The sequence below is a fragment of the Chitinophaga sp. SYP-B3965 genome, assembly GCF_009647655.1.
In the GTDB taxonomy this organism is placed as follows: domain Bacteria; phylum Bacteroidota; class Bacteroidia; order Chitinophagales; family Chitinophagaceae; genus Chitinophaga.
Map to the genome: position 1 here is coordinate 749,729 of NZ_WJFD01000003.1, position 96,932 is coordinate 846,660.

The 96,932-nt window shown below is 45.1% G+C and carries 78 protein-coding genes (1 of these 78 cut by a window edge); 30 read left to right on the forward strand and 48 right to left on the reverse strand.

Going from position 1 to position 96,932, the window contains the following annotated elements; all coding sequences use genetic code 11:
• Both GFS24_RS20710 and GFS24_RS20715 read left to right on the forward strand, forming a co-directional pair.
• On the forward strand, positions 1-66 hold the 3' portion of the coding sequence (locus tag GFS24_RS20710; RefSeq protein WP_153662749.1) for a hypothetical protein. The gene continues 915 nt to the left of window position 1, outside the view; the window shows 66 of its 981 coding nt (coding positions 916-981); the start codon falls outside the window, past its left edge; its stop codon occupies positions 64-66.
• Between the two features lie 2 nt (positions 67-68).
• The gene (locus tag GFS24_RS20715) at positions 69-746 is read left to right on the forward strand and encodes a hypothetical protein (protein ID WP_216647465.1); all 678 of its coding nucleotides are present in this window, start codon (positions 69-71) and stop codon (positions 744-746) included.
• On the opposite strand, the gene GFS24_RS20720 is transcribed toward GFS24_RS20715, so the two are convergent.
• The 6 genes from GFS24_RS20720 to GFS24_RS20745 form a co-directional block, all read right to left on the reverse strand.
• On the reverse strand, positions 743-2,440 hold the full coding sequence (locus GFS24_RS20720) for a DUF2075 domain-containing protein (protein ID WP_153662751.1): 1,698 nt from the start codon (positions 2,438-2,440) through the stop codon (positions 743-745). The genes GFS24_RS20715 and GFS24_RS20720 overlap by 4 nt on opposite strands.
• Positions 2,437-2,766 (reverse strand): nucleotide pyrophosphohydrolase, encoded by a 330-nt coding sequence (locus GFS24_RS20725; RefSeq protein ID WP_153662753.1) that lies wholly within the window; start codon positions 2,764-2,766, stop codon positions 2,437-2,439. Before GFS24_RS20725 ends, GFS24_RS20720 begins: the two co-directional genes overlap by 4 nt.
• Before the next feature lie 132 nt (positions 2,767-2,898).
• The gene (locus GFS24_RS20730) at positions 2,899-4,749 is read right to left on the reverse strand and encodes a RagB/SusD family nutrient uptake outer membrane protein (RefSeq protein WP_153662755.1); all 1,851 of its coding nucleotides are present in this window, start codon (positions 4,747-4,749) and stop codon (positions 2,899-2,901) included.
• A 10-nt stretch (positions 4,750-4,759) separates the two neighbouring features.
• The gene (locus tag GFS24_RS20735) at positions 4,760-8,290 is read right to left on the reverse strand and encodes a TonB-dependent receptor (RefSeq protein WP_153662757.1); all 3,531 of its coding nucleotides are present in this window, start codon (positions 8,288-8,290) and stop codon (positions 4,760-4,762) included.
• A gap of 103 nt (positions 8,291-8,393) precedes the next feature.
• Positions 8,394-9,566, reverse strand: a complete 1,173-nt coding sequence (locus tag GFS24_RS20740; RefSeq protein ID WP_153662759.1) for a FecR family protein — start codon at positions 9,564-9,566, stop codon at positions 8,394-8,396.
• A 75-nt stretch (positions 9,567-9,641) separates the two neighbouring features.
• The gene (locus GFS24_RS20745; RefSeq protein WP_153662761.1) at positions 9,642-10,235 is read right to left on the reverse strand and encodes an RNA polymerase sigma factor; all 594 of its coding nucleotides are present in this window, start codon (positions 10,233-10,235) and stop codon (positions 9,642-9,644) included.
• Positions 10,236-10,472: 237 nt separating this feature from the next.
• On the opposite strand from GFS24_RS20745, the gene GFS24_RS20750 reads away from it, so the two are divergent.
• The 3 genes from GFS24_RS20750 to GFS24_RS20760 all read left to right on the forward strand — a co-directional run bounded on the left by GFS24_RS20750 (position 10,473) and on the right by GFS24_RS20760 (position 13,375).
• A complete protein-coding gene (locus tag GFS24_RS20750; RefSeq protein WP_153662763.1) occupies positions 10,473-11,660 on the forward strand; it encodes a metallophosphoesterase in 1,188 nt (395 codons plus the stop codon).
• A gap of 236 nt (positions 11,661-11,896) precedes the next feature.
• Positions 11,897-12,184: a hypothetical protein gene (locus GFS24_RS20755; protein ID WP_153662765.1), complete on the forward strand. Its 288-nt coding sequence runs from the start codon at positions 11,897-11,899 to the stop codon at positions 12,182-12,184.
• A gap of 708 nt (positions 12,185-12,892) precedes the next feature.
• Complete coding sequence (locus tag GFS24_RS20760; RefSeq protein WP_371731291.1) at positions 12,893-13,375, forward strand: toll/interleukin-1 receptor domain-containing protein; 483 nt, start codon at positions 12,893-12,895, stop codon at positions 13,373-13,375.
• A 255-nt stretch (positions 13,376-13,630) separates the two neighbouring features.
• On the opposite strand, the gene GFS24_RS20765 is transcribed toward GFS24_RS20760, so the two are convergent.
• From GFS24_RS20765 to GFS24_RS20830, 14 genes are all read right to left on the reverse strand, one after another.
• Entirely contained in the window at positions 13,631-14,461 is an 831-nt protein-coding gene (locus GFS24_RS20765) for an abortive infection system antitoxin AbiGi family protein (RefSeq protein ID WP_153662769.1), read from the reverse strand.
• 170 nt (positions 14,462-14,631) lie between these two features.
• Positions 14,632-16,722, reverse strand: a complete 2,091-nt coding sequence (locus tag GFS24_RS20770; RefSeq protein ID WP_153662771.1) for a hypothetical protein — start codon at positions 16,720-16,722, stop codon at positions 14,632-14,634.
• A 162-nt stretch (positions 16,723-16,884) separates the two neighbouring features.
• A complete protein-coding gene (locus GFS24_RS20775; protein WP_153662774.1) occupies positions 16,885-20,148 on the reverse strand; it encodes a dsDNA nuclease domain-containing protein in 3,264 nt (1,087 codons plus the stop codon).
• Between the two features lie 78 nt (positions 20,149-20,226).
• On the reverse strand, positions 20,227-21,294 hold the full coding sequence (locus tag GFS24_RS20780) for a GTP pyrophosphokinase family protein (RefSeq protein WP_153662776.1): 1,068 nt from the start codon (positions 21,292-21,294) through the stop codon (positions 20,227-20,229).
• A gap of 43 nt (positions 21,295-21,337) precedes the next feature.
• Positions 21,338-22,993, reverse strand: coding sequence for a hypothetical protein (locus tag GFS24_RS20785; RefSeq protein ID WP_173003138.1), 1,656 nt, complete (start codon positions 22,991-22,993; stop codon positions 21,338-21,340).
• A gap of 146 nt (positions 22,994-23,139) precedes the next feature.
• On the reverse strand, positions 23,140-23,367 hold the full coding sequence (locus GFS24_RS20790; protein WP_153662780.1) for a hypothetical protein: 228 nt from the start codon (positions 23,365-23,367) through the stop codon (positions 23,140-23,142).
• Between the two features lie 143 nt (positions 23,368-23,510).
• The gene (locus tag GFS24_RS20795; RefSeq protein ID WP_153662782.1) at positions 23,511-24,383 is read right to left on the reverse strand and encodes a restriction endonuclease; all 873 of its coding nucleotides are present in this window, start codon (positions 24,381-24,383) and stop codon (positions 23,511-23,513) included.
• Between the two features lie 29 nt (positions 24,384-24,412).
• A complete protein-coding gene (locus GFS24_RS29500; protein ID WP_153662784.1) occupies positions 24,413-24,730 on the reverse strand; it encodes a hypothetical protein in 318 nt (105 codons plus the stop codon).
• Complete coding sequence (locus tag GFS24_RS20805) at positions 24,633-25,442, reverse strand: helix-turn-helix domain-containing protein (RefSeq protein WP_153662786.1); 810 nt, start codon at positions 25,440-25,442, stop codon at positions 24,633-24,635. Before GFS24_RS20805 ends, GFS24_RS29500 begins: the two co-directional genes overlap by 98 nt.
• Before the next feature lie 249 nt (positions 25,443-25,691).
• Entirely contained in the window at positions 25,692-27,068 is a 1,377-nt protein-coding gene (gene mnmE, locus GFS24_RS20810; RefSeq protein ID WP_153662788.1) for a tRNA uridine-5-carboxymethylaminomethyl(34) synthesis GTPase MnmE, read from the reverse strand.
• Positions 27,069-27,368: 300 nt separating this feature from the next.
• Positions 27,369-28,208 carry an energy transducer TonB gene (locus GFS24_RS20815; protein WP_153662790.1) on the reverse strand — a complete coding sequence of 280 codons (840 nt, stop codon included), beginning with the start codon at positions 28,206-28,208 and terminating at the stop codon, positions 27,369-27,371.
• 46 nt (positions 28,209-28,254) lie between these two features.
• Positions 28,255-28,842 (reverse strand): biopolymer transporter ExbD, encoded by a 588-nt coding sequence (locus GFS24_RS20820; RefSeq protein ID WP_153662792.1) that lies wholly within the window; start codon positions 28,840-28,842, stop codon positions 28,255-28,257.
• Positions 28,843-28,876: 34 nt separating this feature from the next.
• Positions 28,877-29,545, reverse strand: a complete 669-nt coding sequence (locus GFS24_RS20825) for a biopolymer transporter ExbD (RefSeq protein WP_153662794.1) — start codon at positions 29,543-29,545, stop codon at positions 28,877-28,879.
• A gap of 69 nt (positions 29,546-29,614) precedes the next feature.
• Entirely contained in the window at positions 29,615-30,469 is an 855-nt protein-coding gene (locus GFS24_RS20830; RefSeq protein WP_153662796.1) for a MotA/TolQ/ExbB proton channel family protein, read from the reverse strand.
• Between the two features lie 535 nt (positions 30,470-31,004).
• On the opposite strand from GFS24_RS20830, the gene GFS24_RS20835 reads away from it, so the two are divergent.
• Complete coding sequence (locus GFS24_RS20835; RefSeq protein WP_153662798.1) at positions 31,005-33,563, forward strand: zinc-dependent metalloprotease; 2,559 nt, start codon at positions 31,005-31,007, stop codon at positions 33,561-33,563.
• A 175-nt stretch (positions 33,564-33,738) separates the two neighbouring features.
• Here the strand turns inward: GFS24_RS20835 and GFS24_RS20840 are convergent, their stop codons facing one another.
• Entirely contained in the window at positions 33,739-34,302 is a 564-nt protein-coding gene (locus tag GFS24_RS20840) for an HPP family protein (protein WP_153662800.1), read from the reverse strand.
• A gap of 64 nt (positions 34,303-34,366) precedes the next feature.
• On the opposite strand from GFS24_RS20840, the gene GFS24_RS20845 reads away from it, so the two are divergent.
• Positions 34,367-35,398: a LacI family DNA-binding transcriptional regulator gene (locus GFS24_RS20845; protein WP_153662802.1), complete on the forward strand. Its 1,032-nt coding sequence runs from the start codon at positions 34,367-34,369 to the stop codon at positions 35,396-35,398.
• 22 nt (positions 35,399-35,420) lie between these two features.
• Positions 35,421-36,239 (forward strand): hypothetical protein, encoded by an 819-nt coding sequence (locus GFS24_RS20850; RefSeq protein ID WP_153662804.1) that lies wholly within the window; start codon positions 35,421-35,423, stop codon positions 36,237-36,239.
• A 100-nt stretch (positions 36,240-36,339) separates the two neighbouring features.
• Here GFS24_RS20850 and GFS24_RS20855 read toward each other — a convergent pair whose 3' ends face one another.
• Together GFS24_RS20855 and GFS24_RS20860 are read right to left on the reverse strand one after the other, a co-directional pair.
• The gene (locus tag GFS24_RS20855) at positions 36,340-37,749 is read right to left on the reverse strand and encodes an alpha-L-fucosidase (RefSeq protein WP_153662806.1); all 1,410 of its coding nucleotides are present in this window, start codon (positions 37,747-37,749) and stop codon (positions 36,340-36,342) included.
• 11 nt (positions 37,750-37,760) lie between these two features.
• On the reverse strand, positions 37,761-40,274 hold the full coding sequence (locus GFS24_RS20860) for a glycoside hydrolase family 2 protein (protein ID WP_153662808.1): 2,514 nt from the start codon (positions 40,272-40,274) through the stop codon (positions 37,761-37,763).
• A 41-nt stretch (positions 40,275-40,315) separates the two neighbouring features.
• Between GFS24_RS20860 and GFS24_RS29010 the strand changes: the two genes are divergently transcribed.
• On the forward strand, positions 40,316-40,483 hold the full coding sequence (locus GFS24_RS29010; protein WP_173003140.1) for a DUF6728 family protein: 168 nt from the start codon (positions 40,316-40,318) through the stop codon (positions 40,481-40,483).
• Between the two features lie 33 nt (positions 40,484-40,516).
• On the opposite strand, the gene lpxB is transcribed toward GFS24_RS29010, so the two are convergent.
• From lpxB to GFS24_RS20890, 6 genes are read right to left on the reverse strand one after another with little or no spacing between them, the layout of a single operon-like run.
• A complete protein-coding gene (lpxB, locus tag GFS24_RS20865) occupies positions 40,517-41,617 on the reverse strand; it encodes a lipid-A-disaccharide synthase (protein WP_371731292.1) in 1,101 nt (366 codons plus the stop codon).
• The gene (locus GFS24_RS20870; protein WP_153662810.1) at positions 41,617-41,913 is read right to left on the reverse strand and encodes a hypothetical protein; all 297 of its coding nucleotides are present in this window, start codon (positions 41,911-41,913) and stop codon (positions 41,617-41,619) included. Before GFS24_RS20870 ends, lpxB begins: the two co-directional genes overlap by 1 nt.
• Before the next feature lie 18 nt (positions 41,914-41,931).
• Entirely contained in the window at positions 41,932-42,702 is a 771-nt protein-coding gene (surE, locus tag GFS24_RS20875; RefSeq protein ID WP_371731293.1) for a 5'/3'-nucleotidase SurE, read from the reverse strand.
• Between the two features lie 36 nt (positions 42,703-42,738).
• On the reverse strand, positions 42,739-43,521 hold the full coding sequence (locus GFS24_RS20880; protein WP_153662812.1) for an ABC transporter permease subunit: 783 nt from the start codon (positions 43,519-43,521) through the stop codon (positions 42,739-42,741).
• Positions 43,522-43,529: 8 nt separating this feature from the next.
• Positions 43,530-44,426, reverse strand: a complete 897-nt coding sequence (locus tag GFS24_RS20885) for an ABC transporter ATP-binding protein (RefSeq protein WP_153662814.1) — start codon at positions 44,424-44,426, stop codon at positions 43,530-43,532.
• Between the two features lie 33 nt (positions 44,427-44,459).
• Positions 44,460-46,832, reverse strand: coding sequence for a 3-hydroxyacyl-CoA dehydrogenase/enoyl-CoA hydratase family protein (locus tag GFS24_RS20890; protein WP_371731295.1), 2,373 nt, complete (start codon positions 46,830-46,832; stop codon positions 44,460-44,462).
• A 134-nt stretch (positions 46,833-46,966) separates the two neighbouring features.
• Between GFS24_RS20890 and GFS24_RS20895 the strand changes: the two genes are divergently transcribed.
• Entirely contained in the window at positions 46,967-47,509 is a 543-nt protein-coding gene (locus GFS24_RS20895; protein ID WP_153662818.1) for a hypothetical protein, read from the forward strand.
• Between the two features lie 71 nt (positions 47,510-47,580).
• On the opposite strand, the gene metG is transcribed toward GFS24_RS20895, so the two are convergent.
• Entirely contained in the window at positions 47,581-49,764 is a 2,184-nt protein-coding gene (metG, locus tag GFS24_RS20900) for a methionine--tRNA ligase (protein WP_253906540.1), read from the reverse strand.
• A gap of 4 nt (positions 49,765-49,768) precedes the next feature.
• Here metG and GFS24_RS20905 point away from each other — a divergent pair, with 4 nt between their 5' ends.
• Positions 49,769-50,680, forward strand: coding sequence for an LD-carboxypeptidase (locus tag GFS24_RS20905; RefSeq protein WP_153662820.1), 912 nt, complete (start codon positions 49,769-49,771; stop codon positions 50,678-50,680).
• A gap of 318 nt (positions 50,681-50,998) precedes the next feature.
• Here the strand turns inward: GFS24_RS20905 and GFS24_RS20910 are convergent, their stop codons facing one another.
• From GFS24_RS20910 to GFS24_RS20925, 4 genes are read right to left on the reverse strand one after another with little or no spacing between them, the layout of a single operon-like run.
• Positions 50,999-51,817 carry an alpha/beta hydrolase gene (locus tag GFS24_RS20910; protein WP_153662822.1) on the reverse strand — a complete coding sequence of 273 codons (819 nt, stop codon included), beginning with the start codon at positions 51,815-51,817 and terminating at the stop codon, positions 50,999-51,001.
• Between the two features lie 11 nt (positions 51,818-51,828).
• Positions 51,829-52,617, reverse strand: a complete 789-nt coding sequence (locus GFS24_RS20915; RefSeq protein WP_153662824.1) for an alpha/beta hydrolase — start codon at positions 52,615-52,617, stop codon at positions 51,829-51,831.
• 27 nt (positions 52,618-52,644) lie between these two features.
• Positions 52,645-53,451: a HesA/MoeB/ThiF family protein gene (locus tag GFS24_RS20920; protein WP_153662826.1), complete on the reverse strand. Its 807-nt coding sequence runs from the start codon at positions 53,449-53,451 to the stop codon at positions 52,645-52,647.
• 33 nt (positions 53,452-53,484) lie between these two features.
• Positions 53,485-54,834, reverse strand: a complete 1,350-nt coding sequence (locus GFS24_RS20925; protein WP_153662828.1) for a sensor histidine kinase KdpD — start codon at positions 54,832-54,834, stop codon at positions 53,485-53,487.
• A 443-nt stretch (positions 54,835-55,277) separates the two neighbouring features.
• On the opposite strand from GFS24_RS20925, the gene GFS24_RS20930 reads away from it, so the two are divergent.
• Positions 55,278-55,829, forward strand: a complete 552-nt coding sequence (locus tag GFS24_RS20930; protein ID WP_153662830.1) for a YqgE/AlgH family protein — start codon at positions 55,278-55,280, stop codon at positions 55,827-55,829.
• 367 nt (positions 55,830-56,196) lie between these two features.
• On the opposite strand, the gene atpC is transcribed toward GFS24_RS20930, so the two are convergent.
• Together atpC and atpD are read right to left on the reverse strand one after the other, a co-directional pair.
• Positions 56,197-56,448 carry an ATP synthase F1 subunit epsilon gene (atpC, locus tag GFS24_RS20935; protein ID WP_153662832.1) on the reverse strand — a complete coding sequence of 84 codons (252 nt, stop codon included), beginning with the start codon at positions 56,446-56,448 and terminating at the stop codon, positions 56,197-56,199.
• 23 nt (positions 56,449-56,471) lie between these two features.
• On the reverse strand, positions 56,472-57,974 hold the full coding sequence (gene atpD / locus GFS24_RS20940; protein ID WP_153662834.1) for a F0F1 ATP synthase subunit beta: 1,503 nt from the start codon (positions 57,972-57,974) through the stop codon (positions 56,472-56,474).
• A 205-nt stretch (positions 57,975-58,179) separates the two neighbouring features.
• On the opposite strand from atpD, the gene GFS24_RS20945 reads away from it, so the two are divergent.
• Positions 58,180-59,397: a metallophosphoesterase gene (locus GFS24_RS20945; protein WP_153662836.1), complete on the forward strand. Its 1,218-nt coding sequence runs from the start codon at positions 58,180-58,182 to the stop codon at positions 59,395-59,397.
• Between the two features lie 156 nt (positions 59,398-59,553).
• On the opposite strand, the gene GFS24_RS20950 is transcribed toward GFS24_RS20945, so the two are convergent.
• The 4 genes from GFS24_RS20950 to GFS24_RS20965 form a co-directional block, all read right to left on the reverse strand.
• Positions 59,554-60,159, reverse strand: a complete 606-nt coding sequence (locus GFS24_RS20950) for a hypothetical protein (protein WP_153662838.1) — start codon at positions 60,157-60,159, stop codon at positions 59,554-59,556.
• Positions 60,160-60,227: 68 nt separating this feature from the next.
• Entirely contained in the window at positions 60,228-61,691 is a 1,464-nt protein-coding gene (locus GFS24_RS20955; RefSeq protein ID WP_153662840.1) for a TolC family protein, read from the reverse strand.
• A complete protein-coding gene (locus GFS24_RS20960; RefSeq protein ID WP_153662842.1) occupies positions 61,684-63,039 on the reverse strand; it encodes an ABC transporter permease in 1,356 nt (451 codons plus the stop codon). The genes GFS24_RS20955 and GFS24_RS20960 overlap by 8 nt, the downstream gene beginning before the upstream one ends.
• Positions 63,040-63,056: 17 nt before the next feature.
• Positions 63,057-64,319, reverse strand: a complete 1,263-nt coding sequence (locus GFS24_RS20965; RefSeq protein ID WP_153662844.1) for an efflux RND transporter periplasmic adaptor subunit — start codon at positions 64,317-64,319, stop codon at positions 63,057-63,059.
• 259 nt (positions 64,320-64,578) lie between these two features.
• On the opposite strand from GFS24_RS20965, the gene GFS24_RS20970 reads away from it, so the two are divergent.
• From GFS24_RS20970 to GFS24_RS21000, 7 genes are all read left to right on the forward strand, one after another.
• Complete coding sequence (locus GFS24_RS20970) at positions 64,579-65,742, forward strand: hypothetical protein (protein ID WP_153662846.1); 1,164 nt, start codon at positions 64,579-64,581, stop codon at positions 65,740-65,742.
• 98 nt (positions 65,743-65,840) lie between these two features.
• A complete protein-coding gene (locus tag GFS24_RS20975; protein WP_173003141.1) occupies positions 65,841-67,976 on the forward strand; it encodes a M48 family metallopeptidase in 2,136 nt (711 codons plus the stop codon).
• A gap of 93 nt (positions 67,977-68,069) precedes the next feature.
• Positions 68,070-69,884 carry a DNA polymerase III subunit gamma/tau gene (locus tag GFS24_RS20980; protein ID WP_153662850.1) on the forward strand — a complete coding sequence of 605 codons (1,815 nt, stop codon included), beginning with the start codon at positions 68,070-68,072 and terminating at the stop codon, positions 69,882-69,884.
• 108 nt (positions 69,885-69,992) lie between these two features.
• Positions 69,993-71,654: a pyruvate dehydrogenase complex dihydrolipoamide acetyltransferase gene (locus GFS24_RS20985; RefSeq protein ID WP_153662852.1), complete on the forward strand. Its 1,662-nt coding sequence runs from the start codon at positions 69,993-69,995 to the stop codon at positions 71,652-71,654.
• Between the two features lie 327 nt (positions 71,655-71,981).
• Entirely contained in the window at positions 71,982-72,374 is a 393-nt protein-coding gene (locus GFS24_RS20990; protein ID WP_153662854.1) for a VOC family protein, read from the forward strand.
• Between the two features lie 348 nt (positions 72,375-72,722).
• Positions 72,723-73,229 (forward strand): GbsR/MarR family transcriptional regulator, encoded by a 507-nt coding sequence (locus GFS24_RS20995; protein WP_153662856.1) that lies wholly within the window; start codon positions 72,723-72,725, stop codon positions 73,227-73,229.
• Positions 73,230-73,311: 82 nt separating this feature from the next.
• Positions 73,312-74,259 (forward strand): TIGR01777 family oxidoreductase, encoded by a 948-nt coding sequence (locus GFS24_RS21000; protein WP_153662858.1) that lies wholly within the window; start codon positions 73,312-73,314, stop codon positions 74,257-74,259.
• Here the strand turns inward: GFS24_RS21000 and GFS24_RS21005 are convergent.
• A complete protein-coding gene (locus tag GFS24_RS21005; protein ID WP_173003142.1) occupies positions 74,219-75,133 on the reverse strand; it encodes a glycoside hydrolase family 43 protein in 915 nt (304 codons plus the stop codon). The genes GFS24_RS21000 and GFS24_RS21005 overlap by 41 nt on opposite strands.
• 38 nt (positions 75,134-75,171) lie before the next feature.
• Between GFS24_RS21005 and GFS24_RS21010 the strand changes: the two genes are divergently transcribed.
• On the forward strand, positions 75,172-75,540 hold the full coding sequence (locus tag GFS24_RS21010) for a CoA-binding protein (RefSeq protein WP_153662862.1): 369 nt from the start codon (positions 75,172-75,174) through the stop codon (positions 75,538-75,540).
• 166 nt (positions 75,541-75,706) lie between these two features.
• Complete coding sequence (locus GFS24_RS21015; RefSeq protein WP_153662864.1) at positions 75,707-76,180, forward strand: ribonuclease H-like YkuK family protein; 474 nt, start codon at positions 75,707-75,709, stop codon at positions 76,178-76,180.
• A 129-nt stretch (positions 76,181-76,309) separates the two neighbouring features.
• Here GFS24_RS21015 and yihA read toward each other — a convergent pair whose 3' ends face one another.
• Entirely contained in the window at positions 76,310-76,918 is a 609-nt protein-coding gene (yihA, locus tag GFS24_RS21020; protein WP_153662866.1) for a ribosome biogenesis GTP-binding protein YihA/YsxC, read from the reverse strand.
• Between the two features lie 52 nt (positions 76,919-76,970).
• Between yihA and ubiE the strand changes: the two genes are divergently transcribed.
• The 5 genes from ubiE (at position 76,971) to GFS24_RS21045 (ending at position 82,794) form a co-directional block, all read left to right on the forward strand.
• Positions 76,971-77,714: a bifunctional demethylmenaquinone methyltransferase/2-methoxy-6-polyprenyl-1,4-benzoquinol methylase UbiE gene (gene ubiE, locus GFS24_RS21025; protein ID WP_153662868.1), complete on the forward strand. Its 744-nt coding sequence runs from the start codon at positions 76,971-76,973 to the stop codon at positions 77,712-77,714.
• Positions 77,687-78,385, forward strand: a complete 699-nt coding sequence (locus tag GFS24_RS21030; RefSeq protein WP_253906541.1) for a porin family protein — start codon at positions 77,687-77,689, stop codon at positions 78,383-78,385. The genes ubiE and GFS24_RS21030 overlap by 28 nt, the downstream gene beginning before the upstream one ends.
• A 23-nt stretch (positions 78,386-78,408) precedes the next feature.
• The gene (locus GFS24_RS21035; RefSeq protein WP_153662870.1) at positions 78,409-79,755 is read left to right on the forward strand and encodes a dihydroorotase; all 1,347 of its coding nucleotides are present in this window, start codon (positions 78,409-78,411) and stop codon (positions 79,753-79,755) included.
• A 133-nt stretch (positions 79,756-79,888) separates the two neighbouring features.
• The gene (locus GFS24_RS21040; protein ID WP_153662872.1) at positions 79,889-81,217 is read left to right on the forward strand and encodes a DNA mismatch repair protein MutS; all 1,329 of its coding nucleotides are present in this window, start codon (positions 79,889-79,891) and stop codon (positions 81,215-81,217) included.
• A 32-nt stretch (positions 81,218-81,249) separates the two neighbouring features.
• The gene (locus GFS24_RS21045) at positions 81,250-82,794 is read left to right on the forward strand and encodes a YifB family Mg chelatase-like AAA ATPase (RefSeq protein WP_153662874.1); all 1,545 of its coding nucleotides are present in this window, start codon (positions 81,250-81,252) and stop codon (positions 82,792-82,794) included.
• Positions 82,795-82,939: 145 nt separating this feature from the next.
• Here the strand turns inward: GFS24_RS21045 and GFS24_RS21050 are convergent, their stop codons facing one another.
• Complete coding sequence (locus tag GFS24_RS21050) at positions 82,940-85,078, reverse strand: translation factor GTPase family protein (RefSeq protein WP_153662876.1); 2,139 nt, start codon at positions 85,076-85,078, stop codon at positions 82,940-82,942.
• Positions 85,079-85,284: 206 nt separating this feature from the next.
• Between GFS24_RS21050 and GFS24_RS21055 the strand changes: the two genes are divergently transcribed.
• The 3 genes from GFS24_RS21055 to GFS24_RS21065 all read left to right on the forward strand — a co-directional run bounded on the left by GFS24_RS21055 (position 85,285) and on the right by GFS24_RS21065 (position 89,051).
• The gene (locus GFS24_RS21055; protein ID WP_153662878.1) at positions 85,285-87,057 is read left to right on the forward strand and encodes an ABC transporter ATP-binding protein; all 1,773 of its coding nucleotides are present in this window, start codon (positions 85,285-85,287) and stop codon (positions 87,055-87,057) included.
• A gap of 18 nt (positions 87,058-87,075) precedes the next feature.
• Positions 87,076-87,543, forward strand: coding sequence for a DUF983 domain-containing protein (locus GFS24_RS21060; protein WP_153662880.1), 468 nt, complete (start codon positions 87,076-87,078; stop codon positions 87,541-87,543).
• A 305-nt stretch (positions 87,544-87,848) separates the two neighbouring features.
• A complete protein-coding gene (locus GFS24_RS21065) occupies positions 87,849-89,051 on the forward strand; it encodes a YncE family protein (protein WP_153662882.1) in 1,203 nt (400 codons plus the stop codon).
• 77 nt (positions 89,052-89,128) lie between these two features.
• On the opposite strand, the gene GFS24_RS21070 is transcribed toward GFS24_RS21065, so the two are convergent.
• From GFS24_RS21070 to GFS24_RS21090, 5 genes are all read right to left on the reverse strand, one after another.
• Complete coding sequence (locus tag GFS24_RS21070) at positions 89,129-89,713, reverse strand: hypothetical protein (RefSeq protein ID WP_153662884.1); 585 nt, start codon at positions 89,711-89,713, stop codon at positions 89,129-89,131.
• A 33-nt stretch (positions 89,714-89,746) separates the two neighbouring features.
• The gene (locus GFS24_RS21075) at positions 89,747-92,104 is read right to left on the reverse strand and encodes a TonB-dependent receptor (RefSeq protein ID WP_153662886.1); all 2,358 of its coding nucleotides are present in this window, start codon (positions 92,102-92,104) and stop codon (positions 89,747-89,749) included.
• A gap of 73 nt (positions 92,105-92,177) precedes the next feature.
• Positions 92,178-92,513, reverse strand: a complete 336-nt coding sequence (locus tag GFS24_RS21080) for a hypothetical protein (RefSeq protein ID WP_153662888.1) — start codon at positions 92,511-92,513, stop codon at positions 92,178-92,180.
• An 836-nt stretch (positions 92,514-93,349) separates the two neighbouring features.
• Entirely contained in the window at positions 93,350-94,930 is a 1,581-nt protein-coding gene (locus tag GFS24_RS21085) for a DUF1501 domain-containing protein (protein WP_153662890.1), read from the reverse strand.
• Positions 94,931-94,949: 19 nt separating this feature from the next.
• The gene (locus tag GFS24_RS21090) at positions 94,950-96,593 is read right to left on the reverse strand and encodes a DUF1800 family protein (RefSeq protein WP_153662892.1); all 1,644 of its coding nucleotides are present in this window, start codon (positions 96,591-96,593) and stop codon (positions 94,950-94,952) included.
• Positions 96,594-96,932: the final 339 nt, after the last annotated feature.

Sequence of the window (96,932 nt, forward strand, 5' to 3'; positions counted from 1 at the left end):
ATTTTTTACCTTCCCGAAAACCCTCAACGGATTGCCTTTACAAGTGATCTCGATGAAATAAGTTGATTATGATGAGACAATTAATTGCTTTAGTGATTTGCTGCTTTATTTTTGGGTGTAAGCAAATATCGAAGACGGTAGAAGAGACGTTTTCTCCGAAGAATACAATGGTGGCTAAAAAACCTGCTGCCGAAAGTAAGACAGACACTAGTTTTTCTATCACTATAGAAACACATACTACTACGCACACCCATCAACATACGGAAGGCCCTAAAAGAAATTTCCTGGCTAACGAAAATTCGTTAAATAAAGCTGAAGAGGCATTGAAGGCACTACCGCAATATGCGGGTAAAGAGATCTTCATTTATTCCGGTATTCATTTTTATGATGACGGAAGTATCCATGTTATGCTCCAACATCCGGAAAACCCTAAATACATTGATAAATATGAGTATCGAAACGGAGTATGGTCTGAGCCGAAACCCGAGCAGATATCAGTAAGAGATCATATTGACAGCAGATTGGTCTCTCTTAATAAGATCCATTTTATGAATGCAGCTAAAGTAGCCAGGATCTATAATGAGAAAGCAGCTGAGGTAGAAGGCGCAAAACCAGCAACGAGTGTTTATATTTCCATCTGGGATAATGAGGTCCGTTGGTTTCCTACGACAGTTAACGGCAGCAGGGAGCGGTATACTATTCAGTTTGATGCGAATGGGGAGTTGAAGAAGTTTGAGCGGGACTAGGCTTTGGGAATGAAACGGCTGAGGTATTCCCTTAGTTCCGGATGGAATGCATATACATATACCCCTTTAATTGCCCGATGCATAACAGTCCTGTATATATTAATGATGTATCCTTTTAATTCCTCCGGGTCAGATATTCCTACCTTACCCGCCTTATCATAATAGTTATCTTCGATGATCACCAGCTCATGTTTATCCTTATCATAAGTGATTTCCCTGCCAAAGATGATGCCTGCATAATTTAGATCATACCCTTGCGTGGTATGGATGCAACCAATTTCATCAGGGGCGTTTTCAGAGTTTATCCACGCTTTCGTTATCGAATTCCACCTGTAAGCTTCATTCTCCAGTAAGATATCGAACAATGCAGGGTTCTTTTTAGACACCCATTCCCATGAGTATCCCGCTACCATTCTTGACAATCCGGTCTCTCTGTCGCGCTGTTGTATTTCACTTCGCATTTTAGTTACAGAATCAAACAACAGAAGATCATACTTCCTGGACTGGTATTTATCGGCATCAGCAGGCAGAGTACAATCAAGCAGCTCAGTGGAGAACTTAATGTATCTACGTCCGCCTAACACACGCATTTGCGTTTTCAGGCACTGCACATCCGTGGATGCGAGTGATTTCAATTTTTCAAAGTCGGCAGCTCTCACGTCGGAAGGTCTGATGCTTTGTTTCTCATCATAAAACAAGATCAGTTTGTCGCCTTGTTTTTTCACCCAATCCAACTCCGTGTGCAGTTGCTTATCAAAACCGAGTGTTTCACTTGTTTTATCAAATTCTCCGAAATAGGTACCCAGGGTTTTTCTGCGGCGTAATCTGTGGGCTTCATCCACAAGTATTATGTCGTAATGCTCTTTCTTTACTTCCGAAGGGCTTGTTACCATTGAAGCCTTTAAGCCATGTACATGCTGGAATACTTTTTTTATGCTTTCCCGAAAAGAGCCCATAGGAATAACCAGCGCCATTTTCGGCTGCCCGTATTTCTGTTTAAGCTTGCGGACCAGATCAATAAATAACGGTTCATCATTACCAAAATACCTGTAATTGAACTCCGTTATATCCGTCATCAATAATTTGAAAAGATGAATAGCCAGCAATGATTTACCAGTACCGGAGCCTCCTTCTGCAAGGATCACATTTTTATCCTCGTTCAGGAGCGCCTCCATTATCCGGAACAATCCTCTATACTGTTCGCTGTTCAGAGATTTAAATGGTGAATACTTGAACAGGTCCAGATTGCCAATATAAGTAGTCGTATGAAAGGCGATCGATCTCGTCATTAACTCTTTCCAGATATCTTCAAACAGTTGCCAGTACAGATCTGCTTTTTGATAATAATTATGATTAGATAATCCGATATTGAGATTCAACAATTCCCAATGTTTATCGGCTGAAAGGTATTTGATAAGATTGGATTCAATATCCAATGTTGCTGATTTATTAAAAGTATCGCAGGTTATTATATGGATAGTCGTCATCTGCTTTTTGTCAGCACTTCTGAGATGAGTGGTCATCCTTGTATAAAAGTCAGATGTCTCCCCTACGTATAACTGTCTTGTTTGGTCATTGCTTAGCATATAAATGACAGGCCAGTTATCCTTCAGGTAGGAAATGCTATCAATTGAATCCAGCAACTGTTCATTAAAATCATATTTCCGTATTGAAACACCCTTGTCCCTGGTCATAGATCATTGTATTTCCTGGCGCTTCCTTTTGCCTTATCTACCGGGTATTTTTCCCCATTTTTCGCGATCTTTTCCAGCATGATCTCTTTAATATCAAATCCATATTTATTGGCCAGCAAAAAAGAAAACGCCAAAACATCCGCCAACTCTTCTCTTACCCGCTCTATTTTTGCTTCATCCGCTTTCTTCCAGAGAAACAACTCCAGCAGTTCACCTGCTTCAACATTAACTGCCAATGCCAGATCTTTGGGATTGTGGAACTGATCCCAATCACGATCATTTCTGAATTTTACCAGCTCGTTCATTATTATTTCGATGTCAGACATAAGAGAGGTTTGGACAAAGGTACAATCTGCGGCCAAATTTCTCCAAAATGCTTATCCTATTTCAGACGTCAAAAAAAGGCTGCCAAAATTTTACTTTTGGCAGCCTTTTGTTAGATATAAAAAAAATCATCCTTACCAGTTAGGGCTCTGTATCAAAGTTGGCGCATTCGCCAGCTCACTTTGCAACAACGGCCAGAAATAGTTCTTCGAAGTAAAGACTCTGTCCTCCAGTTTAAAACGCTCCATCCTGTATTTAACCCCACCAATATCAATAGCACCAGCTGGGTCTTCCACAGGACGCATACCATGCGCGTAGCGCTGCGTTCTTGGATAAGGCCATACTGCGGCAGGATTAGGAGCACCTTTATAGCTGTTTTCCCTTGCCAGCTCTGCCGGGGAATCCGGCTCCAGGTTCCAGCGGGCATAGAAGTAACGTTTGTTTTCATAGAAAAGTTCCACACGGCGCTCGCGCTGAATATATTTGTGCATGGCTTCTTCATCCAACCCCGGAGGCACTGGCGCCATGAATGAACGTGCGCGCAGGGTGTTCAACATGTCATACACATCGCTGCCAGGACCACTAAACCGATTCATTGCTTCTGCATAGATCAGCATAATTTCCGGCAGGCGGATAACAGCAAAGTGCAGAGGCCAGTTGCCACTGCGTTTCCAATCTTCATGATAGAACTTGCGCAGGTAGTAACCTGTGAAGGTTGCATTACTGGCCCCTATTTTATCGGCACCGCTGGCGGTATTGATAATCTTGTTCTGGTAAGTACTACCATGATACATAATATCAGAATAAAAACGGGGATCGCGTTTGGCATATGGATTGTTCACGTCCCAGCCCTTGGCTGCAGCCTGCGGATCATAAGTAGCATAACCATAACCATCAGATCCTACAAACTCGTATTCATCCACCTGCTCCTGTACCGGCTGCAAACGGGACCCACCGCCATAAGAAGGTGGAATATGGTCCCCTTGCCATGATTCTGCCTTATTATTCGAAATGTAAAATACCCACTCACTGAGAATAGCTGGTTGATCGATATAGATCTGCTTTATTCTTGCATACACCTTGTTGTTACTTTCAGCCTGCCAGTCAGTGCCTTTCCCCATATACAGACTGTAACGTAGTGTGGAGCCATTTTTCAGGTCCAGCACAGCTTTTGCAGCATCTGCGGCCAGTTTCCACTTACTCTTATCGTAAGCAGCATATTGTGCGTGGCCAACACGGGTATCGTTGCCAGGCAGTTTGCCTCCGTTGTACATGGGGCTCGCGTTCATATAAAGTATGATTGCTTTTAAAGCCATCGCGGCACCCTTGTCCGCCCGTCCGAAATCAACATCATCATGCCTCGCAGGTAGCTCGGCAATCGCAATGTCCAGATCAGCAATGATCTTCGTCACAAATTCAGGCCATGGCTGGCGAGCGAATTGTTCACCACCAGAGGGACTGGCCACATAATCCATATAAAAAACGTCGCCATAGAAGCGGGCAGCCAACCAGTGAAAATATGCACGCAAAAAATACGCTTCGGCTACACGGTTCTTCAGATCACCCTCGCGAAGCGGGTTGTCAGGAGAATTATATTTCTTCACACATTCAAGGAACACATTGGCTTTACGGATAGAGTTATAATAATCCGGCCAGTAAATACCATTGGCTTTGGCAGGCATCCCAATGGATGGCCCAAAACTTCCGAAGTTGAACAGGTCAGGTGTACCAGTTTCTACCTTGGTACCTTTACATTCATCCGTTATACCGGACATAGAGAAATCCTGCAGGGTAACAATCCCTTTATCCCGGTCCCTCATGTCACGATACAATTTGTTTGCTTCCCCGTTTACGCGGTCCCAGTTAGTGAATACCTGCTGTTCGGTGAGTTTGTTGTCAGGTTGCCTGTCGAGGAATTTTTCGCAGGAAGTAGCGCCGATCATTGCACCGATTGCTATTAAAAGGGTATATTTTCTTTGTTTCATGATTACTGCTTTAGAAGGTTACGTAAACACCCAGATTAAATACTTTCTGAATAGGGTACCAGTCTCCCCCGGTATTAGTTTCAGGATCTACATCGAAAGTGGACAATTTATCCCAGGTCGCCAGGTTCAGGCCTTGGGCATAGAACCTTGTTTTCGTAAGGCCTAACCTCTTCAGGAACTTAGGAGAGAGGGTATAACCAATTTCCAGACTTTTCAAACGCATATAGGAAGCGTCTGCGAGGAACAATGAACTATTCGGGTTTTTGTTATTCAGATGTGTACCGTAGTGCAATGCAGGATAAGTAGCGGTAGTTGCTGTTGCTGGTGTCCAGCGTCCCAGGTGGAAATTCTTCACACGGCCGATGATGTCCTGCCCGTAAGTCGGGAAATCCCAAACTGCAGCATCGATCAGCTGAACGCTGGTATTGGTGGCTCCCTGGAACAAAATGCTCACATCAAAATTTTTGTAAGACACACCGAGGGGAATACCAAACTGGATCTCGGGATTCCGGGGGTTGCCCATCGCAATGCGATCTTCCTGATTAGTGATCTGCCCGTCACCGTTCTGGTCTTTATACACCACGTCACCCGGTATCAATGTACCCCATTTCTGATAGCTGGATGTATTCAACTGGTCCGCTTCGGCCTGGTCCTTTACAAAATGACTGAACTCAAATACAAACTGCTCACCAATACGCTTTCCGGTACGGCGGGCATAGTCTACATTCTTGCCATTGGGAGCAATACGTTCTATTTCGTTGATGTAGATGATCTTGTTCCTGGCAAAAGATACATTCGGACGAATGTAATAGCTGAAGCTTTTGCCAATATTATCTGACCAGCCAACTTCCAGATCAAAACCTTTATTGTCTACTATACCCAGGTTCAGCTGCGGCGCGTTCTGGCCAACAATGGCAGATACGTTCCTGGTTCCGTAGTCATTAGGGATCGCGGTGAGGATGTCGTAACGATGCTCCTTGAAGACATCTATTGTAAAGCTCAGGCGATTGCTCAATGTTCTTGCTTCAATACCAATATTGGACTTCTTAGCTGTCTCCCAGGTCAGTGAGAGGTTGGCCAATGGGGATTCGTACACGTTGGCCGGTACGCCGTTGCTCTGACTGACACCAAAATTGTAGGTATCACCATTTACCTCAAAGAATTGCAGGTAACCGAAACGGATGCCTGCCAACTGATCACTACCTACCAATCCGTAAGAACCTCTCACCTTCAGATAATTGATGACGGAATTTTCCATGAAACGCTCATTGCTGATCACCCATCCTGCGGCAACGGCAGGAAAGAAACCATAACGGGCACCTTTGGGAAAGCTCTCCGATCCGTTATAACCAGCATTGAACTCAAACATGTAGCGGTCATTGTAATTATAAGTAGCTCTGAAAGCCAGGCCCTGGTTACCGAAAGGAACCTCAGTCATAAAGGTCCGGCGTTGTTGGAGCCCCAGTAACATCCCCGTCACGCTATGTTTGCCGAAAGACCGGGCATAGTTCAATGTCACCTGCAAATGGGTCTTGCGTTGTGCACCCGGAGTGTTACCATCGTAACCATTGTTCATAGTGGCATTGTCCGAACGTTTCGGTGTAACATATACACCATCGTAATGGCTGCCGTTGGGATTCATGAATATATCTACGCCGGCCTGCGGATAGAAAGTAGCGTACCCGCCATACTCGCGATAACCTTCAGCTTCGTGCGGGATTGTTCTGTTCACCGTATTACCACTCTGTACATCATAAGAATATTGTACTTCGGCGGTCAAACCTTTTGTAATGAAATCCAGTTTATGCCCCAGCGCAAAGCTTCCGTCCATGAACGTTTTGTATTCATTGATAAAGCCGGAGTAGGCAATCTCACCAAGGATATTATAACGATACAATTGTGAACCGAACAACAAGCCTTCCGGATGTTTGTAGATGATGGACTTGTTAGCAGGATTTTCGTTATTCTCCAATATGATCGGGTAGATAGAAGGTTGCGTATTGGCAATATTCACCACGCGGGCTGCGGTAGTACCCGGCGCGATCCTGTTCTGGATACGCCCGCCGAGGTTCAAACGCGCATAAAAATTCTCCGTGATATTGATATCGATATTGGAACGAAAGTTATAACGTTTAAAAACCGCGTTAGTATTATTAGGGCTCAGTTTGGTATGCTTGTAGTTACCATTCTGGTTCATATAACCTGCCATTACAAAGTACTTCACGTTCTTGTTACCACCCTGGATGTTCAAGCTGTAATCCTGCTGCATACTGGGTTTGAAGGCGTAATCGAACAGATCGATATCATAACCCAGCCCGTCCGAGTTATCGCCTTTTGCCTTCCTGTAATTGTCGATGGCGGCTGGCGTAAACCGGGTGCGGGTACTTTTATCATTGTCCTGCGCCTCGTTATACAACATGGCATAATCTGCAGAGCCCAGGTACTCCGGGAATTTGATAGGTGCGGAAACACCAGTGGCAGCTTTAAAAGTAACACTGGGTTTGTCCATCAGCTTACCTCTGCGAGTGGTAACCAGGATAACCCCATTGGCGCCTCTTACACCAAAAACCGCGGTGGCAGATGCGTCCTTTAATAAAGAAAAAGTTTCTACTTCCTCCGGGTTCAGATACTGGAAGTCGCGCTCAACACCATCTACGATCACAATCGGTCTTTGAGAGTTGTTCCCTGTATTGTAAGTGGCCATCCCGCGAATATATACATCACTCTGATCTACGCCGGGCTCACCACCCACGAACTGGTTCACCAGCAAACCCGGAAGTCTTCCTGCAAGTGCGTTGGAGAGGTTGGTAGTAGGGCTTTGCCTTAGTTCGTTAGTACCAATGGAGGTAACGGCGCCTACCACAGATATTTTCTTCTGTGATCCGTAGCCCACCACCACTACATCGTTCAATGAAGATACTTGTTGGGTGAGCAACACAGTCAGCGTGGTATTTTCTTTACCTACGCGAATGTTCTCCGTTTTAAACCCGATAAATGTGAAGCTCAATACACTGTTATCGGGAACAGTGATGGTAAAATTTCCCTCTACATCGGTAAACACGCCAGCGGTTGCACCGATCACGGAAACGGATACGCCCGCAAGCCCGGCCCCGTTAAAGTCGGTCACCTTTCCTTTGATCACGATAGGCGGTGATGGATGGCCAGTCACCACTTTCGCAGCATTCTTCTTCACAACAGTGATGGTCTTCTGCGTGATGGTGAAGCCGAAAGGCTGATCCTTGAAACAGATGTCCAGCACTTCTTCAATGCTGGCATCCTTCACATTAATATCCACCTTCTTCGCCTCTTTCATCAGCTCATCCTTGTAAAAGAACTGATAGCCTGTTTTCCGGTGGATCTCTTTAAATACTTTTTCCAACGATACATTTCGTTGGGACATGGTGATCTGGGCAAACGTCTTGGCATTTGCACAAAAGTTTGCTACAACAAGTAAAAATGCGGTCAGTTTAACAACCCGCATTAACCTGGTTACAACCAACCAGTCTGACTTACACGCCGATAAGAATAGTCTCTTGTTCATAAAGTGGTAATTAGAATAATGGGAAATCCGTTACGTCTGTTTTGGGACAGCGTTCATATTATTATAGGGGAATCGTCACCCCTGAAATTAACGTTAGCTTTAACTAATGGCCTTCGGACACTATAATCTTGCGGTCTTCTATTTTAAATTCTACACCACCTGCCTTCATGATCTGCAATACCTGAGAGATATTGTTTTCACGACTTACAATTCCTGAATAATGGCCTGTTGGCATCTTCCCTTCATATACTACGTCTATATCGTACCATCTGGATATCTGCCGCATAATGCGCTGAATATCCCACGAATTGAAGTTAAACCAGCCGTTCTTCCAGGCCATTTCCTCATCTACATCAACAGCTTCGGTTTTCATTGTTGCGCCATCATCAGGGATTAGTGCCTGTATCCCAGGCTTCAATATTTTAAATTTGTCTCCTTTAGATACCTTTACTGCTCCCTCGAGCAAAGTTGTGGTCATCACGTTTTCGTCTTCATAGGCCATGATATTGAAATGGGTACCCAACACCGTGATCGTTGCTTCTTTTGCTGTTACGAGAAATGGTTTTGCTTTATTCTTTGCTACTTCAAAATAAACTTCCCCTTTAATGCTTACGCTTCTTGTATCGCCATTAAAAGTGGCCGGGAAACGGATGCTGGAATTGGCATTGAGCCATACTTTAGTGCCATCCGACAGCACCAGGCAATATTGTCCGCCTCTTGGTGTAGACAATGTATTATATATCAGCTCACCTGTGCTGCTTTTATTGGCGCCATAGGCTAGTATGGATGAACTGTTGTTGACAACCACCGCACTCCCCTGTGTTGTCAGAACGCCCTCTCGTGAGGAATCCAGTTCGATATGAGAACCATCCGCCAATGTCAACACTGCTTTATTCCCACCGGGTTTGATCACATGGGGGGTAGGCTGTTCTGCAATATTCTCATTTGTGGACATCCGATTGCTCGTCCAATAATAACTTCCGATGAATAACACAATGGCAGCAGCAGCGGCAGCGGGCCACCAATGCTTCTTTCCGGTGACAGGCTTCAACACTTTCCCCTGTTGCAGGATAGCTCTTAACGTCTCGTTCCCCTTTTCTTTACTGATCGGCTGATGATGACTCTGGTGCTGCTCCCATAATTCGGTGAGCAAACTTTTGAGCTCCTCATCGTGCTGGCTGTCTGCAACCGCCTCCATCAACTCATCCACCTCTGCGGTTGTAGCAGTTTTATTAAAATAAATACTCAACAGATAAGCCAGTCTAGCTTTATGCATATATATTATTATTCTCCTGTTACCGGTAAGACAACGTGATTGTGTAAAAGAGGTAATGAAATTCGAAAAAAATTTCTAGCTGCGGAATAAAAAAGAAATAATAATGATTAAAGAGCGGAGATTTGTACGGAGATGATGTCTTAAGAATCTAAGCGCCAATACCATATGCTTTTTTACGGTTTCGTGGGAGATATTGAGCTTTCTGGCAATGAGCTCATGGGATATACCTTCTTGCCGGCTTAACAGGAAAACGCTTCTTTGCCTGGGCGGAAGCAGTTCCACCGCCTTTTCAACAAGCTGCATAACATCGGTATGAGCAGCCTCTTCATGTTGGGTTTCAGCAGCCTGCAATTCATAATATTCATATGCTTTCTGGCGGTTTCTTAGCCGGGCTGTTTGTTTGAGGCAGTTAAATGCATGGTTCCTGGCCACTGTGAAGAGATAGGCTTTGAAATTATCTACCTGGCCCAATGCCTGGCGGTTGGTCCATATTTTCAGGAATACATCCTGAACGACCTCCTGGGTAACTTCTTCGGATTCTGTTATACGGATAATGAAATCGCCGAGCTGGTTGTAGTAGTTATTAAACAATTCTGCAAAGGCATTTTCATTGCCCTCTGCAACACGCAATAGTAGCGCCTTTTCATTGGTAAAGAAATTTCCCGGCAAGGAATTTTGGTTGTAATGGTTAAATGGTATGATACAAGATAAAGAAATTTAATTATAATTATCAAGTTAAGTTTATATGAAGGGGTATTGCGTGCGGTGTCTTTTAATAAAAACATTGCAAATAATACTTATAAGATGCGTAATCAATAAATTTCGCCCCAGGGTTATATCCCAAAATCATGCGATCATAAAATATTTTCGCCTGCTGTTCGTCATCTATATAAACGTATTCGTTATATGGCAAGACGGCTTTTACTAATGTTATTGATCTTTGTGGTGAGCGATATTTATTTCTATCAGGCGATCGCTACCCTCACAGGGAACCCGCTGATCCACTTAGCTTATTGGTTGATTGACATTACATTGATGGCAGGTATCCTGTTCATTATATTTGTTCGCAGAACGGGCAGTAATGCACAACGCTTTATTGCCATGTTGATGTCTGCCATGTTGCTGATGTTCATCCCCAAAGTATTTTCTTCACTGGTTCTGCTGGCGGAAGATATCGTGCGCGTGTTTGAAGGGTTCCCACCAAGAAGTGTTTATGTAAGTGAAGCTGCGGTTGTACTCGCCGGAATATTTTTCCTGATCATCCTGTTTGGTTTAACACGCGGCAGACACTTTTATAAATTAAAAAGGGAAACACTGTACTTCCCGGACCTGCCCGAAACATTTGACGGCTTCACGATCACACAGATCTCCGATGTGCATTCCGGTAGTCTCAGTGATGTAAAAGGTGTACAAAAAGGCCTTGACATGGCAGATGCACAAAACAGCGACCTGCTGTTATTCACAGGTGACCTTGTGAACAACATGGCCTCGGAAATGACGCCCTGGATACCTTTGTTTGCAAAGCTCAAAGCACCTTATGGTAAATATTCGGTTTTAGGGAATCATGATTATGGCGATTATACCAGATGGGAAAATGAAACAGCCAAGGGTGCCAATCTCAATCATCTGAAAGAGATCCATGCAGAGATCGGCTTCAGACTATTACTGAACGAGTCGGTGACGATCTGTAAACACGGGCAGAGCATTGCGCTTATTGGCGTGGAGAACTGGGGGAAAGGTGGCTTTCAAAAATACGGTGATCTGAAAAGAGCAACCTCTGATGTACCGGATAACGCTTTCAAAATACTGATGTCGCATGATCCTTCACATTGGGATGAGGTGACATTAGACCATGATCAGCATGTTCATCTTACACTGGCCGGGCATACACATGGGATGCAGTTTGGTATTGAACTTTTCGGGTTTAAATGGAGCCCTGTAAAGTACGTCTACAAACAGTGGGCAGGATTATATCAACAGGAAGGGAAGTACCTGTATGTGAACAGAGGTTTCGGTTATCACGGGTTAAAGGGAAGAGTGGGTATATGGCCTGAGATCACTGTGCTTACACTAAAGCGGGGGGATGCTGCATAGTTATTTTTTCTTTACCTTCATGAGAACCGGACACAAGCGAAAACCCTCATGAAGGAAACCATAACTATATACAGAAAAGACCATGACTACGGCAATGCGTCCTGCCTTGTCTCGCTATTCATACTCACATGTATCGTAATGATGATCGTGGCTTATCTTTTACCTGAACCGCCGGTGCTGAAGATCTTCTTATATCTTACGCATCTCCATCTATTGTGGTGGATAAGGTGTGGCACATGCATCTGTTGTATACGGTGGAATACTGGAAAGAATTTTGCCCTGATGTATTAGGCCGTGAGTTGCATCATTATCCTAATGTTGGAGGTATTGCTGAATATACTAAACATCAGGACTGGTATCTTGAAACAATTAAACTTTATCTGTTGGTCTTTGAAGAAAATCCTCCTTCAGATTTCTGGAGAATACCTGCAGACATTTTGCCGTTTCTTTTACCGGATAGTGCGGTTAAGAAAAAACTTATGACCAAACTTTCCCGTATATGGAATTTATTCCGCAGAAATTAAAGCAAATAAAACAAGCCTCTACTTACCAATACAGAATTTACTACCCATAAAATGTGATTTGAAATTCAAATACTTATGCCGTCACGTGCCTAGGTAAGGGACAAATCGGGGACAAAAATAAACTAAGCATTACAAACTAACGATAAAGATCCTCAATTTATATACCCGCTGATATTGCCAGCATTCTTACATTAAGTTTACAATTCAAACTACACCAATAGGCAAAAAATGGGGCACCTGGTAGGCAACGTCAATTTTGGCAGTAGGAAAACATCAGATTGCCATATAATAAAAATCATAAATAAGCCAATGTATAAAATTGTGCCAATATGGCGTGAATTAAATTTGGAATACGGTTTGATCTGATTGCCTAATCAAAAGAGTGTAAAATTCAACTACCCCGAATGACCTTCTTCGTCGATCATAAAATCAGCCAATTGCGGTTCATGTAAAATTTATTACCTATAAAACACAAATTCTTAAGATATGGCAAGATGTACAGCACCAACATATGGACATCGCACAGCAAGCGGGGCAGCGGCCTGTCCCGCATGTGGTAGTAGTAGTCGTTACAGTCGCAACACTTCGTATCCAACTTACCCAACTTACACACCAGCACCCTACTCCTCGTCAGGCAACACTACAGGAACCAGAAGCAGTGGAAACAGCAGAAGCGTCAAGCCGCGCTGGTCACGAGCAGGTTCTTCTGTGTATTATACCCCCGCCGAAGTCCAGGCGCTCACACCAATACGCCGCACAGTCGAGAATTTAGCGGCACTACCTGACCTTCGCGATGTTTTTCTTTGCCACGCGTGGGACGATCGGCAGGGCGTCGCCAAAGAGCTGCACGATTTGCTGGTGGCGGCTGGCGTCAAAGTTTGGTTCAGCGAAAAGGATCTGGGACTCGGCGTACCGATGATGCGCGCAATCGACAAGGGCTTGGCAAATTCGCGGGTCGGGCTCGTGCTTGTGACCCCAGCGCTGTTACGCCGTCTCCCGCAAGAGGGCATCGCCGACAAAGAGCTTTCTGCACTCTTGGCGCGCGACAAACTCATTCCAATTGTGCACAACACGACATATGAAGAACTCCGCAATATTAGCCCGTTGCTCGGCTCACGAAGCGGCCTCAGTACTGCAGAAGAGCCAATGGCAGACATCGCGGCTAAGTTAGCAGAAGTAGTCGTGATATAGCCGTGTTTAATTTGACTGGTGCCAATCAAAACTATCAAATATCGTATAGTGTTTGTTAGAATATTAATGATCAATAATGCATTTTAAATAGGTATAAGCTTAATTGAATATTTGAACAAATCTAGAAGGAGTTATTATTGCCTACTATTCAATGTATATATAGTATAACTAATTGTAATTTACAAACTCGGCATACTATATATAATTAGAACAATTTTACCGGGCAATTAAGGCCAATATATGCTGGAATATTGTTTAAAAGTCGTTACGAACGTGCTCACCCGTGAAGATCAATAGCTTCCCAGATAAGATTGCATCAATTACCGCTTCTTCTGAAAATTTTGCTTTCAGAATATCTAAGACAACAGATCGTTGGCTATCATCCTTAATCATAATATAACGAAGGTCGTCCAAATTGGCGATCTCCAATTTATTGTCGGGGAAATGAGGTTTTTCGAGTGTAGGAATGCAATCAAACTTTTCCCTTGTAGCTTCATGCTGCGAAATTAACCGCTCATCTGCCTGAACTTCAGGAACAAATCGCCACTCACGCTCAAGATAAGTTGTTATTTCCTTACCATCATATTCCGTCTTCCAATTTTTGAAAAACTGCAAAGCGGGAACCGTAATCTGGTTAATCTCCACAAGAAAAGCAATTTCCTTGTCAAAATGCGCCGGTTTGCCATTGGGGTTTTCAACTTTTGCAAATACGTCCTTCATAACCGCTTCGACAATTCGGGGTGTGTGGGTTGTATTAATTTTTCTGTGCAAGTCAGCAAACGGAGTATTTTCGTGAACATATACCACAGGGGAAATGCCGTTTTTCACCGCCCATTCGAGGCTAAGCCCAATTCCGTACTCACCATAACGTATATAGTCGTCTACATCCATTAAAGGAATATTACAAAAGCTGACCATAGGGATGTAATACTCCACATCATTGATACTCTCTTTGCAATAAGAAGGTTTAAATCCACTGGCCAAAATATCCAAGAGGAAGTCAATTTTTTTAGTGTAATGAAACACATGATTAACCTTCTTCTGTTTGAACTCATTCTTTATCTCTTTTGAAATTTCGTCTGCCATCGAATCTATTTTAAACTAGGTAGTTTGTGTTTTACAATTCTGTGTTCAGAATTGGTGGAATCGTTTCGATTAAATAAATTATGGTTTAATCCAAGGAACCATCTCTTCTTGTGCATTTCGGTAAATGAGGGGGCCACATTCCTAAATTCACAACTTGCCAATGTCTATAATTAACGACGCTGAGCAATATATCCATGGTAAAATTCCACATAAAAGTTCAGCGTTTGTAAACTAACGTGCCTAGTAGCGGCCAATGCCTTTTCAAACTCCTGATTTCCATCTGAATATCTAATAATCGTAAGTAATTGCGAGATACTCAAGAACCAGCAATTAAAAAAGGGAAAATGGCTGAACGAGGGATCAATTCGGTCTAACTCCTCATATTGGTCTGTGAGTACCATCAACTTACCCGATAGCTTCTCAAAATCTTTGTTCAATCCTTCATCAGATTTATCTAAAAGGCCAATTTCGGCCATCGACATATTTGAAAGTAAATTCGTGGTAAAGGTACGATCCTGAAAACAGCCGTAATCCCATTGTGTCAATGCTATCCGGTCCACATTTCTGTTATTCAGCGAAACTGTTATTGTACTTCCGTCCGATGCTCCAACTAACGATATTTCGTTTTTGGCACGCAAAATAATTTCTGTCCGCCCTGCCTGAATTTGGGCATCAAGCAAACTAGAGGCAAGATCTTTTATCAGCTGTATATCTGAACCTCCTTTAGCTTTCTTTGTTAAAATCTTCTTTTTTATTTCGATGATCGCGATGTTGTTTTCGCTCTCTATTATAAGGTCTGCCTCGCCAGGAGGTGCAATACTTGGATGATATTGGCCATGTACATGTTTAATTCCCTTTTGGTTCAGCTTCTTGTAGATAAACAATTCCAAAGCAACTCCAACATTTCCATCGCATTTGTTGTCAAAGGCCCTTACTTGCGATATCAACACTTCATAGAAGCCAGATGCACACCATGATTTGTCACATAGAAGAAACTTCGTTGGAGTCAACGCAACTAAGGGCTTCAAATCAAAATTTAACTGCTTGAAATCATTTAACTGTCTATAGTTTGGGTTGATTTCGCCTGCCGAGTGCGAAAGGCAACCCAATATTTTTCCTAATGTTTCGGGATTTATAGTAGGTAAAACCCTCTTCAATTTGCTCAAATAGATGGCGGTAGGTCCATTTGTCAACGCAATTTGCTCTATTATCGTTGCTACCTTTATAAGATCACAGATTGTAAAACCTGCGTTTGACTCAAAGTCTAATGGGTCAACCCAGGTAAACAGATTTTCCATCATTTCGATGATTTCGACAAAATCTGTGTTGGGAAAGCCAATTGCGGCGTCAAATAGTGCGAGCCGCGTAAGAAATTTTGGCAATGTTTCTACACTCTGAAAAGGCACTTCCCATACGCTATACCTCCTAATATCCCAGACTGCGGCTAATGAAATTGCCAAATTACATGCACTGTCCATCCGCACATCGATATCTTTAACCTTTAACTGTTTTCCAGGCTTGCCTAGATGCTTTACGCAGAGGTTCAATAGGTATCCATAAGGAATAATTTTATGAGGTGTCGCTCCATAGGTTGTAATCTGATTAAAAATAACGTATCGAGAATACGTGGGCATATATGAGCCTTCAGCGACAAGTCTTCCAAAAATCCTTGACAGAAACAGTTCAGCACCAATTGACACAATCTCTTCCTCAATTTTATCAACAATTTCAGGTATTCCCTCGGCGATTTCAATGTGGTTTTCTTGAAGTTTAACAACACAACCCAATGACGACAAATGCTTTGCTGCGTGCGCAATATCATAGGCCTTAGTAAACGAGCTTCGAAGCTTGTTAGTTTTAAAACTAGTCCCAGTAGGAGAAAAGGAGGACATGTTTCTTGCATACGTTAGGGCCTGTTCCCATTTTGCGTGGTCAGAGAACGAATTAATTTTGTTTTCCTTGCCAATAAGCAGCGCCGAAAGCATAAGATACTCAGAATTGTCGACTTCATTTAGAATTGCCTCATAAACCAATGCTTCTTGAATGTCCTTAAACTCTTGCCGTGAAATATAAGCTTCGCCATCAACTACTGAGATAAGGCCTGCTATAAGCTGATTCAACTTGTCAATTACCCATTGCCTGGCATAATCACCAGAAAGATCAATACCCAGAAAGTCGCACAATTCCCTGTATTCACCTGGACCGTGAACTCTTACACCACTAGACTTATTTACGAGTTGTTTAAATTGATTTACCAACATTTTCTAATAATTGGGTTCGAAGATCTCAGCCTTTACAGACCACCGCAAATAGCAACGTTTTATTTGCAATGGTAATTGAAGTAGATTATATAATGCATTTTGGCGAACTCTACTCAACGTCCAATTCCCAGAAACTACCGGCATCTTTTTCAAATCTTTTAATCAGTCATCTTTCAGTGGACTTGCCTGCGGCAGATCATTCCTATCAAAGAAAAAACGTTGAGAGAGCAACCTACGTATGGCCTTGAAGTTCGGATAATGCATTCCATTTTCAAGTCCAAATGACTCCAATGTATCCACCGGCATTTTTGTTAGCCAAAAATCAAGATCAGGAGATTCAATGACGTCAACAGGAATATCAATATAAGAATCTGCTTCGTCTAAATCATTAAGCCGAAAAAACTCCTTTTCGAATTTCTCCCTTGCCTTTTCGTCATCAGCGCCCCGCGTCCCTGAGATTATCCGTGCTTTATTATTTAGAATATAATTTGAAAGGGCCATTAATATCTGCCAATCCAGCCAGCCGGCCTGACGCCAACCTTGTATTTTCTTGTGAAAGCGTTCGTCTCCTCTCCATTTAGCTAAAGTGAGATGCAGATGCTTTGTTAAGTTTTCATAACGCTCACCGATCTTCTTTAAACAGTCAGCAGCGTCATATTTGCTACTTGGCCCATCAGACGAAGGGAGTACATTGGGTATCTGATTAGAGAAATCATTCGCACTGAAAGCTGGAAAGGCGTTTCTTCTACCGTCCGCGAAATCAGCTTCACTTTGGAGATTAAAATACACTTTTTGATAGGTATTTATCACTAATCCCTTCTCGCCAAGTTTTTGTTTGGTGTAAATTTCAGAAAACATAACTTTAAATTCACTAGACTTTAGCAAACTTAAGTTCTCCAAAAGTTGTTTAACATTCACCGCCAGAAATCCATAATGATATTGAATATCGGATTGTTCTGTTCCATTGAACACAGGGATATTGAGCCTAAAAGCGGTCTGTTCATGATCTGCTTCCTGTTCAATAAACTTAGAGTAGTCCTCACCAACGACAATATCGACACGGACACTAAGTTTCAGAAAATGAAAGTCCGCATTAATTAAGCCCATTTCAGTAAGTGTAATCTGCAACAATGCCCCAAACTCTTCAGCTATAGCATTTGCAGCTGCAGTGTTCTCAAAATGAAAAGCAAATTCAACTCCGGAAGCTTTAAAGCACAACCTTCTAGAAGCGCCAACATCGTTTAAAAGTGAACCACTGACATTTGTTTTAACGAATTGATCAACGACATCTGATTTCATAAAATGACCTTCAAACCCCTCAACCAGTTCCTTTAGTCGTTCCTCATAAACCCAACCGAGACGTTGCTTGTATATTTCAATATACACAGCCAAATCGGGATGGATGATCGGAATTAACGCCAGAACACCGGCAATTTCAATCGACGTCACCTTAAACTGCTTGTCCTTTTCAAAATCAAGCGTTTCTGGTCGAACCGCAATGCGAAAAGTGATATAACGAAGATAGTCATCTAGAGCACTAAACCATGAACCTTGACGAAAATCGGCATTGAAAACCATCGTGAAACCGTCACTGATCCGTTTGAATATTGAAGCATCACCATAATGTGTAGATGCCCATACTGCACAGAGTCCATAATACTTCGCTGCCAGATTCATTCCCAAGCCTGCGTAAATCTGAGAAATATTGAGTAATGCCAACACAAAACCTTCCCTGGTTTCATCAAGATTCCATAAACCTTTGGCCTGATGAAACAACTCAAGTGCTTTGAGGAAGCTCTTGCCGTTCTTTTTACCAAGATAAATGGTTCCACGAACAATGAGTGCATGGGCTGCATCATGCTGTCTGCCAGTTTTACTCGCGGCCTCCTCTATTTCGCCTAAGAAGCTTTCAAGCGTATCAATAGCTTCATCATCGGCATCGTGATGTATAAATAGCGACAGAATTTGGCTTAGTTGATCAAATAGTCTGGAGATACTGAAAGTCTGGGCATTTTCCAAAAGTGGAATAATCCTGCGGTAGACAGCAATTGAGCGATCAATTTTTTCACTTGGTTTTATCTCCGGATCTAGTGAACTTAACATGTGTCCTTTCAATTCTAATGCCAGGCACTCATCATCTGCATTCCGAGCTTTTTCGGATAGCTCTTCAATCATCCCAGTAATCGCAACTCTCCAAAGGTCAAGCTCCTCCAGATTCAAAAAAGCAGGGTCATACAAACGATGTGCTTGAACTAGTTGAAGGAGTGTAATATCTTCTTCAATATCCCGAGGATGGTTATGATGATTAATTTCACCAAAATAGTACCTTATCAGATCCTCCTGTCCCAGCATCGTCCCACCCGGTTTCCCTGTGTTGGGGTCTGGAGACAACAATAAAAATATATATTCATAAATAGCCTTTCTCTTACTAACCGTTAAAGTATCGTCTTTTTCGATGTACAGCTTCAATAATTGGCACCACAAGTCCGCATGGCCACTCTCGTACATTTCCCAACGGCAGAATCTTGCCGCATTAACCAATTCATAAAAGGCCCCAATATTAAAATCAGGCAATTCCACAATCGCGGACCATTTCGCTAGTACTTCTGCATACCATTGCTCCTTCTCATTGCCATCATTTAGCAATAAGATATCCAGCGATGCATTGGTGACATACTTTCGCTCTGGATCCTTTTCGGCAGTCTTCTTCGTTATATCAAATAACAAAAGTGCCACCGAAGTCGCAGGCGCACTGACTAAGACTGGTAATTGAGTCACTAGGTTTTCCACCTCGTCATATAATTGTGGTATGGCCACCGCCTGTTTTACTCCATCAAACTTCCATGTTATAGCCCGCACGAACTTCCGCCATATATCATCTGACAAATTAGTATATATAATTTTGGCTTCCTGAAGTGCAGCTTTACTATCGACATCCATAAACAATTCATATGCGGAGCTAATATAATCGTCAATAATCGGTTTCACCCTGGCGAGCACTCGTTCCATGAGCACATCATCAACACTACCCTGTTTAGCAGCCCATTCATTCAATAAATCCCCATCGTTCCCACGTGTTTCATTAGCAATTCCAGAATTAGTTTCGAAAGAGAAAGACACTTCATCAAGCATATAGTCACCCTTGCAGAACAACATAAAAAAATGAGCCAACGTTTTCTGTATTTCTTCCCTTGTAAACGAAAAATTCGTTGAATACAGTTTAATTTGTCGAAACTTAACATGATGATTGATCAGATCCCGTTGAAAGATGTCGTCTTCAAGATCGCAGTAGATGCGTTCATCGATTTTATTAATTCTATTTTCCAACCAGGTTCGAAGCGTCACCAATTTCTGATACAAAAAGCCCTGCTCAGTTGCCGTTGCACCTGTATCTTTAGAAAACAGAAAAAGTTTATAAATACTCATAACACGGGAAGATTATAGCAAATTAAGGGGAAACAAAACTAACAAAATAACGCCAATCTGAAGATTAGAAAGACTGGCTCATGGTCTCCTAGCCACAGTATCCATGTGTAGTTGCACAAAATCCGTTACCTCTTTGATCGAACTTTTACAGTCAACTGAGCCAAAATATTTGTATTCCTCCCAATGTTCTGTATCGACCGAACCTTTAAAATGCAAGAAGTACTCTAGTGGGGCTTCGTATAGGATATGTTTTCTCTTATCGTTTCTGCGTTGAAAAAGCAGGTCTGAGAACTTAATAAGATTTTCTCTGTTTTCAACTAAATCCTGCTCCAATTGTTCCAAATATCGAATGTCAAAATACTTCAGTTTGTCCAAAATATGTTGGTAATCTCCCCTCACAACGAATGTAACTTGATGCTTTTCCTCAAGCATATTACGTACAGCATTAAGCGTTCCACTGTGCGCATCTAATGTCTTGATGTTCAAAATGTCGATGGGTGTTGTTGTAATATTAGGTGATGAAATTGCATTAACGGCTTGATTGATATGCTTGAGCTTTAACTCTTGCAACCTCACGAATTCCAGGTCCGCAGCTTCCAGAATGGCCGAAAGGCGATTAGAACCTCGTTGAAGTTCCTCAGGAATACTTGCATTGTCTTTATAACCAAGGTCGTGCTCAATTTCAGCCCATGCATGCTGTAAAATTGATCGAATTTGTATTTCAGCTTTTAGTCCTTTAATCCTGATATTCTCTGCCAGGCCTTCCCTATCGCTGTCTAAGCTTAGCACAATATGGAGTGACAAATAACCAAAATCGTTGACAGACCGTTTTCGATGGTCATGAGAATGCGTTTCATCAATTCGGAAGCTTTTCCGAATGATCTTACTGACATATTCAATGTCACTTTCCATATTAGTAATTATTCTTACCCCACACAAATCTGTCACATCGACCAAATCTTCGTACTTATCCTTACTTATTATTTTCCGTATTAAACTCTCTATATCCTTTGCCCTTGTCGTAATTACATGGATTTTCTTTTTCTCGAGGAGATGGCCAAGTGTCGTTTTGATTCTTTCACCCAATTCCAAATATCTTTCACGGTATTTCGGGTACGTTGTTTTTAATTGTTCTATATCAATCATTTAAAGGATATTTATAAATTAGATGTACATTTTATAGAAATCACTACTTCAATTCAAAGATTTTTCTTAGGGTATCAAAAACCACCATTTGGTCTTCCCTGTACATGCCATCCTTTCCAACAGACCAAGACTCAAAACTCACCATTGCTGCAAAATAGTCAAAATGACGATTGGTTTTTGCGTAAGAATCTTTTGTTCTGCTTACAAAAAGGTGGTATTTTCTTATGAGATTTCGCAAGACATGCCTATCCTTTTGTAACAACCCAATGTTATCCAGAAAAAAATCCATTGGTATCAAAGTAACCTTTTCGACAGAATGAAAACAATTGGCCAATTCCGCTGATATAGTTGGAGCTACGGTGTTAATGTAATCATTTACTGCCTGTTTAGTTAAATGAGGTTCGGTGTAGATAATTACTGGAAACACCCGAAGCTTTTTAGTGGGCTTTTTCAACCCGTAAGCCGTGTCCGCATTCTTGGATAAAAATTCAATGTTCCTATTCAATTGAGGAACTCCCTTACTACCAGTTGCAAACTTATCATCAATAAAGCGACGAAAACCGGAAATATCTTGGGCTGACGTTACCTTATGATCCATGGCATTAGACTTCATTTCGATTACATATACATCTTTCTCATTCACAATTATTGTTGCATCTGGCAAATTTTTGTCATCCGACTCCAATACCCTTATCCCATTTTTTTCCAATGACTTCAGAATTTTCAGACCAAGAAACGATTCATAGTATTTTTTACCCCATTCTCCTTTTAGAGCGTGTATATCACCAACTTTAGGCAACACTTTCTGAAACAATTTATTCTTCACGAGGTAAAAATCCCAACTCTTTGTAGTAATTAAATCAAAATCTGAAGTTCCTAACAGATATATTTTATTGTCCATTAGTTTTAAAAAGGGTGCAGTAACCAACTGAGGAACTTCGGCGCGAATACTCCCTGAACTGGCGTCTACAACTAGTTCCAATTTATGCAATAAACTATAACTATTGTCAGTCGGCCCAATTACCACCAGCGGAACAGACCTTTTGACCACACGATCATATTCTACAACCAGGTTAACAAACAGGAGAATAATATCTTGCATAGAGGGAAAGCCAGTGTATTCAACTACGCCTTTCTCAAATTCTTCATATGCATCCCCAAACTCACTTTTTAAGAACTGAAGATATAACAGCTGTTTTATTCCGCCAATCCGTCTGTAAGTCCCCTCATTCTCTGCATTAAGATTCTGCATGAACCCTATCTTCCAAATATCAGCATGTGCAAGATTTTGTTTCACCTTTCCAATGCCAGTATTTTGAAATTGATGTTCATTGTAGATGAGGATAGTCACTAACACGTCCTGATAGAAAGCATTTCCCAAGTCAGTGTCGATATTCTTGTTAGCGGGGATAGCCAACAGATCACAAATGATCTTTAAAATAACCGTTTTGTTGGTTAAGATAGATCTATCAACCGGACCATACTTGGAAGGTTTATCGTTTGGAAGGAAATTTAAGAGTTTAGTGATAAGTTCATGAGCCTCAGTAGTTGACGAGTGCTGTGTAGCAAGTTTCAAACTTATCAATAATCTCAACACATAATCCCTATTCCACTTTTCCAACAATGCCACTCCTATTACTGGCAATGGGTCATTATAAAACTGTGTAAAAATTGGGGCCGGGGAAAAACTATGGAGCATCATTATTCATTTTCGGGTTATTTTTTACCAATTCAAAGGTACTTATCAGAACCTGTGAATAACGGTCACTATCACATCGTACGATCACACAATTTAGGTACATTTATCCGTAAAATAAAAGCTACCATCTAAAAGCTTAGTGGCTCTTAAATTGTCCAAATTGTCTTTAAATAGTTCCTTGAAATCCCAAACAAACTTACATCAACCGCAATTTCGTCCGTTGTCCTTTTTTTGCCAACTCTCGCCCAGTACGGCAGGTCATTTTCAAAGAAATACAGCTTCTTACCTACCGGATTCTCCGTCCTGGTTATTTTGCCATATGCTTTAGATTCCACTAAATTACCTGCCTTTGCTACTTCTGCCAGTGTAGACATCGATCTTAATTTTTGTCTATTACCTCCCACTCCATAAAACACTTACTCTATTCCTTGCCAAACTCGGTAAATACATCCGCGTTTAACTTTACATTACTGAGCAACGGGGCTTAAAATAAGAGTGATTCAACGTTGCAAATTGGCTAGTATTCGCCGATGTCTCTGAATAACATACCACTCTTGGACAATTTATAAGACTTTTTCTCAAAAATCTCTTTCATGATCATCCAAACCTGATCAACAACTTGAAATGACCTTTTCGAACTCGCATCTATTTCGCACAGAAATCCAGTGAAGCTGATTTTCTCAATATCGGGTTGATCATCATTATCCATCCGTATAAGTTTTCCCTTAACGGGCGGGTAATTTATGGTGATTGTCTTTAAAAGCTGATTCTGCCTGCTGACTTCCTTGCAATAGGCGGTAAGATATGTCCCAAAAGGAATTCTTATGCCGTCCGGCGTAAGGATAATGGCATCATTTGAGAAGTGCATCTCCCTAATCTCATCCTCGTCGGTAATTTGGGTGCTTCCCAAATCAATGCTAATGATATTGGCACGTGTAATGGTAACCTGGATATTTAGATCCAGTATAAAAGCATTAATATTATGCTCATCTTGAGCCTCATCCTTCTCAACTTCCCGCAACTCAACCAATCTTATTCCTTGATGTTCTGCGTAGGTTAAGGTATCTGGTGTATACCCCTTCTTACAAACTATTATGCCGCTCTCAATGCCAGCATCCGACATAATGCTATGGAGCTTCATCACAATCTCTTTCGTAACCTTCTTGTTAAGAAATTTGCATTCGATAGCCGTTCGATGTGAAAGTCCCCCATCCAGCTGTTCGGTAAGTACATCCACCTGATGCTTAACCCCAGATTTACCTTCAAGTTTGCAGTCTTTTCCATAGCCTATGACCTTGATGCCATATGTAGCACCCAGCATTTCATAGATGTATTTCGTGACGGCTTCATATTCCTGCCAGTTTAGACCTGTGCTGCTTCCACTTTTCATAATTATACAGGTTGACGTTTCTACAATAGTCAGAATTTCCAATATTGATTTAAGTCATGCAAATTTAATTGGTGCTTTGCCAGAATAATCTCTGCTAAATAAAGTATCTCCTTATTATGCTGCTTCATATCCAAACTTACAGGAGCTTCGTATACAAATAGTTTCAGATAATATTTCCGTGTAAACTTTTTCGCTGTCGAATCCCATACAGGTGGATAAACGTCTAAATAAAGGCTCTTACGACCATTGCTAATTTTCTTCGTCCTCAACTTCACCTTTCTCATTCTCTCTCCTTTTTTTAAAGTAATCATCAATATCATCAATACGCAGATAAACGGCTTTACCATCCTTAACTCTCCTAATCATTGACCGTTGCAGCAAACAGTAAATGTTATCCCTTTTCATCCCATATTTCTCAGTCACCTCTGCTATACTGTAATATTCCTTTACTGAGGATGGTATAACATCTGAACCTGTCAATGAAGCCTTTTGAAGAAAAATAGCATCAATTGCTGTCTTCAAAAGGTACTTCTTACTTCCTTCTCTAAATTCGGGAATTTTATTATTTTTTACAAGAGTATAAATTACCTCTCTCCTCAAGCCATACAAGTTGCATATTTCCTCAATAGAATAACAGTTCTTCTTTGTCAAGCGAAGCTCCTTTTCCAACTTCCGTGGAACTATATTAACACTGGCCGGAGCTTGCTGCTTCAATTTCTCTAACTCTGATATTCGAATACGCATAAGCCTTACTCCATAATTCTCAGCCACTATCCTACCTGATTGAATCATTTCATAGACGGTCTGGCGAGAAATGCCTATATATATTGCAACCTCTCTAACACTTAATAACTCCTTGTGCTCCAAACCCTGAGATTTTTGCTGCTGCTTCTTCGCAACGGTTTGCTCATTACTTACCAGTATCCTTATCTTTTTGATATTAGCCTTATACCACTGTCTATTACAAACAATCCCGCAGAATCTGGTCACGGTAGTTCTTGCTTCAAATTCGCTTCCGCAATTTTCACAAATTCTCGTTATGGTGAAGTTAGAACTCATGATAAAATCTATTGTAATTAAATATAAATAAGTACAAATAAGTACGGTTAAGTCAGGTTATCTCGCCTATATCTATCACATTAAGTTGTCCTCCCGTTTTGGGGGACAAATGAGGGACAAAAAGCAACAAAACAACCACAAACAAAACAAAATATCGGCAAATACCAACCCTCACAAAAACTGAAAATCCCCTCATTTTCAATGAAATGAGGGGATTTTCTTATCGATACTTATTGATACTTTGTTTTTTTATTTGCCAATACAAAACTTACTAAATATATAATCCAACCTATCCTCATTTGTAACCTCCCCTGCAATATCAGCCAGGAAAAATAAACACCTCCTGATATCCAGCGCCAGCAAATCCCCCGGCACTCCATCGTCCATACCCCGCTTCACATCCTCTAAGGAAGAAAACACTTCCTGCAAAGCCGTATAATGCCGCACGTTAGTGATAATCGTATTCTCCGTATTAATATCTCCGCCCATCACGGAGGCCACCAATCTATCTTTCAATGCTCCCACCAAAGAATGATCCTTCGCAGAAATAAACAATATCCCGGGAATCGAAGCAAACTTCGCAACAGCATCCGCCAACAGATCCACTTTATTCCCTACCAGCAGATAAGAGATTCCCTCTGCCTCAAACAAAGCCACCTGCGAAAGAACATCTTCAACAGATAACTCTGCCACATCAAATAAATAAACCACGATCCCTGCCTCACGCATCTTCTCCAGGGATTTAGCAACCCCTATACTTTCGATAAGATCAGTACTTTCACGAATCCCCGCAGTATCGATCAACCGGAAAAGTATCCCTCCAATATTCAGGACTTCTTCAATCGTATCACGCGTAGTCCCGGCAATATCACTTACAATAGCCCGGTTCTCATTCAGCAAAGTATTCAGTAAAGTAGACTTTCCTGCATTAGGGCGCCCGATGATAGCAGTATTCACGCCGTTCTTGATCACATTCCCCGCTTTAAAAGAGCGCACTAAAGAACTAACCTCCAAAAGCGAAGAATTCACAAGCTGATAAAGCGCAGTACGATCCGCAAACTCTACATCCTCCTGACTAAAATCCAATTCCAACTCTATAAGAGCAGAAAACCGGATCAGCTGTTCCCGCAAAGCCTGCAGCTCACGGGAAAATCCTCCCCGCATCTGTTGTATAGCCGTCTGATGAGATGCTGCCGTATTACTGGCAATCAGATCCGCCACAGACTCCGCCTGCGTCAGATCCAGCTTCCCATTCAAAAATGCCCGTTGTGTAAACTCACCTGGTTTAGCCATACGAGCCCCCGAAGCTACACAGGCCTCAACAATCTGCGCCTGTATATACGGAGAACCATGGCAGGAAATCTCCACCACCTCCTCCCCTGTATAAGAGCGGGGAGCATGGTACAAACTCACCACTACCTCGTCAATGATCCTCCCTTCAAAGTGCAAAGCCCCGAAATGTAAGGTATGCCCCGGCTGCGCAGCCAGCGATTTAGAAGGAAAAAGCTTATCAGTAATAGCAATCGCAGCAGTCCCGCTCAACCGGATCACAGCAATAGCCCCGATCCCCGGAGCCGTAGCAATCGCAACAATCGTATCCTCGTGACCTCCTAACTTTCCAATCATGCATCGAAATTAAAAAAAAATCCCCACTGGCTGCGAGTTGAGGGTATATTCTATTGACGAAGGCTAATAATTAAAAATCTCCCACCCACTACCAGATGAATAAAATATACCCAGAACAAAAAATAACTCCCCCCTGTAAACTAAGAATCCCTCACCAGTCGCCTGATGAAGGAGATTATACCTCAAAACAAATAAACCCCATCCTTTTAAACTAAAAACCCACTACCAGTTCCCCCCCAAAAACAAAAATCCCCCGTCACTACTGACAGGGGATTATATATACTAGCTTGAGACTAATAATTACTGATCCTGCAAAGTAAACCTGATCGGCAAATTGAACTGCACAGATACCTGGCGTCCGTTTTGCTTACCTGGTTTCCACTTCGGCATTTTCTTCACCACGCGGATGGCTTCTTCTTCAAGACCACCACCTTTAGGTGCACCTACTGTTTTCACATCCTTGATCTGACCTTCTGAGTCAACCACAAAGGATACGAAGATAGTTCCGAAGATACCGTTCTCTGTTGCCAGATGCGGGTAACGGATGTTATTGCTCAGATACTTGTTGAGTGCATCGTCACCACCTGGGAAGGTTGGAGGCTGCTCCACGAATGTGAAGATCTCTTCCTTCGGCGGCGGAGGCGGTGCTTCTACCACACCAGTACCTTTACTGTCATTGATCAATCCTGGGTCGATACCGTTTGGATCACCTTCTACTGTTTTAGTAGATACGGCTTTATCCTTGATCTCGTCCAGTTTAACCAATTCTTCTTCCGCTTTTACTTCTTCATCTTTTTTGATCACCGGCGGCGTGAACTGCACTGATGGCTTCACTGGCGGCGGCGGAGCGGGTGGCGGAGGCGGCGGAGGTGGCGTTTTCGGATCGTCCGGTAACTTCACGTCCTCCAGCTTGATATCTTCAACTACAGGCTTCAGGTTTTTATCGTTATCGTTAGCACTCAGGTTAATATAAACCAGGTAAGAACCAACAATCAATAATGCCAGAGCAGCTGTACCTAAGATGGAATTCCGCACGCGCTTGTCGTACTTCTTGCGAAGCTCATAAGCACCGTAGCTCTTGTTCCTGTCTTCAAACAGGATGTCAAGAAAGTCGGACTTAAGGATTTTAGCTGAATCCATGATACATGTTTATTGATGGATGCAAAAAATTAGTTTTTCCATAAATCTACTGGATCCCGTTAGAGGTTTCAGTAGACTTGATCCATTGCTTGTCCTGGTCGCTGATATCCACCGTTGCGTAACGTTGAATACGGTTGATAGCCATTTCATCCAATAAATCTACAAAGTTTTTGTATGTAGAACCATCATCTGCTTTGATGATGATCACCACATCTTCTGGTTCTCCTTTATAGTTACGTAATCTTGCTACTTCATCGCGTTTCTTGATGATCACATCACGAATGCCACTTGTATTTGAAAACGTAGTTGCTTTAAAGAAATCAGGGTTACTCGAGGCATTGGGGTCTTGCGCCAATCCTGCGTAGTAGTAAACCTGGTCTTTCTTGCCTAAGAGTATCGTCAAAGCAGTACTTTCTTTTACTTTGTTCTGCTCTTCCTCTTTCTCTGTTTCCTTAGGCATGATCAGATCCATGGTCTTGGGCTTAGACATTGTAGTCGTCAACATGAAGAAGGTGATCAGGAGAAACCCCAGATCCACCATCGGAGTCATGTCAACACGAGTCGAAAGTTTCTTCGATTTCGTCCCTTTGTCATGTTTCCCGCCACCCTTACTACTGGTATCCATTTCGGCCATGGTAGCAAATTTTTAGTGTTGAAAATGTTTTTTACTACTGTTCGCTCTGTTTCTGTTGCTCATAAATCGCAGCAGCAGAACCAGCCGGTTTAGCCTCAAGGTTGGTTACCAGGTTCAGTTTCTGGATCTTCTTCTCTTTGAAGGTATCCAGGATCTTCTTGATAACCGGATAAGGCGTGTCATTATCTGCCTTGATACAGTATTTCAGCTTGTTGCTGGAACCTGTAGCGGCAGTTTGTGCTGAACGCGCATAATCGATCCAGATAGCCAGTTGGTTATCGGTAGAATCCATGGGAATACCTGTTTCCACTTTTGAATTCTTCCTTTCGTCGGCGGACATGTTCAATACCTTCTTCAGGTTCTTGAAATCCGTACCAACGCTTGAACCGATTTGAAAATTCCGGATCTCTTTATCATCCAGGCCCAACTTGAAGTTTGTATTCAGGTCTTCGATAAGCTGCCTTCTCTTAGGCTGACCGTCCATACTGAAAAACACCCTGCCATCTTTGTCCACTGTTAAAAGTATAACATCGGAATCCGGTAACAATTGCGTGTTGATAGAAGACGGAGTAACCACAGCCACCGGTTCGTCCGGTTTGAACTTGGTTGCCAGCATGAAGAAAGTCAGCAACAGGAAGGCCACATCACACATCGCAGTCATGTCGATGAGTGTGCTTTTCCTGGGCATTTTTATCTTTGGCATCTTTACTCCTTTTTTTGGTTCACTTAATTAGATTCAATCCTGCACTAATTCCACAATATAATTTACGAATTATTTGTGGTTAGCTGCGAATGATTGTGTCAAAGTAAAGCCAGATTCGTCAATAGCATAAGTGATGCCATCGATATTGGTAGTAAAGTAGTTGTAGAAGATGATCGCCAGAGCGGAAGTACCGATACCTAAAGCCGTGTTAATCAATGCTTCAGAGATACCAAGTGCCAGCTGTGCAGAATCCGGAGCACCAGTGTTGGACATAGAGGCGAACGCCTTGATCATCCCCAATACCGTACCGAACAGACCCAACAGGGTAGCTACAGAAGCGATAGTTGACAGGAATACCAGGTTCTTCTCCATCATTGGCAGTTCCAATGCGGTAGTTTCCTCAATTTCATTCTTAATGGTCAGGATCTTTTGGTCAGTATCCAGTTCTGTGTTGCTGATCATCTCCTTGTACTTTTTCAGACCAGCTTTCAGTACGTTACCAACTGAACCTTTTTGTTTGTCACACTCAGCCAGAGCCGCGTCAACATTCTTGTTAGCCAGGTGATACTGTACTTTGCGCACCAGCTCAGAACCACTGAATTTTCCTTTGGCTTTAGCCAGATACAGGAAACGCTCAATTACGAAAGTAAGGCAGATCAACAAGGTTGAGATCAGGATGGGTACGATAACACCACCTTTGTGAATAGTGCCAAACCATTTGCCGATACCTGCTTCAACTGGGTGATTTTCCGGATTACCGCCTTGGAAGTTCGCGTTATTTCCCAATACGAAACTGTAAAATACGTACCCGATTACAATACAGATAGGTACAGCAAGGATAGCGAACAAGTTAGACGACTTAGTCGCTTGATGAGAAGAAGTTTTGGCAGCAGCTGCAGTCACAGTTGTTTTAGTCTCAGCCATGTTGATTGAATTTTAGTGTTAAAGATTAAACTGTTTGTTTGTTAGTAATTAAGATTTAGATCATTTTTCAAACCATCACAATAATCGGCTAATAATCAGTGATTCACAAAGTTATAAGCCTGACTCAAAAAAACAAGTGCCACTCAAAAATTTAACTATCCGCACAAAGCCCTGTCCACAGAGCCTTTTCCCAAGCTACCACATTTTTTGAGCAAACACTTAAATAAACAAAAAAAATAATGTTGTTTTTACCGTCCTTTCCACCTTCGCCGCTTAAAAACGGAATCGATTGATATTTTTCAAAGTTGGACGCACAATTTAAGAAAAAAATCAAATGTTCCAACAGAAATTTTAAAAGTTCACATTTCCGCTACCAGTCGCATTAACAGTACGCTCTCCTCAGCAATTTACCCCTTTTTCTTTCCGTTCTTACTGCTTTTTTCTCTTTTATGGATTTTGTGCATTTATATAGACGGTTATCCTTTTCTTTGCCCCCATCTATAATCTGTTTAAATCAAAATAAACCAACATCTCAATGCATTTACAACCCAGATTGACTGCTGTCTTAGCAGGTATGATGTGTGCAGCCTGCCTGCTCTCATCGGCCCCTGCAGAGGCTCAGCGTAAGAAAAAAGAGAGCACTCCCGTACCTGCTGCCACTCCTGCCAAAGACACAACTGCCCGCCCACCCATAATGGGACCAGGCGCACCAAAAACCGGACCTAAAAAGTTCGCCGAGGTGATCACGCCCAAAGCCAAGGTCGATTCCGGTATGTTCAATATCTACAAACAGGACGATAAGTACTTCGTGGAGATACCAGACAGGTTGCTCGGAAGAGATATCCTGGTAGTGAACCGCATTTCTAAATCTGCCGCAGACATGCGCGTTGGGATGATGGGATTCGGCGGAGACCAGATCAATGAAAATGTGATCCGTTTCGACAAAGGCCCCAACAATCGCATATTCCTCAAAAATATCTCCTTCTCCGAAAGGTCTAAGGATTCCACCCAGCCGATGTTCAATTCTGTTATGAATTCCAACATCCAACCCATTGCAGCTTCTTTTGATGTGAAAGCATTTTCAAAAGACAACAATGGCTCCGTACTGGATTTCACGGATTTCATCAACAGCGATAACGACATCCTCTATTTCGACGGCAGCCTGAAAGGCATGCTGAAACTGGGTATGCCCCAGGGAGACAGATCTTACATCGTTGATGTAAAATCTTACCCTGAAAACGTAGAGATCAAAGCTGTTAAAACATATACCAAAAGCGGAAATGCCCAACCAGGCATGCCTCCTGCTCCTGGTGGTTTTGCTACCCTGGAATTGAATTCTTCCATGGTAATATTACCCGAAGTTCCCATGCAGCCCCGCTATTTTGATCCCCGTGTTGGTTTCTTCGCTACCAGTCTTACCGACTTTGACGCAGATCCACAAGGTGTGAAAAGACTCTCCATGATCACCCGCTGGCGCCTTGAGCCAAAAGCGGAAGATGTGGAGAAATTCCGAAAAGGCGAACTGGTTGAACCAAAGAAACAGATCGTATTCTATATTGATCCCGCTACTCCTGTTAAATGGCGTAAATACCTCATTCAAGGGGTGAACGACTGGCAGGGTGCTTTCGAGCAGGCTGGTTTCAAAAACGCGATCGTAGCTAAAATGGCCCCCACCCCTCAGGAAGATTCTACCTGGAGCCTGGAAGATGCCCGTTATTCTGCGATCGTTTACAAACCTTCTGAAGTTCCAAACGCCAGTGGCCCTCACGTACATGATCCCCGCTCCGGCGAGATCCTGGAAAGCCATATCAACTGGTACCATAATGTAATGCGCCTTTTGCGTAACTGGTATTTCATCCAGGCCTCTCCAAACGATGAGCGCGCACGCAAAATGCAGTTTGATGATGAACTGATGGGCGAACTGATCCGTTTCGTTTCCTCACACGAAGTAGGCCACACATTAGGTCTGCGCCATAACTTTGGTTCCAGTTCTGCTTACCCGGTTGAAAAACTGCGGGATAAAGAATGGGTGAAAAAGAACGGCCACGCTGCATCTATCATGGACTATGCCCGTTTTAACTACGTGGCACAACCAGGAGACGGTATCTCCGGCGCCGATCTTTATCCTAAGATCAATTTTTACGATAAATGGGCGATTGAGTGGGGTTACAAATTCATCCCTAACACAGATGCTGATTCTGAAAAGAAAACCCTCAACCAGTGGACCATCAATCGTCTGCAGGAAAAGAAGTACTGGTTCGGTACTGAACAAAATCCAGACGATCCACGTTCTCAGAACGAAGATCTTGGCGATGATGCCATGAAAGCCAGTGCTTATGGTATCAAAAACCTGCAGCGCATTGTGCCTAACCTCATGGCCTGGACCCGTCAGGAAACAGAAGGATATGCTACCCTGGATGAACTGTACAAAGAAGTATACGGTCAGTTTAACCGCTACATGGGCCACGTTGCCAAAAACGTAGGTGGTATCTATGAAACACCTAAAACGGTGGAACAAAGCGGTGCCGTTTATGAATTTGTGCCGAAAGCAACCCAGAAACAAGCGGTTGCATTCTTGCAGGCTAATCTCTTCACTACCCCAACATGGCTGGTAAACAAAGAGATCTACAGCCGTATCAAGGGTAGCCCGGTTACTACTATCCAGTCTATCCAGGAAAATACCCTCGCCCGTTTGCTGGGTACCGGTACCCTCCTGAAACTGATCAATGCAGAAGCTGTAGAAAAGAACACCTATACCGTTACGGAATACATGAACGATCTGAAAAAAGGTATTTTCAGTGAGATCTATACCGGTAAGCCGATAGACATCTACAGAAGGAACCTGCAAAAAGCATACATCACCAGCCTTACCAGTCTGCTGAAAGCAACTGAAGTACCAGCTGGCCTGCCTGCTGCCTTTGCTTCTATGTTCCCGAATCCAACTAAAACAGACGTTTCCAGCGTTGCCCGCGGAACCCTCGTACCATTACGTACAGAGATCCGTAACGCAGCTGCCGGTGCATCGGACAATCTGAGCCGTTATCACCTGCAGGACCTGGCTGAACGTATCACTGTAGCTCTGGATCCTAAGTAATACATCAAACACCAAATAAAAAGAAGCCGCCATGGGTTACCTGGCGGCTTCTTTATTTATTAAGGTTAGGAAGATCCTTCTGTTAAAATAACCTCATCCTTCTCTTCACATAGGCTTGACATAGGCTCCACATAGGGTCAGATATGCTCTCTCATAGCTCCATCATTATACCATCCTAAAACCACTTCCCATTCGCCGGATAACTCCTGTGCCCCGGTATATTGTTAATGATAAAAGCGATTAGCAACAGGATAAACACCCCCGAAGCCACAGGACTCAGTACATACAGATACCCCAAGGCCCGGATCTTGGCACTTCCCGCTACAGCCAGCAAAGCAGTAGCCCCTCCCGGCGGATGCACCGTTTTGGTCACCTGCATCACCACAATAGAGCAGGCAACCGCTAAAGCCCCCGCCAGCCACTCATATTCCGGCCAGGGGATCAATATGCAGAGCGTTACCCCGGTAATGGCACTGAAAATATGCCCGCCTATCAGGTTGCGGGGTTGAGCTAAAGGACTTTGCGTATGCCCGTAAATGAGCACCGCCGAAGCCCCAAAAGAGCCCAGTACAAAGAGGTTATCCCTTACCGGCAGGTAATACTGGTTCAAAAAACCGATCAGCCCCACCCCCAGGAATGCACCCAGGAAAGACCATGCTATATCCTTTTTATCTACCAGCGTTTCCCTGTATATCACGTACCGGGCAATTCGATAAGTTCTCTTGATACGATGTTTCATTGGGGGCAAAAGTAGTGCCTATGAATAAAATTTCTTAATATCGTCCATAAATCCACGCCCAAAATTGAAAGAACGTCAGAATACAAATAAAATCACCATATACGACATTGCCCAGGCCCTTAACCTGAGCGCCTCCACTGTTTCGAGAGCCTTACAGAACAATCCGCTTATTAATGAGGAAACCAGGTCTAAAGTGCAGGGTATGGCGGCTGAAATGGGTTATGTACCCAATTGGATAGCCTCCAGCCTCCGGAAAAAGCGTTCCAATATTATAGGTCTCATCGTGCCGAGGACCAGTATGTACTTCCAGAGTACAGCTATCAGCGGTATCCAGCATGAAGCCCATAAGTATGGATTCAGCATTGTGATAGGGCAATCAGATGAAACAGTGGCCATGGAAAAAGAACTGGTGCACACCTTTTTCTCCCTCCGGGTAGATGGTTTGCTGGCCGTATCTTCCATGTTCACCATCAACTTCGACCACTTTTCTCCATTTATCAAGAGCAATATCCCGCTGGTATTTTATGACCGCGTGCCCACAGATTTCCCCGGGTACAGCATTACCGGCGACGACTTTAAAGGAGGATTCCTTGCTACGGAACACCTCATCAAACAGGGCTGCAAACGCATTGCCCATTTCTCTGGTGTATTAACCTGCAACCTTTACCAGCAACGGCTGGCCGGCTACAAATCAGCCCTGGCCAAATATAAGATCCCTTATGACGAATCCCTCATCCATGTACATAACCTTACACTGGATGCAGCAGGAGAAGCAGCCCGGCAGATCTTTGCCAGCGGAAATATTCCGGACGGAATGTTCTCTGCCAATGATACTTCCGCAGTAGCTTTCATCCAGGAAGCACGCAAAGTGGGGATCAAAGTACCGGAACAGGTAAAAGTAGTGGGTTATTCCAACGACCTCTCTTCCCGCATTATCAGTCCTTCTTTAACAACGATTGAGCAATCAGGGTACAAAATGGGAGAGAAAGCCGTGGAAACACTGGTGCAATTAATTAATTACGATGAAAAAATAAAGGTCACTAAAAACTTTGTGTTCGAGGTAGAGCTGATCCCACGGGAGTCCTCTATGCTTTGATTATGCTAAAACCTACAACTTTATGAAAACAAACCACCTACTATCATTGATGGCCATCCCCATGCTGGCTATTACTTCCTGTGGCAGGGACATCTATGTTCCCAACCAGGTGAACGCACCGCTCCTCAAAGAAAAGAACGAATTTAAAGCCAACCTCTCGCTCTCCAACTGGCAGGGAGCTTATGCTGTTTCCGATAACATTGCCATCATGGTGAACGGACAGTATGTATCACGCGCTTTCTGGTACAACAATTCCGACAATGAAGACGATGATCTGTTTGTGGACAAGAACACACGCGGAGGTCTTATTGAAGGAGGTGTTGGTTTCTTCAAAGCAATAGACTCTAAGAAACGCGCCGTATTTGATGTATATGCAGGTTATGGAAATGGTGCTTTCAAAACATTGGAAGGTGCTTATAATTCTGCTCCGGATGGTACTTCAAAAATTGATTACCAGTTGCGCACACAGTTCCACAAATTCTTTGTGCAACCCAGCTTTGGTTTATCGCACAAAGTAGTGGAAGCTGCTTTCACACCACGCTTTTCTATTGTTAAGTTCTATGGTCAAACCATTGGGGTGAAAGCTTTTGAGAATGATACAGAACGCAGGGATAACTTTCTGCGTATAGGAGATAATGCAGTGCCTTTCTTTGAACCAGCCTTTACTGTGCGCGTAGGATACCGCTATGTTAAATTCCATGCACAGCTCATGTTCTCTGTGCCCATGAATGATGAAACGTATAGCGGTTATGATGTGAATGATTACTTTCAGCCGGTATCTTTTCAAACCGGGGTATCGTTGAACTTTGGTGAGTGGGTGAAGAATTCGGGAAGAAAATAATAAACGCATTCAATAAAAAAAGGCGCTTCAAAACGAAGCGCCTTTTTTATTAGGATCAGTGACGGCCTTATTAGGATTGACATGCCGACCTGTTATCCCATTATGCTTTTATCTTAATAGCCGCCGCATGCTTTAATGCACCAGTCTTTGGCATCTTCACTTCAATCATCCCATCCACTTCCTTCCAGCTAAGTTTCCCTTTCGCTCCTAACAATTCCATCGTAACTCCTTTCTTCAAAGTAACACCACCAAAACGCACAACAGCAGGCAGGCTTTCATTTTCATCCAGTAAATAGATAGCGTAAAGCGTTCCATCTTTCTTCTGTGTAAAACATACTTTGCCATCTTTATAAGGAGCAACAGAACGCGTACCATAAATAGCATCACCATTCACATTCATCCACTGGCCAATGCTATCCAGTTTAAGGTAAGCTTCATCATGCCATTTACCATCAGGTCCAGGCCCGATGTTCAGCAGATAGTTACCACCTTTAGCCACAATATCCACAAGGTTATGAATGAGTGTATTCACACGCTTGTAATGATCATTGGGCACATAAGACCAGGAACCACCCATCGTCATGCAGGTTTCCCATGGATAATCCAGTGGCTTTTCAGGAATAGATTGTTCCGGTGTACGATAATTTTCATAAGGCCCATGCACACTGCGATCTACCACGATCAGCCCTGGCTGATGTTTGCGGGCCATCGTAGCAATTGCCGGCATATTGATATCCTGATCCTGCGGAGGTGTTTTACTCCAGGAAAGCGATTCTTTCGTTTGCATACTCAATGGCCGAACCCAGCCACCATCCAGCCAGAGGATATCCACTTTACCATACCCCGTCATCAGTTCTTCGATCTGTTTGTAAGTGAAATCGGAGAACTGTTTCCAAAGCTCCGGATACTTGCTGATCTCGTAACTGGGGTTGCGGTCTTTTGGTGGGAAGTAAGGCCACCAGTAAGAATTCACATGCCAGTCTGGTTTGGAAAAATAAGCGCCGATATGAATGCCTTCTTTGCGGAAAGCATTAAATGTTTCCTTCGTTACATCTGCGCGGGGATCTTTACTGAAAGGAACATTAGGTGCTGTGATCTTGTAATCTGATTGTTTGGTATCAAACATGTTGAAACCATCATGATGTTTAGTAGTGAACACCATATACTTCATACCCGCTCTTTTTGCTGCTGCAGCCCATTTAGCCGGATCAAAACTTACCGGGTTAAAAGTGTTGGGCAATGCCTCATACTTTTGCTTGTACTCGTAGTAAGGAATACCTGCCGGCTTACGCTGCGTCCAGCCTTCATCTTCCGGGCAAAGGCTCCAGGATTCCACGATGCCCCATTGGGAATAAGTACCCCAGTGCATCATCAATCCAAACTTCCAGTCCTGCCACTGATCCAGTTTTTCCAGAACGGCCGGATCTGTTTCTTTTACATAGGGCTCATGCTGAGCCTGGGAAATAAGGCCTGCCATCAGCAGGCATCCTGTTAGAAATGTTTTCTTCATTGTTTCACTGTTTATTCTTTACACGCATTGCCCAGGTGCATAATGCGTAATTGTTCTCTTACTGCAGCCGCCGTTAATTTTGTTCTTACCTGGATCGTCTTTTCGCCAATGGGTAATAGATCGAAATAATTATCTGAGAAATGTGCCTCGTCATCTTTTTCCAGCATCAGGCAAACATTCCTTGCCAGTTTGCCGGTTGAACGCAGCCGAATGGTGATCACCCCGTTTTGATCTGATACATCTGTTGTGATCACCGCCTTCGGTAAGGGCATTAATTTCGCCGGAACAAAGTAAAACACATTCTCTGTAAGGAACTTGTTGTTCCTTACCAGTTTAGAATACAATATTACCTTAGCGCTGTCTATATCCCCTGTTGTAAAGCTATGTTGTACTGTACTGGAATTGGCTTTAACTTTAATGGGGGCAATATCCTCCCAGATCACTTTCCCTTCCACATCCATCAGTTGTATTTTCAGCTCAAGATCTTCATCTTCCAATCCATCATTCACCACATACGTTTTGATCTTCCCATCTTCTTTCACGGTGCTGATCAGTACCGGCTCATAAGCCTTCTTCACAAAGTAATGCATGGCTTTCCAGCGCCCGTAATAATCAATACCACTCCACGAAGCCCCCGGCCAGCAATCATTCAACTGCCAGTACAAAGACCCCATACAGAAAGGCATAGCCCTGCGATGCGCTTCCATACCGATCTTCATCCCTTCCGCCTGTAATACCTGGCTGAGGTAAAGAAAAGAGGGGAAATCCTTCGGCTCTTTATAATAGTGATCCATATAAGTTTTGATCGCTGCATTTCCCCGTGTGAAGCTCTTCTGGTGAGATAACATCACGAAGGAATTAATATCCCACTGCCCTGGCTCTGCATATTTACGCACGGTATGAATATCAGGGAAGGATTGAAAACCGTATTCACTCATGAACCGCGGCACATGTGTATTAAATGCTTCAAACCATTCCATACCGTGCCATACGCCCCAGTAGTGATTATCACCATGCCGGAAATCCTCCGCTTTTCCCCAGTTACTGATAGGTGAAGAAGGAAAATAAAAACGCCCTGGGTCCAGCGTTTTCACTTCATCCCGTAACAACTTCGAGAACAGCGTATCATACCCTTTCAGCATTTGCTGCCACTGCGTTTCAGAATAAGCATAACCATCTTTCCAGCCCCAGTTCTTAATGGCCACCGCTATTTCATTATTACCACACCAGAGTGCTAAAGAAGGATGATTCCGCAAACGTGTGATGTTATAATTCGTTTCTTCTTTTACCTGTTGCAAAAAGTTTTTATCAGAAGGATAGAAGGTACAGGCAAACATAAAATCCTGCCACACCAATATGCCCTGTTCATCTGCGAGATCGTAGAACTGATCATTTTCATAAATGCCGCCGCCCCATACACGCACCATATTAAAGTTGGCTTCCTTCATATCGTTAAAGAGCTGCGCATAGCGCGAAGGTGTTACTCTTGGCAGGAAATTATCGGAAGGAATGTAATTAGCGCCTTTCATGAAAACGGGATGGCCATTGACTTTCACGAAGAAACTGGTGCCCATGTTATCTGCTTCGTTCACAACTTCTATCGTACGGAGACCGATGCGTTGATGTTTCGTTTGCAAAGTATCTTTTCCACTCATCACGGCTACTTCCAGAGCATATAGTTTCTGTGCCCCCAATCCATTAGGCCACCAGCGTTCCGGTTTTGTTATTACAAAAGGAACGTTGATCTGTTGTTTGCCTGCAGACAAAGTCTTAACCACCTGCTTCGTTTCAAAATCCGGACCTTTTACCAACACGGTATAAACCCCCGCCTGCTGCACATCCAGTGATAACGAAGCTTCCAGCAAAGCCTTTTCATCCGTAAGCTGCTGTTGCTTTATCCAGCTATCCCGCAGGTTCACTTTGTTCCAGGTTTTGAGATACACCGGCCGCCAGATACCACTGGTCACCAGCCGCGGCCCCCAGTCCCATCCATAATGGTAAGGTGCTTTGCGGGCATGCACACTCAGCGGAATATCACTGGCATCGTTGCCTGCAGGGTATACTAATCTGTCTTGCAAAAATTTAGGCATGTCCTGCGCAATAGGACTATGAAATAGTATACGGAGTTGATTGTTACCCGGCTTCAGTTTCACGGGCAGCTCCTTTCCTACAAACATGTTTGAAGCTTTCCCGATCAGCACGTTATTGAGGTAGATATCAGCATAGGTATCCAGCCCTGTAAACTCAAGCACTGCCGCAGCAGCCGGAGCAGAGAAATTACAACGGTATTCCCAATCCTTTTTGTCTACCCATTGCACACCTTTTTCATTTGCGCCCTGGAAAGGATCAGGAATGAGTTGATGGGAAAGGAGGTCCGTATGCACCGTACCCGGTACTTTAGCCGTTCTCCAGACATTTTCATCCACACGGCGGAACTCCCAGCCGGAATTCAGTTCAATCTTAGTTTGTGCAAATGCCGGTATGTGCAGGATCACCAGCAACAGCCCCCATAGTATTTTCCTCATATCTGTAAACGTGTAGGGTAAATTTAACGATCTTTGCAGTAATGAAAAGCATCTGGCGCCAGATATTGGAATATCTATACATCCGCAAACGGGATAAGTCCCAGCCGGTGAACACCAACACCAAACTCATGCATGGCATGAACAGGATCTCGATCATTATGTTCCTGATCGCTATTATTATTCTAATTATTAAGTTGATCAGGCGTTAGAGGGAGGCTATTCTTCAGCGCTGAGGATCATCATTATCGCAGGAAATTCACAATCGCCTCCGCTGCCTTGCGGGAAGCAGTACCATCACCCAGGAGGGTCCACAGCACGGAATAATCCGCTTTCATCTGCTGCTGGCGGGCTTCGTCTTTCAATAAAAGGGTTAGTTCCTTGAGGAGATTTTCTTCCGTGAAATCATGCTGGATCAGCTCTTTCACAACCGGCTTATCCATGATCAGGTTCACGAGGGAGATATATTTTACTTTAATGAGGTATTTGGCGAAGAAATAAGATACCGGGCTTCCTTTGTAACATACCACTTCCGGCACTCCGAATAAAGCAGTCTCCAATGTAGCCGTACCCGAAGTAACCAGCGCAGCAGAAGATTGCAGTAAAAGCGGATAGGTTTGCCCCTTTACAACAGATACATTCGGATAAGCACTGGTGAATTCCTGGATGAAGCTATCTTCCAGGCTGGGGGCCTGGGCCATCACAAACTGGTATTCCGGAAAATAACGGGCCATGGACAACATCACGGGTAACTTCTCTTTCACTTCCTGTTTACGGCTGCCCGGTAATAAAGCAATAATGGGTTTATCAGAGAAACGATGTACCGGCGGCGCTTGCTGAGCAGTTTTCACCACTTCTATCAATGGATGCCCCACATATTCCACTTCAAAATCCCACTTGCGGTAGAAGTCTTTTTCGAAGGGCAGGATCACCAGCATTTTGTCCACACACTCCCTGATCTTTTTTACACGGCCTTCTTTCCAGGCCCAAACCTGCGGACTGATATAATATATTACTTTAAGACCCTGCTGTTTTGCCCATTCCGCAATACGGAGGTTAAAACCCGGGTAATCTATCAATACCAGTACATCCGGCTGATAAGCCAGGATATCCTTTTTACAGATGTCCAGGTTCTTAAAAATAGTGCGCAGGTTCATGACCACTTCAATGAAGCCCATGAAAGCCAGATCGCGATAATGTTTTACTACAACAGCGCCGGCCTGTTCCATCATATCACCTCCCCAGCAACGGATATCCGCAGCCGTGTCCAGCTGTTTTATCTGTTTGATGAGGTTACTTCCATGCAGATCTCCCGAGGCTTCGCCAGCTATGATGTAGTACTTCACTAAATTATTTTAAGCAGCAAGATAACGATTGCGTATAACAATGTGACCAGGAAAATCCCCCTGGCGGTGAGGTCACGGCGTACGCGGGTGTAGAGGTAAAAGACAATACCGTTTGCCAGCAGGCAGATGCTGATCACTTTGGGGATGAGCTGTTTGTTGCCTTTCAACAGATCGAAGAAATCGCCCAGGCTGAGGTCCTTGGGCAGGAATACCCCCAGATAGTATATAAAAAAGGCCACCGCGGGGGTCAGTAAGCCCAGCAGAATGCCCAGCGATAATTTGTCTTGTTTTAACATGTTCATAGGATTATTACATCAGAAGCTCCATTCGTCTTCCAGTTTTTTCTTGAGGCGGTAATCAGTCAGATCAAATTGCACCGGAACGATAGACGTGTAACCATTTTCCAATGCCCACACATCCGTATCTTCTCCTGTATCCTGGTTTTTGAATTCACCCGTGAGCCAGTAGTATTTTTTACCGGTAGGATCACGGCGTTCATCAAATTCCTCCACCCATTTGGCATTGGCCTGGCGGCTCATGCGGATACCTTTGTAGATATGCGCTTCCACATCCGGGACATTTACATTGAAAAGCGTGTGTGGCGGCAGATCTGTTTCTAACATTTTCTTTGTCACGGCATGCGCTACTTTTCCGCAGGTGCTCATATCTGCGTCATAAGAATAATTCAGGAAGGAGAACCCTACAGAGGGAATTCCTTCTATCGCTGCTTCCATGGCGGCAGACATGGTGCCGGAATAAATAATGTTGATAGAATGATTGGCGCCGTGGTTGATCCCGCTCACACAAATATCCGGTGTACGCGTTAAGATCTTATCCCTGGCCAGTTTCACACAGTCCACCGGAGTACCGGAACAGGTCCATGCTTCAATTCCATCAAAGATCTTCACTTCGCTCAGGCGTAAAGGAAAACCCAGTGTAATAGCATGCCCTTTCCCCGATTGCGGGCTATCCGGCGCTACCACTACCACTTTGCCCAACATCTGCACAGCTTCGATCAGTGTACGTATGCCCGGCGACGTTATGCCGTCGTCATTTGTAACCAGTATGAGCTTTTCTTCCTTCACCTTTTTACTTTTATCAGCAAATTTACAATTCCTCTTTTACAGATCCGATTTCTTAATTTTTCTCCAGGAGAGGAAATTAAACAACGCTATATAGGCAAGAGCAATGAGTACGTAAGTACTATTCGATGGCGGAGGATTACCCTGATCCACCAGCTTGCGTGCAAAATTGGACAATCCGGGTATCAGCCTGTCTGTACTTTCCAGTGGAAGGAATGCACCCAGATGGCGTACTACTTTATAATCCAGCAGCCCGGCAACAACAAATTCGCCTATATATGCATACATCACATAAAGGGCAATAGCAATACCAGCCCTTTTCATATATACACCCAGGAAGAAAGCCAGCGAGAGATAAGCTAAACTTTGTACGAAGGCGTAGAAAATATAAACGATATTTTCTGTAGCTTCTCCTGTTCCGTTCTTTAACCCAAAGATAAATGCCGTCACGACTATCAGCAAAGTAATGAACAGTGTAGTGGTGATCAGTACCCCAAACTTTGCAGTAATATATTGATCCCGGCTCCAGCCATCAATGATGTTCTGGCGAACCGTGCGGAAGTTATTTTCATTGGTCAGGAAGATGATCAGCATAACGCCCATAATAGGTGTAACTATACTGGTCGCCCACGCAACGGTATCCCATACTCTTGGAAAAGCAAAAGGAGAACCCAGTAATAAGCTCACCTGCTTCGTTTGACTAACGAAACTTTCAATAGCCATATTTAACAGGGGCACTGCAACAAAAAATAAGATGATGAGTATCCAGAAAGTGCGGTAGGCCTTCACCTTCATCCACTCTATATTCAGTAATTGTATCATGATGATGATTAGTTATTGGTTAATTCCATGAAGCGGGCTTCCAGGCTCTTCCGTTTGGTGGTAAGATAATTCAGCGTAACGCCCTGTTCAAAGCAATGTTTATTGATCTGCTCAGCCGTTTTGCTCTCTGTAAACATCACCTGGAAACTGCCGTTGTGCCGGCGGACGGATTTAACACCAGGCAGTGCGTTCAACACACTTTCCAGTTTGGGAAGGTCTGCCGCAGAAATCTCCACCATGTCTTCATCAGCCAATACTTCATCTACATGGCCTGTAGTGATCAGCTCTCCTCTCTTTAAGATCGCTACGTGGTTACATACTTTCTCTACTTCATCCAGCATATGGCTGGCCATGATCACCGTAGTACCCGATTCTCCCAACTGACGGATCAGGTCCCTGATCTCTGCAATACCGGAAGGGTCCAGTCCATTGGTAGGTTCATCCAGTAACAGCACCTCGGGTTTTCCCAGTATGGCATTGGCTATCGCGAGCCTTTGCTTCATACCCAGAGAGAAAGTACTAAACTTGGAATCCTTCCTTTCCCATAAATTAGCCAGCTTCAGCACACGTTCAATATCATCTGCACCGCGACCTTTAATAGCCGCCGTGATCTGCAGATTCCTTACCGCCGAATAATAATGATAGAAGTTAGGGGTCTCCAGCAAAGTGCCGATCCGCTTGCGGTGATCGTTATCTGAGGGCTGACCAAACCAGCTGTAGGTGCCGGAATTGGCTTTCAGAACATCCATAACGATGCCCAATAAGGTGGTCTTGCCACTGCCATTAGGCCCCAGGATGCCAAAAACACTGCCCGCAGGCACATCAAAAGAAACACCTTTTAATGCCTGGATAGCGCCATAGTTCTTGTAGATCTGGTGCAGGGATAGAATGTGCGTATTTTCCAAATTGACTTATATTATGATTAATGCAATATATAACTAATTCCTGAGTGGTTTGCCTGTTTTAAGCATGCTTTGTAATCTTTCCAGGGTTTTGCGCTCTCCGCAAAGGCTTAGGAAAGCCTCCCTTTCAAGGTCCAGCAAGTATTGTTCACTCACAAGTGAAGCTTCTGTTAAATCTCCGCCACACATTACATAAGCCAGTTTCTGGGCAATCTTCACATCGTATTCTGAGATGTAATTGCCCGTTTTCATACCATTGATACCAGCCAGCATAGCGCCCAGGGCAGAACGGCCCAGCACCTTGATGTCTGTTCTTTCAATGGGACGGGTATATCCGGCATCTGCCAGTTCGATGGCTTTTTCTTTAGCATCTGCAATTACGCGGCTGAGGTTCAGGCTCACACTGTCTATCCCTTCCCGCAATATTCCCAGCTCAATAGCCTCCTGCGCAGAAGTTGCTACCCTGGCCTGGCCTATCAGCAGGAACTTATCCTGGAGGATGGGATTTTCTACCTGTCCTTCCCTGTATTCGTCTGAAGCACGTAAAGTCATTTCTTTGGTGCCACCGCCGCCGGGGATCAGGCCCACGCCTAATTCCACCAGGCCGATATAAGTTTCCGCAGCTGCCTGTACTTTATCTGCGTGCATGCTCATTTCGCAACCACCCCCTAAAGTAAGGCCGTGAGGCGCTACCACCACAGGAATGGAAGAATAACGGATACGCATAGTGCTTTTCTGGAAAAGGCGGATGGCCATATCCAGTTCATCGTATTCCTGTTCCGCCGCCAGCATGAAGATCATACCCACATTGGCGCCTGCGGAGAAATTCGTACCGTCGTTACCCACTACCAGTCCGCGGAAATCTTTCTCTGCGCGGTCGATGGCTTTATGTAATCCTTCCAGCACTTCTCCCCCGATGGAATTCATTTTCGTTTTCCATTCAATGTTCAGGATGCCATCGCCCAGGTCATACAGATTGCAGGCGCTGTTCTTCCAAACAACATTACCGGCGTAGTTTTCCAGGATGATGAAGTTATCCGTACCGGGAATTTGCTTGTAGCCTTTGGAGGCCAGATCGTAATAATATTTTTTGCCGTTCTCTATCTTATAGAATTGCTTCACTCCGGCTGCCAGCATCTCTCCTACCCAGGGCGCTACCGTAAGTCCTTTATCCGTCACCGCTTTTGCGCCGGCTTCCACACCCAAGAGGTCCCAGGTTTCAAATGCCCCGATCTCCCAGCCGAAACCAGCTTTCATGGCATCGTCCACTTTGTAGATGTCATCAGCTATTTCAGGAACGCGGTTGGAAATATAAGAGAACAGGTGTGCATGGAAAAGCTGGTAGAATTGCCCTGCTTTATCTGATGCACCTGCTAATACTTTGATCCGTTGTTTGAGGTCTTCAATGGGTTTGGCCGCTTCAATACTGGCAAACTTTGTCTTTTGCCGGGGACCGTATTCCATCGTCTGAAGGTTCAGGGTAAGGATCTCCTTCCCGCCTTCACCTTTTGTTTTCTTGTAAAAACCCTGTCCGGTCTTATCGCCCAGCCAGTTGTTCTCCACTACCTTTGCCAGGAATGGCGGGATCTCCATGATCTTGCGCGCTTCGTCATTCGGACAATTATCCGCTACACCTTTGGCTACCTTCACGAGGGTATCTATGCCCACCACATCCGCTGTGCGGAAAGTGGCAGATTTCGGTCTGCCTATCACAGGGCCTGTCAATGTATCCACTTCATCTATCCCCAATCCCATTTCCTCCATGATGTGGAAAATGGCCATGATGGAGAATACACCTACGCGGTTAGCAATGAAAGCGGGAGTGTCCTTACATAGCACTGTGGTCTTACCGAGATACAGATCACCATAATGTAGCAGAAAATCCACAATAGCGGGGTCTGTATGGGGAGTGGGTATAATTTCCAGCAAACGCAGGTAACGCGGAGGGTTGAAGAAGTGTGTACCGCAGAAATGCTTTTTAAAATCTTCGCTCCGGCCTTCTGCCATCAGGTGAATGGGAATACCGGATGTATTGGATGTGATCAGGGTGCCGGGTTTCCGGAATTGTTCCACCTGTTCAAATACTTTCTTCTTGATGTCCAGGTTCTCTACCACTACTTCTATCACCCAATCACAATCCGCGATGCCCTTCATGTTATCCGTAAAGTTGCCCGTATTAATAAGGTGAGCAGCAGATTTAGTAAAAAGCGGGGAAGGGTTGGATTTGATGGCAGCCTGCAATGCCTCATTCACGATCCGGTTCTTCACGGCCGGATGCTCTACTGTTAATCCTTTGGCCTTTTCAACGTCGTTGGGTTCTTTCGGTGCTATGTCCAGCAACAATACTTTTACACCTATACCAGCAAAATGACAGGCAATCCGGGAGCCCATCACACCGGAACCGAGCACAGCTATTTTATTGATCCTTCTTTGCATGTTAACCAGCTTTTGATCATTGAATTTAGCATTTTTTGCGTTGGTACGATGGAAGGAATGAAAAAAGAACACGATATTTAACGATTATGACAAGGAAAAGTAAACCTATGAAAACAGCCGAAAAGCCGGCAGCAGGCAAAGAATTAAATAAAAGAAAAATCTTACAGGGGCTTGCCCCCGCAGTATCCCTACTATGGCTTGCGTGGAGTTTTCGGCTCACCGAACTCACCTTTGTATCTACCAAAGTTATCTTTTTCATGATGGCCGGCAGCGGTTCAATTACCATTCTTGTGATCCTCTTAGTGAGACAGCGAAGAAAAATACGCCTGTGGTCTGCTTCTATGATCCTGTATTTCCTGATCGGCACAGCAATGCTCTATTCCATTTTCGCCCACATCAACTATTATGGCCCGCACACGGATATTAAAACGGTATCGTTACCCATGCTGGAAAGAGGTACAAAAAATATCCGCCATAGTAGTTGCAGAGATACTCCTTATGGAGTAGTGGTCTACAATGATATTAAGCGGGAGATCAGATTTAAATGCGAGGATAAAGAATTATCCGCTAAAGCAAGGATGATAGCATTACAGGTAGAGAAAGGACCCCTGGGATACTATATTTATACCAAAAAAGATCTTATTTATTAATTTCTCTTTTCTATATAAAAAAGGCGCTCCGGCAGGAACCGGAACGCCTTATATTTTCAATATAGAAATAATCAACTCACACCACTTCCCGGTGCCACCGCATCATCAGGGTTCACAAAAACCAAACGCCCGTCTTTATCTTCTGCCATGAGGATCATCCCCTGGCTTTCAATCCCTTTCATCTTCCGAGGAGCCAGGTTAGCCACCAGCGTTACCTGTTTCCCTACAATATCTTCCGGTTTAAAATGCATGGCAATACCGGAAACCACCGTACGTGTTTCCGTACCAAGGTCTACCGTGAGTTTCAGTAACTTATCTGCTTTCGCTACTTTCTCTGCCGCAGTGATGGTACCCACTCTGAGATCCAGTTTCGCGAAATCATCATATTGAATTTCTGCTTTTGCTTCTTTTACCGGGGGAGCGACTACCGGAGCAGCAGCAGCTTGTGCAGCAGCAGACTGCTGTAATCCTGCATGTAATTTTTCTACCTGTGCTTTCACCTGGTCATCTTCCACTTTCTTAAACAGCAATTCAGGCGGACGGAGAGAATAACCCACACTCACCAGTTTCATGCTACCCGCATTCTCCCATTCCAGCATCTTTTCCACCACTTTTAGCATATGGCAGATCTTCTTTGCTGTGAAAGGCAGGAACGGATTGATAAATATGGCCAGATTAGCTGTTAATTGCAGGCAAACGTGCAGGCAATTATCAATAACTTCCTGATTTTGTGCTTGTAATTCAGGCGTTTTAGCCAGGATCCAGGGTTGTTTTTCCTGGAGATAACGATTCCCTTCCCGCGCCACATTCATCACTTCATTCAATGCATCCCGGAAACGGTAGTTCTCGATGGAATCGGAGATCTTCGTTTTCGCTTCCTGCAACATCGTAAAGATGGCATCATCTGCCGCATCTTTTACGCCGGCATGCATAACGGGAACTTTCCCGCCGCAGAGCTTGTGCATCAGCACCATGGTGCGGTTCACGAAGTTGCCGAGGTTAGCTACCAGTTCATTGTTATTACGATCCTGGAAATCCTTCCAGGTAAAGTCGTTGTCTTTTGTTTCCGGTGCGGTGGCGCAAAGCACATACCGCAGGATATCCTGCTGATCAGGGAAATCCTTGATATAATCATGTACCCAAACTGCCCAGTTACGGGAGGTGGATACTTTTTCTCCTTCAATGTTCAGGAATTCATTGGCAGGAACATTGTCCGGCACCACAAATCCGCCGTGCGCCTTGAGCATAGCGGGGAAAATGATACAGTGGAACACAATGTTATCCTTTCCGATAAAATGTACCAGGCGGGTATCTTCCTTACACCAGTAATCAGCCCATTGGTCTGTTAATTCCTTGGTGGCGGAGATGTAACCGATAGGTGCATCAAACCATACATATAATACTTTCCCTTCTGCATCCTTCAATGGCACTTTGATGCCCCAGTTACTGTCACGCGTCATGGCCCTGCTGTGCAGGCCGCTATCCAGCCAGCTTTTACATTGACCGTACACATTATTCTTCCATTCCTTATGTCCTTCAATGATGTATTCTTTCAGCCAGGGTTCATAATTTTGGAGCGGCATGTACCAGTGTTTGGTTTTCTTTTTCACGGGCACAGCGTCACTGAGGGCGGAACGGGGATTGATCAGTTCTTCCGGGCTCAGGGAAGTACCGCAACGTTCACACTGGTCGCCATACGCTTTATCGTTACCGCAATTAGGGCAGGTGCCGATAATGTAGCGGTCTGCCAGGAACACTTGTTTTATTTCATCAAAGTATTGTTCGGACTCCTTTTCTTCAAAAAGGCCGTCCTTATACATTTTTAAGAAGAAATCAGCGGCGGTTTCGTGATGTACCTGGTTGGAAGTACGGGAAAATATATCGAAAGAGATGCCCATGGCATCAAAACTTTCCTTGATGATCTTGTGATATTTATCTACAATGTCCTGTGGGTTTACGTTCTCCTGCATTGCCTTGATGGTAATGGGAACGCCATGTTCATCAGTACCGCAAACGAATTTCACGTCTGTTTTTTTGGACCTTAAATACCGTACGTAAATATCAGCCGGCAGGTAACAACCCGCCAGGTGCCCAATGTGAACGGGGCCATTTGCGTAAGGTAAGGCGGCTGTAACCAGGTATCTGTTAAAATGTTTCATATTGCTTATATCCTTCCGGGAATTATCTTTACTTTGACCGGGTTTGGTATAGAATTCTATACCGAAATCGGTCAGCAAAGGTAAACTAAAGCGCATTAGAATGATCAAAATTCCCCCCTATCTGAAAAAAGGCGACCTGATTGGTATCACCTGCCCCAGCAGCAAAATGGAACTCTACGCCGCCGAGTATGCCGCCAGTATTATTGAATCCTGGGGGTTCAACGTACACCTGGGTATCACGGTGGGCACCAGCTTCCATAATTTCTCCGCACCGGACGAATTGCGACTGGAAGAATTGCAGGACATGATGGACGATAAAGAGATGAAAGCCATCATTTTCGGCCGCGGCGGATACGGTATGATCTGTATCCTGGACCGGCTGAATTTCTCCCAGTTCCGCAAACATCCCAAATGGCTCTGTGGTTATAGTGATATTACTGCGCTCCATGCGCATCTGTACCAACGTCATAACATTGCCAGCATCCATTCCACCATGTGCAGTGGCATCACACTTTCCACCCGGGATAATCCTTATGTAGGAAGCCTGAGGGAAACGCTCATGGGCAAACGTAATCAATATACCTGCAGTCCTCATGCAATGAACCGGGAAGGTAAGGCCAAAGGCCCCCTCGTTGGCGGAAATCTCTCTCTGCTGGCTAATCTATCTGGTTCTGACAGCCAGATAGATACCAAAGGAAAGATCCTGGTGCTGGAAGATATCGGCGAATACCGTTATAACGTAGACCGGATGATGTATAACCTTAAAAGGGCCGGCTGGCTGGATAAACTGGCAGGCCTGGTGGTCGGTTCTTTCACAGATGCCCGTGAAATGGATACCCCTTTCGGCCAAACGGAATATGAGATCATCAATAACATGGTAAAGGAATATGATTATCCCGTATGTTTTAATTTCCCCGTAGGCCATCAGGAACAGAATTACGCCCTCAAACTAGGCGTGGATCATGAATTGAAAGTGGGTGGGAAAGAAGTGAAGTTGAAGGCTGTGGAATAAATGATTGTTAACCTTGTTGTCCCTGCTGCTGCGCAGCAGGGTTTGGGAGGGGGATATTTTTTTAAAAGGTTGCCGCAGTTGGCGTTCGCTGCAAAGCAGCATAACAAATTGCCGAAAGCAATATCTTCTAAAGCAAAATATCACCTGAAGCTGTTGAAGGCAGCAGCTTTCCATAGCAATCACTTAAACCTGCTGCTTCGCAGCATAACAAGCTGCCGAAGACAGTAACCCCCAAAGCAAAAGGACCACCCTAAAACTGCCTTCGGCAGCACCGCTGCCAAAGCAGGCCCCTTCTAAAAAGCCCGCCGCAGGCGCCTCTTATCGCTGCAACACAGAATCCAGCTTAGCATGGAACAGCGGATAGTCATTCAGGTTATTATGCCCTCCATCTTTAATGGTAACAAACTCATCTCCCTTCTTAAAAAACGCCTCCAGCTTTTTCCCGGACTCATACGGCACCGTATTATCATCCGTACCATGAAAAATGGTAATGGGCGCGGCTACTTTAGGCAGGAATTCATTTGTAGGCAGTTTATAATCCAGCATCATCCCCACCGGGTAAATGGGCGCTGAAGAAAAAGCCACATCCTTCAGGCTATAATAAGGCGTTTCCAGTATCAGTCGCTTACAATCCCGCACAGAAGCCAGTTGCGCAGCAATCCCCGTTCCAATAGAACGTCCGTACAACACAATCTGCCAGGGCGCAAAACGAGCACGCGCCACTTTATACATCAGCAAAGCATCTTCATATAAAGCAGCCTCTGTCAGCTCTCCTGTACTCTTCCCGAATTCCCGGTAGTCCAGTATCAGCACATCATAGCCATTGCGGGTAAAATTGGGCATCAGTTTCGCGTACCGGTTAATGTTTTTAGCATTACCATGAAAATACAACACCATCCCTCTCGGCCGGCCAGGCGCTTTGAACAGCACAGCGCTTAATTTCACTTTCTTATTAACGGGGATGAGTAATTCCTGGAAGGGGATATCAAATTTATACTGGTAATTAGCCGGTAATACTTCCGGGTGAAAGATGAGTTTATCCTGGATGAAATACAAGGCAATACCTCCCGCGAGATACAAGGCGATAGCCCATATCGCAAATTTCTTAAAGTATTTCTTCACGTCTAACTTCTTCATATGGCGCTTCTTTATTCCTGCAGGATGTCTCTTATAAATGCATGATATTCAGGGAAAGAGGGTAAGTTATTATGCCGCCCGCCTTCTATCCTGATCAATGTGATCCTGCGCGGGTTCAGTTTTTGCAGGTGTTCACTATGGCGGACCGGGATCAGCCTGTCTTTGGTACCATGCAGGATGTACGTATGGCATTTCACCTTTTTGATCCAGAGGTCTGTTCTCAGGTGATACCTTAAAACCCAGCGCAGTGGCAGGATAGGTAAGAATCTTTTCACTACACGGGCAAAACTGTAATAGGGTGCATCCAGGATCAGGTACCTGGGTGTATTATCACTGGCCAGCCTGGTGGCAAATCCACTTCCAATGCTGCGGCCATATACAAGGATGTGATTTTCCGGATGCATGGCGCACAGGGTATTGTACACAAACTGGGAATCATTCAGCAGATCAGCTTCCGTCCTTTTGCCGGTACTTTTCCCAAAACCCCTGTAGTCTACCATCAACACATCATACCCATAACGGGTAAAATCTTTCGCATATTTCCCCCATCCTTTAATACTGCGGGAGTTACCATGGAAATAAAGGAGGATGCCTTTCGGCTTTTCCACCTTAAAATGTAATCCATTGATACGCACGCCGGGCGCCACTTCAAAGAACAATTCCTCAAAAGGCTGATCATACCTGAACTCAAAATCAGGTTTCAGCTTTTCCGGTTTAAAGATAAACCGCTCCTGGATGAGGTAAGCTAATATCATTAACAGGATGTACCCTGCAATGATGTATATGATAGTCGGGGACATGCTTGATCTTCCACATACTCCAAGGGCTTAGTCTTCCACATCCGGCACAATTTCCAGCCCATACTCCTCTGCTGTAAGCAAACCTCTCTCTTTCACTGCGGCCACACCAGCACGATCTGCATACAGGTCCGTCAACTCAAACTTCTGATGCAGATAATTGAAGGTCTGCATTTTGCCTGCGAGGCCCGGAACACCCGCCAGGTATTTGATGATCTCATTCACGATCAGCAGCGCTGTGGCCCCATGTGTGGAACCTAACACCCCTGCATCAAAATTCCTGAAATCATCCACCAGCAACTCACTGCAACGGTAAGAAGCAGAACGCTCCCCACTGTCCAGCAACATATTAAAACCTCCCCACCAGGCTATCCAGTTATGTACTTCGCCTGTTACAAAAGGTTTATCCAGTTGCAGACAGGCATCATTCACAATGAGATGTGTAGCGCGGTGTTGGGAACAGTCTATGATCAGGTCAAAACCTTCAAACACCTGCTTAGCGTTTTCTGGTTTTATCTGTAAGAGGAAAGGATAATGTTTATTCCAGGGATTGAGCGAGAACAATCTGCTGGCCGCCATTTTAGCTTTGTGTTTGCGGAGGTCCTGCATGTTATACAGAGGCTGGCGGTGCAGGTCTTCTTCCAGAATCACTCCATAGTCCGCGATACCGATCACACCAACGCCAGCGGCGCTGAGATATTGGATCACCGGGCTGCCCAGCCCTCCTGCCCCGATCACCAGGATACGGGCAGTTTTTAATTTCTCCTGCATATTGACTCCCATACCCGGTACGGCAATGGGATGTTTGTATCTTAACAATTCTTTTTCTGACAGCATTGTTTCTTTTACTGGTACAAAGATAGCTAGTTTTTAATCCTGCGGAAACTCCAATGTAAAGCGGGTTCCCTTCCCCAGTATACTTTCCACCCTGATCCTTCCCTTATGAGCATCCACGATCGCTTTCACATAACTCAATCCAAGCCCGAAACCTTTTACGTTATGTACATTTCCTGTATGTGCGCGATAGAATTTCTCGAAGATCCTGTTCACCGTATCCCTGCTCATTCCTATACCATTATCCGCGATGGAGATCACAAAGTTCTTACGCGTATTACCTGTGGTGATCTTTACTTCCAGGTTATCTTTCGAGTATTTGATAGCGTTATCCAGCAGGTTGAAGATGAGGTTGGAGAAGTGTACTTCATCTGCTTTGATAATGGGCTGATGTGCATTTAACTGCAACTGCACTTTACCATTTTTCCCATCCAGTTGTAATTGCAGGTTCTCTACTGTACTGGAGATCAGCTGATGTACATCTATGGGTTGCAGGTTGAGTGACAGTTCATCCTTCTCTAACAAAGCAGATTGCAGGATAGATTCCACCTGTTTGTTCATCCGTTTGTTTTCTTCTTTAATGATGCCGGAGAAGTAACGGATCTTGTCTTTGTTGTCCATTACTTTTTCATTCCCGATGGCATCAATAGCCAATGAAATAGTGGCCAAAGGTGTTTTCAGTTCATGCGTCATGTTGTTGATGAAATCCCCTTTTATTTCGGAGAGTTTCTTTTGCCCCAGCATGGTGCGGATAGTGAGGGCAAAAGCGGTTACAATGATCGCGGTGAACAATATCCCGCCTGAGATCATCCAGCCCATGTACTTAAACACTTTGAAACTGGTGGAAGGCACAAAAACGTAGAGCTGTCCTGACTCCGGCGTAATAATATTATAGGCCAGGGAGGCAATGAACTGATGATATAATGCGGAGTCCTCACTGATCTTTTGAATGCGTTCCGAAAAACCGGGAGACACCAGCTGGTAGTAACCATTCTCCACGATACCGAATTCAAACACCGTATCCAGCTTCCTTTCCTTCATGGATTTCTTCAGCATCTCAGACACTTCCTTTGGGTCAAAAAGGCGGCTTACCGGCTCTGTGGGACGGAGAAGCCTGTCCCCGTTGATGGGCGGGAGGTTCAGGCTGGAGGAAGTACCTTCCCGTTTGAAGTTCTGTAGTTGAATGCGGCTGTTGATAGGCACAGCAAGCCTTTCCATCATTTCCTTGGCTACTGCGTCCACGGCTTCGGACGTCTTTTGCTCCTTCTCCTCTTTTTTGATGTGAGTGGCGCTATTGATCCAACTGTACTGAATATAGATGATCCCCAGCAGGGACAAGGTTATCAGTGCGATTATGATCGGAAATATCTTTCTAAGTGGCAACATGTCAGGTACAATATAAACGATAAATATAGGCAAAATCCACCCCTTTCAAACTAATTGCTATAGCAACCATGATACAAAATTAAAACCCGGAAAGCCTTATCGGACGTAACACCTGATAAAAAACATTACTTTAACGTAATTTTAACGGGGAATTATTACTGTAATTGCAGCCAGTTTCCATAACTTTGCATCGTTATCTGGTACCAAATTTGCTACGTAAGAGTTGTGATTTGCTTTCATACTTTGATAACACATAAACAAGCTAATAAACTTTCTACATACATCGATGTGGATTCGTTCCATAAGCGATTTAGATTTTGGTTGATAAAATGGTAAGGGATCTGTCTAGGTCCCTTTTACTTTTTTAGCCCTTTCTTCTTCAAAAAATAACGTCCTGTTTGCATTTTGTTGGTTAAATTTGGTTAGAGCTTAAGGAATTAGGTATGGATACACTTGCGCCAGGCATATTGTTGATCGCGGACCCCTTTCTGAAAGATCCGAATTTCGCAAGAACAGTGATCCTGCTCTGCGAACATCAGGAAGAAGGGAGTTTTGGCTTTGTGGTGAACAAGCAGTTTGACCAGAAGCTGGACGATCTGATCTCCAATGTTTTCGTCCCCAACATCCCCGTTTTTCTTGGTGGCCCCGTTCAGATGGATACCATTCATTTTATTCACCAGATGCCTGACCTCATAGAGGGTGGGTTTGAAGTATTTCCCGGTATTTACTGGGGAGGGGATTTTGACACCGTAGTGAACCTGGTGAATTCCCAGCAGTTAGACCTTCAGAAGATCAAGTTCTTCGTGGGTTATTCCGGTTGGAGCAGTGGTCAGTTGGAAGGGGAAATGAATGAAAAGAGCTGGATCCTTTCTTCTGTAAATACACCCATCCTGTTCCTGGAAGATGAACAGGAGATCTGGCGGCAGGCCTTGCGGCGAATGGGGAATAATTTCGCCATGATGGCGAACTTTCCGATAGATCCTACATTGAATTAGGTATATGCCTCCGGCATTTTTACAATACGCTAAAGCCGCCATCATGGCGGCTTTAATATTTGAAAGGCCTGCTACAATTATTGGCGGCAAAGTCCCTATGGGGGTGTTTTTCTTTTAAATACAAAGCCACCACATGGTGGTTTTTCTTTAAACAAAACAGAAAGCCGCCGCAGGGCGGTTTTCTGTTTTAAAAGCGTCATCCGCAGCAGGGCAGTTTTTCCTTTCAAACAAATAATGAAAGCCGCCGTTTACCGGCGGCTCCCCATAATAAAAAGCCCCCCGCAGGGGAAACCTCTCAGCCTAAATACAAAACGGCCTCCGATCACTAGGAGGCCGCTTCAATATAGTAAGCTTCTTAAACAGCGTTTTAAACCGCTACAGCGCCTTCAACCAGCACAGTAGCCTTATTATTCAACACCTCTACGAAGCCGCCGTTAATCGTGTAATGAGAAGCCTGCGTCTTATCCTTCAGCACCTTCATCTTACCCTTACCCAGGGCAGCGATCAACGGAGCGTGACGGTCCAATACTTCAAAAGAACCATCTACACCCGGCAACTGGATGCCATATACTTCGCCTGAGTACAGCTTTTTTTCCGGTGTTAATATTTCCAATAACATGTTTCTAGTTTAGTGTGAAAACCTTACTTGGAAGCTGCTGCCAGCAGTTTCTTGCCTTTCTCGATAGCATCGTCGATAGATCCTACCAGGTTAAATGCTGCTTCAGGATATTCATCCACTTCACCGTCCATGATCATGTTAAAACCACGGATGGTTTCTTCGATCGGAACCAGGATACCTTTCAGACCCGTGAACTGCTCTGCCACGTGGAACGGCTGGCTGAGGAAACGTTCAACACGACGAGCGCGTGATACCGTCAGTTTATCCTCGTCGCTCAACTCATCCATACCCAGGATCGCAATGATATCCTGTAACTCTTTATAACGTTGCAGGATCATCTTAACCCTTTGTGCACAGTTGTAGTGAGCTTCCCCAACGATAGAAGGGCTCAGGATACGGCTGGTAGAATCCAGTGGATCCACTGCCGGATAGATACCTTTATCGGAGATCTTACGGGAAAGTACTGTTGTAGCATCCAGGTGGGAGAAGGTTGTTGCAGGAGCCGGATCCGTCAAGTCATCCGCAGGTACATAAACCGCCTGTACGGAAGTGATAGAACCGTTCTTGGTAGAAGTGATACGCTCTTGCATCAGACCCATTTCCGTAGCCAGGGTTGGTTGGTAACCTACCGCTGAAGGCATACGGCCTAACAGTGCAGATACTTCAGAACCAGCCTGTGTGAAACGGAAGATGTTATCTACGAAGAACAGGATGTCCCTACCACCACCGGCAGTACCATCACCATCACGGAAATATTCTGCCATGGTCAAACCAGACAGGGCAACACGGGCACGCGCACCGGGAGGTTCGTTCATCTGACCGAAGATGAAGGTAGACTGAGAGTTCCTCAGTTCAGCCATATCTACAGATGCCAGATCCCATCCGCCATGCTCCATGGATTCTTTAAATTTATCACCGTATTTCACAATACCTGCCTCGATCATCTCACGCATCAGGTCATTACCCTCACGTGTACGCTCACCCACACCGGCAAATACGGACAAACCATCGTGACCTTTCGCAATGTTGTTGATCAGCTCCTGGATCAATACGGTCTTACCTACACCCGCACCACCAAACAAACCGATCTTACCACCTTTTGCATATGGCTCGATCAGGTCAATTACCTTGATACCAGTAAATAATACTTCCGTATCTGTAGCCAGGTCCTCAAAACGGGGAGGCTGACGGTGAATAGGAGCACCATTTGTTGTATCCAGCTGGCCTAAACCATCAATTGCTTCACCTACCACATTGAACAAACGGCCTTTAATAGCGTCACCTGTAGGCATTTTGATTGGGAAACCTTTGTCTCTTACCGGCATACCGCGTACCAGGCCATCTGTAGAATCCATGGCAACGGTACGAACACTGTCCTCTCCCAGGTGTTGCTGAACTTCCAGCACCACTTTCTGGCCATTTTCCCTGGTCAGTTCAAGGGCGTTATAAATTTCCGGCAATGTTCCTTCAAAATGCACGTCCACAACGGGACCGATGATTTGTTTGATCTTACCTGTATTAGGCATATTTCTTAGAAGTTTATAGAATGCAAGTAATTGTGTGCTTATGCAAAATTTGCGCAAAGGTAAGCATTGAAGCCTAAAACCCAAAATTGTGGAAAGATGATTTAGGCTGATTTTCGTCAGTTTTAGCCAAATTGTTAAGTCTAATCAATAAGTTATAATATGTAAGTATCGCTGATTAATTTAGCGCTTTCGTAAACTCTTTAGCATGAATGATAAGCACGAATTAGACCGCCGGGACTTTCTCGGCTCCATTACCAAGGCTGGTATTTTAAGCGCCATAGGCCTTGCGCCTGTTGCCCGGGCAGCGGCTAATATTATAGAAGCACCGATGGCAGGGGAACACAAATTCCTTTGCCCTCCCTATCTCCAAAATCCCACACCAGAGGCCATGACCATCATGTGGCTGAGTAACAAACCCTGCTACAGCTGGGTGGAATATGGGGAAACGGATACCTTAGGCACCAGCGCCAACAGTTCCAAAGAAGGTCTGATAGATGCCTATAATCGCATCAACCGTATCCGTTTAGAACATCTGAAGCCCAATACCACTTATTATTACCAGGTAAAATCGAAGGAGATCACACAGTTCAAGCCGTATGAACTCATCTATGGTGAAACTATCAGCTCTGAAACGTTCAGCTTCAAAACCCCTGCAGCTAATCCAAAGGAGGTTTCCTGGCTGGTGATCAATGATATCCATGACCGGCCGCAAAGCATCCCTCACCTGATGGGCCTGAATAAAGACCCTTATGATTTTGTGTTCTTTAACGGAGATGTATTTGATTATCAGGAAGATGAGCAACAGATCATAGATCACCTGCTCATCCCTGCCGGTAATTCCTTCGCCTCCACCAAACCGTTCATTCTCACCAGGGGTAACCACGAAACCCGTGGTAAATTCCGCCGGGAACTGGGGAACTATTTCGATGGGGACTACGTTTTCACCAAAACCTGGGGGCCTGTACATTTTACCGTACTGGATACCGGGGAAGACAAAGAAGATACGAGTCCTGTATATGCCGGCATCGTCAATTTCGACCAATACCGCATTGAACAGGCTGAGAAATTGAAACAGATCGTGAAAACGCCTGCTTTCCTGAAAGCTAAATTCCGGGTGGTGATGATGCACATCCCCCATTATTATTCTGGTGACTGGCATGGGCCCATGGAATGCAGGAAACACTTCGCACCTATATTTGAGGCCAGTAAGATAGACCTGTTCCTGGCCGGGCATACCCATAGATTTGGAATCCATCAGCCAGTACCGGGGCAACATTCCTACCCCATCGTGATCGGCGGCGGCCCCAAAGATGGTAATCGCACCCTGATCAAAGTGAATGCTACACAGAAAGACCTGAAACTGGTGATGTTGAAAGATGATGGATCAGAGATAGGAAAAGTGGAATTGAAGAGTAAAAGATAAAAACAGAAAGTGCGCCATGGTAAATGGCGCACTTTCTTTATTAAAACCCTGAGTAATCCCGTACCATTCCCGTATCAATCCCGTATCAATCCCGTACCCATCCCGTATTAAGGTGGGGTACCTGTCAAAAAAGCAGCACAAAACTGCCAAATCCCATCACTTCGCCGGCACACAAGCCCAGGGGTCCGGATCATTCGGCGCTACCTTTTTATCCGCAGCCCAGCAGAAATTCAACGGCTGGCTGGTTACACTCACCAGTTTAATATTCACCTTCATCCCCTTCCGGCTATTGGAAGCAGGAATAGATTGTGCTCCCTTCTCCGGAATATTATGCACGGTATACTGCTCTGTTTTGAAAACATTCCCATTGCCCCGGAGGTATTCCACTTTCACCACCGCATTATCCAGCGGGTATTCAGTTTGATTGCGCACCGTGATCTGGAGGTTCTTAATCCCCCCGAGGAAACCGGTTTTATAATCCCCCGTATTCACGGAGATGTATTGTTTCCAGTTCTTACGGAAGTATTCCCGCCTGTCCACAAACTGTCCCTGCACCTGTTGCTGCATATCTTTCCTGTCCGCAATCTGCTGCGCAGTACGGCTGCTGAGCGTTAACCGCTGCTGCAGATCCCTGTTTTCATTGACGAGACGTTCGTTCTCATGAAGCATTTTCGAGGCCTGTTTACGGTCTCTGTAAGCACTAAGGGCCAGCACAACGATCAAAAAACCACTTATAACAGGCACTATCCATTTTTGACTCATACCCTGCATATAGAAAAAATAATGCCGGATTTCTTACGAAACCCGGCACTGATCACACCTTGGGAAAATTACTTATCTATAAACTCGTACCTTATCTTTTCACTCTTCTCAAAATCATAGAGCGTTAACCTGCGCACCGTATAGTAGGCATTCCAGAAACTAAGCAGCGCATTGATGTACCCACGGCTATTCTGGTCCTTCTCCTGCTGCGCAAGATTAAGATCTGTGATAGAAATTTTACCAATGAGATAACGCTGCTTGGTGATCTCATACCGCAGTTGTGCAATGGTATCCGCTTTTGCAGCACTCGCCACTAATCTTTTCTGAATATTAAATTGCTGCGTTTGCAGGAACACTTCCTGCTCAAAAAAGCGTTCATCCTGCTGGATATCTATCTCTGCCAGATCGCGATTCGCTTTTGCCTGGCGAACCCTGTTACGCGCACGGCCCCAATCCATAATAGGAATAGAAACTCCTACCGATAAGTTCTGCTGCACATCACCACCTGAATAAGCAGTTTTCAGCATATCACCATTGTTAGACCGGCCCAGCGTTGCACCCAGGTTAAATTCATATCCATTACTGCCTCTTGCCTGCGCCACACTCTGTTCCGCTTCTAATCTTCTTCTCCTGAAGCTCAATACTGCCTGGCGGTTGGTGGCAGATTCCACTACCGCTTTATCCAGTGGCACATCAAACAAAGGAATGGTATTCGGTTGCACCAGGTCTATCTCTGCATCCTTCGGCATATTTAAAAACCGTTTCAGTTCCTGGTAGGCGATCTCTTTTGTCACCAACGCCTGATCCAGGTCATTACGGGCATTGAGTAAACTCAATTCTATTTGCAGTAATTCATTCTCTGCAATTCTACCCAGGTCATAACGGCCTTTGGAAATTTTATACAGCGTGTCAGTATTCTCCACATTCAATTGCAGGATCTTTACCTGCACTTGTGCCCCTAAAGCCCTGAAGAAAAAATCAGATGCATCCAGCGCTACTTTCTCCAGGTCTTCAATGTACTGCCGCTTGCTTTCTTCATACAACAAAGGAGAGATCTTTTGCGCCCAGCGGTAAGCATTGTACATGATGGAAGGCTGATCATAACGAATGGAGAAAGGTGTAGCGAGAAAAGACTTCCTGCTATCCGGAGAGAACTGATCGTTACGGGTAAGATCAGAACGCACAGAGAACACACCACCAGTCCAGGGCACCTGCTGCCTTAAACCCAGCCCCACTGAGGTAACGGAAGTAGAACGGCGGCGAAATTCAACCACCCCATTCGGTTGCTGCACTTCTACCGTTTGCCCCAGGAAACTGCTATTATTATCCAGGCCCAGCACCAGCTGCGGCATCTGCCCCGATCTGAAATACCGGTAGGCATACATGGAATTCAACGCCTGGCTTTGTGCGCGGTAATAAGAAGGAGAACTTTTCTGCGCAGTGCTTATCACATCATGCAATACAAGGGATTGCTGCGCAGCGCATATCGTGCTGCATAAAGTGCAGACTAACAGGAACTTTATTTTAAGCATGGCGTAAACATTCAATTGGGTTTTGGTTAGCAGCTTTCCGTGCGGGAGAGATCCCAAAGATCAATCCTACAGAAGATGCCAACACAAAGGATAATAAGATGGAAATAGCGGAAATGATGGTTTTGATATCGGCCACTTTATCTACAATGTAAGCGCCCGCCACTCCCAGCAGGATACCTATCACACCTCCGCAAAGACTGATCAGTACTGCTTCAAACAGGAATTGCATTACAATGTCCCTCTTCTGCGCGCCCAATGCCATACGGATACCGATCTCTTTTGTACGCTCCAATACAGAAGCCAGCATAATGTTCATGATACCAATACCGCCCACCAGCAAGGATATCCCGGCAATGGCACTGAGTACGATATTAAAAACATCTTTTGTTTTCTGTTGCTGTTTCAGTAATTGTTCAGGGATCGTTACTTCAAAATCCATCACATCACTATGCCTGCGTTTAAGCATGCGGCTGATGATACCGGCAGATTCCGTGAGCTGTTCCGGCTGATGTACTTTTACGATCAGCTGATCCAGCTGATGCATGGAATTACTGCCGCCGCCATCGTTATTATTATTTTCACCACCATCTTCAAACCAGCTGCGGTGTTCAATGCGGATAGCAGGATTCTTATATCTTACCAGCGTAGTTTGAATAGGCACATAAATATCCATGTTGTAATCACGGATACCCAGGTTCTCTTTCGTGGCGCTGCTGATCAGCTTTTCATCTGTTACCGCAATCACCTTTAACCATTGCGGTCCGCACTTCAGCGTTTTCCCGACAGGATCTTCCGAAATAAAGAATTTCCTTTTCACACCAGCGCCAATGATACATACACCTTCCCCTCCTGTCATCTGTGTTTCATTGAACATCCTTCCCTGTGCAAGACCTATGTTATTCAGTGCAAAAAATGCAGGCTCTACGCCTACCATCTTTAACCGTTTGCTTTTTCCGTTATAGATAATATCATGTTCTATGAACATCTCCGGGCTGATAGCATCTACCGTATTCAGCATTTTCTGTATGCTGTGCGCATCCTGCAGGCTAAGACCTTTGGAGAATTTCTGCTTATCATCGCTTTCCTGCGGTTTAGCCTTCTGGCCGCCTTCGTCTTCTTCTTTCTTTAACTCCGCAGGTCTGATCACAATGTTATTCACGCCTACCAGTTTCATCTGGTTCATGATCTCTTCTTTAGCTCCTCTTCCGATAGCCAGCATGGCTATCACGGCGCCTACGCCGAAGATGATGCCCAATGCGGTGAGAAAAGATCGCAGTCTGTTGGCTACGAGCGAATCCAACGCAATGGTGAGATTGTTCATGTTACGGGTTCCCCATAATTTTTGCATGTGACTGATTTTGGGGGTTATTTTAAGAGAACGATTTTATTTTCCTTGGCAGAGGCAGGTTCCGCCATCATCACCTTATCTCCTGGTTCCAGGCCTTTTTCCACGATCACTTCTTCATCATTGCTCTTGCCCAGTTTCACTTCCCGTTTCTCAATTGCATTCCCTCTCCGCTGGTAAACAAAACTGTGCGTTTTGTCGCCCACCTTTTCGCTGAAAACGGCTTCCAGCGGAATGATGATCTTGTTCGGCACTTCATTAATGAGGATATTATTGGAAGTGGTCATCCCCGGTTTGAGGATAGAATCCACTTTTTCCAGTTTGATCAATACTTCAAATACTTTGGCGTTGGAACCAGGGCGGTTCTCGCCGATATTCGCTACAGAGGTCACAATGCCATTCATTTTCACTTCCGGGAAGGCATCCAGCCCCATGGTCACTTTCTGATCTTTTTTGATCTTGCTGATGTCCACCTCATTGATATAGGTTTTAGACATCATGCTGGAAAGGTCCGGCAACATGGCCAGGCGGGGGTCCCAGGAGCGGATCGCTGAACCGGCCTTTTTCTTTCCGCCTGCACTATAGTCGATGATATATACCAGCAATCCTTTCGTGGGAGCGGTGATCCTGAATTTATCCCGCAATTCTACCAGGCTGGTCACCTGGTCCTGCTTACGTTTTACTTCCCGCGCAGCCTGATCCATTTTAGCGGAAGCCTGGCGTGTTTGGATCTTGTACTTTTCACCCAGCTGGGTAAGGTCCCGCTGTGCTTTTTCCAGGTCAAGTTCTGCCTGTTTGATAGTAGCCGGGGGCTCATACTTACTCAGTTCCAGGGCCAGTCTTTTCTGGTCCATCTGGAAGTTAAGGTTGGTGATGGCATCCCGTGATTCACGCATCTGAAGCGTGGTATCAAGAGAAGTTTGAGAGAGCGTAGTGATGGCCCTGTCCAGTTCCAGCTGTACATCTCCGATCTTCTTATTAACGATAGCAGGGTCCAGGGTAGCAATGTAATCCCCTTCCTTCACGGTGATCCCTTCTGCGGCCATGTCCTGGATCTTGATCTCTTCATAGATCTGATTGGACTGTAAACCGCTGGGGGCCTGAATATAGACGGTATTCTCCGCCATTAATTCTCCGGGGCTCACAACAATATCCTTGAAATTACCTTTCTTTACCTCTGCGGTAATGTCTATGCCAGCGGGTTTATTGGCAAATACATAGTAGAACACTACCAGGCAAATGATGAGCAGTGCGGCGAGTAGCCACCATTTTTTTCTAAACATAGGTGAATGAGTGTGTGATATAGAACAAGTGTGAAATAGCTGCTTTAACGTGATTAACAATTCTGGTGTAACAACCGGCCGCGCCTACAGGATGCACCTGCTCCTATTTTCCATAAAAATATGCGCGGAATTCAAAACAAAATGTTAATTGTGATGAGGGATAATTTTATGGGATAAATCCTGCATATTGCTCACGATCATTTTTTTAGACCCTTATAACGGTCTCGTATTAACTTTTATTTTTGCATAAATGCATCAGATGAAATTAATTCTTGTAAATAACGAACAAACAGCCCGGCAATTCATAGATGTGCATGTTGTATTGAACAAACAGCACGCCGGTTGGATCAGGCCACTGGATAAGGATATCAATGATGTGTTTGATCCTGCCGCCAATAAAGCATTTCGTTTTGGCGAAGCAGTGAGATGGGTATTGAAAAATGAGAGTGGCCAACTCATTGGGCGCATCGCCGCTTTTGTAAATAAGAAATATAAAACGAAAGGAGACGAGCAACCCGTAGGCGGGCTCGGCTTTTTTGATTGCATCGATAACCAGGAAGCAGCTAATCTTCTTTTTGATACCGCTAAGAACTGGCTGGCAGAAAAAGGTATGGGCGCTATGGATGGCCCCATCAATTTCGGAGATCGCGACCGCTGGTGGGGATTACAGGTGGAAGGATTTGATAACCCGCCCTATGGCATGAACTACAATCCGCCCTATTATCAAACGTTATTTGAGAACTATGGCTTCGAGGTATTCTTTCACCAGGTATGTTTTGCCATGAAAGTAAAAGACCAGGTGCAGGAGAAGTTCTATGAGCGGCACGACAGGCTGGCCAAAGATCCGGACTACTCCGCCCGGCACATCAAAAAGGACCAGCTGGAAAAATTCGCCAATGATTTCACCATCATTTACAATAAAGCCTGGGCCGGCCATGGTGGCGGGAAAGACATCTCCAAAGAACAGGCCCTCCTGATCTTTAAGAAGATGAAACCCGCCATGGATGAAAAGATCGTATGGTTTGCCTATTATAAAGATGAACCTATTGCCTGCTGGCTCAACCTTCCGGAATTGAACCAGTACTTCAAACACATGAACGGCAAATTTGGCCTTTTGCAGAAATTGCAGTTCGTATGGTTGCGCATGATCGGCGCCTGTAAGAAATTCACAGGCCTGGTATTTGGCGTGGTACCGGAATTCCAGGGCAAGGGTGTAGATGCCTTTATGATCATGGAAGGTGCTAAGATCATCCAGCACAAACTTAATTATGAAGAGTATGAAATGCAGTGGATAGGGGATTTCAACCCTAAAATGATCAATATCGCGGAAAGCCTGGGCGCAGGAGTAAGTCGCAAATTAACCACTTACAGATACCTGTTTAACCGGGAGCAGCCTTTCAAAAGACACCCTATCCTGGGTTAAATTTGATCCTATCTCTCTGAAACATAGCATGTACGGGGTATTTCCCGGAAAGTGGATTAATGTATCTTGGGTGCTCGTTATTCAGAACGTCCCAGCCTATGAGCAAACTTTTACATTATCCGCCGAATCCGGTGGAAATACCTGTAACGCTAACCCAACCAACCCGAGGATATACCATGCAGGTCATGAAAGTGATTGCAGGCCTCCTTGGATTTTTCCTGGTGTACCTGGCGTTAATGCTGGGCGCGCTGGCTTTGGCAGGAACCTTTATCTGGGGCGGCATCAGCCTGATCCATCTTGTGAAGGACCATCCTCCTTATTCCTTTGTCGTTTTCTTTTTTGCTGTTATTATTATCGGCTGGGGCGGCCTCCTGCTCTTCTTCCTGATCAAATTCACATTCTCCCCTTACAAGGATAGTGCGCACTACCGGGTTCAGATATACGAAGAAGAACATCCCCGCCTGTTTGCTTTTATCCGCCAGCTTACAAAGGATATGCAAACCTCCATGCCCAAAAAGGTGTACCTCTCTCCTGATGTAAATGCTGCCGTGTTCTATAATTCCAACTTCCTGAGCATGTTCTGGCCGGTACGCAAGAACCTGGAAATTGGACTGGGCCTCGTAAACACCGTTCACCTCAGCGAGTTTAAAATGATCGTGGCCCATGAACTGGGTCACTTTTCCCAACGCAGCACCAAACTGGGCAGTTATGTATATGCCATCCATAAAAGCATTTACAAAATGCTTTACCAGCGCGAAGCAGGAAGTACTAAAATGCTGAAGAAGTGGGCGGAGATTGCCAGCACGATTAATATTTACAACGTCATTCCACATGTTACACTCATGCTCATGCAGGGTATCCAAACAGTGCTGGGCATGTTGTACCATCTGATACACCGTCTGTATATGGGCCTTTCCCGGGAAATGGAATTTCATGCAGATGCCGTATCTATAGCAGTAGCGGGCAGCCAGCCGGCTATCAATTCTATCCGCAGGCTGGCCCTGAGTAATCACTGTTACGCCTATTGCAGCAAACACCTCTCAGAAGCAGCAGAAAAAGATGCCTGCTTTGAAAACATCTACTCGGCACAAACCGCCCTGCTGCATTATATTTCAAAACATCACCAGCTCCGTATTGTAGACGGACTGCCGGAAATATCAGATGAATACCTGGCAAAAACCATCTCCAGCCGTGTGCAGTATAAAGATCAGTGGGCCTCCCATCCTTCAGATGCAGAAAGGGAAGCACGCATCCGGGCTGCCAATATAAAAACGGAAATGGATACCACCAGCCCATGGGTTTTATTTAATGATGCTTCGGAATTACAGGAAAATATCACCCAAAGCCTCTATGCGGAACGTTTTCCGGGAAGAGGTCCTGCGAAATACCGCGAATCCTCCTCCGGATTCATCAAAGACATTTCCCTGCTGCACACCCGCTACCGGTTCCCGGAAATATTTGCAGGATTCTATAAGAACAGGCCTTTCCGTGATATAAAAGGCATTACCGAAGGTTTGCCCTTCAAGGGAGAAACCAAAGACCTGTATAATAATACCATCACCACAAAGATCAAAAGGCTCTTCCAGAACAAAATAGACCATGCCCTGCTGGTAGCCATCGCAGATAAACATATAGATACCCGGCATTTTGAATTCGACAATCAGAAATATGAGCGAAGCGCTGCCCGCTCGCTGGCTATTTCCCTGGAAACAGAAATGGAAGACCAAAGCGCCTGGCTGGTACAATATGAGAAAGACCTTTACCGGTTCCATTTGCATATGGCGGAACAAAAAGGCAGCGAGGCCGCTCAAACCTTCATGGGGTTATATAATAATGTGCTCATCCATCAGCGGAACACCCGGGAAATGGAATCCCAGGCCACGATGGTGATCCGCCAGGTACAGGTATTGTTTAATATGGAGGACCAGCGCCTGCATGCTTTGCTGGATCAGCTGAAAGCCGTTAAAAAGGAAGAAAAGGTGTTAAAGCCCCTCCTGCAAAACATGCTGAAAACCGTAGAAATTCCCGCAGAACTGGATAAAACCTTCGTGGAAGATACCCGCCAGTTCCTGGAAACCAATTATACTTACCTGAAGGAAAATGCCGTGCACCAGGAAGAGATCGTACGTTTGTACCGCCTTACCCACCGTGCTGTGAGTAATTACACCGATGTTACTGAACTGCGCAAAAAGGACTATCTTGAATTCACGGCAGCACTGCTGGTCAAAAACTAAAGAAATAGCCACCATAGCGGGTTTGATTCTTTTCACTTTTTACTTTTTATTTTTTACTTTACTTTCGGTCTTTGGAAAGGAGCGAGTCCCATCATGGAAAATTTTATAGTATCCGCCCGTAAATACCGTCCGCAGAACTTCTCTACGGTAGTTGGGCAAGCCCATATAACAACAACACTTAAAAATGCCATCCGCAATAATCAGCTGGCGCATGCCTTCCTGTTTTGCGGACCGCGCGGAGTAGGTAAAACCACCTGCGCCCGGATCCTGGCAAAAACCATCAACTGCGAGAACCTCAATGCGGATGGAGAAGCCTGTGATACCTGCGACTCCTGCCGCACCTTCAATGAAGGCAGTTCTTTTAATATCCATGAGCTGGATGCCGCCTCCAATAACTCGGTAGACGATATCCGTACCCTGGTAGACCAGGTGCGCTTTGCCCCACAGGCCGGCAAGTACAAGATCTATATCATAGATGAGGTACACATGCTCAGCTCATCCGCCTTCAACGCATTCCTGAAAACACTGGAAGAACCACCTTCCTACGCAATATTCATCCTGGCCACCACAGAAAAGCATAAGATCCTGCCCACCATCCTAAGCCGGTGCCAGATCTTCGACTTCAAGCGGATCACCATCCAGGATACCGTGAACCACCTGCAGGAAATTGTGCAAAAAGAGCACATGACCGCAGAAGGAGATGCCCTCCACCTGATTGCCCAGAAAACAGATGGCTGTATGAGGGATTCCCTCAGTACGCTGGACAAGATCGTGAGCTTCACAGGCGGGCAGCTGACCTATCAGAATACCCTGGAACACCTCAACATCCTCGATTACGATTACTTCTTTAAAGTGATGGAGTGTGTGCTGGTACAGGATATAGCCGGCGCCCTGCTCATTTTCGACGAGATCCTCCAGAAAGGATTTGAAGGAGATAATTTCATTGGCGGCTGGGCTGAATTCCTCCGCAACCTGCTGGTATGCAAGGACGATAAGGTATTGCACCTCATGGAAGTGAGCGCCAACCTGAAAGACCGTTATAAACAAATGAGCGCCCGCATCAGCTCTGCCTACATTGTAACAGCATTACACCTGCTCAATGAAACAGAGATCGGGTACCGCATGGCGCGGAATAAAAGGTTACATGTGGAAATGGCCCTTATCCGGTTGTGCTACCTGCAACAGGCCGTAACGCTTGTGAGCAATGATCAGACCGGGGAGGTGGTAAAAAAAAACCTGATTCCTGAAGGAGCACCGCAAAGGCTGAGAGCCCCGATGGCCCAGCCAATTTACGGTAAACCCGCTACTACAAAGACGATCACGCCGGAAGCTCCGCGTTTGACGATAGAAGTGGAGAAGGAGGTTTCTTCTTCTACTAAAAGTATTCCTAATACTCCTGTAGCCGCTACACCGGTTGCCCCAGCAGCAAAAACTACCCTCCCGCAAACAAAACTCACCGGCCTTTCTGCCATGAAAGAAGCCCTGGCGGCCAAACAACAGATAGACAACTTAGAAAATGCCCCCATCCCTTTGACGGCAGGCGCACTGGTTGTATATTGGGAGGAATTCATCGACCGCTTCCGCCAGGCTAATAAAATGACGGTAGTAAGCAATCTCCAGCTGGCACAGGTGATCCTGATCACCCAGCAGGAAATTGGCATCGTGAGCAGGAACATCGTACAGTTCCGGTTCATGGAGGAAGAGAAACTGGAGATCTCAGAATTCTTCAAAAAGAAGTTCAAAAATAATACCCTCATTCTCACGTTATCGCTTGATGAAAGTCAGCAGCAGAATGAAGAATCAGGCCCGGTGGCACTTTCCAGTCGCGAGCAATTTGCCCGGATGATAGAAAAGTACCCGCTGGTGAAAGAATTGAAGGACAGGCTGAACATGGAACTTGATTTTTAAACCGTTATCCCGCAAGGGAAATGAATATTTTTTAAACTCCCTCCCCTCTCAGGCTTTGCGTTTCTGCGCAAAAACTTGTAGGTTTGGGCAAAATTTCGAAGAAACACTATGGCAGAAGTTATCAGAATGCCCCTCTTAAGTGATACGATGACAGAAGGGGTGATTGCGGAATGGCATAAGAAGGTAGGAGATACCGTAAAGTCAGACGATGTGATTGCAGAAGTGGAAACCGATAAGGCTACCATGGAAGTGATGGCGTATGCTGATGGCACGTTATTATATATTGGTGTAGAGAAAGGGCAGGCTGCCAAAGTAAATGGCATCATTGCCATTGTAGGCAAAGCCGGTGAGGATTACAAACCCCTGCTGGAAGGTGGAGACGCTAAAGCCGCTGCCCCTAAAGCAGACGCTGCCGCTCCTGCTCCCAAAGCAGAAAAAGCAGAAGCCACACCAGCAGCTGCCGCTGTTGATAATGGCGCTGTAGAAGCTGCGTTGAAGAACGCTACCGTGATCCGGATGCCGCTGCTCAGCGATACCATGACAGAAGGTAAGATCGTAACCTGGAACAAAAAAGAAGGTGATACCGTAAAAAGTGACGACGTACTCGCAGAAGTGGAAACCGATAAGGCGACCATGGAAGTGATCGGTTATGCGGACGGTACCCTGCTGCACATTGGTGTTCCGGAAGGACAAGTGGCCAAAGTGAATGGCATCATTGCAATCGTTGGAAAGAAAGGTACAGATATATCCCCCATCCTGAACGCAGAAAAGTCCGGCGGCGCTGCCCCTAAAGCAGCTGCTCCTGCTGAAACTACTGCTACAGCTACGGCCCCTGCTTCCGCAGAAGAAGCCCCCGCTGCAAACGGTTCTACGGATGGTCGCGTAAAAGCTTCTCCCCTGGCTAAAAAGCTGGCAGAAGATAAAGGCATCGACATCCGCCAGGTAACTGGCACCGGAGATGGTGGCCGTATCATCAAAGCGGATGTGGACAGTTTCGTTCCTTCCAAAGCAGCCCCTGCTGCAACACCTTCCGCTCCTGGCGCCAAAGCCCCTGCCGCACCGGTAGCTGCATTTGCACCAATTGGTCAGGAAGGCCACACAGATACCCCTGTATCACAAATGCGGAAGGCTATCGCCCGCCGCCTCGCAGAAAGCAAATTCGGTGCGCCGCACTTCTACCTCACCATGGAGATCAACATGGACGAGGCAATGAAATCCCGCGAAGCCATCAACAAAATATCTCCGGTGAAAGTATCGTTCAACGATATGGTCATCAAAGCCGCAGCCATGGCTTTACGTCAGCATCCTGATGTAAACAGCAGCTGGATGGGCGATTCTATCCGTCACAACCAGCATATCCACATCGGTTCTGCGGTTGCGGTAGAAGAAGGGCTGATCGTTCCGGTGATCCGTTTCGCAGATCAAAAGAGCTTCTCTCAGATCGCTGCAGAAACTAAAACGCTGAACGACAAGGCTAAAAACAAGAAACTGCAACCTAACGATTACTCCGGCAATACCTTCACGGTATCCAACCTGGGTATGATGGGTATCGAACATTTCACCGCTATCATCAATCCTCCTGATTCCGCCATCCTCGCAGTAGGTGCTATCAAGGAAACCGTGATCGTGGAAAATGGCCAGTTCAAAGCTACCAACGTAATGAAAGTGACCATGAGCTGTGATCACCGTACCGTAGATGGTGCTGTGGGAGCACGTTTCCTCGTGACTTTCAAGCAGTTGATGGAAAATCCTGTTACTATGCTGGTGTAAAAAACCATCACTATAAGCTTACCGTTAAAAGGGCTGTTTTCTTAAAAGGAGACAGCCTTTTTTATGCTTTATCCTTGCTTAATCCTGGCTTTATCCTTGCTCGAATCTTGCTCAAACCCTTACTGGCACACAACATTGCACAACAATGAAGCTAGGATGAAGCAAGGATTATACAACTATGAAAGAAATATCAGCCTGATTTTGCACAAATACGTACAGCATTTCCCCTTGTAAATGGAATCCTACACAGTCCCAAAAATTCGAATAATTGCAAAAATTCTCCTCTTATTTCATTAAATTTAAATATTGTCCCCAACATGAATCGCAATGCAAATTTCAAAGAATGCCCTCAACTGGTTCGAGATACCCGTTAGTAATTTCGATCGTGCGAGGGATTTCTACAGCCATATTCTCCACGTTGATATCACCGAAATGAACATCGGGGCGGATCGTCTTGGCCTTTTCCCATATGATGCGGAAAACGGCGGCATAGGTGGTGCCATCGTACAGGGCCCTGATTTTATCCCCAGCCAGCGTGGCTGCCTCATATACCTCCATGGCGGAAACGATCTCACAGAAGTCCTGGCCCGCGTTCCTGATGCCGGCGGATGCATTGAAAAAGAAAAACATGCTGTGTCTGAGGATCAGCCAGATCTTGGCTATATCGCTATTTTCAGGGATTCAGAAGGTAACCGGATCGGCCTTCATTCTCCTGCATGATCCAGGCAACGATTGCCACTTTCATTCTCCTGCCAATTCGCGCAACCAGATTTCCCGCCTGTTCCAGGCAACCAGAACTACTTTCATTCTCCTGCCAATTCGCGCAACCAGATTTCCGCCTGTTCCAGGCAACCAGAACGACCTTCATTCTCCCGCCAATTCGCGCAACCAGATTTCCCGCCTGTTCCAGGCAACCAGAACTATCTTCATTCTCCTGCCGATTCAGGCAACAAGATTTCTCGCCTGTTCCACTTTCTATAAATAAATCCCCCCTCCCACTTTCAGCCCCGCCAGCACACAATATTTCAATAACTTTTGAAAGTTCGAAAACTTATTATAGATTTGAGTATGAAATTGTCAGAAGCGAAAGCACAATTCATTCAATCCTGGGGATTATTGGGTGCCCAATGGGGTGTTAACCGCACCATGGCACAGATCCATGCCCTCCTCCTCATTGCCCCGGAACCACTGAGTGCAGAAGAGATCATGGAAGGACTGGACATTTCCCGGGGGAATGCGAATATGAATGTGCGGGAATTGATGAACTGGGGGATCGTAGAAAAAGTGCTCGTACCCGGTGAGCGTAAAGAATTCTTCATTGCAGAAAAAGATATCTGGAGAGTAGGTACCGCCATCGCCCGCGAAAGAAAGAAACGGGAACTGGACCCCATCCTCAAAGTATTACTCCAGCTGAATAAAGTAGAAGGTGACCAGAAAGACAAACACGTAAAAGCCTTCCGGGAAACCATGCAGAACATCCAGAAGTTCGCACATCAGACAGATGCTGCACTCAATGCATTTATTAAGTCGGAAGAGAACTGGTTTTACAGCACGCTGCTGAAAGTGATTAAGTGATCATTTGATCCATATCCCCTTCAGCATTTCATCAACACAACATGTTTCAATTTTTTCTGAAAGAATCATAATATCCCTTATCATGCAAAACAAAAAGATCGTTATTGCCGGAGGCACCGGGTTCATTGGAGAAAGCCTGATAGATCATTTCGGCAGCACTAACAGGATCATTATACTCAGCCGCAAACCTCAACCTCCGCGGGATCATGTTACCTATGCTTACTGGGATGGAAAAAACATTGGCGAGTGGGCGCAATTGCTGGAAGGCACTGATCTGCTGATCAATCTTGCAGGAAAGAGTGTGAACTGCCGGTATACAGAAGAAAATAAAGCCGCCATCTTAGCCAGCCGTATAGAAAGCACCCAGGTATTGGGAGAAGCCGTCAAACAACTTAAAAAACCGCCAACACTCTGGATCAATTCAGGTTCTGCCACTATTTACCGGCATTCAGAAGACAAGCCCATGGATGAATTCACAGGAGAAATACGCAATGATTTCTCTGTACAGGTCTGCAAACGCTGGGAACAATCTTTCAACGATATCAGGTTAACAGCTACCCGTAAAGTGATCCTTCGCATAGCGGTTACTTTAGGAAAACAGGGCAGTGTGATGATCCCTTATTTAAACATGATCAAATTCGGTTTAGGTGGTTTCCAGGGAAGTGGACGGCAGATGTACAGCTGGGTGCATGTTACAGACCTTGCACGTATGATGGAATGGTTGTATGAACATCCTGAATGCAGCGGCACGTATAATTGCGCAGCACCAAATCCCGTTACCAATAAAGCATTCATGACATCCCTAAGAAAAGCTACAGGAAGCTCCTTCGGCTTACCTGCCTATACCTGGATGTTGAAGATCGGTGCACAGCTGATAGGGACCGAAACAGAATTATTATTGAAGAGCAGATGGGTGATACCAACAAGGATCACCCATGCAGGTTTTACTTTTCAGTATCCGGAATTACCTGCTGCGTTTCAGCAGATCATTAGTGAATTGCCCCGGAAGCAATATAAATTGCTCGTATAGTAGCCGGTATAATTTCAGGAAATCCTTTGCCCCATTTCATTTCCACGAGGTAGGTCTTACGTGGGCTTACCTTCTGTTCATCAAAGTGGGTATGAAAAACATAATACCATTTGTTGCCAACATGCAGCACATCTCCATGCCCGGAACCATTGGCGCCTGTATTCTTCCTGCTGATGATAGGATTTCCTTCATATCTTTTCCATGGCCCTACAGGAGATGAACTCACGGCAACACCTACCGCGTAATCAATATTCCTGAAATCATTACAGGAGTAGAACAGGTAATACAACTTATCTTTTTTGATCACGGTAGGCCCTTCCATCACCGGCCAGGGAGCATTTTTCGTATTCTCCCATCCCTCTCCTGCCTGCATGCATTTCTGCACCGTACCGGGAATAAAAGCATTCAATTCCTTATTCAGTTCTCCAACAAAAATGCGGTTGCCGCTATCCAGTCGCACGTGATACAAGTAGATCTTCCCTTCATCGAAAAAAACAAAAGGATCGATCTGTTTTTTATCCGCAGCGATAGAGCGCAGATCCTGTTGTTTATAAGGTCCTGCAGGATGATCGCTGGATGCAATGGCAATCTCTTCATTAGCCGTATAAGCCATGTAGAACTTACTGCCGTAATGGAACACCTGCGGCGCCCAGAACCCTTTCTCACCAAATGCCTCTCCCTTTTTTAAGGCCATACCGCTATCCGCCCAGTGTTTCAGGTCTTTCGATACGAACACCGGAAAACCATCATTGCGGTTAGTACCAAATGCATAATGCGTCCCTTTCCAGGTAAAAATGGTAGGATCAGCCAGCAGCATGGGAATGCTGTCTTTCTTTTGAGCAGTAGCTAACAGTAGCAGCAGTAAGAATTTCATAGCACTAAATATATAAAAGCATTCCGTATTTTTACAGTATGAATACACCAAAACTGACAGTAGTGATCGGCGCATCAGAAAACCCTTCCCGGTATAGTTTCCTGGCTGTTTCGCGCCTGCGGGCAAACGGACATCCTGTGATCGCTATCGGCAAACGGGCTGGTCAGATCGGTGACACCCCCATTGTAACAGAACATCCGGATACCCCCGGCGTAGATACGGTAACGTTATACCTCAACCCCACCCTGCAACAGGAATACTACGATTACATCTTCAGCCTGAAACCCAAACGCATCATTTTCAATCCCGGTACAGAAAATACGGAACTGATCAAAATGGCCGCAGAACACGGTGTGAAAGCACAGGAAGCCTGCACGCTGGTACTCCTCAGCACCGGCCAGTACTAATTCACACGATTTCCCCAATCCCCAAAACTTAAAACTGCGTTAATCCTCACTGCAGTTATTTTTCGTATATTCGGTTATAACATAATACATCCTGTTATCCCATATCGGCCCAAGACTCAACAGACAGGCATTCCGGATAGTATTCATTTTCTAAATTACTCAACCCATGAAATGGAGAAGATTCAATGGCGATCCTATTCATTTACCTATCAAGGAGGAGGTGCGTCAGGCAATTGTCCGCGAGTCGGGCAATTCCTACCGTTTAAAGGTATGCATCGGCACCGATTCCCAGGTAAAGGGCGCTGACACGGAATTTGCTACCGTTATTGTGTTCCTGCGCGAAGGACACGGTGGATTCATGTTCATTCACAACGAAAGAACAAAAGATGTGTATTCCATCAAAGAAAGGATGCTGGTAGAAGTGGCAAAAAGTATCGAGATCGCTTATGAACTCTGCGATCTGTTTACGGAGTATGATGTAGACATGGAAGTGCATGCAGACATCAACACCAACCCACAGTTCAAAAGCAATCTTGCACTCAGGGAAGCAATGGGCTACATCCTTGGTATGGGCTTTGCCTTCAAAGCCAAACCGGAAGCCTTTGCCAGCAGCAGTTGCGCGAATAAGATCGTGAACTAGCAGCGAAGTAAATTGCCCCTTCCGCCAAAACGAAAAGCGTAAAAACGGGCCCCAGCCTTTTTACGCTTTAAGCAGATCGCCTGCTGCAAAAAAAACCGCCCAATATTTCGGGCGGCGGATTGTTATCTCTTATGCGATTCCCTGGAACCGCGCGTTCATCTCATCTATAAACGCCAGGATATTATCCCGGCCCATTTTCTTGACGGTGGACGTAACATGATGCGCCGGTAAAAACTGCCAGGTTTCCCGCATCTTGTTCAAAAATGCCTTCACATTCCGGCTGGCTTCCAGCTGCGTAGTTTTATCTGCCTTCGTGAACACCAATTGAAAAGGGATCTCCCACTTCCCCAGCTGATTCACAAAATCCAGGTCCAGTTTCTGTGGTGTATGCCGGCTGTCTATCAACACAAATACATTCATTAGGGTGGTGCGCTTGCGCAGATAGTTCTCAATCATCTGCTCCCAGTTCCGGCGCTGACTTTGTGATACTTTCGCAAAACCATACCCCGGCAGATCCACTATATACCAGCTTTTATTGATCAGAAAATGGTTGATCAGCTGCGTTTTTCCCGGCGTACCGGAAGTTTTGGCCAGCTTATGCTGGTTCATCAACATGTTGATCAGGCTGGACTTCCCCACGTTTGAGCGCCCTATAAAGGCATATTCCGGTTTATCCGCAACCGGACATTTTTCCCAATCCGGACTACTGATTATGTATTCTGCTGATTTGATCACCATAATTTATCCATTTGCGGCCCCTCAACTATAATTCTATTAACTTTGCGGCACTATGGCGAGCAAAGATCTACAGAAAACGGTTCCTTTTGAAGGCTCAAATTTAAGCAAGAAGGAGCAGATAGCGCACATGTTCAATGATATTGCAGGGAGGTACGACTTCATGAACCACTTTATGAGTCTGGGAATTGACGTAGGGTGGCGCAAAAAAGCATTGAAACTCCTCGTTCCCCTCCAGCCCAAAACCATCCTGGACGTAGCTACCGGCACCGGAGACGTTGCCATCATGGCCGAACGCATGCTGCAACCCGAGAAAGTGATCGGCATAGATATTTCTGAAGGAATGCTCGCCTTTGGCCGCGAAAAGGTAGCCAAAGCCGGTTTAAGTGATAAGATCACCCTCCAGACCGGAGACAGCGAAACAATAAGTTTCCCCGATACAACGTTTGATGCCATAACCGCAGCTTTTGGTGTGCGGAACTTTGAGAACCTGGAAAAAGGACTGGCTGAAATGTACCGGGTACTGAAGCCCGGAGGCAAAATGGTGATCCTGGAATTCTCAAACCCTACCAAAACACCTGTTAAGCAGTTATATAACTTTTATTTTCGCTATATTACACCTACGATCGGGAAATGGATCGCCCGGAATAAAGCAGCTTATTCATATCTGCCCAGTTCGGTAAAAGCATTCCCACAAGGCCAGATCATGTGTGATATTTTACAGAAAATTGGTTTTCAGGCTGTTACATGCAAAACGCTAACCTTTGGTATATGTTCCATTTATTGCGCTACCCGATAGCGGGTGCTTTTTTACTCCTACTGAATGCACTACCGGCCAAAGCACAACTGAATATGGAGGAACATGACCGTAAACCCTACTATTTCGGGATTACGTTAGCCGCCAATCAATCCAACTTCAGGCTCACCCATTCAGACCTGTTCCTGAAACAGGACTCTATTATGGTAGCAGAACCACTGAAAACAGTTGGGTTCAACCTCGGTTTGCTGGCAAATCTCCGGCTGAACCATCGTTTTGACCTGCGCGTGAACCCACAGCTCCTGTTCGCCAACAAGAACTTATACTATAAAGAGAATTACCCTGAACGGGAAACCGAGAAAAAGGTGGAATCCATTGTGGTAAGCTTCCCCATACAACTCAAATTCAAATCAGACCGTATCAATAACATGCGCGTCTACACGATAGCCGGTTTAAAAATAGACCAGGACCTGGCCTCTAATAAAGCCACCCGCCGCGCAGAAGATCTTGTAAAGATCAATAAGACCACCTATGGTTTTGAACTGGGCGCAGGGTTCGAGTTCTATTTCGAAAGCTTCATCTTCACCCCGGAATTCAAGATCAGCAACGGCCTCAACAATGTACATGTGCTGGATAAAAACCTGCGCTACTCCAATGTGATAGACCAGTTAAACTCACGCATGATCGTGTTCTCTATTCATTTGCAGGGCTAGTCCGTTTTGGATAACTTTGCCCCATGCAAAATATCATTATCAGGAATATATCTGTTGTAAATGAAGGCAGCACAACCGTTCAGGATGTACTGATCAGTAATGGCCGCATAGAAAAGATAGCCCCTCAGATCACTGCCACAGGTTTCTCCGGCAAAGAGATCAACGGGGAAGGCAAATACCTGCTCCCCGGTGTAATAGACGATCAGGTGCATTTCCGGGAACCAGGCCTTACCCAAAAAGCCACCATCCAGACCGAAGCCCGTGCAGCCGTAGCCGGCGGCACCACCAGCTTCATGGAAATGCCCAACACCAAACCGGAAGCCGTTACACAGGAAAGACTGGAAGATAAATACATCATCGCCGCCAACGGATCGCTGGCCAACTATTCCTTCTTCATGGGCGTATCCAACGACAATGCAGAAGAAGTACTGAAAACCAATGCAAAAAAAGACAGGGTCTGCGGCGTAAAGATCTTTATGGGTTCCTCCACCGGTAATATGCTCGTGGATAATTACCTCACCCTGGAAAAGATCTTCTCAGAAACAGAGCTGCTCATCGCCACACATTGCGAAGATGAAAAGATCATCCGCGCAAACATGGAGAAATACAAACAGGAAAAAGGAGATCACCTCTCTGCAGCAGATCATCCGTTGATCCGCAATGAAGAAGCCTGTTTCGAATCCTCTCTCGTAGCCATACAGTTTGCACAGAAACATAATTCCAGGCTGCACATCCTCCATATTTCCACAGAGAAGGAATTACAGCTTTTCGGGAACATGCTGCCCCTGGAAGAAAAACGCATCACCGCAGAAGTATGTGTACATCATCTCTGGTTTACCGCAGATGACTACACGAAATACGGCAACCTCATCAAATGTAACCCCGCCATCAAAGCCCCGCATCACCGCGAAGCGCTCTGGCAGGGCATGCTGGACAATCGCCTGGATATCATCGCCACAGACCATGCACCGCATACCTGGGATGAAAAACAACAAGCTTATCTACAGGCTCCTTCCGGTGTCCCCTTAGTACAGCACAGTCTCCTGATGATGCTGGAACAGGTAAAAGCCGGCCGCTTCACTATAGAAAAAATGGCAGAAAAGATGAGCCATGCACCCGCCGCCTGCTTCCGGATCAAAGAAAGAGGTTACCTGCGCGAAGGATATCATGCTGATTGTGTGATCGTTGATCTGCAACAATCCACCACCGTAACAAAAGAAAATATCTATTATAAGTGCGGCTGGAGCCCCTTTGAAGGACATACCTTCCCTGCGGCCATCACCCATACGATCGTAAGCGGGCACCTCGCTTATGAGAATGGGCAGTTCAATGAGAACCAGCTGGGGCAACGGCTGTTATTCAACGCATAAATGTATTACAGCAATAGGTGTGTAAGGCTGCAACCCTCTATGGTTGCAGCCTTACACGCTTTATGGAAATTTATCATTCCTGCATCTAGTTCCTTAACGCGTTTCACTGTAAATTCACTTAAAATTCTGCCGAATGGAGCTGGATAAAACAACCTACCTCGACCTATCGATCTTTAACCGGGAAGACGAATACTCCCTGTTCCATAAAATGGATTTCACCACCACATCCGGAGGACGGGATTACCTGCGCACACTTTTCAGCACACCACTGAAAGACCTCACCGCTATTCATAACCGCCAGCAAATGTTACAATTCCTGCTGGACAATGAAACAGCCTGGCCACCGATGATCAGCAACGGCACCATTGTAGTGGTAGAGAATTACCTGAATGCAGAAATAGAAACAGTCTCCAGTTCAGACGGTTTTACCCTGTATATCAATGCCGTCATTACAAAAACCATCTACGCACCAGATTTCGGATTCATCAAATTCTCTTTCGATCAGTTGCTGAACCTCATCAAAGGTTTCAGGATGCTGGTGGATACCTTCAATGCAGCAGAAGCACCTGTAACCCTGCGGATGATCCTGGAAAGAGCAAGGGTACTCCTCGGCCAGAAAGAATTTTCCGATATCGTTCGCCTGCATGATAATGGCAAGTTAAATTACGTGGAGATCCTCCGGCACGATCGCCTGATCCGCCGCAGGCATAAAAAGGTATTGTGGGAACTAACGGAACTATACACCCGCCTCGATGCTTACCACAGCATGGCAGTAGCCATCCGTCATTTCAATCTCACCTTCCCTAAATTCCTGGAAGAACCAAAGCCGCACATCGACATAAAAAACCTATATCACCTGATCCTGCCACAGCCGGTATCTTATGATGTAGCGATGGACCCGCATCGTCACTTTATTTTCCTCACCGGCGCCAACATGGCCGGCAAAACAACTTTCATCAAAGCAGTAGGCATAGCGGTATTCCTTGCACATCTGGGCATGGGCGTACCTGCAGCACAAATGCAGCTGACCTTCTTCCATGGTATACTCAGCAATATTGATGTGAAGGATAATATCTTCAAAGGAGAAAGTTATTTCTACAATGAAGTACAAAGGATCAAGAACACCATCATCAAGATCAGCGATAAAAAGAACTGGCTCATCCTGATAGATGAAATGTTCAAAGGCACCAATGTGGAAGACGCCAAGAACTGCTCCCTTGCAGTGATCCAGGGCCTCCTCCAAAATCATCAATGCCTGTTCATCCTCTCCACACACTTGTATGAAATAGCAGAAGAACTAAGAGAAGAAGATCAGATCATTTTCAAATATTTCCAGTCAGATGTAGTGGATGACGATCTGCGTTTTACCTACGAATTGAAAGATGGTATTGCGAAAGAAAAGATCGGGTATCTCATTTTGAAAAGAGAAAAAGTGATCGAGTTGCTGGCAAATATGAAATAGCTTATCTTGGGACAATAACCATTGTTTGTCCCATGCTCATTAAAATATTCGGCAGCGCCGTGCAAGGCGTAGAAGCCATTACCATTACTATTGAAGTGAATGTTGGCCAGGGTACACAGTTCTACCTGGTGGGTCTTCCTGATAATGCGGTAAAAGAAAGTGAATTCCGCATTGAAACAGTTATCAAAAATATTGGCTATAAGATGCCGCGCCTGCGCACCATCGTTAACATGGCGCCGGCAAATATCCGCAAAACCGGTGCTGCGTATGATCTGCCTATTGCCGTAGGTATCCTCGCTGCATCCAAACAGATCACGTATGTGCATGATCCTGCGCAGTTCATCATTATGGGTGAATTGTCTTTGGATGGAACGCTTCGGCCCATTCGGGGAGCTTTACCGATGGCATTGCAGGCAAAGAAAGATGGATTCAAAGGCATTATCCTTTCTTCCCAGAACGCCCCGGAAGCAGCAATGGTGGAAGGATTGGAAGTATACAGTGTAAAACACATCAACGAAGTACTAAACTTCCTGAAAGGCGATACAGCACTACAACCCATCCCTCCCATCGATTATACGCCACAGCATATTTTCGATATAGATTTCGCAGAAGTAAAAGGACAGTTCTTCGTAAAACGAGGAATGGAAATTGCTGCTGCCGGAGGGCATAACATGCTGCTGGTTGGTCCGCCGGGAGCTGGAAAAACAATGATGGCACAACGGTTCCCTACTATTCTTCCACCACTAACTTTGCAGGAGGCATTAGAAACCACCAAGATACATTCCATCGTAGGAAAACTTGGTCAACATATGGCGGCTGTCACATGCAGACCTTTCCGTTCTCCACATCATACCATCAGTGATGTAGCCTTGGTAGGAGGAGGCAGCACACCGCAACCCGGCGAAATTTCATTAGCGCAGAACGGCGTTCTTTTCTTAGATGAATTACCAGAGTTTAAAAGTACAGCATTAGAAGTATTGCGGCAGCCAATGGAAGAACGAAAAGTGACGGTCTCACGTGCTAATTTTTCAGCAGATTTCCCTGCCAACTTCTCTCTGGTGGCGGCTATGAACGCATGTCCATGCGGCTATTTCAATCATCCTGCAAAACATTGTTGCTGTCCACCCGGTGCCGTACAGAAATATCTCAATAAGATCTCGGGGCCTTTGCTAGATCGCATTGATCTGCATATTGAAGTGACGCCCGTACCATCATCTCTCATGATAGAAGATAATATTTCTAATGAATCAAGTGCAGTGATAAGAGACCGTGTTATAGCAGCAAGGAATATTCAGGCCAAACGTTTCAGCAATGAACGTTATGTCATTCATTGCAATGCCCAAATGAATAACAAACAATTATATCTTTATTGCAGGTTACTCCCAAATGCGAGAACACTTCTTGAAACCGCCATGAAACGACTACACCTCTCTGCCCGCGCATACAACCGGATACTAAAAGTCAGTCGCACCATAGCTGATCTTGCAGGGGCAGAAGAGATAGATACACCACATATTGCAGAAGCAATAGAGTATAGAAAATTGGATAGGGAAAGCTGGGGGCAATATCAACGCTAAGAGTAAGGGAGAAAGGACTTTTATTTTAATGAATAAAATAAAAGTCCTTTCTCTGCCCTCGTATGCGCTATCAAAATAAAAGGAGGTCTCTTTTCCATCAAAAAGAAACCGTCTCTGCCCTTGCATGCTCTCCCCCAAGTCCCCATCAATGCTGCCCATTCGCCGTCTCCACCTTCTTATAATCCTCACTCAACTTCTTCTGCACATCCGCAGGCACCGGCGCATATTCCGCAAATACTGCTTTCACTTTTGCTTTCCCTTGTGTTACGTTGCGTAAAGAAGCATACAGCTTATCTAACTCCGCCTGAGGAGTCCTTGCTTTGATCACCTGGTTCGTAGTACCACTATCCATACCAGTGATAATACTACGGTGACTCTGCAACTCACTCATAATATCCCCCATCATCACTACCGGCGCAGAAGCTTCCAGATCATACACCGGCTCTAATAACTGCGGTGCTGCCTGATGGAAAGCATCGCGGAATGCCATCATCCCCGCAATTTTAAAAGAGATATCATTACTATCCACCGGATGCATCTTACCATCATATACACTCACCCGTATATCCCGCACATAAGATCCTGTGAGCGGGCCTTCATGCATTTTTTCCATTACACCTTTGAGGATAGAAGGAAGAAAACGCGTATCAATAGCACCGCCAACGATGCAATTATTAAACACTAATTTCCCGCCCCAGTTAAGCGCAATTTCATCTGTATCACGCACGGTATATTCTGAAAAGGCCGGCATTCCTTCATAGAAAGGTTCGATCTTCATAAACACCTCTCCAAACTGCCCCGCTCCACCAGACTGCTTTTTATGCCGGTAAGATGCCATCGCCGGTTTCTGGATGGTCTCACGGTAAGGGATACGCGCAGCCAGGTAATCTATTGGCATGTTATAGATATTTTCCAGTCGCCATTTAGTGATGAGGAGATGCAGATCCCCCTGGCCATGCAGGATCACCTGGTTAAGTTCACGGTTGTATTCAATTTCAAGCGTGGGATCTTCCATGTGGATCTCAGCCAGTACTTCGCTGAGTTTTTCATCATCTCCTTTGTTCTTTGCTACAATCGCTACGCGCACTTTAGGTGCAGGAAAATGAATGGGATCTATCTGTGCGGTGTAGTTCTTCTCACTGAGTGTATGACTGGTAAAAGTATTTTTAAGTTTAAGCGTGCAGCCGATATCTCCGGAACGCAGCCGTTCTACCGGCTGGCGGTTCTTGCCGTCTGCAATGAATAACTGGTTCAGTCGTTCTGTAACATCTCCTTTTTCATTGTACAGCTCCTGCCCTGCTTTCAATTCTCCGCTCATTACTTTGAAGAAAGAGAGTTTACCGATATGCGGCTCCAGTAAAGTTTTGAATATGAACAAACAGGTGGGGCCGGCAGGATCGCAGGGGATCTCTTTTCCATCTTCTGTTTGCTCAGGGGGCATTTCCACCGCGGATGGGGCAACATTATCAATAAAGCCCATCAGGCGGCCGCTGCCCATATTGCTGCGTGCACAAAGACAAAACACGGGAAACACCTGGTGTTTCATCATGCCTATTTTCAATCCCTGCCGCAGCTCATCTTCATCCAGGCTGCCTTTCTCAAAGAACAGCTCCATGAGGGCATCATCATTTTCGGCAGCTTTCTCTACGAGTTCGTTGTGTAATTTATCCGCCTGTTCCTGTTCTTCTGGCGGAATGGGTAATTTCTCAGGTTTGCCGCCTCCTGCAGGAAAGCGGTACATGGTCATTTTTAGCAGATCTATGATGGCATTGAAACCCGTCCCCTGGTTGATGGGGTATTGCATCACTGTTACGGCGTTGCCAAAGAATTGTCTGGCCTGTTCCAGCGTTTGGTTATAGTTGGCGTTTTCATGGTCCAGGTGGTTAATGGCGAGAATGGTGGGTTTGTTAAATTGGTCGATGTAATCCCAGATCAGTTCGGTTCCAACTTCCACCCCGTTATACGCATGCAGCAAAAGAACTGCTGTATCGCAAACCCGGATGGAAGAGATGACCTCCCCCACGAAATCCTCAGACCCCGGCGTGTCTATGATATTGATCTTATAATCCCGCCACTCCGTATGTGCCAGGGTGGCATACACCGAGTTTCCCCGTTCATGTTCCACTTCGTGGTAGTCGGACACGGTGTTCCTTTCTTCAACAGTGCCCCTTTTACTGATAATGCCAGCCTCGAACAACATGTCCTCGGCCAGCGTGGTTTTGCCGCTCTTGGCAGCGCCAATGAGCACAATGTTCTTGATGTGTTTTTCATCGTACATTTTCATACGGAAGGAGTTTAGGGTGTTAATGGTACACCGGGTTGGGTCCGTATTGCCGATCGGGTGAGAAGTATCAATTTTTAAGGCTCATAACATGCGGGTAAATTACCATCCGGCTGCTACTATTAAATTACGGTTTTTTGCTGTAAATACCGTGATAAGTACAGTTTTAAATTGGTGTTTAAACGCTATTACACCCTAACTTTGCCAACATGAAATTGTTGCTTAAATATCTGAAAAACTTTAAGTGGCTGATAGCACTGGCTTTACTGCTTGCCACCGTCAACCAGGTCTTCTCCCTGATGGATCCCCTGATCTTCGGGCAGATCATCGATAAATTTGCCAGTATCCCCAAAGCGGGCGACCGTTCCATGAATCAATACCTGATGGGCGTATTGTGGCTATTGCTGGCCTCCATTGGCGTAGCCATGGTTTCCAGGATTGCCAAAGCCTTCCAGGATTACTTTGTGAGCGTGGTGACCCAAAAACTGGGCGCCCAGATGTATACGGATGGTTTAAGGCATTCCATGCGCCTGCCCTACCAGGATTTTGAAGACCAGCGTTCCGGGGAAACCCTTGCTGTACTGCAAAAAGTGCGGATAGACACAGAGAAGTTCATCTCCCTGTTCATTAACATCCTCTTCACCACATTCGTAGGCGTGATCGTTGTGATGACTTTCGCCTTTATGATCCATTGGTCCCTCGTATTCGTATATCTCGGAGGTTCCATTATTCTGGGCTGGCTGATGAATATCCTGAGTAAAAAGATCAAGGGCATTCAGAAGGGTATTGTGAAGGAAACTACTGTATTGGCAGGAGCTACTACAGAATCCCTCCGGAACATTGAACTGGTAAAAAGCCTTGGGCTTACGCACCAGGAGATCCGCCGGCTGAATTCCAACACCATGAAGATCCTGCTGCTGGAATTAAAGAAGGTGCGGAACATCCGTAGTATTTCCTTTGTGCAGGGTACTTTTGTGAACCTGCTGCGTTCTTCCATCTTATTCCTGCTGTTGTACCTGACGTATGGCGGAGTAATTACCGTTGGGCAGATCGTTATGTTACAACTCTATTCTTTCTTCCTCTTCGGGCCATTGCAGGAGTTAGGAAATATCATCCTCGCTTACCGCGAAGCGGAAGTATCCCTTGCAAATTTTGAACGTATTCTGCAAACACCGGTAGAAAGCACCCCGGCCAGTCCAAAGAAGTTATCTGATATCCGCGAGTTAACGTTTGAGCATACTGGTTTTAAACACCTCACTGCGCTGAACAAAGCTCTGGACGACATCAACTTCTCTGTAAAACTTGGCGAAACCATTGCTTTCGTAGGCCCTTCCGGCAGCGGAAAAACTACACTGGTGAAATTACTCGTGGGCTTATATCATCCCGGAGAAGGAAAGATCCTCTACAACGGGCTGGATGCTTCCAGTATTGATATTGAAGAACTGCGCCACCAGATAGGTTTTGTAACACAGGATACACAACTGTTCTCCGGTACCATCCGCGAGAACCTGCTCTTCGTGAATCCACGTGCAACAGAAGAAGAACTGATGAGTGCCCTGCAACGTGCCGCCTGTTACAACCTGCTGGCAAGAGCGGAAAAAGGAATAGACACGGTGATAGGAGAAGGTGGTATCAAGATCTCCGGTGGTGAGAAACAACGTTTATCCATTGCCCGTGCGTTATTAAGACATCCGCGCCTGCTGGTATTTGACGAAGCTACTTCCGCCCTGGATTCCATCACGGAAGAAGAGATCTCACAAACCGTAAGGAATGTGACTTCCACCAGGGAACATATCACCGTGATGATCGCTCACCGTTTATCTACCATCATGCATGCAGACCGCATCTATGTACTGGAAAAAGGTAAGATCGTGGAAACAGGCAACCATCACGACCTGCTCTCAGAAAAAGGACTGTATTACGCGATGTGGCGTCAACAGATAGGAGAAAGAAAAACACTGGAGCCGGCTCAACCCGCCTGATTTTTGTAAATTTACAAGATGACGAACAAAAGACCCGGTTACATACTGAGCCTGTTAAAAATGAAATGCCCCCATTGCAGAAGAGGTGATATGTTCAAAACAAAGAACCCTTTTCACTGGCGGCTTTCAAAGATCTTTAACATGTATGATGACTGCCCAGTATGTGGTCAGCATTACGAACTGGAAACAGGGTTCTGGTTTGGTACCGGGTATGTGAGTTATGCGTTGGGTGTGGCGTTTTCTGTGTTCACCCTCCTGTTATATGCCGTGATCTTTGGCATGTCTTTCTGGGATAACAGCATCTTTTATTGGCTGGGAGTTAACGGCGTTTTGCTGGTATTGATCCAGCCCTGGCTGATGCGGATCTCCCGCGCGGTGTACTTATACTTCTTCGTCTATTACGATGAAGATACGGCGGCCCTGCCGGATGCAGATCATAAGCATAATAATCGCTCTGGTCCTCACCCGACAGAGCATTCACATTAAAATGATATTACCCTCGATCAGCTAAGGGCCCTGAAAAGGGCCCTTTTTGCTTTTCATCCAAAATCTGAGCAGTATTTGCCAGATTATCTTTAGTTCATTTTAATATATTGGTTCGGTCACCCGAAAAATAGACAGCTTCAACCGGCAAATATATCTTATCTACTGGGATAATTTAACACATTTTTTTTAAGCAATAGCGCAGAAGCCCATTACACCACTTTAAGATCACACCTGATTCCTTTCTATCTTAATCATCCAAATATATAGTTTGCAACATCGTTGCACACACTAAAAACCTAACTTATATGAAGAAGATCCTTCTGCCCACACTCCTGGTGGGCCTTTTCGTTGTCAGCTGTAAGAAAGATGATAAGCCTGCTCCCAAACCGGAACAGGTGGAAGCTCCTTACCTCCGCCTTGTAGTGTCTGATGTAGACAAAGCACAGCTCACGATACTGGAGCCGCTTACAAAAAAGACAACTGTATTTCCTATCAAAGCTGCGCAACCTACCCTGTATGCTACCAGCACCGGCCAGTTTGCAACAGTTATCAGCAGAGCTGCCAACACCGTTGAATTCCTCAATTCCGGTATTGAAAAACATGCGGGCCATCTGCATGTACATCTTACAGAAATGGCTCAGCAGCAATTCACGGAAGCCGGCCCCACACATTATTTTTCGCACGGAGGGCTGAATGCTATTTTCAATGACGGCACCGGCAGTATCAGTATTTTCAAAGACAGTGAGCTGGAAACCGGCAAAGGTCGTGTGTTACCTGTTGCTGCCCCGCATCATGGCGCCATGGTGATCTTCGATGATCAAACGCTTGCAGTAACACAGAAAGATGGTTCAGTGACCGGTACGCTTCCTGAAAAAGTGAAGATCATAGACCGGTTTGGCGTTACTTTACATGAAGGAACAATTGCCACAAAAGGGATACATGGTGATGCCGGGAATGGTAAGCTGGCGGCCTTTGGTAGTCCGGATGGCATCCTCATTGTTCAGCAGAACGGCGCACAATCCCTGATCCCTTATCCTGCAGATTTTGGCACTTCATGGATAGGTACGGTATTAGGGAATAAAGCGCTGCCGCACTTCTTTGGCTATGTAACATTAGGATTGTACAAAATTGATCCTGTTACTAAAAACATTTCCCTTGTCCTGAAAAACGATAACAATAATATCCATCAATACATGCTGGATACAGACGGTAAAAATCTCTACATATTACTGACTGATGGTACACTGAAGATATTTGATGCTGCAACCGCACAACTTAAAAAAGAAGGCAGGATAACTGCTGCAATACCCACTGGTGCTGCAGTTACTCAGAAACCTTATTTTGCAGTATCCCGCAAATGTGTGTATGTAACAGACCAGGCGGCAGGCGCTGTGAAAATGTTCTCCTTGCCTGATCTGAAAGAAATAAGCAGTCTCCCTGTTGGGAACAAGCCGTTTAAAATATTAGTAGTAGGAGATCAGGAAGGATTGGAAGTGATAAATGATTAAACCTGTAAAACCCGAAACAAAAATGCCGTCCCGCAAATGTGGGACGGCTTTCTTCCTTACTTTCCAATCTATCAACCTTATTTTATTTCTACCGGGAATATCGTGAGTACATCCGTACTACCGGGTGCATACGTGCCATTTTTAGCACCAGGCTGATGCCTTACCACTACATTCAAAAAACCAGTGAACGCTGCTTTGGTGGCCATAGTGATCTGCAAACCGATGGGCAGGTTATTCACGTCTTTATCCAAAGGTGTTACAGTAGCCACCGTGCTTAAAGAATCATACACGGCAGCAGTAGCCGTTGCATAGAAAAGATGGAACACCCTGTGCTCATCGCCTTCTTCTTCAATTTCTGCAGTGGCATTCGTTACAGGATTTGTGCGTTCGTCCAGCAACTCAGTAGCCACGTTGTAAGTAGTGTTTGCTTTCAGGTTGATCTTATCTATCACAGGTGCATTACCTGCAAAACCATCCAGGTCTTTCCAGGTGGCTGTTACCACATCTGCCGGATTTGCCGCATTGGTGAAAGTAAGTTTCAATGTGGTGATCTCTTCGTTGGCATTTTCTGTAGGCGTATCGTTCTTCTCTTTTTTGCAAGCTGCAAATACCAGTGTAAGCAAAGCCGCAAACAAGAACAGTCTGGCGAAATTCTTTTTCATACTATTGAATGTTGTAAGATTTTAAAATGTTGTTCACGATGCTTTCTTTCCGAAGTGAAGTGGCACCTTTAGTTTCAGATAAATATTCGTTCCCGGTTCATCCGCGAAATAGCGGAAGAAATTCAGGTATTCCCGATAGCGGGTGTTCAGCACATTGGTAGCGCCCAGGATCACAGAGATGGGTTGCTTCCCGATACTCACTGTAGATCCGGCTTCCAGGCCTAACAGGTTGTACGCTCCCGGAGGCGCCATCAGGTCCTGCCCCTTTGGATCATTGGGATCTTTCAGGTTAGCAGGCGTGCGTGTTTGTTTCAACACATTGCTCATACTCACAGACACATAACTATCCTTCAGCCGTTTTAAATTGCCAGGGAAGAAAGTAAACTCATGTTCGAAACGATCACTGGGCATACCGATCATCCAGTCGTTCGCAGATTCATTGTAAGCACGCAACAGCGAAGCCTTTGTGAGGATCTGCCATTTGGGAAGGAATTGCCACCTGAGCTGCGCATCCATTCCTTTCATGCTGGCATCTGCCTGACGATAATAAGTGTAAGGGAATGCACCACGTATTGTTACCACCACACTATCCGTTGGTTGCAGGAAGATAAAATTGCGGATGTAGTTGTAGTAGAAATTCACATCCGCTTCTAGTTTCTCGCCCAGGTCGTAATGCACGGTAGCATTGAACTTGCTCGCAGCTTCTCCTTTCAGGAAATGATCGCCCTGTTCTATCACAGCAGCACCGTGATGTAAACCTGATGCATATAATTCATTCACACCTGCTGCACGCCATGCGCGGGCTGCATTCATGGAAATATGCAAATGATCATTCAGGCGGTATTGCGCACCCAGTGAACCGGAGAAGCTGCTGTAATCCTGCTCAGGATATTTGATCTCCCTGGCGTTATCATCTATGTTGTAATAGTTTTTATTATCATAGCGCACCCCGCCTTCCAGCAACCATTTGTTGTTATTGCTCTCCCATTTCTCCATCCAGAAAGCACCCCATTGCATACTCTGATAGTTGGGAATGAAGAGCCTGCTTTTGTAACTGTTCTCCTGGTACATCGTGGATGCACCAATAGTACCACGCAAGCCCTTCCAGCTGTTGTGATCCCATACCAGCTCACCGGTGTAAGTAGTGAGGTTCAGGTTCATCTGGTTCACAGATAAAGCAGAATTCCTGTCCAGCTCATTTCTGAAGTTGAACTGGCGGGCTAATACCAGGTTGAGTTTCCCGGCTTTGCCTGTATTCACGAATGCTTTGATCTTGAACAACTCATGTTCAACATGCTGATAAGGCCTGTCTATTTTGTAACTGAAACCTTCTGTAAATTCAGGGAAAGGTCTTTGCTGTTTGATCACTTCTTCCAGGTCTGTACGGTTGCCGATGTGCGAACCTTCAAACACGCCAAGGTTAGTATTAAACTGACTGTAGAAAAGTTCCGCACCATAGTTTGGTTTCTTCCAGCCCAGTGCAGCAGAGAAATTATATTCTTCCACTCCAGTATTATCTAACCAGTAATCCGGTGTGCGGGTGTTACCTCCTTTGCGCAAAGTGCCCTGGATCCTCCAGCTGAGGCCGGGTATTTCAGGTACCTGTTGTTCCAGTGTGGCAGATACTGCACCTAACCTGTTATTGGAAAAACCGGCGAGGTTTACTTCTCCATTCATGCCGGGCGTTACTGGTAAAGCTTTCGGTTCTACCAATACTACGCCGCCGATAGCATCTCCGCCGTAACGCAATGCGCTGGCGCCTTTGATGACCACTATCTTATTAGCAAGAAAAGGATCTACTTCCGGTGCATGTTCTGTTCCCCACTGCTGGCCTTCCTGGCGGATGCCATTATTCAATACCAGCACGCGGTTGCTATGCAAACCATTGATCACCGGTTTGGAAACATTAGGGCCGGTGGTCATGCTCGTTACGCCGTTCACTCTTTTCAAAGCTTCGCCGAGTGTGAGTCCTCTGGTTTTATCCAGTTCTTTGCCGCTGAGGGATTCTACGGGTGCGGTGGTCACTTCTTTTGCGGCGTGGCCGGTGATGGCTACTTCCTGCAATTGTGTGATACTATGCGGGAGAGTGATATTCCTGCGCTGGTCTGCACTTACATTCCATTCAATTTCTAATGGTGCGCAACCAATGTGGCTGATGCGGATATTGTAAATGCCCGGGCATAAACCTTCCAGTGAATAGATTCCTTTATCGTTACTTTTTACTGAAAGTCCGGTTTCTTTTACGATCAGGGTGGCGCCGGATAATGGTAATTTGGTTTCACTATCCGTAACGGTGCCACTCAGGCGGATCGTACATTGTGCACTGGCGCTGGCAATAAATAACAATTGCAGCAACACCGCGGTCAGCGCGAAATTCCTTATCATTTTCATGTATGCAAACGGATCATGGCAGCTTCATCAGCTACCTGTAAAATAGAATTATGTGTTGTTGGGTGGGGCGGGGTTACGCTTGTGGCGGAGCGCGTAATGAGAAGTAATAAGCGGGATAGGTGAAACTGTTGGCGGGCAGGCCGGCTAACAGGACTTCAAATTGATGGGAAACTGATGGTAAACAAGTGGTGTGTGGTTCCAGGTAAGCTTCTACAGCCCAGTGCAGCCATTCGCAGTGCTGGTGTTGCACGGAAAGCATCAGGCCATTTTCTGGCTGGGTGCTGCATTGTTCATCAATAGTGTCCTCGTGGCCGATAAAATGATGCACAAAATCCCTGGGGGTAATGTATAAACAAAATACACCCAGCAGGAAAATGGCTCCAATTTTATATGCCAGCTTTTTCACCATTGGTGACAAAGATACATAAAAACACCAGATTGCAACATTGTTGCAGGGGGAGGGTGATCAGGGAAGGTTAAGGCCATGAATTTCATTCCGCCTTACGGCGGAATGGGGTGGGATTTTTTTAGGGGAGAGCTTTCCCCATAGCCGAATTGCATTCCGCCTACCGGCGGAATGGGGAGGGAGATTTTTTGGGGTAGTCTTCATCTCAGGCGGAATAGGTGGAATTTTTCTTGAAAGTCTTGTCATAGCCGAATTGGTCATAGCGAATTTTGATGCTGCCTTTGCCATAGCAGAAATTGCATTCCACCTACCGGCGGAATGGGGAGGGGGATTTTTTTTGGGGTAACCTTCGTCTAAGGCGGAATAGGTGGAATTTTTCTTGAAAGTCTTGTCATAGCCGAATTGGTCATAGCGAATTTTGATGCTGCCTTTGCCATAGCAAAAATTGCATTCCGCCTACCGGCGGAATGGGGAGGGGGACTTTTTTGGGCAGTCTTCATCTCAGGCAGAATAGGTGGCGTTTTTCTTGAAAGTCTTGTCATAGCAGAATTGGCCATAGTGGGTTTTGCTACATCCTTTGCTAAAACAGAAATGGCATTCCGCCTACGGCGGAATGGGGTGGGATTTTTTTGATGGTAGCCTTCACCACAGGCAGAATGGGTGAGATTTTCTTGAAAGCCTTTGTCATAGTTGAATCGGCCATAGCGGGTTTTGCTGCATCCTTTGCTAAAACAGAAATCCCATTCCGCCTACGGCGGAATGGGATAGTATTTTTTTTGATGGTAGCCTTCGCTACAGGCGGAATGGGGGTTTGAAAGCTTTTTCTACAGCGTAATAGCTTATCTCACCTTAGCCATGGTCCTCACTTGCTGCACTTTCCCATTCTGGAAACGAGCATAATAAATACCATTAGGAAGCCCTTCCCCATTGAAAGTAAGGGTATAATCCCCTGCCGCATGCACCTTATCCACTAAAACGCGGATCAGGCGGCCCATGGTATCAAATATCTGCACCATGGTATGCCCACCGGCAGTTGTGTAGGAAATAACCGTTTTAGTACTGAAAGGATTGGGATAGTTGGAAATTAGTGTTTTGCCTTCATTCACATCCGGTACGCCAGTTACTACTCCGCAAGCCAGTCCGTTTACAAGCGGGAGGCTTTGGTAGTTCTGTAACATGATGTTATTGAGGTCTGCTGATTTTACGCAGAACCATTGTTCCAGGATGGAGGCATATACAGAACGGAAATCGTACTGCATCGGAATATTATCAATCGCAGAAGCGGCATCCGGCATGGTGGGCGTATTACCTAATACCTGCTGGTTTACATAATCACCGAATACGATCATGGGTGCAGAAGCACCATGGTCAGTACCCATACTACCATTGGATTTCACGCGGCGGCCAAATTCAGAGAAGGTCATGCCCACTACGCGTTGTGAATTTTTCAGTCCTTTCAGATCATCTGTAAAGGCTTTCACTGCGGAAGAGATCTGGCCCAGCAAATTAGCGTGGCTACCTGTAGTTGTATCGCCGGCATTTGTTTGATTGGCGTGTGTATCAAAACCGCCGATGCTCACCATGTAGAGGCGGGTTTTTAAACCACCGGCTACAAGACGCGCAACGATCTTTAGTTGAGCTGCCAGGTGATTGTTTGCAGGGTAAGCACCCTGCTGTGTAACTTTTGCAGCGGCTGCTTTAATAGAGCTCGCAAATTTATTACTCTGCTCCTGTATGAGACGGATGTATTTCAATTCTTTACCAGCCCTTGTGTTAGGGATGGGATCTGCTACATCATCCAGCAGGCCATAGAAATCCGTGGCGCTGGTGATAGCCATACCCATGTTCACTGTAGAACCCTGGAATGCAGGAGACACTACAGAACCTATCTGGATAGCCGGTGGATCAGGCATTTCTGCGTTAGGATAATTCACCGGAAAATTCGGGTATTCTGTTTGCAGGTATCTTCCTCCCCAGCCTGTTGGCAATACTGTATTGGCATCAGAACCGGTGAGCCAGATATCTGTAGCACGGAAGTGAGAGAAGTTGGGAGAAGGATATCCCACACTATGCAGGATACTCACATGCCCGTCATTATACATTTGCTGTATGCCTGTCATAGCAGGATGGATACCTGTTTTGGTCTGACCAGCCAGTTTCAGCACACGTCCTTCCGGGATCGCGATGTTAGAACGGGCAGCCTGGTATTTTCCATACTGATCCAATGGGATCACCATGTTCAAACCATCATTACCACCATTCAACTGGATCATCACCAGCACGTGATCATTATCGGTGGCTGCACCTTCCAGTGCAGACAGTAAAGGAGATGCACCAAATGCCCGAACGGCAAACCCGTTGATGAACGACGGCAGAATGGCAGCAGGAGCAGTATATTTGAGGAAGTCTCTACGTTTCATAAATAGGTTTTCAACGTGATCAGGCTAAATGGTATTCAGACAGGTTCATGATGTATTTGTACAATTCACTGAGGTGTTTCAATACCGTATTCTTGTTCATTGTATTGGAGGTATCCGCTTTGTAAAGGTTCCAGGCCTGCGTCCAGTAATAATCCTGGTCCTGCCCCAATAACAGGAAACTATTCTTTAAGAAGCTGCGTGTGTTGTCAGAAACACCCATGCGGTATAAAATATCCAGTGAATCTTTTACCAGTGCAACGGGATCTGAAGGATTAGGCATCATATCTGCAAAAGCAATGGGGTCAATACTAAGACCGCCATAAGTTGTAGTGATGATACTATCCACCATCATATTACGCTTAGGCAGCGTATCCGTATTGATCCACAATTCATGGAACTGCGGTGCCAGGTAATAAGCTTCCCAGCCGGAAACACCGGGAGGATCTCCAATATTTTGTTGTTGATTAGTAGCTGCATTTTGTAAAGCAGTCCATTGCGGATATACCTGTGCATAGTTTGCACTTGGCGCGAATTTCACACCAAACTCACGGCACATGCCTACTGTAAAATCTACAGGGCTCTTGATGAGGCAGGACATATTTAAGGGATCATAAAAATGTTCGCTCTTAAACAATGCAGACAGTAATGGTTTTATTTCATAATTACCTTCACGGAAAATATTAGCCAAAGGTGTGATCACATTGGCTTCCGCGCCGGCATCAATTTCGTAATAAATAAAGAACTGGTAGAATTTGCGGCAGATGAACTTCGCTACTTCCTGCTGAAGGAAAATGATACCCAGCATGTCATCCAGCTCTGTAGTACCCATTGTACCCGTTTTACCCGTGATCACTTTATTGGAGAACCAGGGGGAAAATGTTTTGTTGGTGATATCATGTTTGGTGGCATCGAAGAAAGAAGTGCAAGTTACTTTATCCACTTTATAACCCGTGAGCACATGTGCTGCAGCGCGTACATCTTCTTCCTGGTATTGTGAATCCGGCCCTTTACCACAAGTGAAAAGTTCCAGCAGTTCCCGTGCATAGTTTTCATCAGCAGCAGTTTTCTCATTGAGATAACCGTTGAGATATACCAGCATGCCGGGATCCAGCGTGATGGCTTTTACCAGGTTCTTGAAATTGCCCAGAGCGTTTGTACGCAGGGCTACATTATAACCATAACTAAAACGCCCATCGGCGATCGTGTTTGTTTCTGTTGCAAAGTGATTATGCCAGAACAGCACCAGTTTTTCGTGGATGGTCCTTTCCTGGTTGAGCATAAGCCCCGTCCACCAGGCTTTATAGGAAGCATTGCGTTTGCGGTTCAGATCTTCATCTCCATCCGGAGCTGTTACCCATGGCGCACCAGGAGCAACACCGGTTGGATCCGTGTAGCCACCTGTGTTATAATTATTTACGGGAGGTGTTGGTGTAACAGCATTGGCTTGCAGTAAAGCATCTACAGCAGCGTCCAGAGACATGCCTTCAAAATGTCTTACATCCAGCGGGGCAGCGCCAAACATGGCCCTCTTCAGCAAATGCACTACCTGCGCGGTTCCCCACGCTCCAGAATAAGGAGTTAAGCCGGTATCTGTTCTCGATCCGAGAACTGTTGTAGTTCTTTTACGGGAAGGGGCAATTGTTAAGAAATCTCTACGGTCCATTGGGATACGGTTATGACGATCAGTTAATTATTGAGCCGTTGCCTTCTCATATTGATTCACGCAATTTTCCGGGCATAGTTAGGCATCTACGGTTTTTCAGTAAGCAAATTAACAAAAACTTTAATTCAATCATATTATTTTATATGAATTAACGAATAAACTATTTTACTCAATTGATCCTGAAGCGACAGCAAACCAAAGAAAAAGCCGCCGAAGTGAGTGACCTTTAGATTTGTATGGATAAAATAATGGATTAAATTGAAGGAAAGAGATGGGGTGAACTAAGTGAGTGACTGGGCTGGAGGCCCATGTTGTGTATTAGTCCCCATCTCATTTCCC

Excerpts from the sequence above, each read along its gene's own strand:
- GFS24_RS20715 (WP_216647465.1), top strand. The coding sequence starts at position 69 with ATGATGAGACAATTAATTGCTTTAGTGATTTGCTGCTTTATTTTTGGG.
- GFS24_RS20720 (WP_153662751.1), bottom strand. The coding sequence starts at position 2,440 with ATGACCAGGGACAAGGGTGTTTCAATACGGAAATATGATTTTAATGAA.
- GFS24_RS20725 (WP_153662753.1), bottom strand. The coding sequence starts at position 2,766 with ATGTCTGACATCGAAATAATAATGAACGAGCTGGTAAAATTCAGAAAT.
- GFS24_RS20730 (WP_153662755.1), bottom strand. The coding sequence starts at position 4,749 with ATGAAACAAAGAAAATATACCCTTTTAATAGCAATCGGTGCAATGATC.
- GFS24_RS20735 (WP_153662757.1), bottom strand. The coding sequence starts at position 8,290 with ATGAACAAGAGACTATTCTTATCGGCGTGTAAGTCAGACTGGTTGGTT.
- GFS24_RS20740 (WP_153662759.1), bottom strand. The coding sequence starts at position 9,566 with ATGCATAAAGCTAGACTGGCTTATCTGTTGAGTATTTATTTTAATAAA.
- GFS24_RS20750 (WP_153662763.1), top strand. The coding sequence starts at position 10,473 with ATGGCAAGACGGCTTTTACTAATGTTATTGATCTTTGTGGTGAGCGAT.
- GFS24_RS20755 (WP_153662765.1), top strand. The coding sequence starts at position 11,897 with ATGCATCTGTTGTATACGGTGGAATACTGGAAAGAATTTTGCCCTGAT.
- GFS24_RS20765 (WP_153662769.1), bottom strand. The coding sequence starts at position 14,461 with ATGGCAGACGAAATTTCAAAAGAGATAAAGAATGAGTTCAAACAGAAG.
- GFS24_RS20770 (WP_153662771.1), bottom strand. The coding sequence starts at position 16,722 with ATGTTGGTAAATCAATTTAAACAACTCGTAAATAAGTCTAGTGGTGTA.
- GFS24_RS20775 (WP_153662774.1), bottom strand. The coding sequence starts at position 20,148 with ATGAGTATTTATAAACTTTTTCTGTTTTCTAAAGATACAGGTGCAACG.
- GFS24_RS20780 (WP_153662776.1), bottom strand. The coding sequence starts at position 21,294 with ATGATTGATATAGAACAATTAAAAACAACGTACCCGAAATACCGTGAA.
- GFS24_RS20785 (WP_173003138.1), bottom strand. The coding sequence starts at position 22,993 with ATGCTCCATAGTTTTTCCCCGGCCCCAATTTTTACACAGTTTTATAAT.
- GFS24_RS20790 (WP_153662780.1), bottom strand. The coding sequence starts at position 23,367 with ATGTCTACACTGGCAGAAGTAGCAAAGGCAGGTAATTTAGTGGAATCT.
- GFS24_RS20795 (WP_153662782.1), bottom strand. The coding sequence starts at position 24,383 with ATGAAAAGTGGAAGCAGCACAGGTCTAAACTGGCAGGAATATGAAGCC.
- GFS24_RS29500 (WP_153662784.1), bottom strand. The coding sequence starts at position 24,730 with ATGGTAAAGCCGTTTATCTGCGTATTGATGATATTGATGATTACTTTA.
- GFS24_RS20805 (WP_153662786.1), bottom strand. The coding sequence starts at position 25,442 with ATGAGTTCTAACTTCACCATAACGAGAATTTGTGAAAATTGCGGAAGC.
- mnmE (WP_153662788.1), bottom strand. The coding sequence starts at position 27,068 with ATGATTGGAAAGTTAGGAGGTCACGAGGATACGATTGTTGCGATTGCT.
- GFS24_RS20815 (WP_153662790.1), bottom strand. The coding sequence starts at position 28,208 with ATGGATTCAGCTAAAATCCTTAAGTCCGACTTTCTTGACATCCTGTTT.
- GFS24_RS20820 (WP_153662792.1), bottom strand. The coding sequence starts at position 28,842 with ATGGCCGAAATGGATACCAGTAGTAAGGGTGGCGGGAAACATGACAAA.
- GFS24_RS20825 (WP_153662794.1), bottom strand. The coding sequence starts at position 29,545 with ATGCCAAAGATAAAAATGCCCAGGAAAAGCACACTCATCGACATGACT.
- GFS24_RS20830 (WP_153662796.1), bottom strand. The coding sequence starts at position 30,469 with ATGGCTGAGACTAAAACAACTGTGACTGCAGCTGCTGCCAAAACTTCT.
- GFS24_RS20835 (WP_153662798.1), top strand. The coding sequence starts at position 31,005 with ATGCATTTACAACCCAGATTGACTGCTGTCTTAGCAGGTATGATGTGT.
- GFS24_RS20840 (WP_153662800.1), bottom strand. The coding sequence starts at position 34,302 with ATGAAACATCGTATCAAGAGAACTTATCGAATTGCCCGGTACGTGATA.
- GFS24_RS20850 (WP_153662804.1), top strand. The coding sequence starts at position 35,421 with ATGAAAACAAACCACCTACTATCATTGATGGCCATCCCCATGCTGGCT.
- GFS24_RS20855 (WP_153662806.1), bottom strand. The coding sequence starts at position 37,749 with ATGAAGAAAACATTTCTAACAGGATGCCTGCTGATGGCAGGCCTTATT.
- GFS24_RS20860 (WP_153662808.1), bottom strand. The coding sequence starts at position 40,274 with ATGAGGAAAATACTATGGGGGCTGTTGCTGGTGATCCTGCACATACCG.
- GFS24_RS29010 (WP_173003140.1), top strand. The coding sequence starts at position 40,316 with ATGAAAAGCATCTGGCGCCAGATATTGGAATATCTATACATCCGCAAA.
- GFS24_RS20870 (WP_153662810.1), bottom strand. The coding sequence starts at position 41,913 with ATGTTAAAACAAGACAAATTATCGCTGGGCATTCTGCTGGGCTTACTG.
- GFS24_RS20880 (WP_153662812.1), bottom strand. The coding sequence starts at position 43,521 with ATGATACAATTACTGAATATAGAGTGGATGAAGGTGAAGGCCTACCGC.
- GFS24_RS20895 (WP_153662818.1), top strand. The coding sequence starts at position 46,967 with ATGAAAACAGCCGAAAAGCCGGCAGCAGGCAAAGAATTAAATAAAAGA.
- metG (WP_253906540.1), bottom strand. The coding sequence starts at position 49,764 with ATGCGCTTTAGTTTACCTTTGCTGACCGATTTCGGTATAGAATTCTAT.
- GFS24_RS20905 (WP_153662820.1), top strand. The coding sequence starts at position 49,769 with ATGATCAAAATTCCCCCCTATCTGAAAAAAGGCGACCTGATTGGTATC.
- GFS24_RS20910 (WP_153662822.1), bottom strand. The coding sequence starts at position 51,817 with ATGAAGAAGTTAGACGTGAAGAAATACTTTAAGAAATTTGCGATATGG.
- GFS24_RS20915 (WP_153662824.1), bottom strand. The coding sequence starts at position 52,617 with ATGTCCCCGACTATCATATACATCATTGCAGGGTACATCCTGTTAATG.
- GFS24_RS20920 (WP_153662826.1), bottom strand. The coding sequence starts at position 53,451 with ATGCTGTCAGAAAAAGAATTGTTAAGATACAAACATCCCATTGCCGTA.
- GFS24_RS20925 (WP_153662828.1), bottom strand. The coding sequence starts at position 54,834 with ATGTTGCCACTTAGAAAGATATTTCCGATCATAATCGCACTGATAACC.
- GFS24_RS20930 (WP_153662830.1), top strand. The coding sequence starts at position 55,278 with ATGGATACACTTGCGCCAGGCATATTGTTGATCGCGGACCCCTTTCTG.
- atpC (WP_153662832.1), bottom strand. The coding sequence starts at position 56,448 with ATGTTATTGGAAATATTAACACCGGAAAAAAAGCTGTACTCAGGCGAA.
- atpD (WP_153662834.1), bottom strand. The coding sequence starts at position 57,974 with ATGCCTAATACAGGTAAGATCAAACAAATCATCGGTCCCGTTGTGGAC.
- GFS24_RS20945 (WP_153662836.1), top strand. The coding sequence starts at position 58,180 with ATGAATGATAAGCACGAATTAGACCGCCGGGACTTTCTCGGCTCCATT.
- GFS24_RS20950 (WP_153662838.1), bottom strand. The coding sequence starts at position 60,159 with ATGAGTCAAAAATGGATAGTGCCTGTTATAAGTGGTTTTTTGATCGTT.
- GFS24_RS20955 (WP_153662840.1), bottom strand. The coding sequence starts at position 61,691 with ATGCTTAAAATAAAGTTCCTGTTAGTCTGCACTTTATGCAGCACGATA.
- GFS24_RS20960 (WP_153662842.1), bottom strand. The coding sequence starts at position 63,039 with ATGCAAAAATTATGGGGAACCCGTAACATGAACAATCTCACCATTGCG.
- GFS24_RS20965 (WP_153662844.1), bottom strand. The coding sequence starts at position 64,319 with ATGTTTAGAAAAAAATGGTGGCTACTCGCCGCACTGCTCATCATTTGC.
- GFS24_RS20970 (WP_153662846.1), top strand. The coding sequence starts at position 64,579 with ATGAAATTAATTCTTGTAAATAACGAACAAACAGCCCGGCAATTCATA.
- GFS24_RS20975 (WP_173003141.1), top strand. The coding sequence starts at position 65,841 with ATGAGCAAACTTTTACATTATCCGCCGAATCCGGTGGAAATACCTGTA.
- GFS24_RS20980 (WP_153662850.1), top strand. The coding sequence starts at position 68,070 with ATGGAAAATTTTATAGTATCCGCCCGTAAATACCGTCCGCAGAACTTC.
- GFS24_RS20985 (WP_153662852.1), top strand. The coding sequence starts at position 69,993 with ATGGCAGAAGTTATCAGAATGCCCCTCTTAAGTGATACGATGACAGAA.
- GFS24_RS20990 (WP_153662854.1), top strand. The coding sequence starts at position 71,982 with ATGCAAATTTCAAAGAATGCCCTCAACTGGTTCGAGATACCCGTTAGT.
- GFS24_RS20995 (WP_153662856.1), top strand. The coding sequence starts at position 72,723 with ATGAAATTGTCAGAAGCGAAAGCACAATTCATTCAATCCTGGGGATTA.
- GFS24_RS21000 (WP_153662858.1), top strand. The coding sequence starts at position 73,312 with ATGCAAAACAAAAAGATCGTTATTGCCGGAGGCACCGGGTTCATTGGA.
- GFS24_RS21005 (WP_173003142.1), bottom strand. The coding sequence starts at position 75,133 with ATGAAATTCTTACTGCTGCTACTGTTAGCTACTGCTCAAAAGAAAGAC.
- GFS24_RS21010 (WP_153662862.1), top strand. The coding sequence starts at position 75,172 with ATGAATACACCAAAACTGACAGTAGTGATCGGCGCATCAGAAAACCCT.
- GFS24_RS21015 (WP_153662864.1), top strand. The coding sequence starts at position 75,707 with ATGAAATGGAGAAGATTCAATGGCGATCCTATTCATTTACCTATCAAG.
- yihA (WP_153662866.1), bottom strand. The coding sequence starts at position 76,918 with ATGGTGATCAAATCAGCAGAATACATAATCAGTAGTCCGGATTGGGAA.
- ubiE (WP_153662868.1), top strand. The coding sequence starts at position 76,971 with ATGGCGAGCAAAGATCTACAGAAAACGGTTCCTTTTGAAGGCTCAAAT.
- GFS24_RS21030 (WP_253906541.1), top strand. The coding sequence starts at position 77,687 with ATGTTCCATTTATTGCGCTACCCGATAGCGGGTGCTTTTTTACTCCTA.
- GFS24_RS21035 (WP_153662870.1), top strand. The coding sequence starts at position 78,409 with ATGCAAAATATCATTATCAGGAATATATCTGTTGTAAATGAAGGCAGC.
- GFS24_RS21040 (WP_153662872.1), top strand. The coding sequence starts at position 79,889 with ATGGAGCTGGATAAAACAACCTACCTCGACCTATCGATCTTTAACCGG.
- GFS24_RS21045 (WP_153662874.1), top strand. The coding sequence starts at position 81,250 with ATGCTCATTAAAATATTCGGCAGCGCCGTGCAAGGCGTAGAAGCCATT.
- GFS24_RS21050 (WP_153662876.1), bottom strand. The coding sequence starts at position 85,078 with ATGAAAATGTACGATGAAAAACACATCAAGAACATTGTGCTCATTGGC.
- GFS24_RS21055 (WP_153662878.1), top strand. The coding sequence starts at position 85,285 with ATGAAATTGTTGCTTAAATATCTGAAAAACTTTAAGTGGCTGATAGCA.
- GFS24_RS21060 (WP_153662880.1), top strand. The coding sequence starts at position 87,076 with ATGACGAACAAAAGACCCGGTTACATACTGAGCCTGTTAAAAATGAAA.
- GFS24_RS21065 (WP_153662882.1), top strand. The coding sequence starts at position 87,849 with ATGAAGAAGATCCTTCTGCCCACACTCCTGGTGGGCCTTTTCGTTGTC.
- GFS24_RS21070 (WP_153662884.1), bottom strand. The coding sequence starts at position 89,713 with ATGAAAAAGAATTTCGCCAGACTGTTCTTGTTTGCGGCTTTGCTTACA.
- GFS24_RS21075 (WP_153662886.1), bottom strand. The coding sequence starts at position 92,104 with ATGAAAATGATAAGGAATTTCGCGCTGACCGCGGTGTTGCTGCAATTG.
- GFS24_RS21080 (WP_153662888.1), bottom strand. The coding sequence starts at position 92,513 with ATGGTGAAAAAGCTGGCATATAAAATTGGAGCCATTTTCCTGCTGGGT.
- GFS24_RS21085 (WP_153662890.1), bottom strand. The coding sequence starts at position 94,930 with ATGAAACGTAGAGACTTCCTCAAATATACTGCTCCTGCTGCCATTCTG.
- GFS24_RS21090 (WP_153662892.1), bottom strand. The coding sequence starts at position 96,593 with ATGGACCGTAGAGATTTCTTAACAATTGCCCCTTCCCGTAAAAGAACT.